This is a genomic window from Luteimonas sp. Soil_N_1, from assembly GCF_057656255.1.
Genome location: NZ_JBDGKS010000001.1, coordinates 221,980 through 337,322 on the forward strand (window position 1 = coordinate 221,980; position 115,343 = coordinate 337,322).

Annotated in this window: 102 protein-coding genes, 1 tRNA gene and 1 pseudogene (2 of these 104 only partly in view); 63 read left to right on the forward strand and 41 right to left on the reverse strand. The window is 65.5% G+C overall.

The annotated features are described in order from the left end of the window. The 8 genes from AC3A4E_RS01130 to AC3A4E_RS01165 all read left to right on the forward strand — a co-directional run. Window positions 1-940, forward strand: the 3' portion of a protein-coding gene (locus AC3A4E_RS01130) for a TadA family conjugal transfer-associated ATPase (RefSeq protein ID WP_487629741.1). Its footprint begins 785 nt before the window's first position; the window shows 940 of its 1,725 coding nt (coding positions 786-1,725); the start codon falls outside the window, past its left edge; its stop codon occupies window positions 938-940. Between the two features lie 16 nt (window positions 941-956). Next, a complete protein-coding gene (locus tag AC3A4E_RS01135; RefSeq protein ID WP_487629742.1) occupies window positions 957-1,793 on the forward strand; it encodes a type II secretion system F family protein in 837 nt (278 codons plus the stop codon). Continuing rightward, window positions 1,793-2,683 (forward strand): type II secretion system F family protein, encoded by an 891-nt coding sequence (locus AC3A4E_RS01140; RefSeq protein WP_487629743.1) that lies wholly within the window; start codon window positions 1,793-1,795, stop codon window positions 2,681-2,683. Before AC3A4E_RS01135 ends, AC3A4E_RS01140 begins: the two co-directional genes overlap by 1 nt. Beyond that, entirely contained in the window at window positions 2,680-3,048 is a 369-nt protein-coding gene (locus AC3A4E_RS01145; RefSeq protein WP_487629744.1) for a DUF192 domain-containing protein, read from the forward strand. The genes AC3A4E_RS01140 and AC3A4E_RS01145 overlap by 4 nt, the downstream gene beginning before the upstream one ends. Further along, complete coding sequence (locus AC3A4E_RS01150) at window positions 3,048-3,536, forward strand: tetratricopeptide repeat protein (protein ID WP_487629745.1); 489 nt, start codon at window positions 3,048-3,050, stop codon at window positions 3,534-3,536. The genes AC3A4E_RS01145 and AC3A4E_RS01150 overlap by 1 nt, the downstream gene beginning before the upstream one ends. Further along, window positions 3,506-4,225: a TadE/TadG family type IV pilus assembly protein gene (locus tag AC3A4E_RS01155; protein WP_487629746.1), complete on the forward strand. Its 720-nt coding sequence runs from the start codon at window positions 3,506-3,508 to the stop codon at window positions 4,223-4,225. Before AC3A4E_RS01150 ends, AC3A4E_RS01155 begins: the two co-directional genes overlap by 31 nt. A gap of 61 nt (window positions 4,226-4,286) precedes the next feature. Then, a complete protein-coding gene (locus tag AC3A4E_RS01160) occupies window positions 4,287-4,871 on the forward strand; it encodes a hypothetical protein (RefSeq protein WP_487629747.1) in 585 nt (194 codons plus the stop codon). Window positions 4,872-4,917: 46 nt separating this feature from the next. Next, window positions 4,918-5,970: an OmpA family protein gene (locus AC3A4E_RS01165; protein WP_487629748.1), complete on the forward strand. Its 1,053-nt coding sequence runs from the start codon at window positions 4,918-4,920 to the stop codon at window positions 5,968-5,970. Window positions 5,971-6,202: 232 nt separating this feature from the next. On the opposite strand, the gene AC3A4E_RS01170 is transcribed toward AC3A4E_RS01165, so the two are convergent. Further along, window positions 6,203-9,226: a fused MFS/spermidine synthase gene (locus tag AC3A4E_RS01170; RefSeq protein ID WP_487629749.1), complete on the reverse strand. Its 3,024-nt coding sequence runs from the start codon at window positions 9,224-9,226 to the stop codon at window positions 6,203-6,205. A 761-nt stretch (window positions 9,227-9,987) separates the two neighbouring features. On the opposite strand from AC3A4E_RS01170, the gene AC3A4E_RS01175 reads away from it, so the two are divergent. Next, window positions 9,988-10,896: an OmpA family protein gene (locus tag AC3A4E_RS01175; protein ID WP_487629750.1), complete on the forward strand. Its 909-nt coding sequence runs from the start codon at window positions 9,988-9,990 to the stop codon at window positions 10,894-10,896. A 234-nt stretch (window positions 10,897-11,130) separates the two neighbouring features. Here AC3A4E_RS01175 and AC3A4E_RS01180 read toward each other — a convergent pair whose 3' ends face one another. Then, on the reverse strand, window positions 11,131-11,580 hold the full coding sequence (locus tag AC3A4E_RS01180; protein WP_487629751.1) for a hypothetical protein: 450 nt from the start codon (window positions 11,578-11,580) through the stop codon (window positions 11,131-11,133). Between the two features lie 134 nt (window positions 11,581-11,714). On the opposite strand from AC3A4E_RS01180, the gene panE reads away from it, so the two are divergent. Then, entirely contained in the window at window positions 11,715-12,671 is a 957-nt protein-coding gene (gene panE, locus AC3A4E_RS01185; protein WP_487629752.1) for a 2-dehydropantoate 2-reductase, read from the forward strand. Window positions 12,672-12,748: 77 nt separating this feature from the next. Beyond that, the gene (locus tag AC3A4E_RS01190; RefSeq protein ID WP_487629753.1) at window positions 12,749-13,264 is read left to right on the forward strand and encodes a hypothetical protein; all 516 of its coding nucleotides are present in this window, start codon (window positions 12,749-12,751) and stop codon (window positions 13,262-13,264) included. 72 nt (window positions 13,265-13,336) lie between these two features. Here AC3A4E_RS01190 and AC3A4E_RS01195 read toward each other — a convergent pair whose 3' ends face one another. After that, on the reverse strand, window positions 13,337-16,069 hold the full coding sequence (locus tag AC3A4E_RS01195; protein WP_487629754.1) for a M16 family metallopeptidase: 2,733 nt from the start codon (window positions 16,067-16,069) through the stop codon (window positions 13,337-13,339). Between the two features lie 83 nt (window positions 16,070-16,152). Here AC3A4E_RS01195 and AC3A4E_RS01200 point away from each other — a divergent pair, with 83 nt between their 5' ends. The 18 genes from AC3A4E_RS01200 (at window position 16,153) to AC3A4E_RS01285 (ending at window position 31,115) form a co-directional block, all read left to right on the forward strand. After that, window positions 16,153-16,842, forward strand: a complete 690-nt coding sequence (locus AC3A4E_RS01200) for a pseudouridine synthase (RefSeq protein ID WP_487629755.1) — start codon at window positions 16,153-16,155, stop codon at window positions 16,840-16,842. Window positions 16,843-17,019: 177 nt separating this feature from the next. Next, entirely contained in the window at window positions 17,020-18,090 is a 1,071-nt protein-coding gene (locus AC3A4E_RS01205; protein WP_487629756.1) for a TIGR04086 family membrane protein, read from the forward strand. 96 nt (window positions 18,091-18,186) lie between these two features. Next, window positions 18,187-18,597: an alternative ribosome rescue aminoacyl-tRNA hydrolase ArfB gene (arfB, locus tag AC3A4E_RS01210; protein WP_487629757.1), complete on the forward strand. Its 411-nt coding sequence runs from the start codon at window positions 18,187-18,189 to the stop codon at window positions 18,595-18,597. Window positions 18,598-18,628: 31 nt separating this feature from the next. Continuing rightward, window positions 18,629-19,237 carry a lysophospholipid acyltransferase family protein gene (locus tag AC3A4E_RS01215; RefSeq protein WP_487629758.1) on the forward strand — a complete coding sequence of 203 codons (609 nt, stop codon included), beginning with the start codon at window positions 18,629-18,631 and terminating at the stop codon, window positions 19,235-19,237. Between the two features lie 28 nt (window positions 19,238-19,265). Next, entirely contained in the window at window positions 19,266-20,339 is a 1,074-nt protein-coding gene (locus AC3A4E_RS01220) for a hypothetical protein (RefSeq protein WP_487629759.1), read from the forward strand. A gap of 118 nt (window positions 20,340-20,457) precedes the next feature. Beyond that, complete coding sequence (dcp, locus tag AC3A4E_RS01225; RefSeq protein WP_487629760.1) at window positions 20,458-22,611, forward strand: peptidyl-dipeptidase Dcp; 2,154 nt, start codon at window positions 20,458-20,460, stop codon at window positions 22,609-22,611. A gap of 680 nt (window positions 22,612-23,291) precedes the next feature. Beyond that, complete coding sequence (locus AC3A4E_RS01230; RefSeq protein WP_487629761.1) at window positions 23,292-23,585, forward strand: BRCT domain-containing protein; 294 nt, start codon at window positions 23,292-23,294, stop codon at window positions 23,583-23,585. A gap of 451 nt (window positions 23,586-24,036) precedes the next feature. Continuing rightward, window positions 24,037-24,924 (forward strand): hypothetical protein, encoded by an 888-nt coding sequence (locus AC3A4E_RS01235; RefSeq protein ID WP_487629762.1) that lies wholly within the window; start codon window positions 24,037-24,039, stop codon window positions 24,922-24,924. 161 nt (window positions 24,925-25,085) lie between these two features. Next, a complete protein-coding gene (locus AC3A4E_RS01240; protein WP_487629763.1) occupies window positions 25,086-25,340 on the forward strand; it encodes a hypothetical protein in 255 nt (84 codons plus the stop codon). Window positions 25,341-25,459: 119 nt separating this feature from the next. Next, window positions 25,460-26,050 carry a hypothetical protein gene (locus tag AC3A4E_RS01245; RefSeq protein ID WP_487629764.1) on the forward strand — a complete coding sequence of 197 codons (591 nt, stop codon included), beginning with the start codon at window positions 25,460-25,462 and terminating at the stop codon, window positions 26,048-26,050. Window positions 26,051-26,072: 22 nt separating this feature from the next. Beyond that, complete coding sequence (locus tag AC3A4E_RS01250; protein ID WP_487629765.1) at window positions 26,073-26,402, forward strand: hypothetical protein; 330 nt, start codon at window positions 26,073-26,075, stop codon at window positions 26,400-26,402. A 109-nt stretch (window positions 26,403-26,511) separates the two neighbouring features. Then, the gene (locus AC3A4E_RS01255) at window positions 26,512-27,186 is read left to right on the forward strand and encodes a hypothetical protein (RefSeq protein ID WP_487629766.1); all 675 of its coding nucleotides are present in this window, start codon (window positions 26,512-26,514) and stop codon (window positions 27,184-27,186) included. 207 nt (window positions 27,187-27,393) lie between these two features. Next, complete coding sequence (locus tag AC3A4E_RS01260) at window positions 27,394-27,795, forward strand: hypothetical protein (RefSeq protein WP_487629767.1); 402 nt, start codon at window positions 27,394-27,396, stop codon at window positions 27,793-27,795. A 203-nt stretch (window positions 27,796-27,998) separates the two neighbouring features. Beyond that, window positions 27,999-28,331, forward strand: a complete 333-nt coding sequence (locus tag AC3A4E_RS01265; protein WP_487629768.1) for a hypothetical protein — start codon at window positions 27,999-28,001, stop codon at window positions 28,329-28,331. Window positions 28,332-28,868: 537 nt separating this feature from the next. Then, window positions 28,869-29,156: a hypothetical protein gene (locus AC3A4E_RS01270; RefSeq protein ID WP_487629769.1), complete on the forward strand. Its 288-nt coding sequence runs from the start codon at window positions 28,869-28,871 to the stop codon at window positions 29,154-29,156. 317 nt (window positions 29,157-29,473) lie between these two features. Continuing rightward, entirely contained in the window at window positions 29,474-29,749 is a 276-nt protein-coding gene (locus tag AC3A4E_RS01275; RefSeq protein WP_487629770.1) for a hypothetical protein, read from the forward strand. A gap of 210 nt (window positions 29,750-29,959) precedes the next feature. Further along, window positions 29,960-30,505, forward strand: coding sequence for a DUF3833 family protein (locus AC3A4E_RS01280; protein WP_487629771.1), 546 nt, complete (start codon window positions 29,960-29,962; stop codon window positions 30,503-30,505). A 70-nt stretch (window positions 30,506-30,575) separates the two neighbouring features. Then, entirely contained in the window at window positions 30,576-31,115 is a 540-nt protein-coding gene (locus AC3A4E_RS01285; RefSeq protein ID WP_487629772.1) for a DUF1697 domain-containing protein, read from the forward strand. Window positions 31,116-31,168: 53 nt separating this feature from the next. Here AC3A4E_RS01285 and AC3A4E_RS01290 read toward each other — a convergent pair whose 3' ends face one another. Then, entirely contained in the window at window positions 31,169-31,846 is a 678-nt protein-coding gene (locus tag AC3A4E_RS01290) for a hypothetical protein (RefSeq protein WP_487629773.1), read from the reverse strand. A gap of 53 nt (window positions 31,847-31,899) precedes the next feature. After that, window positions 31,900-32,430, reverse strand: a complete 531-nt coding sequence (locus AC3A4E_RS01295; RefSeq protein ID WP_487629774.1) for an energy transducer TonB — start codon at window positions 32,428-32,430, stop codon at window positions 31,900-31,902. 434 nt (window positions 32,431-32,864) lie between these two features. Between AC3A4E_RS01295 and AC3A4E_RS01300 the strand changes: the two genes are divergently transcribed. From AC3A4E_RS01300 to AC3A4E_RS01325, 6 genes are all read left to right on the forward strand, one after another. Beyond that, window positions 32,865-33,083 carry a polyprenyl synthetase gene (locus tag AC3A4E_RS01300; RefSeq protein WP_310147598.1) on the forward strand — a complete coding sequence of 73 codons (219 nt, stop codon included), beginning with the start codon at window positions 32,865-32,867 and terminating at the stop codon, window positions 33,081-33,083. Between the two features lie 38 nt (window positions 33,084-33,121). Then, on the forward strand, window positions 33,122-33,508 hold the full coding sequence (locus AC3A4E_RS01305) for a GFA family protein (protein WP_487629775.1): 387 nt from the start codon (window positions 33,122-33,124) through the stop codon (window positions 33,506-33,508). Window positions 33,509-33,615: 107 nt separating this feature from the next. Further along, the gene (locus AC3A4E_RS01310; RefSeq protein WP_487629776.1) at window positions 33,616-34,020 is read left to right on the forward strand and encodes a hypothetical protein; all 405 of its coding nucleotides are present in this window, start codon (window positions 33,616-33,618) and stop codon (window positions 34,018-34,020) included. Window positions 34,021-34,128: 108 nt separating this feature from the next. After that, on the forward strand, window positions 34,129-35,211 hold the full coding sequence (locus AC3A4E_RS01315) for a catalase family peroxidase (protein ID WP_487629777.1): 1,083 nt from the start codon (window positions 34,129-34,131) through the stop codon (window positions 35,209-35,211). Continuing rightward, window positions 35,208-35,798 (forward strand): cytochrome b, encoded by a 591-nt coding sequence (locus tag AC3A4E_RS01320; RefSeq protein WP_487629778.1) that lies wholly within the window; start codon window positions 35,208-35,210, stop codon window positions 35,796-35,798. Before AC3A4E_RS01315 ends, AC3A4E_RS01320 begins: the two co-directional genes overlap by 4 nt. Window positions 35,799-35,852: 54 nt before the next feature. Next, on the forward strand, window positions 35,853-36,272 hold the full coding sequence (locus AC3A4E_RS01325; protein WP_487629779.1) for a DUF1801 domain-containing protein: 420 nt from the start codon (window positions 35,853-35,855) through the stop codon (window positions 36,270-36,272). A 73-nt stretch (window positions 36,273-36,345) separates the two neighbouring features. Here the strand turns inward: AC3A4E_RS01325 and AC3A4E_RS01330 are convergent, their stop codons facing one another. Then, complete coding sequence (locus AC3A4E_RS01330; protein ID WP_487629780.1) at window positions 36,346-39,132, reverse strand: TonB-dependent receptor; 2,787 nt, start codon at window positions 39,130-39,132, stop codon at window positions 36,346-36,348. A gap of 507 nt (window positions 39,133-39,639) precedes the next feature. Between AC3A4E_RS01330 and htpG the strand changes: the two genes are divergently transcribed. Next, window positions 39,640-41,541 (forward strand): molecular chaperone HtpG, encoded by a 1,902-nt coding sequence (gene htpG, locus AC3A4E_RS01335; protein WP_487629781.1) that lies wholly within the window; start codon window positions 39,640-39,642, stop codon window positions 41,539-41,541. A gap of 124 nt (window positions 41,542-41,665) precedes the next feature. Further along, on the forward strand, window positions 41,666-42,673 hold the full coding sequence (locus AC3A4E_RS01340) for a Gfo/Idh/MocA family protein (RefSeq protein WP_487629782.1): 1,008 nt from the start codon (window positions 41,666-41,668) through the stop codon (window positions 42,671-42,673). A 17-nt stretch (window positions 42,674-42,690) separates the two neighbouring features. Here AC3A4E_RS01340 and AC3A4E_RS01345 read toward each other — a convergent pair whose 3' ends face one another. The 6 genes from AC3A4E_RS01345 to AC3A4E_RS01370 form a co-directional block, all read right to left on the reverse strand. Beyond that, window positions 42,691-44,157 (reverse strand): efflux transporter outer membrane subunit, encoded by a 1,467-nt coding sequence (locus tag AC3A4E_RS01345; protein ID WP_487629783.1) that lies wholly within the window; start codon window positions 44,155-44,157, stop codon window positions 42,691-42,693. After that, window positions 44,151-44,900, reverse strand: a complete 750-nt coding sequence (locus AC3A4E_RS01350; RefSeq protein ID WP_487629784.1) for an SDR family oxidoreductase — start codon at window positions 44,898-44,900, stop codon at window positions 44,151-44,153. The genes AC3A4E_RS01345 and AC3A4E_RS01350 overlap by 7 nt, the downstream gene beginning before the upstream one ends. Window positions 44,901-44,985: 85 nt before the next feature. Continuing rightward, window positions 44,986-48,165 (reverse strand): efflux RND transporter permease subunit, encoded by a 3,180-nt coding sequence (locus AC3A4E_RS01355; RefSeq protein ID WP_487629785.1) that lies wholly within the window; start codon window positions 48,163-48,165, stop codon window positions 44,986-44,988. Between the two features lie 210 nt (window positions 48,166-48,375). After that, entirely contained in the window at window positions 48,376-49,560 is a 1,185-nt protein-coding gene (locus AC3A4E_RS01360) for an efflux RND transporter periplasmic adaptor subunit (RefSeq protein ID WP_487629786.1), read from the reverse strand. Further along, entirely contained in the window at window positions 49,557-50,387 is an 831-nt protein-coding gene (locus AC3A4E_RS01365) for an SDR family NAD(P)-dependent oxidoreductase (RefSeq protein WP_487629787.1), read from the reverse strand. The genes AC3A4E_RS01360 and AC3A4E_RS01365 overlap by 4 nt, the downstream gene beginning before the upstream one ends. Further along, a complete protein-coding gene (locus AC3A4E_RS01370) occupies window positions 50,384-50,554 on the reverse strand; it encodes a hypothetical protein (protein ID WP_487629788.1) in 171 nt (56 codons plus the stop codon). The genes AC3A4E_RS01365 and AC3A4E_RS01370 overlap by 4 nt, the downstream gene beginning before the upstream one ends. 214 nt (window positions 50,555-50,768) lie before the next feature. Here AC3A4E_RS01370 and AC3A4E_RS01375 point away from each other — a divergent pair, with 214 nt between their 5' ends. Continuing rightward, complete coding sequence (locus AC3A4E_RS01375; RefSeq protein WP_487629789.1) at window positions 50,769-51,821, forward strand: LysR family transcriptional regulator; 1,053 nt, start codon at window positions 50,769-50,771, stop codon at window positions 51,819-51,821. Between the two features lie 242 nt (window positions 51,822-52,063). Here the strand turns inward: AC3A4E_RS01375 and AC3A4E_RS01380 are convergent, their stop codons facing one another. The 3 genes from AC3A4E_RS01380 to AC3A4E_RS01390 all read right to left on the reverse strand — a co-directional run bounded on the left by AC3A4E_RS01380 (window position 52,064) and on the right by AC3A4E_RS01390 (window position 55,256). After that, entirely contained in the window at window positions 52,064-52,843 is a 780-nt protein-coding gene (locus tag AC3A4E_RS01380) for an alpha/beta fold hydrolase (protein ID WP_487631986.1), read from the reverse strand. Next, window positions 52,783-54,975: a beta-glucosidase BglX gene (gene bglX / locus AC3A4E_RS01385; RefSeq protein WP_487629790.1), complete on the reverse strand. Its 2,193-nt coding sequence runs from the start codon at window positions 54,973-54,975 to the stop codon at window positions 52,783-52,785. Before bglX ends, AC3A4E_RS01380 begins: the two co-directional genes overlap by 61 nt. A 104-nt stretch (window positions 54,976-55,079) precedes the next feature. Then, the gene (locus tag AC3A4E_RS01390; RefSeq protein WP_487629791.1) at window positions 55,080-55,256 is read right to left on the reverse strand and encodes a hypothetical protein; all 177 of its coding nucleotides are present in this window, start codon (window positions 55,254-55,256) and stop codon (window positions 55,080-55,082) included. Between the two features lie 138 nt (window positions 55,257-55,394). Between AC3A4E_RS01390 and ku the strand changes: the two genes are divergently transcribed. The 4 genes from ku to AC3A4E_RS01410 all read left to right on the forward strand — a co-directional run bounded on the left by ku (window position 55,395) and on the right by AC3A4E_RS01410 (window position 60,731). Then, on the forward strand, window positions 55,395-56,330 hold the full coding sequence (gene ku / locus AC3A4E_RS01395) for a non-homologous end joining protein Ku (protein WP_487629792.1): 936 nt from the start codon (window positions 55,395-55,397) through the stop codon (window positions 56,328-56,330). Between the two features lies 1 nt (window position 56,331). After that, complete coding sequence (gene ligD, locus AC3A4E_RS01400) at window positions 56,332-58,947, forward strand: DNA ligase D (RefSeq protein ID WP_487629793.1); 2,616 nt, start codon at window positions 56,332-56,334, stop codon at window positions 58,945-58,947. 63 nt (window positions 58,948-59,010) lie between these two features. Then, window positions 59,011-59,619: a hypothetical protein gene (locus AC3A4E_RS01405; protein WP_487629794.1), complete on the forward strand. Its 609-nt coding sequence runs from the start codon at window positions 59,011-59,013 to the stop codon at window positions 59,617-59,619. 185 nt (window positions 59,620-59,804) lie between these two features. Then, window positions 59,805-60,731 carry a 2OG-Fe(II) oxygenase gene (locus AC3A4E_RS01410; RefSeq protein ID WP_487629795.1) on the forward strand — a complete coding sequence of 309 codons (927 nt, stop codon included), beginning with the start codon at window positions 59,805-59,807 and terminating at the stop codon, window positions 60,729-60,731. An 84-nt stretch (window positions 60,732-60,815) separates the two neighbouring features. On the opposite strand, the gene AC3A4E_RS01415 is transcribed toward AC3A4E_RS01410, so the two are convergent. Then, complete coding sequence (locus AC3A4E_RS01415; RefSeq protein ID WP_487631987.1) at window positions 60,816-62,252, reverse strand: ABC transporter permease/substrate-binding protein; 1,437 nt, start codon at window positions 62,250-62,252, stop codon at window positions 60,816-60,818. Window positions 62,253-62,287: 35 nt separating this feature from the next. Next, a complete protein-coding gene (locus AC3A4E_RS01420) occupies window positions 62,288-63,025 on the reverse strand; it encodes an ATP-binding cassette domain-containing protein (protein WP_487629796.1) in 738 nt (245 codons plus the stop codon). An 83-nt stretch (window positions 63,026-63,108) separates the two neighbouring features. Between AC3A4E_RS01420 and AC3A4E_RS01425 the strand changes: the two genes are divergently transcribed. The 4 genes from AC3A4E_RS01425 (at window position 63,109) to AC3A4E_RS01440 (ending at window position 69,662) form a co-directional block, all read left to right on the forward strand. Continuing rightward, window positions 63,109-64,803 (forward strand): M28 family peptidase, encoded by a 1,695-nt coding sequence (locus AC3A4E_RS01425; protein WP_487629797.1) that lies wholly within the window; start codon window positions 63,109-63,111, stop codon window positions 64,801-64,803. Between the two features lie 132 nt (window positions 64,804-64,935). Further along, window positions 64,936-65,976 (forward strand): patatin-like phospholipase family protein, encoded by a 1,041-nt coding sequence (locus AC3A4E_RS01430; RefSeq protein WP_487629798.1) that lies wholly within the window; start codon window positions 64,936-64,938, stop codon window positions 65,974-65,976. Between the two features lie 298 nt (window positions 65,977-66,274). Continuing rightward, a complete protein-coding gene (locus tag AC3A4E_RS01435; RefSeq protein ID WP_487629799.1) occupies window positions 66,275-67,897 on the forward strand; it encodes a mechanosensitive ion channel in 1,623 nt (540 codons plus the stop codon). Between the two features lie 181 nt (window positions 67,898-68,078). Then, window positions 68,079-69,662: a S41 family peptidase gene (locus AC3A4E_RS01440; RefSeq protein WP_487629800.1), complete on the forward strand. Its 1,584-nt coding sequence runs from the start codon at window positions 68,079-68,081 to the stop codon at window positions 69,660-69,662. A gap of 85 nt (window positions 69,663-69,747) precedes the next feature. Here AC3A4E_RS01440 and crcB read toward each other — a convergent pair whose 3' ends face one another. After that, a complete protein-coding gene (gene crcB / locus AC3A4E_RS01445; RefSeq protein WP_487629801.1) occupies window positions 69,748-70,191 on the reverse strand; it encodes a fluoride efflux transporter CrcB in 444 nt (147 codons plus the stop codon). Window positions 70,192-70,265: 74 nt separating this feature from the next. Further along, window positions 70,266-70,342 (reverse strand) — tRNA-Arg (locus AC3A4E_RS01450). 187 nt (window positions 70,343-70,529) lie between these two features. On the opposite strand from AC3A4E_RS01450, the gene AC3A4E_RS01455 reads away from it, so the two are divergent. Next, the gene (locus AC3A4E_RS01455; protein ID WP_487629802.1) at window positions 70,530-71,258 is read left to right on the forward strand and encodes a phosphatase PAP2 family protein; all 729 of its coding nucleotides are present in this window, start codon (window positions 70,530-70,532) and stop codon (window positions 71,256-71,258) included. Here AC3A4E_RS01455 and galE (AC3A4E_RS01460) read toward each other — a convergent pair. The 16 genes and pseudogenes from galE (AC3A4E_RS01460) to AC3A4E_RS01535 all read right to left on the reverse strand — a co-directional run bounded on the left by galE (AC3A4E_RS01460) (window position 71,195) and on the right by AC3A4E_RS01535 (window position 90,536). After that, window positions 71,195-72,175: a UDP-glucose 4-epimerase GalE gene (gene galE / locus AC3A4E_RS01460; protein WP_487629803.1), complete on the reverse strand. Its 981-nt coding sequence runs from the start codon at window positions 72,173-72,175 to the stop codon at window positions 71,195-71,197. The two genes, AC3A4E_RS01455 and galE (AC3A4E_RS01460), sit on opposite strands and share 64 nt — an antisense overlap. Before the next feature lie 117 nt (window positions 72,176-72,292). Beyond that, complete coding sequence (locus AC3A4E_RS01465) at window positions 72,293-72,736, reverse strand: GDP-mannose mannosyl hydrolase (RefSeq protein WP_487631988.1); 444 nt, start codon at window positions 72,734-72,736, stop codon at window positions 72,293-72,295. A 124-nt stretch (window positions 72,737-72,860) separates the two neighbouring features. Then, a complete protein-coding gene (locus AC3A4E_RS01470; protein WP_487629804.1) occupies window positions 72,861-74,258 on the reverse strand; it encodes a mannose-1-phosphate guanylyltransferase/mannose-6-phosphate isomerase in 1,398 nt (465 codons plus the stop codon). A gap of 195 nt (window positions 74,259-74,453) precedes the next feature. Next, window positions 74,454-75,287: a glycosyltransferase family 4 protein gene (locus AC3A4E_RS01475; protein ID WP_487629805.1), complete on the reverse strand. Its 834-nt coding sequence runs from the start codon at window positions 75,285-75,287 to the stop codon at window positions 74,454-74,456. A 261-nt stretch (window positions 75,288-75,548) separates the two neighbouring features. Then, entirely contained in the window at window positions 75,549-76,784 is a 1,236-nt protein-coding gene (locus AC3A4E_RS01480) for an O-antigen polymerase (RefSeq protein ID WP_487629806.1), read from the reverse strand. Window positions 76,785-76,899: 115 nt separating this feature from the next. Further along, the gene (locus tag AC3A4E_RS01485; protein ID WP_487629807.1) at window positions 76,900-78,090 is read right to left on the reverse strand and encodes a polysaccharide pyruvyl transferase family protein; all 1,191 of its coding nucleotides are present in this window, start codon (window positions 78,088-78,090) and stop codon (window positions 76,900-76,902) included. A 1,832-nt stretch (window positions 78,091-79,922) separates the two neighbouring features. Then, on the reverse strand, window positions 79,923-80,858 hold the full coding sequence (gene fcl, locus AC3A4E_RS01490) for a GDP-L-fucose synthase (protein ID WP_487629808.1): 936 nt from the start codon (window positions 80,856-80,858) through the stop codon (window positions 79,923-79,925). After that, window positions 80,855-81,982 (reverse strand): GDP-mannose 4,6-dehydratase, encoded by a 1,128-nt coding sequence (gene gmd, locus AC3A4E_RS01495; protein ID WP_487629809.1) that lies wholly within the window; start codon window positions 81,980-81,982, stop codon window positions 80,855-80,857. Before gmd ends, fcl begins: the two co-directional genes overlap by 4 nt. Next, complete coding sequence (locus AC3A4E_RS01500; RefSeq protein WP_487629810.1) at window positions 81,979-83,271, reverse strand: WcaI family glycosyltransferase; 1,293 nt, start codon at window positions 83,269-83,271, stop codon at window positions 81,979-81,981. The genes gmd and AC3A4E_RS01500 overlap by 4 nt, the downstream gene beginning before the upstream one ends. Next, window positions 83,271-83,474: pseudogene (locus tag AC3A4E_RS01505) on the reverse strand (UDP-glucose 6-dehydrogenase); the annotation flags it as partial. The pseudogene AC3A4E_RS01505 and the gene AC3A4E_RS01500, both read right to left, overlap by 1 nt. 179 nt (window positions 83,475-83,653) lie before the next feature. After that, entirely contained in the window at window positions 83,654-85,039 is a 1,386-nt protein-coding gene (locus tag AC3A4E_RS01510; protein ID WP_487629811.1) for an undecaprenyl-phosphate glucose phosphotransferase, read from the reverse strand. Window positions 85,040-85,319: 280 nt separating this feature from the next. After that, window positions 85,320-87,443: a YjbH domain-containing protein gene (locus AC3A4E_RS01515; RefSeq protein WP_487629812.1), complete on the reverse strand. Its 2,124-nt coding sequence runs from the start codon at window positions 87,441-87,443 to the stop codon at window positions 85,320-85,322. Beyond that, complete coding sequence (locus AC3A4E_RS01520; protein WP_487629813.1) at window positions 87,440-88,222, reverse strand: capsule biosynthesis GfcC family protein; 783 nt, start codon at window positions 88,220-88,222, stop codon at window positions 87,440-87,442. Before AC3A4E_RS01520 ends, AC3A4E_RS01515 begins: the two co-directional genes overlap by 4 nt. Next, window positions 88,219-88,893: a YjbF family lipoprotein gene (locus AC3A4E_RS01525; protein ID WP_487629814.1), complete on the reverse strand. Its 675-nt coding sequence runs from the start codon at window positions 88,891-88,893 to the stop codon at window positions 88,219-88,221. The genes AC3A4E_RS01520 and AC3A4E_RS01525 overlap by 4 nt, the downstream gene beginning before the upstream one ends. Before the next feature lie 9 nt (window positions 88,894-88,902). Further along, complete coding sequence (locus AC3A4E_RS01530; protein ID WP_487629815.1) at window positions 88,903-90,000, reverse strand: polysaccharide biosynthesis/export family protein; 1,098 nt, start codon at window positions 89,998-90,000, stop codon at window positions 88,903-88,905. Between the two features lie 95 nt (window positions 90,001-90,095). Then, a complete protein-coding gene (locus AC3A4E_RS01535; RefSeq protein WP_487629816.1) occupies window positions 90,096-90,536 on the reverse strand; it encodes a hypothetical protein in 441 nt (146 codons plus the stop codon). 192 nt (window positions 90,537-90,728) lie between these two features. Between AC3A4E_RS01535 and AC3A4E_RS01540 the strand changes: the two genes are divergently transcribed. Together AC3A4E_RS01540 and AC3A4E_RS01545 are read left to right on the forward strand one after the other, a co-directional pair. Further along, the gene (locus AC3A4E_RS01540; RefSeq protein ID WP_487629817.1) at window positions 90,729-91,163 is read left to right on the forward strand and encodes a low molecular weight protein-tyrosine-phosphatase; all 435 of its coding nucleotides are present in this window, start codon (window positions 90,729-90,731) and stop codon (window positions 91,161-91,163) included. A 55-nt stretch (window positions 91,164-91,218) separates the two neighbouring features. Next, complete coding sequence (locus AC3A4E_RS01545) at window positions 91,219-93,450, forward strand: polysaccharide biosynthesis tyrosine autokinase (protein WP_487629818.1); 2,232 nt, start codon at window positions 91,219-91,221, stop codon at window positions 93,448-93,450. A gap of 33 nt (window positions 93,451-93,483) precedes the next feature. Here the strand turns inward: AC3A4E_RS01545 and AC3A4E_RS01550 are convergent, their stop codons facing one another. Further along, window positions 93,484-94,650, reverse strand: a complete 1,167-nt coding sequence (locus tag AC3A4E_RS01550; RefSeq protein ID WP_487629819.1) for a nucleotide sugar dehydrogenase — start codon at window positions 94,648-94,650, stop codon at window positions 93,484-93,486. A 116-nt stretch (window positions 94,651-94,766) separates the two neighbouring features. Between AC3A4E_RS01550 and ubiA the strand changes: the two genes are divergently transcribed. Together ubiA and AC3A4E_RS01560 are read left to right on the forward strand one after the other, a co-directional pair. Then, complete coding sequence (gene ubiA, locus AC3A4E_RS01555; RefSeq protein ID WP_487629820.1) at window positions 94,767-95,687, forward strand: 4-hydroxybenzoate octaprenyltransferase; 921 nt, start codon at window positions 94,767-94,769, stop codon at window positions 95,685-95,687. Window positions 95,688-95,987: 300 nt separating this feature from the next. Further along, entirely contained in the window at window positions 95,988-96,209 is a 222-nt protein-coding gene (locus AC3A4E_RS01560; protein ID WP_487629821.1) for a hypothetical protein, read from the forward strand. A gap of 315 nt (window positions 96,210-96,524) precedes the next feature. Here the strand turns inward: AC3A4E_RS01560 and AC3A4E_RS01565 are convergent, their stop codons facing one another. Next, window positions 96,525-97,253, reverse strand: a complete 729-nt coding sequence (locus AC3A4E_RS01565) for a ComF family protein (RefSeq protein ID WP_487629822.1) — start codon at window positions 97,251-97,253, stop codon at window positions 96,525-96,527. Between the two features lie 49 nt (window positions 97,254-97,302). On the opposite strand from AC3A4E_RS01565, the gene bioB reads away from it, so the two are divergent. The 6 genes from bioB to bioC are packed head-to-tail and all read left to right on the forward strand — an operon-like array spanning window position 97,303 to window position 102,648. After that, on the forward strand, window positions 97,303-98,379 hold the full coding sequence (gene bioB, locus AC3A4E_RS01570) for a biotin synthase BioB (protein WP_487629823.1): 1,077 nt from the start codon (window positions 97,303-97,305) through the stop codon (window positions 98,377-98,379). Beyond that, the gene (locus tag AC3A4E_RS01575) at window positions 98,376-98,738 is read left to right on the forward strand and encodes a hypothetical protein (RefSeq protein ID WP_487629824.1); all 363 of its coding nucleotides are present in this window, start codon (window positions 98,376-98,378) and stop codon (window positions 98,736-98,738) included. The genes bioB and AC3A4E_RS01575 overlap by 4 nt, the downstream gene beginning before the upstream one ends. Beyond that, on the forward strand, window positions 98,731-99,963 hold the full coding sequence (gene bioF, locus AC3A4E_RS01580; RefSeq protein ID WP_487629825.1) for an 8-amino-7-oxononanoate synthase: 1,233 nt from the start codon (window positions 98,731-98,733) through the stop codon (window positions 99,961-99,963). The genes AC3A4E_RS01575 and bioF overlap by 8 nt, the downstream gene beginning before the upstream one ends. Next, a complete protein-coding gene (locus AC3A4E_RS01585) occupies window positions 99,960-100,964 on the forward strand; it encodes a multidrug resistance efflux transporter family protein (RefSeq protein ID WP_487629826.1) in 1,005 nt (334 codons plus the stop codon). Before bioF ends, AC3A4E_RS01585 begins: the two co-directional genes overlap by 4 nt. Window positions 100,965-100,987: 23 nt before the next feature. Beyond that, complete coding sequence (gene bioH / locus AC3A4E_RS01590; protein WP_487631989.1) at window positions 100,988-101,749, forward strand: pimeloyl-ACP methyl ester esterase BioH; 762 nt, start codon at window positions 100,988-100,990, stop codon at window positions 101,747-101,749. Beyond that, window positions 101,746-102,648, forward strand: a complete 903-nt coding sequence (gene bioC / locus AC3A4E_RS01595; RefSeq protein WP_487629827.1) for a malonyl-ACP O-methyltransferase BioC — start codon at window positions 101,746-101,748, stop codon at window positions 102,646-102,648. The genes bioH and bioC overlap by 4 nt, the downstream gene beginning before the upstream one ends. 203 nt (window positions 102,649-102,851) lie before the next feature. Here the strand turns inward: bioC and AC3A4E_RS01600 are convergent, their stop codons facing one another. Beyond that, window positions 102,852-103,754 (reverse strand): LysR family transcriptional regulator, encoded by a 903-nt coding sequence (locus AC3A4E_RS01600; RefSeq protein ID WP_487629828.1) that lies wholly within the window; start codon window positions 103,752-103,754, stop codon window positions 102,852-102,854. Window positions 103,755-103,946: 192 nt separating this feature from the next. On the opposite strand from AC3A4E_RS01600, the gene AC3A4E_RS01605 reads away from it, so the two are divergent. The 3 genes from AC3A4E_RS01605 to galE (AC3A4E_RS01615) all read left to right on the forward strand — a co-directional run bounded on the left by AC3A4E_RS01605 (window position 103,947) and on the right by galE (AC3A4E_RS01615) (window position 110,422). Next, on the forward strand, window positions 103,947-105,110 hold the full coding sequence (locus tag AC3A4E_RS01605) for a mandelate racemase/muconate lactonizing enzyme family protein (protein ID WP_487629829.1): 1,164 nt from the start codon (window positions 103,947-103,949) through the stop codon (window positions 105,108-105,110). 402 nt (window positions 105,111-105,512) lie between these two features. Further along, complete coding sequence (locus AC3A4E_RS01610; protein WP_487629830.1) at window positions 105,513-109,310, forward strand: NAD(P)-binding protein; 3,798 nt, start codon at window positions 105,513-105,515, stop codon at window positions 109,308-109,310. Then, the gene (gene galE / locus AC3A4E_RS01615) at window positions 109,307-110,422 is read left to right on the forward strand and encodes a UDP-glucose 4-epimerase GalE (protein ID WP_487629831.1); all 1,116 of its coding nucleotides are present in this window, start codon (window positions 109,307-109,309) and stop codon (window positions 110,420-110,422) included. Before AC3A4E_RS01610 ends, galE (AC3A4E_RS01615) begins: the two co-directional genes overlap by 4 nt. Here galE (AC3A4E_RS01615) and AC3A4E_RS01620 read toward each other — a convergent pair. After that, window positions 110,406-112,463 carry a TonB-dependent receptor gene (locus AC3A4E_RS01620; protein ID WP_487629832.1) on the reverse strand — a complete coding sequence of 686 codons (2,058 nt, stop codon included), beginning with the start codon at window positions 112,461-112,463 and terminating at the stop codon, window positions 110,406-110,408. The two genes, galE (AC3A4E_RS01615) and AC3A4E_RS01620, sit on opposite strands and share 17 nt — an antisense overlap. Before the next feature lie 194 nt (window positions 112,464-112,657). Between AC3A4E_RS01620 and AC3A4E_RS01625 the strand changes: the two genes are divergently transcribed. From AC3A4E_RS01625 to AC3A4E_RS01635, 3 genes are all read left to right on the forward strand, one after another. Next, a complete protein-coding gene (locus tag AC3A4E_RS01625; protein ID WP_487629833.1) occupies window positions 112,658-113,344 on the forward strand; it encodes a YitT family protein in 687 nt (228 codons plus the stop codon). A 379-nt stretch (window positions 113,345-113,723) separates the two neighbouring features. Further along, a complete protein-coding gene (locus tag AC3A4E_RS01630) occupies window positions 113,724-114,335 on the forward strand; it encodes a hypothetical protein (protein ID WP_487629834.1) in 612 nt (203 codons plus the stop codon). A 357-nt stretch (window positions 114,336-114,692) separates the two neighbouring features. Then, complete coding sequence (locus AC3A4E_RS01635) at window positions 114,693-114,887, forward strand: hypothetical protein (RefSeq protein WP_487629835.1); 195 nt, start codon at window positions 114,693-114,695, stop codon at window positions 114,885-114,887. A gap of 15 nt (window positions 114,888-114,902) precedes the next feature. Here the strand turns inward: AC3A4E_RS01635 and AC3A4E_RS01640 are convergent, their stop codons facing one another. Next, a complete protein-coding gene (locus tag AC3A4E_RS01640) occupies window positions 114,903-115,319 on the reverse strand; it encodes a ketosteroid isomerase-related protein (RefSeq protein ID WP_487629836.1) in 417 nt (138 codons plus the stop codon). After that, window positions 115,319-115,343, reverse strand: the end of a protein-coding gene (locus AC3A4E_RS01645) for a YdcF family protein (RefSeq protein ID WP_487629837.1). It continues 599 nt past the right edge of the window; only the last 25 of its 624 coding nucleotides appear in the window; the start codon falls outside the window, past its right edge — the gene reads right to left on this strand; the stop codon is at window positions 115,319-115,321. The genes AC3A4E_RS01640 and AC3A4E_RS01645 overlap by 1 nt, the downstream gene beginning before the upstream one ends.

A 115,343-nucleotide genomic window follows, 5' to 3' on the forward strand; every position in this document is an offset into this window, starting at 1 on the left:
CGTGCTGTCAGCGATCGAACGCATCGTCGCGCCGATTGGACGGCGTATCGATGAAAGCTCGCCTATGGTGGACGCGCGTCTCAAAGACGGCTCGCGCGTCAACGCCGTGATCCCGCCGGTGGCGCTGCGCGGGCCGAGCATCAGCATCCGCAAGTTCGCCAAACGCAAGCTGGTGGGCGAAGACCTCATCAACTACGGGTCGCTCGACCCACGCATGCTGGCGTTTCTTGAAACCGCGGTCCGCGAAAAGAAGAATATCGTGGTATCGGGCGGTACGGGTTCGGGCAAGACGACACTGCTCAACATCCTGTCGAACTTCATCCCCGACAACGAGCGCATCGTCACGATCGAGGATGCGGCGGAGCTGCGTCTGGTGCAGCCGAATCTGGTCGCACTCGAAGCGCGGCCGGCGAACCTCGAAGGAAAAGGCCTGATCTCCATCCGTGATCTGGTCAAGAACGCGCTGCGTATGCGACCCGACCGGGTCGTAGTCGGCGAGTGTCGCGGCGGCGAGGCACTGGACATGCTGCAGGCCATGAACACCGGCCACGATGGGTCGTTGACAACAGCACACGCCAACTCGCCGCGTGATGCCGTGTCGCGCATCGAGGTCATGGTGTTGATGGCCGGCATGGACTTCCCTATGGTCGTGGTGCGCGAGCAGATCGCATCGGCCGTGGATCTGTTCGTTCACCAGCGCCGCTTCCCCTGCGGCAGCCGGAAAGTCAGTCACATCACCGAGGTCACCGGGGTGGAGAGCGGCGTGATCCAGCTGCAGGACATCTTCACCTTCCGCGCTACGACGTACTCGGGTGCAGATGGCAAGGTCGAAGGCCGCTTTTCCCCGACCGGCGCCATCCCCGAGTTCATGGAGGAGCTCGCCAATCGCGGTGTGTCGATCGACCTGTCGATCTTCAGAAAACCGGAGGAAGTGTTCTGACATGAACGAAATATGGTTGATCGCGGCGGCTGCCGCCGGTGCGATGGTGATGGCGGGCGTCTACGCCGTGTCGGCGGGAAGCGCCTTCATGGTCAAGTACCGCGAAAGCTTCATGGAGCAGGCGCGTGTAAACCTTTCCGACATGTTTCTCTTCGTCGACCCGACCAAGCTGTTCGCCACGAACATGCTGCTGCTGGTGGTATTGCCGCTGCTGACCTGGATCGTCACGCGCAGCCTGCTGGTAACTGTGGTGGTCGGCGTTTTCGCGGCGGTGCTGCCGCGGAAGCTGTACGTCTGGATGCGACAGCGCCGGATCAACAAGATCCAGGAGCAGTTGCCGGACACGCTGATGATGCTGTCGGGAAGCATGAAGGCGGGCCTGGCGTTCACGCCGGCATTGGAAAGCGTGGTGCGCGATGGCTATCCACCGCTCGCGCAGGAGCTCGCGCTGGTGTTACGCGAACAACACTTGGGTGTGCGGCAGGAAGATGCACTGGAGCATCTCGGCCAGCGCGTTCCGATCCTCGACATGCAGCTGTTCGTTTCGGCGGTGTCGATCTCGCGGGAGGTCGGCGGCAATCTCGCCGAAAGCCTGCGGACCCTGGCCGATACACTGCGCCGGCGTCTGATCATGGAAGGCAAGGTCAAGGCGCTGACGGCCCAGGGCAAGTTGCAGGGCATCGTCATGGCGATGCTGCCCGTGGGATTGGTGGCGTATCTGAGCTGGATGTATCCCGAGACCATGGCCCCGATGTTCAACACCTGGATCGGCTATGCGGTCATCGCCGTCTGCGTGCTGCTGGAGTACGTCGGCTACAAACTCTGCGTCAAGATCATGACCATCGACATATGATGTATCTCATTCTCTTCATCGCCATCACCGGTGCGTTCGTGATGGCCGCGGTGTCCATCCACGGCATGCTCAACGCAGTGCCGGTCGAAGAGCGCGACTACCAGGATCCCCTCCCCATGGGATTGCGGATCCTCTGGCCGCTGGTGCAGATGGCTACACATGTCGTCGGCCCACGCCTGCGCTCAGACGACCTCGAGAAGTCGCATCGCGCGTTGCAGTCCGCGGGACAGGATTACCTGATCTCTCCCGAGGAACTGGCCGGTCTGCGGGTTGTCGCGTCCGGCGCGGTGGCCGCCACGCTGGTGGTGTTCTGTCTGTTGCTCGTCGGCGCCCGGTTCGGCCCGCTTCTGTTGGCGGTGCTGCTCGGACTTCTGCTCGGATGGCTGTATCCGTCGCTGTGGCTGGGCGAGCGGCGCAAGACGCGGCATCGCCGGATCATCAAGGATCTGCCGGTGTATCTGGATTTCATCACGATGTCGGTCGAGGCGGGCCTGAACATCACCGGGGCGATCGAGCAGGCGGTGCTGAAAGGCCCGTCCGGTCCGCTGTCGCAGGAGTTCTCACGCATGCTGCGCGATCTGCGTGCGGGCCTGCCGCGCGCCGAGTCACTCAAGCGGATGGCCGACCGGATGGACAGCCCGCAGATATCGAGCTTCACCAGCGCGTTGATCCAGGCCGACCGCGTGGGTGCAAGCCTGAGTGAGACCTTGCGCGCGCAATCGAGCCAGCGCCGCGAGGAGCGCTTCCTGCGTGCAGAGAAACTCGCTCTCGAAGCGCCGGTGAAGATGATGGCACCGCTGGTGTTCTGTTTCTTCCCGCTGATCTTTCTCGTGCTGGGGTACTTCATCTATCTCAAGCTCGTCGAAGACGGGATGGTGGGCACGATATGAGGCGGGGTGCGGTCTATCGGGACGCGGAACGCCTGATCCCACGGGTCTGGCGTGCCGAGCGCTGGTGGCAGCGGCTGCGTGGGCTTCTGTGCCGGCCGCCGCTGGCTGCCGATGCGAGCGAGGCAATGCTGATCGTGCCCTGCGGCAGCGTGCACACCGTCGGCATGCGCTATCCGCTGGACATCGTGTTCTTGGATCGCGCGGGCACCGTTGTGGGCTGCCGTGAGGGGGTGTCGCCGTGGCGCGGGCATGTCGCGCGTGGCGCGCACCAGACGCTGGAACTGGCCGCCGGCGGTGTGGCCCGTCTGGCGATCGCACCGGACGACCGTCTCGTCTGGCGCGACGATCTGCCGGTGGACGCATGATGAACCCAGTGCTGCGGGTGCTCGCGGTTGGCATCGCGCTGTGTGGCGCGTCGTGCGCCAGCACGCAGGAGCCGGCACGTCCCGCGCTGCAGGGGCCCGCCTTGGCCGAGGCGCTGCGCGCTGCAGATGCCGCATACGCCGATGGACGCGCCGCCGATGCCGTGCGTTCGTACGAGGACGTGGTACGGGGGATTCCGGACAATGCCGAAATCTGGCTCAAGCTCGGCAACGCCTACACGCGTGCGGAGCGGCCTGCGGAAGCGGCGCGCGCCTATGAGCAGTCGGTCGCGCGTGAGCCGGCAAACGCGAACGCCTGGTACAACCTGGGCGTCGTGCGTACGCGTCAGGCGCAGGACGCCTATGCGCGCGGTGCGGCGCGTGCGCCGGCGGAACTGCCGGTGGGTATCGAAAGCCGTCGCATGTGGCGCGCGCTCGACGATGCGCTCCGACCGAAGGCATGGACCCGACCGATGGAGGACGCCGAATGATGGACGCACACCGTGCCCGGCAACGCGGGCAGTCGCTTCCCGAATTTCTCATCGTGATCCCGTTGTTTCTGTTCCTGCTGCTGCTGCTGTTCCAGCTGGTGCTGATCTACCGGGCCAAGACGGTGCTCGACTATGCCGCCTTGGAGGCTGCCCGTCGGGGTGCGGTCAGCCAGGTCGACATGAACGAGATGCTCAATGGTCTGGCGTACGGGCTCGCGCCGCTGTACGCGACCGATGCCGGCGCCACCGACGTGCTCCTGACGTACGGCAAAGCCCGGGCAGATCTCATCCTCAACGCGAACATCGAAGTGATCAGCCCGACGCGCGCGGCCTGGGACGGGTTCAACGAGCCCCAGTACAACGGGCGCCGCGCGCTGCCCAACGACAACCTTTCCTATCGCACGCGCGACGACAGGGGCACCGGCACCAATGTGCAGGACGCCAACATATTGAAAATCAAGGTGGACTACGACTTTCCGCTGATCGTTCCGTTTGTCGATCTCGTCCTGCGCGGTGACTCTCGCTACGTGCGCTCCGAAGGCTGGTTCGACGATGCGAACGTCGACATGAAGAATCCGCTGCTGGGCGCCGGGCGCCACTACCGCATTCCGCTGCAGTCGCACGCGGTCGTGCGGTTGCACAGCCCGGTCTATGACCGCGATCGTCTGGCGACGTCGAGTGGACCCTGAGCACCACTCGGCGCGAGGTCGGCGCCGTTGCCCTGCGGCACGTCTGCCTGGCTGCATCGCCATGGCCATCGCCATGGCGGCGACCGCCGCCGCCGCGCCGCGCGAGGCCGACCCGCCGCCGCAATTCACCTTGCAGTCACTGGTGACTGGAATCGATCCGGGCACCGGTCGCGAGGGCGTGACCTACGCGATCACCGCGCACGTGGGCGACCAGCGGGTCCGCTTCGATCTTCCCCGGCCGGACGGCAGCGAGGTCAGGTTGCTGGTCGATCGCGACACCGGGGAAGGCTGGGCCTTCGACGCCACCGAGCGCACCGGGTTGCCGGTCAAGGTGGAAGCGGTGCAGCAGCTGGTGGTCGACCCCGCATCCCCATGCGCGCGGATGCGCGTCGTCTGTCATCGCGCGCCGCGCAAGGCGATCGCCGGTGTCGAAGCAGAAGGCTGGCGCTTCGCCGGCGCCAGTCATCGCGGTCCCGGTGGCAGCCACGCAGGCGTCATGTGGATCGACCCGGCCACCGGCATCGTGCTCGGATACGAAGCCCGGACGCGCAGTCGCTCGGAACGTCGCATGCGTTCGATGTCGGTGCAGGTCGATCCGGTTGCCGAAGATCTCCTGCAACCACCGGCTGCGCTGCGTTCGCGCTGAATCTTCGACCCGACATTCCCACGTATTCTCCGAAGGACCCGTTCCAATGCTGCAACCGGACCATCTCGTCGCGTCACTGCTGTTGAGCCTCTCGCTGGTGCTGGCCGGATGCGCAGCGCAGACCGACAAGGCCCCCGTCGACGCGCTGTCTGAGGCGGCGTCCGCCGAGCCGGACGCCGCCGGCGCACCCGAAGTCGCACCTCGAGCGGACGCCGACGCCGAACGCCAGACGCAGACCGGCTTCGACACATCGCAGTATCCCGTGTCGACGGTCAGTCTCGGTGCGTTTCCGTATATCGCGCTGCCCGACGGCTACCGCTTCGCGCAGGAGAGTGATGTCGAACTCGACCTTGCGCCGATGTGGGTCGGCGACCGCTTCGAATGGATCGAAGGACGCGTCTACCAGTCGGCCATCTTCAACGACGTGGGGCACGTCTATTCGTCGCGGGAGATCGGCACCTACATGCGCAATGCGCTCGAACGCGTCGGGGCGGTTCCGATCGCCGAGGTTGACAGCATTCCTGTGCATGAAGCCACCCAGCATGGACTCACCGACGCGCTACGTACCAAGTACCGGACAGGCCTGGGCCACTTCTATGCCGCACCGTCGTCGACATGGCTGATCCGCCGCGCCGGCGGCAACGTCTGGGTGTTCCTGAGTACCAGCGAACGATCGGCGCACTGGATCGTCGTGCACTCGGCCGATTACGACCCCACCATCCGGCTGTTGTCCGGCGTGGAGCTGCAGCGGCTGATCGAGGCCGACGGCAAGGCGATCATCCATATCAACTTTGCCAGTGGCGACGCAGCGATCGACGCAGCCTCGATGCCGCAGATCGAACAGGTCGCGCTGCTGCTGCGCAGGGCCTCGCGCCTGCGCCTGTCGATCGAGGGACACACGGACGACGTCGGTTCGGCTGAACGCAACCAGGCTTTGTCAATCGCGCGGGCTGACGCCGTCCGCGACGCCTTGCATGCACATGCGATCGACGCCGCGCGTCTAGAGACCGTCGGCCACGGCGCCACGCAGCCGGTCACCGACAACGACGACGCAACCGCACGGGCACGCAACCGCCGCGTCGAACTGGTCCGGCGCTGAAACCCGCGATCAGGGGGCGATGGAAGGTGCGGTAGAGCGCCGGGCGATAACCTGCCCGGGCCGCAGCAGATCGCAGATGCGGTGCGCCAGAGAAGCGCATCTGCACGCGATGACCGCGCGTCGAACGATTCACGCGCGGTGTCGAGGCTGCCGCTGCGCCGCGTTGACGCACGGCGCGTCTTCGTCTGCATACCCGGATATGCGTCCGGCACCCGGTGCTGGACAGGCAGGGTCAACCAGACATCGTGCGACAGACCGGCTGGCCCGAGCGTGCCCACGCTAGCAGGAAGCGGAATACCGGCACGTGCTCTCCATCCTCCAGATGGGCCTGCCACCGCGCATGGAGGGTGATGGCTTCTTCGGGTTGCTGGGTGCCCAGCGCGCCGAGCATCGCGATCATCAACATGTGCTCGTGCAGTGCCGGTGCGAGACGCGCGTCCTCGAGTGCGAGCACCGCCGATGCAGTTGCCAACATGTCGCTCGGATCGCGCGCCGCCGCCGCACCGTAGGCGCGGAGGACCGCACGTGCGACCGGGTCGGCGGCCGCATCGTCGGGCAGCCATGTGGGCGTTTGCCACACGGTCTGGAGATCGCTCGGAGGCAGGTGGCTGATCGTCGTCGCGGCCAGCGCGGCCAGCGCCGAGGACCAGGCAGCCAACGCTTGCGGGTCCCGGGCGAGATCGGCAGAGCTGCTTCGCAGTAGACGCGCCTGCGCGGCAACGCCGGCAAACTGCCGATGTACTGGGCCCAGCGGGACTGTCGGGTCGAAACTCGCGACCGCACCGAGTGCGATGTGTCGCGCGCGACTGAACGGGCTCGCCTCCGCCAGCGGCAAAGCGGCGTCACGGCCCGGAGGCAGTCTGCAGTCCAGCACGTCCAGCACTGGCATTCCGTTCATCACCAGCTGCTGCAGCAGGTCCGAGCGCTGTTGCATGAAGCGGGTCTTGGGCGCCTGCAGCGACACGGTCGGGTAATAGTCGGAATGCGGCTTCGCGCCCTGCATCGCGACGAACGCGCGCAGCATACGCTCCGACCCGATGCGCCGCAGCTGCATCTGCCCGGGCGTATCCACGCCCACGCGCTGCAGCTCGGCCATCAGATCGTCGCTTGCGCCTGCCACGGAGCCCGGATTCCGGCGGCTGTCGTGATGTCGTGCAATGACGACGAGATCCGCTGCGTTGGTGAGATAGATATCCGCGTACGGGAATTCTTCGAGCAGGGCCGACAGCATCGTCGCGATCAGCGCATCGTTGATCTCGTACGTGTGCAGCCATTGCACCAGAATGCCGTCGTCCTCCAGATGGCGCGACAGGAAGGCGTAGAACTCCCGGGTGAACAGGCTGGCAACTCCACTGACCCACGGGTTGGAAGGCTCGGACACGATCACGTCGTAGCGCCGCGCGCCGGTGGAGAAGAACGTACGTGCATCGTCGATGTGCACGATCGAACGCGGATCGTCGTAAGCACGTGCCACTGAAGCGCCGTAGAGCCGCGCGCCTTCGACCATGGCCGCTTCGATCTCGATCGTGTCGACCACCCGCGGCACGCTGCTGCCGAGCAACGTGTGTGTGGTCATGCCGGAACCCCAGCCGATCACCGCGACACGGTCTGGTGCCGGGTGCAGTGCAAGCGGCAGACTTCCGAGCATCGCCATCGTGACTTCGTCGGATGTCGGCGTCGACTCGAACGGTCTGATGGCCGCATCGGGTTTGCCGTTGGTGGAGATGGACCTTCCGAGTCCGAGCTCGAACACTGCGATCGTCGCGGTCTTGCCATCCTTGAGGTAATGGATTCGCGTGTTGGGATACTCGGCCACGCCGGTCCGGAATACGCCAGCGATCTGTTGTTGCGGATTGGGCCGGCCCAGCATCAGGCTGATCATCAGCGCCAGTCCCAGGGATGCGATCACCAGCACAGTACGGCGCCCCGGGCGGCGCAGCCGCTCACCGGCGAAGCGGAGCAGGTAGACGCCGACGAGGCCATCGAGAAGTGCGCCCAGCGTGATCGCCAGCCACAGGCCCATCAGGGGCACCAGCACGTGCAGCATCACCGCCACACCGGCGATAGCGCCCAGCGTGTTGGCCGCATAGACGCGGCCGATCGCGCGCTCCCCCGCACCGGCCCGCAGCAACGCCACCGTGAACAGGGGCAGGGTCATGCCAGCCAGGAAAGCGGCCGGGAACATCACCAGCAGGGAGATCGCAGCGGTCGCTAGTTCGTACAGCGTGTAGCCGTTCTCGTCGCGCGAGAGTGCCGACATGATCCAGCTCACCCAATGGAAACTCTGGGAGAACACCGGTATCGACAACAGGGCGGCGACCGCCATCCAGATCTGCACGTAGCCGACGTAGCGCACCGGTGCGATGATCGACGCGGCCCGCGAGCGCACCCACAGCCCACCGAACGCGAGGCCCAGGATGAAGGCAGCGAGCATCAGTTCGAAACTGTGGATCGTCGTGCCGAATGCCTGGTTGAGCAGGCGCACCCAGCCGATTTCGTAGATGAAAGACGCCGCGCCCGAGATCGCCGTCGACCACACCAGCACGCGGCCGAGGTGGCCGATATCGGTCGCACGCGACCCGTGATCCGCCGCCGGCATTTCCGGCAACGGCGCGTGCTTGCGCTCGTCGAGCATCCGCGAGAGCAACCACGCACCGACGGCTACGAGAATGTTGACGACACCCGCCGCCGCCACCGTGCCCGGAAGGCCGAGCGCCGGCAACAACAGGAATGTCGCCAGCAATGCGCCGACGGCCGCGCCCAGACTGTTGGTGAAATACAGACCGCCCAGCACCTGGCCTTGCTGGTCGGGAAGCGCGCGGATCAGTCCGGCGCTCATCAGCGGAAACGTCGCACCGAGCAGAATACTCTGAGGCGCGATCAGCAAGGCCGCGCTCAACCACTGGTAGCCATGTGCGAGCGGCACACTCGACAGCATCGGCAGCACGACGGTCTGCGATGTATCCGCGTACGCGACGAACAACGGATGGAACGCGATACCCAGTACACCGATCACGAGTTCGATGACCGCGTAGCCGAGAATCAGGCGCTTCCATCGATGGCTGTACTGACTGGCCAGCCAAGCGCCGACCGCCATGCCGCCCATGAAAATCGCTAGGACAAGGGTCTGCGCATAGGCGGCATGACCAAGTGTGAGCCCCAGGTACTGGGTCCATACCGACTGGTAGATCAGACCGGCGAAGCCGGACAGGACAAACAGCAGCAGCAACATCGGCGCGACGCGGAAAGCCTTCATCGAATCTCCTGAAATTCGCCTTTCCTGTTGACCGGTCGAGCGGAAGCAGCGCTCCACTCGACGGCGGCATTGCGGCAGGTCCTGCCTGTAAATCCGGTGTGCACAGCGGCCCGCTACGCAGATGCCCGAGCCGATTACGACGCGGCAACCCGGCTTCGATGGCATTCAAAAACCCCCTGCCCAATCTACACCACCCATCGCGACGGATGACATCGGAGCGACGATGTGCCGGACGGTGTCGAAGACGAGGCCCTGCATCGAGTTGCAGCACCGCATACCGGCAATGCGGCACAGCTGCACATCATAAAATGTACACAGACACACGCGCCCGCATCTGACGCATCCTGCCGTCGGAATGGCCGCTTTGCGCCGCAAGGAAGACCGGACGAAGCGCGGAGACAGCACGGGGGGTTCTGCATCAGCACGTGCGGCACGCGGCGCCCGCGAAGCTGTCACATACAGAAGAACTGGCGATGCTGCGTTGACACAGCCGCAGTTGGGAGAATTTGGTGCAGCCGCCGCTCAAGCGGCGCGTCCAACCACGCGCTGCAGATATACGGACTTGCTACTGTATCCCTTCAATCGAATGGGAAGGGTATGGAGTGCCGGAATCTCATCATGTGCTGGGAGCGTGCATCGCACTCGTGCTGGCGGGCTGCGCAGGTTCCTCCGATGCGCCGGCGTCGAGCGCGTCGACGCCTGGACCCGTCGAGCAGGGGTCTCCAGGTCTGGATGCACGTGCGGATGAATTCCGTACTGACGTGGCGACGCATGTGGACGCGCCTGCCGCGTCGTCATCTGCGCCGGACATCGACAACCTGCCGCTCTCAACCCAGCCGCTGGGCGCGTTTCCGTTCTTTACAATTCCGGATGGTTACCGGGCATCGCCGACCGCCGAGCAGACGCTCGAGTTCGCAGACGCCGTGTTCTGGAACGGGCACGACCTGACGTATGTCGAGGGTCGTCTGTATGCGGCCGGTATCCGCCTGGCGCGAGCTTCGGACGGCCAGAAGGAATTTTCCGATCTCGAAGTCGTGCGCAACCTGCAGCACGTAGTCACCGCAGCCGGTGGCGTGGAAATCGCATCGGGCGAAACACCGCGCAACATCCGCAATTCGTTTCTCGCCGTCATGCGCCAGTACCCGGGCGAATCCAGGTGTTACCCGCATTCGCCGCAGCAGGTTTTCGTGTTGCGCCGTGACGACGGTAATGTCTGGGTGCGCACGTGCCGTGGTGGTACGCATGCCGGCCTTGTCGTCGTGCAGGCGCAGGCCTTGCAGGTGACCTCGACACTGCTGCCCGCCAACGTGCTGGAGCAGGTATTGGCCGATACGGGCCGTGTCGCGCTGCAGGTGCATTTCGCGACAGGCCGCGCCGAAATCCTGCCTGATTCGCAGCCGCAGGTCGCGCAGGTCGTCGAACTGCTGCAGGCCGACGAGACGTTGCGGCTGTCCATCGAAGGGCACACCGACAACACCGGCGATGCCGCGCGCAATCGCACGCTGTCGCAGGCACGCGCTGCGGCGGTGGTCGCCGCGCTCACCGATTCGGGGATCGTGGGAGACCGGCTGGCATCCACCGGTCATGGCGACACGCAGCCCGTCGCCGATAACAGGACCGACGCGGGACGCGCGCAGAACCGTCGTGTGGAACTCGTCCGACGCGATTGACCGGCGGGCAGGCAGACCGCGCGGATGCGGATGGCGGGTCATCCGCGAACGGCCGTCGTGGCTGTGACTATCGAGCTGATGGCGACCCTCGAGCCGGCCGGCGTATCCTGCGACGGCCGGCTCCGGTCTGCATGGCCGGTGAGGCCGGTGCCGGGGAGCGACATACAGCTGCACCTGACGCGCGTGGCGATCGCTACGCACATCAGACAGGCAACGTCATAACGCGTGCTGTCGTCAGCCGCGGCTGCCCTTCATGAAACGCATGAGTTCGCAGCTCTCCTGGTAGGCCGCGCTGTTCTCGCGTTGCTGCGCCTGTTGTGCCTGACGCAGCCGCGGCATATGGGCCTCGACGCGCGCTTCGAAACCGGCGCTCTGCTGGGCCGCATTCTCCTGTGATTTCATCTGGCGCATTTCCGCATCGGTGAATCCGCAGGTTTCCGCCATCGCACGACCGGCGGCCACGCCTTCGGCAGCGATGTCTTCCGGCGTGGACGCGGCTGCAGCCTGTTGCGCCTGTTCGCTCCACTCGGCGGGGGATCGCGTCTCGCCCTCGTTCGCTGCAGGCGCTGTAGGCGACTCCGTGGCGGTGTCGTTGGCGTCCGGGTCCGGACCCCCGCACGCAGACAATGCCAGTGTCATGGTGCCGATCAGCAGAAACGAGAGACGGTGGGCGGCGTGGGCCATGGCAGATCCTTTCAGTGGCGGGTTCGAATACGCAGGATATACAGGCTGTTCGCAGCCCGCACGGCGGCAGCGTGCTTCGCGCTGCATCCGCATCTGCGCATGACGCCTTGCCGCGCGCCGGCTACCATCACGGCATGCGTATTCTCGTTCTCGGCGCCGGCGGGACCGGCGGCTACTTCGGCGGCCGCCTTGCGCAGGCCGGTGTCGACGTCACGTTTCTCGTGCGGCCCGCGCGCGCGGCGCAGCTCGAACGCGACGGGCTGCGCATCCGCAGCGACCTCGGCGACGCGCAGTTCCCGGTCGCGCACGTCACCGCCGATGCGCTGCCGGCACTCGCCAGTGCGCAGCCCTTCGATCTGGTCCTGCTGAGCTGCAAGGCCTACGACCTCGACAGTTCGATCGATGCGATCGCACCGGCCGTCGGTGCGCACACCGCGGTGCTGCCGATCCTCAACGGCCTGCTGCACTACACCGCGCTCGATGCGCGCTTCGGTGCCGGGCGAGTGCTGGGCGGGCTGTGTTTCATCAGCGCGATGAAGGGCGAGGATGGCGAAGTCGTGCATCTGCCGTCGCCACCGTCCATGACATTCGGTGAGCGTGACGCCGCCCACAACGGCAGCGCGCGCACCCGTGCGCTGGAGACCGTGTGTGCAGGCGCCGCCGGTTTCGACGCGGTGCGCAGCGACACGTTCATGCAGGCCGCCTGGAACAAGTTCACGTTCCTCGCCGCGCTTGCCGCCGCGACCTGCCTGATGCGGGCCAGCATCGGCCGCATCGTCGACACCGACGGCGGCGCGGATTTCCTGTCCGCACTGCACGACGAATGCCTCGCCGTGGCCGCAGCCGACGGCCATGCGATTCCCGAGGCGGCGGCGCAGCATGCGCGCGGCATGCTGACCAAGGCGGGTTCCCCGGTGACCGCCTCGATGCTGCGCGATCTCGAAGCCGGCCAGGATGTCGAAGCGGCGCAGATCGTCGGCGACCTCCGCGCACGCGCGCATGCGGGCGGCCGCGCGGTGCCGCATCTCGATGCCGCCTGGGTGCATCTGCAGGCCTACCGGTCACGGCGCGACACACCGCTGACGCCCTGAGCGCCGTCAGCGTGATCGCGGATGCTTCGCACGGGGTCTGCTAGGTTCGCGGTCCCCCCTCGAAGGAGATGTCCCGCATGGCGCTTTCCAGCCGACGTTTCGCCTGTCTGCCTGTCGCCGTTGCGCTGCTGGGCCTCGCCGCCTGTGGCGGAGCCCCACAACCTGCGCCCGCCGCGGCCGACACTGCGCCTGCCGAGACGCAGGCCATCGAGGATACGCAGACGCAGCCATCCGAAGCCGCGCAGGCGCAGATCGAATCGGGTGCCGCACCGGTCGAGACACCGCTGACCGGCGATGCCGCCAGCCAGATGCTGAGCCAGATGGCCGGTATCGCGGGCGCGATGCATGCAGCTGCGAAGCTTTGCGATCCCAGCGTGTCCGACGCGCAGCTCGGCCAGGCGCGGGACCAGCTGCGCCAGGAGTTCAGCCGGATGGGCGGCGACGTCGACACCTTCGACAGCGAGTTCGGCTCCGCACACACGGCCACCAGCACGCAGTTCAACCAGGCCACGCCGGCGCAGCAGACCCAGATGTGTGCCGAACTCGAGGCGATGGCCGGACAGGCCCCGCCACCGCCGCCCGCCACGAACTGATTTCGCGTGTCGCCAGTCCGGGCGGGGTCACGTCCGGACTGGCGGGTCATGCAAGACGGCAACGCGCGCCGTCTACTCCGCTGCGTTCCTGAAATCCCCACCCACGAACACCGACAGGGCGTCCGGACGGATGTGCCGCGCCATCGCCGCACGGATCATGTCCGGTGTCAGCGCACGCAGGGTGTCCTCGAACGCGGCCGAGTACGCCATGTCGCGGCCGGTGTAGAGATTGCTGTCGAGCATGCCGACGAGTTCGGGATCGTTGGCGCGTGACGTGCGACGCGCACGCAGCATGCCGTCCATCGCATCGTCGAGCTCGGCCCGGGTGATGCCCTCGTCCAGCATGCGCTGCAGTTCCTCGCGCACCGCGGTCTCCACCTGCACCATGTTCTCCGGCGCGGCGATCGCATGGACGCCGAAGCTCCCCACCTCGTCGAACACGCTGGCCGAGAAACTCGACCCCACGCCGTAGCTCAGACCCTCGCGCTGGCGGATGCGGTCGCCCAGCCGCGACTTCATGCCGCTGCCGCCGAGGATGTAGTTGCCGACCAGCAGGGCGGCGTAGTCGGGATTGTCCTGATTGATCCGCAGCGCCTGCCGCGCCAGCAGCGTGGCGTTGGCCTTGTCGGGCGTCTCCAAGCGTGCATGTGCGGCATCGCGCGCGACATACGGCACCTCGATGCGTGCGAACGGGGTCGGCAGGCGCCAGTCGCCGAACAGCGTGTCGAGCTGCGTGCGGACGGCGTGGGCATCGACGTCGCCGACGACCGCGATGGTCGTGCCCGGGCCCATGCCGTAGAAATCGCGATGGAAGGCGCGCAGCCGCTCGGGCGTCATGCCTTCCACCTGCGCGAGCCGCTCTTCGAAGCTGCTCGCGTAGTAGGGATGACCTTCGGGGAACGCGTTGAAATGCCGCGCCATGGCCTCGTTCGCGACCGCACCGGGTTCGCTCATGCTGCTGCGGATGCCGGTCAGCTGCTGGCTGCGCAACTGCGCGAACTCGCCGTCGTCGAAAGCCGGACGGCGCAGCACATCCGCCACCAGCTCGAGCAGCGCGTCGACGTTGTGCCGGTCGGTGGTGGCCGCCACGGTCACGGTAGTGGCGCTGCCGCCGACGCTCAGCGTGGAGCGCAGGGCGGTCAGGCGCTGTGCGAGCGCCGCACGATCGAGGTCGCCGGTTCCGCGCATCAGCATCGTCGCGGTCGACTGTCCGGCGGTCGCGCGATCCTGCAGCCGTTGCGCATCGCCCAGGCGCAGGGTCATGCGCACCTGCACCGAACCGCCACGCGTGGATTTCCCCAGCACGGCCAGCTGCGCGCCGTTCGAGAGCGTCGACAGCGCCGTGCGCGCGTCGATGTTCGCGTACGACGGATCGAAGGCTTCACCGGCGTCGAGTGCGGGGCGCCCGACGAAGCCCTCGAGTGCCGTCGCGGCGTCGGGTGCTTCGGGGACCGTCACGCGCTCGACCGCCTCCGTCGGCAGGAAGTGCCCGGTCGTGCGGTTGTCGCGACGCAGGTACGCACGCGCCACACGGTTCACGTCATCGGCAGTGACAGCGGCGATGCGTTCGCGCGCGAGCAGCAGCAGGCGCCAGTCGCCCTGCGAAATCGCTTCCGACAGCGCCACACCGATGGCGTTCGGGTCGCGCATCGCACGTTCGAACGCAGCCAGAGAGCGTTGCTTGGCCTCGTCCACCTCGGCGTCGGTGAATGGTGTCGCCGTCGCCTCTTCCACCAGTGCCAGCAGGTCGGTCTGCAACGTGTCGACATCGCTGCCGTCCGGCACTTCGGCGGCGAAGGTCAGATAGCCCGGCTCGTCCATCGACAGCACCGACGCGGACGCGAAGGTCGCGCGGCCCGGCTCGACCAGCCTGCGGTGCAGGCGGCCGCTCGGCGTGTTGCCCAAGACCTGCGCCATCACCCCGACCGCCGCGCTGTCGGGATGTCGCGCCGCCGGCACGTGGTAGCCGGCGACGATGTAGGGCGTGCGACCGACGCGGCGCACCACGACATGGCGTTCGCCGTCCTGCGGCGGTTCGCGGGTGTAGGTGACCGGCAGCGCGCGCGCGGGACGCGGCAGCGCACCGAAACTCGCGGACACCGCCGCCAGCGCCTGCGCCGGATCGAAATCGCCGGCGATCACCAGCACCGCGTTGTCGGGCTGGTACCAGGTGCGATAGAACGCCTGCAGCCGTTCGATCGGCACGTTCTCCACATCGCTGCGCGCGCCGATCGTCGTGTTGCCGTAGTTGTGCCACTGGTAGGCCGCGCCGGTAACGCGCTGCACCAGCACGCGCAGCGGACTGTTCTCGCCGGACTCCATCTCGTTGCGCACCACGGTCATCTCGCTGTCGAGATCCTCGCGCGCGATGCGCGAGTTGACCATGCGGTCGGCTTCCATGCGCAGCACCCAGTCCAGGGTGTCGGCATCGGTGGAGAAACTGGCGAAATAGTTGGTGCGGTCGAGCCACGTGGTGCCGTTGAAGCGCACGCCGCGGCGGCGCATCTCGCCGGGAATATCGGCGTGTGTCGGCGTGCCCTTGAACACCAGGTGTTCGAGCAGATGCGCCATGCCGGTTTCGCCGTATCCCTCGTGACGCGAGCCCACGCGATAGGTCACGTTGACCGTGGTCACCGGCTTGCTGCTGTCGGGAAACAGCACCAGCGCCAGACCGTTGTCGAAGCGGTACTCGGCGATGCCCTCGGCCTCGTGCACCGGCGCATCGAGCTGCGGCGGCGCGGCCCACAGCGGCAGTGCAGTGCCCAGCAACAGCACCACGACACAGGCATGTAGACGACGCTGCATGCAGATCCCCCGTTCGCGAAGACGATCGACGAAAATAACAGATCAGTTGCGGCCGCCCGGCTGCGCCAGGCAGTGGATCGAAGATGATCGAGGTGCGCTACGCGGACGACCGGCTGGCCGTCGTCAACAAGCCGGCGGGCCTGATGGTCCACGACAGCGCACTGGCGCGCGACGAACACGACTTCCTCGCCGACCGTCTGCGCGAGCAGTTCGGCCGTCCGTTGTTCCTGATCCATCGCCTCGATCGCGCCACCAGCGGCGGCCTGCTCGTCGCCTTCGATCGCGACACCGCATCGGCCCTCGGCACGCAGTGGATGGCGCGCAGCGTCGACAAGCACTACCTCGCGATCTGCCGCGGCTGGCCCGATGACATCGTGGTCGACCATCCGCTCGACGGCGGTCCCGGCAAGCCGGTGAAGAAACCCGCGGTCACGCGATTCACGCGCCTGGCGACGACCGAACTCGCACTGCCCTCATCGGGCTTTCCGACCTCGCGCTATGCAGTGCTCCGCGCCGAGCCGATGACCGGTCGCTTCCGCCAGATCCGCCGGCATCTCAAGCATCTGTCGCATCACCTGATCGGCGACACCAGCCACGGCGATGGCCGCCACAACCGCAATTTCCGCATGCTCGGCATCCACCGCATGCTGCTGCACGCCGAGCGCGTGGCCTTCGATCATCCGCAGACGGGCGAACGCCTCGTGGTCGAGACGCCGCCCGGCGACGAATTCGCCAAGGCGCTGCTGCTGTTCCCGGGCACCGCGACAGCCTGAGCGCCGCAGCGCCTGCAGGTCGGTGTCAGCCGCAGGCGCGCGCTCCTGGCGACGCCAGGTCCGTCGAGACGCCGGAACGCGTGTGCGAATCCGGTTCAGAAAAAGGCGTGAGTCCCGTCACGGAAACCTCATCGCCCGGACTCAAGAATCGCCGCCCCATCACTGAGCACCACCCTCATGACCCTTGTCGCAACCGCCGAACAGTACGACGCCCGCCGCGCGTCCTGGGGCAGCATCATCGGGGGCGTCGTCACCGTGCTCGCCGTGTCGATCCTCCTGTCGTTGCTCACCACCGCCCTCGGTTTCGGCGTCGCAGATCCGATGTCGTCCGATCCGCTCGATGGCGTCGGCGCGGCCTTCGGCATCGGCTCGGCCGTCACCCTGCTGCTTGCGCTGGCCGCCGGTGGTTTCGTGGCGGGCCGTCTGGCCGGTCGCAGCGGCATGGCCCACGGTTTCCTGGTGTGGGCGACCTCGCTGATCTTCGCGGCCGTGCTCGCCAGCATGGCCATCGGCGGCACCGCGCGTCTGGCCGGCAGTGCCATCGGCGGCGTGTTCTCGGCCGCCGGCAGCGTGGCCTCTGCCGCGGGTTCGGCAGCGGGCGGCGCGGCCAGTGGGCTGGGCAGCGTGGCGGAGCGCATCGGCCAGGAGCTCGAGATCGACACCGAACTCGATGGCGAGCGCATCGAGCAGAACGTCGCCGACGTGCTGCGCGACACCGGCGCCGAATCGCTGCAGCCCGAGTTCCTGCGTTCGCAGCTCGAAGGCGCGCGCGATGACGCCGGCCGTGCGGTCCGCCGTCTGGCCAGCAACCCGAACGAGTTCTCCGCGATCACCGACGAACTGACCGCTGCCCTGCGCAAGCGCGTCGATGCCGTGGGTCAGGACGTCGACCGCGACGCCGTCGTCAACGCGCTGGTCGAGAACACCGACATGACCCGTGCCGAGGCCGAGACCGAAGCCGACCGTCTGATCGCCCGTTTCGAAGAAGCGCGCCGTACCGCCAACGAGCGTCTGGCCGCGCTGGAGACCCGCGTCGAGGAAGCCCGTCAGCAGATGACCGAGTTCGAGGCCCAGGCCCGCGAGCAGGCCGACAAGGCCACCGATGCGATCGCCCGTTCGGCCCTGTGGGCATTCTTCGCCCTGCTGTTGGGTGCCGCCGCCAGCGCCGGTGCCGGCCTGCTGGGCAGCCGCACCCGCGTGCGTGACGAGACCGTCGTGCACACGCGTGCCACCCCGCCGCGCGTCTGATCCACCCGCGTCGCCACTGGCGACGCACCCGTGAGCCCGTCGGCCCCATCGTTCGCGGTGGGGCCGACGCATGTCCGCGGTCTACAATCGCCGCCGATGTCCACGCCGCCCGCCATTCCCGAAGACGAACTCGTCGAGCGTTTCGTGCGTGCGAGCGGCCCTGGTGGCCAGAACGTCAACAAGGTCTCGACCGCGGTCGAGCTGCGCTTCGACATCGCCGGCTCGCCCTCGTTGCCCGAACACGTCCGCACGCGGCTGCTGGCGCGACGCGACCGGCGGATCACCGAGGCCGGCGTGCTGGTCATCAACGCGCAACGCTTCCGCACCCAGGATCGCAACCGCGAGGACGCGCGCGAGCGTCTGGCGGCCTTCGTCGCCTTCGGTTACGAGGTGCCCAAGGCGCGCGTGGCGACCAGGCCCACGCGCGGATCGAAGGAACGACGGCTCGGCGCGAAACGCGAACGCAGTACCATCAAGCGCGGTCGCGCCACGCGCGACTGGGATTGACCCGCCACAGTTGGCCCGGCGCCGAGGACGCATGAGTACTTCGAAATATCCGTTCCTGATTCCCGTTCCACCACGCGCGCCGCGTGTCCCGCCCAGCCGCCTCGCGCGCTGGATCGGGCGCAGCATCCTGCGTGTCGGTGGCTGGCGCATCATCGGCGAATTGCCCGATGTCTCGCGCCTGGTGCTGATCGGCGCGCCGCACTCGTCCAACTGGGACGGCATCTGGGGCTTTGCCGCCAAGGCGGCGCTGGGGCTCGACATCCGCGTGCTCGGCAAGGATTCGCTGTTCCGCATCCCGGTGCTCGGCTGGGCGCTGCGCGGGCTCGGCGTGATTCCCGTCGACCGCAGCCGCGCCTCGCGCGTGATCGAGCAGGCCGCCGCCGCGATCCACGGCAAGGAGGCCTTCTGGTACGGCCTCGCGCCGGAAGGCACGCGCAAGCGCGTCGAGCGCTGGAAGACCGGTTTCTGGAAGATCGCCAAGGCCGCCAACGTGCCGATCCAGACGATGTACTTCCATTACCCCGACAAGGTCATCGGCTTCGGTCCGATGATCCAGCCCAGTGACGATCCCGACGCCGACATGGCGATGATCCGCAACTGGTACGCGCCCTTCATGGGTAAGAACCGCGGCACCGTCTGATCGATCACCGGCACAGGGATTGCGCCACATGAAACATCGAATGCTGCTGATCGGCGGCGTTGCTGTCCTGCTGGCGGGCGGCGTCGGCTATCTGGCCGGTCGCGGCGGGCCGTCGACGTTGGATCAGGCACCCGGCGACCTGTCCCGATCTGCGGACGACGCCAGGGTCGCATCGCCAGCGCGCGCAGCCCGCGATGCAGCGCGCACCCACGTGGTCGACAACACCGCACCGCTGCCGGACATCGACACGCCGCTGGCCCAGATCCACGACACGCTGGTGCGTCGCGCCGCTGCAGGTGAAGCGCGCGCCGCCTGCCGACTGGCAGCGGAGCACGAGCGATGCGAGATGAGCCGCTCGAACGTGCGCGCACTTGTCGTACAGCTCGACCAGTACGAGGCCTGGGTCGCCAACAACGCCGCCCGCCTGCCGGAAGATCGCCGCAAGAGCGTGGCCGAACGGCGTGAGCAGCTTGATCGCGAGCGCGCTGCGCAGCAGGACATCGTGACGCAGTGCGATGCGGCCACGCCGCTGTCGCCCGAGGCCCGTGCACGCTACTGGCGCCAGGCCGCGCTGGCCGGCCATGTGCCGTCCATGCGCCATTACGCGATCGGCAACGGCTTCCGTTGGCAGGACCTGATGGACGCCGTGCCCGCCCTGCAGATCTATCGCCGCGAAGCCGAGAGCATCGCCCGCCGCGCGGCCATGCACGGCGACGCGGCCAGCATGTATGCACTGGCGATGGCGTACGCCGATCTCGACGGTGGAAGGTGGCGCCCGTTCCTCGCACAGACGATCACGCCCGATCTCGCCGAGGCGCTGGCCTGGTTCACCGCCCTGTCGCGGCACCCTGCCATCACCGCGTTGCCCGATCGCCACCCGACCGCAACGAACGTGGCGCGACAGCTCGCCACGCTGCAGGCCGCGGCGACGCCGTCGGAGACCGCGCGGGCAGCCCGCCTGAGCGCAGCGATCTCGATACCGGCCGCGCAGGACGCGCCGATGGTGTCGATCCGTCCGGATGGCGGTATCCACGACATCGGCCGCGAAGCCTGCGACGAGACCGGTTTCGTTGATTCCGCATCCTCCCGCACCAAAAGCTGAACCGGCCAACCAACGGCACATACCGAACGTCCTGCGACAGGCGCACGCTGCGCGGCTGGCGGGCCGCGCCCAGTGCGGCCGACGCCATCCCTGCGTTGTCTTTCCGGAGTTCCCTCCTATGTTGCGTACGTTGCTCCTGTCTTCCGCGATCGCGCTGGCCTTGTCCGCCTGCGGCGACCGCACCCCTGCCGAGCCCACGATGCCTGCCACCGATACCGCCGCCACCGCCGCGCCCACCGAGAACGCCCTGTTCACCGCCAGCGCGCTGCCGTTCCAGGCCCCGCCCTTCGACAAGCTGAAAGACGCCGACTACCAGCCGGCCATCGAAGAAGGCATGAAGCAGCATCTGGCGGAGATCCGCACGATCGCCGACAACCCCGAAGCGCCCACTTTCGAGAACACCATCGAAGCCATGGAGCGCAGCGGCGAACTGCTGACCCGTTCGGCCAACGTCTTCTTCATGCTCACCGGCGCGAACACCAACGAGACCCTGCAGGCCGCCGAGGAAGCGCTGGCGCCCAAGCTCGCCGAACACAGCGACGCCATCCATCTCGACCCGGCGCTGTTCGCGCGCGTCAAGACCATCTACGACCAGCGCGACACGCTCGGCCTCACCCCTGAGCAGAAGACCGTCGTCGAACACACCCACGACGGCTTCGTCCGCGCCGGCGCCCTGCTCAACGATGCCGACAAGGCCGAGCTGCGCAAGCTCAACGCCGAGTCGTCCACGCTGTCCACCGCGTTCGGCAACAAGCTGCTGGCCGCGAGCAATGCCGGCGGCGTGTTCGTCACCGACGTCGCCGAACTCGACGGCCTCGACGAAGGCGCGATCGCCGCCGCCGCCGATGCCGCCAAGGCCGCCGGCCAGGACGGCCAGTGGCTGCTCACGCTGCAGAACACCACGCAGCAACCGGTACTCGCCTCGCTGAAGAACCGCGCCCTGCGCGAACGCGTGCTCGCCGCATCCACCGGCCGCGCCGAGAAGGGCGACGCCAACGACACCCGCGCCACCATCCAGCGCCTCGCCGAACTGCGCGCGCGCCAGGCGCAGCTGCTCGGCTTCCCGAACTACGCCGCCTACAGCATCGCCGACCAGATGGCGAAGACGCCGGAAGCCGCGATGAAGCTGCTCACCGACACCGTGCCCGCCGCCACCGCGCGCGCGCGCGCCGAGCTCGCCAAGATCCAGGGCGTGGTCGATGCACAGAACGGCGGCTTCACCGCCGGCGCCGCCGACTGGGACTTCTACGCCGAGCAGGTCCGCAAGGCCGAGTTCGATCTCGACGAATCGCAGATCAAGCCCTACTTCGAGCTCGACCGCGTGCTCAACGACGGCGTGTTCTTCGCCGCCAACCAGCTCTACGGCATCACCGCCAAGGAGCGGAAGGACATTCCCGTCTACCACCCCGACGTGCGCGTGTTCGACATCTTCGACGCCGACGGCAAGCAGCTCGCCCTGTTCTATCTCGATCCCTTCAAGCGCGACAGCAAGCAGGGCGGCGCTTGGATGGGCAACTTCGTCGAGCAGAACGGCCTGACCGGCACCATTCCCGTCGTCTACAACGTCGAGAACTTCACCAAGCCCGCCGCCGGCCAGCCCGCGCTGCTGAGCTTCGATGACGTGACTACCCTGTTCCACGAGTTCGGCCACGCCCTGCACGGCTTCTTCTCCAACACCAAGTACCCGTCTGTCGCCGGCACCAACACCCCGCGCGACTTCGTCGAGTTCCCCTCGCAGTTCAACGAACACTGGGCACTCGACCCCAAGGTCTTCGCCAACTACGCCAAGCACTACCAGACCGGCGAAGCCATGCCGCAGGAACTGGTCGACAAGATCGTCACCGCGCGCACCTTCAACCAGGGCTACGCCACCACCGAGTACCTCTCGGCCGCCCTGCTCGATCTCGCCTGGCATACGCTGCCCGCCGGCGAAGCCAAGCAGGACGTCGATGCCTTCGAGACGCAGGCACTGACGAAGTACAAGGTCGACCTCGCCGCCGTGCCCCCGCGCTACCGCACGAGTTACTTCAGTCACATCTGGGGCGGTGGTTACGCGGCCGGTTACTACGCCTACTTCGGCGCCGAAGTCCTCGACCACGACGCCTTCCAGTGGTTCCGCGAGAACGGCGGCCTGACCCGCGAGAACGGCCAGATCTTCCGCGACAAGATTCTGTCGATCGGCCACTCGCAGGATCTCGCCGTGGCGTATCGCGAGTTCCGCGGAAAGGAGCCGAGCGTGGAGCCGCTGCTGGAGCATCGTGGGTTGAAGTGAAACGCGATGCGTGCCTGCGTGGACTGAGTTGAAGCATCCAGAAAGGCGGCCCCGGGGCCGCCTTTCTCCTGTGCGCGTAAATCGATCTCTGCGTTATGCGGCGAAAACGCTTGATAATGCGCTGGATAGCGGGATGCCGCATAACGCGGCATTCGCTTTCGTAGGGCGACAGGCAGGAACGGCGCAAGCGACCGATCCTGTATGAAATTTTGCTGCGTGGCAGGAGACACGCCGACGCGCCATACTCGGGTGCAACACCCAGCATCCGGGGTTGAGCACTAATTAGGCGGCAGGGGTGAGCAACATGGCACGTCGAGCTTTGCTGATAAGCGGATCAGTCCTGTGTGGGCTCTGCGCTCTCTACTGCTTTCTGTGGATCTTCTCCGCCGCAAGTTTGGCTTCTGGCTTTTGTAGCAATGGCTTCTCGCTGTTCGCAGAGCACTTGCGCTGCCGTCAAGTCCACTTTGCAATGATTCTCACGGTCTTTTTCTTGTTGCTTTGTGTGTTTCTCGGCTGGTGGGCGGCGCGTGTAGGTCATCGGCCAGCCGCCTAACAATCCATTCAAGCCGAACCCGCTTCGCGGGTCGGCTCAATTCAGGCGTTAGGCCGCTATGCCAAGTGAAAGGTTGACCCGCATCCTGAAAGCCAAGAGTCCCTTCTCGCCTGATCGGATTGCGGCCATGACCGAGACGGAAGGCTGGGACTGGGTCTATGCGAACGCCGCTCCGCGTAAAGACAAGCTAATGCAGGTCTGCTTCACAGGGTTCTCGGCCTCCGAGAAGGCAGAGCTGATAGGCATGGCGCAGGAGCACATGCTTGCCGTAGCAACATCAGTGACAAAAGATCTCGCGTTTCTTTGCACGGGAGAGGCCGCCGGGCCTACAAAGCTTACAAAAGCAACGGCACAGGGGGTTAGGCTGCTTACCAGAGCCCAGTTCGAGAATCTTCTCGCAACAGGCGAGGTATCGGCCTAACAATTCATTCAAGCCGACGCCGCTTCGCGGCGCGGCTTTATTCAGGCGTTAGGCATTAGGGAACATCTATGCGCTTTCGAATGGTTATCTCCGTACTGCTTCTTGTGTTGTTCGTCAGCTCAGCGCAGGCAGACGTTTTCACCCCCTCGCATTCCTGCTCCAAGCCCTCTAAGCCTTACCAATTCGACTCGGATTGGGAGGTAAGACAGTTCCAAGACGACGTTGAGGACTACAAGCGGTGCATTAATGACTTTGTCGAGGAGCAAGAAGATGCAGTACGCAAGCACCAAGAGGCTTTGCGAGAAGCGATTGACGAGTGGAACAATTTTGTCAACTACGAGCTTAGATGAGCTGATGACTAATAATTCATTCAAGCCGATGCCCCGCCGCGACGCGGCTTAATTCCGGTGTTAGACCTCACGAAACCATGACGCCGCTCATATTCCAAGCAATGGCTGCCGTACTGCTGTTCCTCTTCGCAAATTGGATTGGGAAGAACTCCCTCCATCTCGGCTATGTTGAGCTTTCATTCAACCAGCCATTCAATGATTCGCCCGCGTTCAATCTCACCTATCGCGTTTTTGCGCCTGTTGCATACATCACGATTCTGGCCGCGCTCTTCTACTGGATTGGTCAAGACAAACTCGCGACTGACATCTACAGAGTCGTGGTCTTCTACTTTTTCTTCCGCTTCATCTTCAACGTTGCGACGGATCGCCTTCTAATTGTTAGCCACCTGCAATTCTTCTTCATCGCCGCGCTGTCAATCACGTGCTCCATAGCCGCTTACGACCTAGTAATTTCCAAAAGAGAATTCTTCTTCCCATCATCCAACGAACTCGGAAGCGCTCTTTGGCTTGGCGTTATTGCTTTCCTCTATCAAACCTTGAACAGCATCTCGACAGACGACTCTGCTCAGAATAAGCGCGTTAAACGTTATGTCCTTCAACAGTACAAGAAACTCAAACACCGTCATTGGCGCGCGGTCGACGAATTCGCCGGTGACTTAGACAAGGATCTAATATATTCAGTAATGATCTTTGAATCACTAAACAGGCCTCGACTGTATGCGCCTCTTGAGCTCGCAAAGGTTCGGCTTTTTGGCAAAGCAACCCTTGGACCGATGCAAGTTACGACCCAGCGACCTATCAATGACGCGGAATCAATTCAAAAAGGAATTGAGATCCTGAAGAAAAGCTATGAGATAAACTCCAGCGACCCCGAGAGCAGTCGCGAGAGCCTTCTTAGCAATGTACTTTATGACTACAACGGTTCGCCGTCGTACGCTTGGGAAGTGTTGAAAATACTGGATCTCATACAGGATAAGGGTGAGGTCTAACGATTCGTTCAACCCGCGACCGCTTCGCGGCCCCAACGAAAACGGGGTTAGGTTCACTTAAATTCTATGAAAGCGTTGCGCTGCTTAGATTGCGAAGGGATTAGCGCTACGTCACGCCCAAGGGTCCCATGAGAACAAGCGCCCTACATCGATGTTTTGCGGTGCTGGCCGCGGTGACTGTGGCAGGTGCAATTGCGTTCCTCGTCCCCTACATCGCGGGCGCATCGACGTTCGAAGGGAGCGCCGGGTACCTGTCGGCACTGCTCTTTCTGCCGGCCCTGGTGGTGGTTGCGCTTGCGATGCGGGCCTGGGGCAAGCGACTTGTCCCGAACACGTCGGCCTATCGCGCAACCCGGATCGCTTACGGTCTGCTGTCGATTCCGGCCGTCTTCGTCATTGGCACACTGTTGTTCTGACGCAGCCACCAGTCACAGGGTGAGAGTCACTTTTCCCAGCGCAGTTCATTCGGCCCGGTGTGGCGTCGACGCGTTGCGCCAATTCGTTGCCGGAATCCAGATCGATGCCCTGGTTGCCCATGTACCTCACAGAATCCGACGCCGCGCTGGTCATCGGCATGCTGTCGGAAGATTCCGAGATCGCCTGTCTCACAGCCGATGGCCCGGGTCGATGGCGTGCAGTCGAGGCGATCAGGTCCGACGCGACCGGCCGCATCGGTCTCTGGCATGTGCCCAGTGGTGCGTTACCGCTGCTGCCCGCCGTACATGGAGAGCTGATCGGACTGGTGCAGGACCCCTGGCGCGGGTGGACGGAAGCGAGAGCGGGGGCCGATCCCGGCACGCCGTACTTCGGTGCAGGGCATCCCGGCGTCATCTGGCTGAATCTTCACACCGGAGGACTGGATGCGGGCAGTTGCTGTGGACTGTCTTCATTCGAGTGGATCGGCAACACGTACCATGCGATCGGCAATCCGGCGGCCCCGGTCACGGAGAAATGGTGGAAATCATTACGCCGACGTGTCGCGAGGCTGGGTCGCAAGGTTCCAAGGCAGCGACTTTGTGGTCCATTGCCGCCCGAAGTGTTCGCGTTTCCAGGTGCCTATGCGCTGCTCGCTGCAGGGCGGGCGGCCGACACTAATCGTTTGATTTCTGTTCCGGGACCGCCCTGACCGGAGCCAGGAGCCCAACGCCATGGCATACGACATCCACATCACCCGACGCCGGTATTGGGCCGACGACGCGGGCCCCGACATCGCGCGATCCGAATGGTCGAGCCGCGTGGAATCAGACGCCGATCTGATCCCCGACCCGGACAACGGCGATGACGACTTCCTGTTCGTCGGTAATCCCGATAGGCCCTGGCCGTTGTTCTGGGACAGGGGCGAAGTCCGCATTCCATCCCCCGACGACGCGATGCTGGAGAAGGCGATCTCGATTGCATCCGCGCTGGGCGCGCGTGTACTGGGTGACGACGATGAACACTACCTTGGCTCAGGTCTGGCGCCTGTGCCCGCCGAGTAGTTGCCTGCCGTGCGTTCTGAAGGCGTCAGGGTGCCAGGCTCCGCCGGCTCTGCTTCACTCTGCTGTAGATTCATTTCGCGCAGGCACGACTGTATCCAGGGAGTAAACGATGCGAAGGATTCGCCCGGCGATTGTTCTGTTTCTGAGCGGTGCGGGCGTCGCGTTGTCGGCCGTACTCGTGCTGTACCCGCTTGCGGCGGACGCTTGGATGGAACGGCAGAAACGCCTCGCGCAGGACCGTGACATTGCCGCGGCCTCCGACTCCGAGCAAAGGGAAATTGTGAGAGCGCTGCTGGTCGACGAGAGAAACAGACCACCGCTGTGCGATCCCGATGGACGATGCCCGGAAGAGCCGATCTACTTCGATCGCAGCTCGGCAACGTTGTTCTCCTGGTCCGATGTCGATGTCGACGGGCGCAAGTATGAGTATCGCCACCTGCGCAACGGATCGGATCCGTTCGACCGAGGGGACCACTCGTTGCCGCTCGCGCTGATGCAACGCCTCGATGAACTGTCACAGATCCGGTTCGAGATGGCCGATCCTGGTGTGGCCGGTATCGGTTACGTCAGGGACTCGAACACGTTCGACGAGATCGGCAGCGAAACGAACTGCACACTGCAAAGAACGCCTCGGCTTATCAGGGTCAGTCGGGCGGCAGTGCATCAGTCGAATGACTCGGCGCTGATTCTCATCCAGCGAATCTACTGTGACGGGTCCGGGTCGCCTCGTGAGGCGCGCCTCAAGCGTGACGGTACGGGCTGGCACGTCGAAAGGTCCTGGTAGTGGGAACACTGGCTACCGAACAACGTCGACCGGGCAACGGCGGCAATCTCACGTGGTTCTTGCGTGGAACGGCATTCAGGCGATCAACGAGAATATCGGTGCCGCGGTCACCTGACGGGTGCACCAGAGCCTCTTCGGACAGTGCGGTCGATACTCGATCCAATGTGCAGAAAAAAGCAGTCATCAAGAGTGGAAAAGGAGTGTCACGTGACATCAACGAAGTACGCAGCATCACTCGCCATCGTGGCATTGCTAGCCGCATGTGCGCCGCCGGCGCAGGGGCCTGACCAGACGTCGACATCGCCGACTGCATCAAGCGAGCGCGCCCCGGCTGCGTTGGCAGAGATTTCCGAGGAGCGCGCGTTCACGTTGCTCACGGCTGCACTGAAGGCGCAGCAGGTCGATCTCGAATGTCTAAGCTTCATGACGGAAACGGATCTGCCTGCGGGCGCGAAAGCCGCTTCGTGGAAAATGAGTGCGCGCGAAAGCCACAACGAAGCTTGCGGCGGCGCCCCGGAGACGTCGCCCATGGCTAACTCGTATGAAGTGAGATCCAATGGGGAGGTTCTGGTCTATGACTTCTCCAATGGCGAGTACGTCGAAATCTGATCCGCGGCATGAGCGGCCGGCAGCGACTGAAAAAAGATTGACGTTGTCAGAGACAGTTTTGTTACGCATGCTCGCCGGCTGAGCCTGCCGACCGTGATCTGATTCGTTTCTCACAGGCTTGAAAAATTCGCGGCCGCATCTGGCGACTCATTCAAGCCGACGCCGCGTATTGGCGCGGCTTGATTCCCAAGTCAGGACCCGTCATGCGCATCGAATGCACCCGTCACGTTGATGCGAGCGAGCCGGACGCTGATGGCTTCTATGACTACCACTACGAGTACGACATCTACCGCTTCTCGGATGGCGCCGCCTGCTTTGTTGCACCGAGCTACACGGACACGTCGGATGAGGCTCACTTCTTAGGGGTCGAGGTGGATGGAGATTCCAGACGCCTGACAGACGCCGATCTCGCTGACCCGCTGTTCGACGCGGCTCGGTCTCATCTCCTCGGCGCCGGCAAGGTGCATCTCAACTGGCTCAGTGGTCGAGGAAACGGCTATGAGCCGATACCCTTGGACCCGCTGTCCAAGGGCTGACCATGTGTTCCAGGCGAGCGCAGCGAGAAGGACATTCCTGCGGCGAACCCCGATCGCGTTGCATTGGCGCAGTGCGCGTTGCGCGTGTTATGGCAGCGCAGTACGGTCCACTTTCGCTTTGCGAATCGGCTTGATACCAACGCTTGGCCGCACTGGAGGTTTCGATGGAACCGATGGACTGGCTGCTTCTGCTGCCGCTCGCAATATTTTCGGTCATCAACGTGTTCGCAACGATTGCGGTTGTTCGCGTACCGGGCGTATCCAGAGCCCACCGGGCGTTCCAACTTGCATTCATCTGGCTTGTCCCGATTCTCGGATCAGTGGTCTGCCTGTCATCGATCTCTCATAGAACGCTTGGCTTCTCCACAGCGGTATCGTCAGACGCGAGTGCATCGGTCGGTCACAATGGCGCAAGCTGCGGGAGCGGTGGCGTCAGTTGCGGTGATAGTGGTGGAAGCGACGGCGGCGCAAGCGGTTGCTAGGTGGCTGCCCGGCCAGACAGGTACGGGTTCACTTGACCTCATGAGGACGGAAGCAATGAAGCGATCGGGATCTGCAGTGGGTGTTGCCTTGTTCCTGGCGTCGATGGGAGTTGTCGCATCGGAAGATGTTCCAACGAGATGGTCGCCGCTGGAGAGTTCGATGGAGGCGTTGCTCAACGAGGGTTGGCGCATCACGTCGAGCGGTATCGTGCGTGCCAACTATCAGTCGGACAGCCGGAACCGATTCACTTTCACGCTCGAGAAGTCGTCGAAGTTCGTGATCTGCATCTTGGATGACCCGGCCCCGAACGATGCCGTGTCGGCATGCAGGGCACTCAACTGATTGCATGGAGCAGCACCGGGCTTACCTGGTTTCGTCGGACTTTGCCGGAGTTCCGAGGCGGCCTGCCCAGGAAGCTCTGAGCGTTTCTTTCAACGCCCGGCAGCCGGCATGACCGCGCTGCCGCTTCTCTGAAACAGGCCTGTCCGTTCGCGGGGCAGTCCGCCGTCCGGGCCGGATGACTGCGTGAGGTCGATGCCGCGTCACGGCTTGCCTCGACTCGGCCCTTGGACTGCACCAGGCCTGCATCACGTCTGCCTGCGAATGCAGAAGACGCATTCGCTTAGACTTCCGGCACTGAAGCGAATGGTCCGGACACCTTGAGAATCACGCCCACACCGATCACGGCTGCGCTTGCAGGCATCGTCGCAGGCACCGCGATGTCGGTCTTCTGGTTGCGACTGGCGGACGACACCATGCTGATGGTCGTCGCCTTCCTGCTGGCCGTTGCCCTGCCGGCACATGCGTTCGTCGTGGGCTTCGGGCCGAATCAGGCGGTGGGTCGAGGCGCTGTCGACAAGGCCTTCCTCACGCGTGGCGTGGTCTGGCTGCTCTCGGCTGCCCTTGCGATCGGGGTGACGCAGGCGCTCCGGTAACGGGCTCGGGTTTGCTGTGCGGGTTCGTCGCTGATTCACGACGCCGGCGCATCGGGGTTGGAGACGCCGAGCAACACCTCAAAGAACTTGTCGCACTCGGACTCGGGTGTGGATCTCTTACGCCGCAATTGCATTGGGCTCGCAACGCCGAGCCCAATCAACAGCCGCTTTTCCGCCACAATGCAGGTCCGCTCCGGGCAGGCTTAGAGTGTGACGAGAACACTGAAATGGCTGTGCCTTGCACTGCTCACTGCGGCGACCGTGGCATGTCCGCTGGCCACAGCGCAGGCGCCCATAGCGTTTACGCCTAGCACTGGATTCGCGGGTGAGAGCACAGGCCGCGGCAAACTGAAATTCGTCTTTCGTAAACCGCGCGCGTTTCACGTCATCAGTCACGGCATCGAACAGGGCGATGGGACGTTCCGTCTGGATCAGACCATCACCTTCGCCGGCGAGCCGCCGCAGTCGCGCTTCTGGGTCATGACACGCACCGCGGCGCATCGCTACGCGGCAACGCTCAGCGACGCTGCAGGGCCAGTCGAGGCGACGGTCTCGGGGCCGCGCCTGTCGCTGCGCTATCGGGTCAAGGGCCCGGTGTTCATGCATCAGGAACTGGTGCTGTCAGCGGACGGGCGCACTATCGACAACGTGGGCGTGGTCAGACTGCTCGGCATTCCGATCGGCCGTCTCCAAGAGACGATTACGCGCAAGGTGCCCGCGTCCGCTTCTGACGACCCGGTTGATCCGGGCCGGTAACGGCTTCAGTCGCTGCACCGTTTGCGTCATTGCACACTCGCCGCTTCCCTGACATTTCCAGGCGACCGCCATGCCCCGTTTCGTCGTTCTGCTCCGTGGCGTCAATGTCGGCAAGGGCAACCGCGTGCCGATGGCGGCGTTCAAGCAACTGCTCGAATCCCTGGGCTGCACGCAGGCGCGGACGTTGCTCAACAGCGGTAATGCGGTGGTCACCGCGCCGGTGCGCTCGACGTCGAAGTTCGCGCAGACCATCGCCGACGCGTTGTCCGCGCAGCTGGGTGTGTCGACGCCGGTCATCGTCAAGTCGGCAGCGGAGTTGGACCGCATCGCCAGCGAGAGCCCGATGGCGCCAGCCGAGTCAGAGCATTCGCGGTGTCTGGTGATCTTCGCGCAGGCACCGGGCGCGCTGCGGATGCTGGCCGATCTGCAGCCGCTGGCGGTGTTGCCGGAGCGGCTGGTCGTGACCGGCGACGCCGGCTATCTGGAATGTCCGGCCGGGTTGCTGGAGAGCAAGGTCGCGCCTGCGTTGTTGGGCAAGGCAGGTCGTGCACTGACGACCCGCAACTGGGCGACGGTGCTCAAACTGCGTGCGTTGCTCGATGCAGTGTGATGCAGCTTGGGTGACTGCGGGGCGCGAGTGAACGCTCGAGCATGCGGTGCGCCTCAAAGATGATTGAGGATCATGTTGCCCGTCAAGAACGCGAGGAAGCTGACGGTGACGTACGACATCACGAACGAGAGCACCCAGTCCTGACGCAGCTGCAGACGCAGCGCTTCGGTCGCAGGCAGTGCGCGTGACTGCATGCGCTTGCGATCGATCTCCAGCAGCGGCATCGCGATCCCGAGTCCGATCGCCATCGGTGCGTACACCACCACCAGCGTGGCGAGGCTGGAGAACGAACTGCGCCCGAAGCTGAAACGGGCGAGGAAGGCGTTCAACGCTTCCTGATGCCCGAAGGGTGCGTATGCGGCGAGCAGCGATGCCATTGCGAGTGCGTAGAGCGCAACGTAAAGCGCGATCTGCAAGCGCGTCTTGCGGACCCGCGGCACCGGCGGGCTGGGCGCGACGCCCATGACCGGTATGTGGTCGCCGACCTGCAGCTCGCCGGACGCCAGCTTGCGACTGATGGCCCAGTAATGCCGGTACACAGCACGATGCACGATCGGCAGCCCGACGACGCTCAGCAGCCCGGTCAGCATCGTGTTGAGGATGGCCTCGGCCGACAGCGTCGCTGTGGTGTAGACATTGATCGCGTACACAAGAACGATCCACACGAGCAGCAACACGAAGATCAGGCCCATGCAGAGTGCGTAGATGCCGAGCAGACGGGTGAGCTTCATGGACGTCACGCGGCGCCGGGACCGAAGCTGCGGGCGTGTATCGGCATCGGACATCAGTCGATTGCGAACCGCACCGGCACCCGTACCACGGCGATACCCGCGGGCCTGGACGCGCCGTCACGATTGAACCGCCACTTGCGCGCGGCCTCGGTGGCGGACTGGTCGAAGGCCGCCTGTCCGCTGCTCGTCTGCACGAGCGTGGCCGCAGCGGCGCCGTTGCCGTCCACCAGGATGCTCAGGATGACGCGGCCCTCGACGCCGGCGTGGGACATCACCGGTGGGTAGCGTGGGGGATTGTTCCGGCGGGAGACTTCGTCGATCGACACTGCCGACGTGTCGCGATCGCGTGCGCCAGGTCCATCGCAGACGGCATCGGGCCTGGCCGAGATCAGCAGCGTGAATCCGTAGGACGTCGCGCCCCGGGTGCTGGTCTGCTGGATCTCCCCGGGCGTCGCGGTCGCGCTGCAGTGCGAGGTCGCCACCACCACCAGCGCCCGTTGCTGCATGGCCGCGATGTCCTGCGTGGGGGCGCTGCCGACCGCGCGACAGCCCTTGCTGTCCTGCTTCAGTGTGAGCGCGTGCATGCGGACATCGGTGAGTGACGCCGTGGACGGCAGCACGCGGCATCCGTCACGTTCGATCACGGGAACGGGCTGCGAGGCACAGCCCACAAGCCACAGCAACGCGAAGCAAGCCCCCAGTCGACGCATCGCGAGTTCCTCCAGCTGATCGCCCGATGTGGGCTGCCGAAGCGTAACCGTCCCGCGGGCGGATGGGATGGCGCAACGGTGCCAACCGGCAACTTGCACCGTCGGCGTTCCTCACGCGCCAGCGTGCTGGCTGACCGTTCGCAGCGAACCCTCGCGATGGGGCGTTGGCGGCACGGAGGCCGCAGGCCGGGACGTCGCTCTCCACCTGCGCATCGTGTCAGGGCCACATCAGACGCTCGCGGGCCGTGCGGCGTCGGTACGCGGTGTCTGGCGCACAATGCACGCCTCTGAATCGATCTGGATGTGTGATGGAACTCGAAGCGCTTCTCATCGCGGCCCTGCGCGAAGCCGGCTACGGCCCGGACGCCATCGGCTCGGCGATGCCGCGGATCATCCGCATCATGCAGGCGGAGGACGTGCGCATCGAAATGGGCCGCAGCCTGTCGCGCAAGGAGCGCGAGTACGTGCGTCTGCAGCTCGAGCTGGGTCTCAACGTGTCGGAAGTCGTGGCGGGTCTGAAGAAGTGACCAGCGTTCCTGCGGAAGGGCAGCCTGCACTGCAGACGATGATCGGCACCTGTCATTGCAGGGCAGTCGAGTTCGAGATCGATCTGATCGACGGCTTCGAGAACATCCGCCGCTGCAACTGCTCCATCTGCAGCCGCAAGGGCGCGGTGATGGCCGGTGTGACGCTCGACCGCCTGCGCGTGACCCGTGGCGCCGATGTGCTCAGCCTGTACCAGTGGAACACCAGGCTTGCGAAGCACTGGTTCTGCAGCGTCTGCGGCATCTACACGCACCACCAGCGCCGCAGCGCGCCGAACGAGTACGGCTTCAATCTGGCGTGCATCGAGGGAGTCGACATGACCGCCATTGGCGAGATCGGGCGCAGCAATGGCGCCGCGCAGTCCGTCGTGGTGGACGGCGGGATCCCGCAGAACCCACCGCGCTGACCGCAGTCCGCGACCGCGGGAGGGCAGGTCCGATCCGCCGGTCCGACCGCCTGCTAGCATCGCCCCGCCGTCGCCATTCCGGTGACGCAGCACGCAAGGGGATTGCAATGCGCAATTGGGGAATCGGCGCCGGACTGGCGCTGGCGATGGCAGCGTCGGGGATGGTCGCAGCCAACGACGGTCAGACGCGGGAAGTGCAGTCGCAGGACGGCACGTTCACTGGCGAAATCGTCGGCACGGCGCCCGAGGGCAGCAAGTTCGCGGCGCTGGAAATCGGCATGAGCATGCAGGACGTACAGGAGCTGATGGACCGCGCGCCCGACCGCTTCCATACCTACGAATCGGGCAAGCGCTGGATTCCGTTCTACTTCGGCAACGACGCCACGCGCCTGCAGGCGCTGTTCCGCGAAGAAGGCTGTCTGATCTTCACCGGCGGCAACGTCTGGGGCGGTGGTGGCAGTGAACTGATCCAGATCGAGATCGATCCGACCGGCGCCTGCTACCAGCCCTGACGGCTCACGCCGACGCTGCCCCGGTCGCGTCGGCGTCTCCCGGGCGTCTTCACCACTGCCAGTGCAGCCGCGTCGTACGCTCCGCGCGTCGAGCCACGAGCCGCGTCCATGTCGCAGGAAACCGCACCCCGCCGCCGCACCGGTGCCTATGTCGCGATCGCGGCAATCGTCGCTGCCGTAGGCGGTGCCTTCGCCTGGACCGCCGGCTGGCTGACGCCGGACCGGCTCACCGCCACGCGCATGACCGATGCCATCGAGGCGACGTCGACGACGCCGTATCCCGGCTTCCGTCGTGCGCATGCAAAGGGCGTCTGCGTCGTCGGCCATTTCGATGGCAACCCGGACGGCGCGGCACTCAGCCGGGCCAGCGTGTTTTCCCGGACCGGTACGCCGGTGCTCGGCCGGATGTCGATCGGCGGCGGTTCGCCCTACGGTCTCGATGCACAGGCACGCGTGCGCAGCATGGCGCTGGTGCTGAAGGGTGCCGACGGCAGCGAGTGGCGCATGGCGATGAACAGCTTTCCGTTCTTCGGCGCAGCGTCGATCGAGACCTTTGCGGAACAGACGCGCGCGTCGGCGCCGGATCCGGCGACCGGCAAGCCCGATCCCGAACGCATGGCCGCCTTCGCCGCGCAGCATCCCGAAGCGCAGCGCTTCGCCGCGTGGGCGAAGTCCGCGCCGTGGTCCGACAGCTTCGCCAACACGCAGTACAACGGCATCCACGCCTACCGCTTCACCGGCGAGGGCGGTGAGCGCCTGGTGCGCTGGTCGATGCGTCCGCAGGCGGCGTTCGTCGATATGACCGCGGCGCAGCGCGAGGCGGCGGAAGGCAATTATCTGCAGGAAGAACTGCGTGAGCGGCTCGCGAATGGGCCGCTCCGCTGGGACATGGTCGCGACACTTGCTGCCGATGGCGACGACGCCAGCGATCCGAGCACGCCATGGCCCGAGGATCGCGAACAGGTCGTCGTCGGCACCGTCGTGCTGACCGACGCGCAGGACCAGGCGACCGGTGCGTGCCGCGATCTGAACTTCGATCCAACCATCATCCCGACCGGCGTCGCGCTGTCGGACGATCCGATCCTCGCCGCACGCGCGGCCGTGTACGCGCAGTCCTTCGATCGTCGCGAGCGCGAGGTCGCACGCGGCGCCGATGTCGATGGCACACCACCGCCGGAGGCCGCCCGATGAGCGCCCCGACCGATCGCCACGACGCATTCGCCCGCGTGCTGCACTGGAGCATGGCGGTATTGATTTTGGCGATGCTGTTCGTCGGCGTGGCCATGGTGTCGTCGATGACGCTGCGCCCCTCGCTGCTCATGCTGCACCGGCCGATCGGCATCGCGCTGCTGGTGCTGGTGATCGTGCGCATGATCCATCGGCTGCGGCGTCGCACACCCGAGTTGCCGCGTGACCTGCCGCGCTGGCAACGCGCTGCTGCGCACGCGTCGCATGTCGCGCTGTACGCGCTGATGTTCGCGATGCCGCTGATCGGCTGGGCGATGGTGTCGTCAGCCGGCAATCCGGTCGTGGTGTGGGGTGATCTGCATCTGCCTGCGATCGCGCCGCACGATCCCGCTCTCTACAGCGTGTTGCGCGCCGCGCATACGTGGCTGGCGCGTGCGTTGCTCGCGGTGATCCTGCTGCATCTCGCCGCCGCGCTGTATCACGCGTGGGTGCGTCGCGATGGTGTCTACCGCACGATGGCGCCGGTGCCGCTGGGTCCGCGTCCGCACGACGATCGTGTTGCCACGCGCACGGAGATCGACGCGCCTTGAGCCACCTGCGACACCCGCTTCGCTAGGCTGGCTTCCTTCGACAGGAGTCCAGCCATGGCGAAGACCGCCCGTCCCCGACACAGCACGCCGGCCGACACCTCGGTCGCGGTCGATGCCTTCATGGCAACGCTCGACCACCCGCACGCCGACGCCGTGCAACGCCTGCGCGCGCTGGTGCTCGGCGTTCATCCGACGATCGCCGAGGGTGTGAAGTGGAACGCGCCGAGCTGGCGCACGACCGAGTACTTCGCGACGACACATCTGCGTGCGAAAACCGGCATCGGTCTGGTCCTGCACAGGGGGGCGAACGCCCGCACGCTGCCTGGTGGCGGACTCGCGATCGAGGATCCCGACGGTCTGCTGCGCTGGCCATCGCCCGACCGCGCACTGCTGACGTTCGCCGGTCACGCGGATGTCGAAGCGCGCGCCGATGCGGTGCAGAGCCTGCTGCGGCAGTGGATTGCGCACGTCTGATGCCTGCAGTGCGATCGCACAGATGCGGACGCCCCGACATGTGGGGCGTCCGGTCATGCAGCCTGCAGCGTTCTCAGTTGAACTTGAACTTCGCGCCCACCGTGAAGTAGCGGCCGATCGCACCGCTGAAATCCATCGGGTTGTAGTTGATCGCGCCATAGGTCAGCGGATCGAGCGGCGCGATGCGGTCGGTCACGTTGTTGACCGAGCCGAACACTTCCCACGACTCGGTCGGCATCCAGCGCGCCGACAGATCGACCGTGTAGAACGAGGCCAGCTTGCAGCCGCGGGGTGCGTCGTCTCCGTTGGCAAATCCGTTGGCGCAGTCGTCGCCCTCCTCGGCGATGTTGAGGATGCTGTCGCGCCAGTTGACGACGCTGCTGATCGAGAAAGCATCCATCTCCCAGGTCGCGCCGAAGTTCGCCTTGTTCTTGGGTGTGCCGATGCAGTTGGTCACATCGCAGTTGCCGTGGGTGCCAGCGAACTCGTGAAGCGTGCCGTCGACGTCTTCGCGCTCGAACGAACTGATGTGGGTGAGCTGCAGGTCCAGCCGCAGGTTGCCCGCACCCAGATCGAACCGCTGCTCCATGTCGACGTCGAAGCCTTCGACGGTGGTCGACGACGCGTTCTCGTAGCCCACCAGCACCGCGAGGATCGAGCCGCTGCCGGGCGTGCCGGGAATCTCGTTGGTGCCGCGCACGACGTTGTCGCCGCCCGCTGCGATCGCCGCATCGGCGCTGCCACCGAAGATCTCGTCGGTACGCTTGATGCGGAACGCATCCACCGCGAGCGAGCCGCCGGTCCACGGCGACAGCACGATGCCGAGCGTGGTGCTCTTCGACTCCTCGGGGCTCAGATCCGGATTGGGCGAGGTGATCAGCGCGATCGGGCCGGCGTCGCAGTCCTGCGGTTCGTTGCCCGGTGCGGCGCAGCGCACGGGATCGACCGCAGTGCTGAAGGCCGCCAGGCCACCGGTGCCGGACTCGGCCGGGTTCGGTGCGCGGAAGCCCTCGGCGTAGGTGCCGCGGAGTGCGATCCAGTCGGTCGGCGACCATTTCACGCCGACCTTGGGCGTCGTCGAGGTATCGCCGCCGTCGTACTTGTCGACGCGCAGCGCGCCGGTCAGCTCGAGGCTCTCGAGCACCGGCGCCTGCAGTTCGACGTACGCGCTGGCGACCTTCTCCACACCGCCGTAGGCCGAATAGCCCAGGCCGATGATGTCGCCCTGGTCGGTGAAGGTCTGCGGCGTGAGCAGCACCGACTGGCGGCGGTATTCCGCGCCGACGGCGAGGCCGAGTGCACCGCCGGCCAGATCCATCAACGGACGCGTCGCCTTGGCATCGAAGACATCCAGCCGCGTGCGGCCGCTCGCGGTGATGCGCGGCGAGATGTAGTCGTACAGCGCCTGCGAGTTCTGGCCGCCGTTGTCGCCGATGCGCCAGTAGCCGACCGGGCTGTTGGGATCCTCCAGCGCAGTCTTGACGTGGCTGTACTGCAGGAAGCCGGTGCGCTCGTTGGTCAAGTCGGTGCCCGAGTGCAGATAGCCGACGTCGTAATCCCAGGCGCCGAACGACCCCTTGAAGCCGAACAGCAGGCGCACGAAACGGCTGTCGTTGTAGGTCACGCGCGGGCCGACGTCGAACGCGGTGTAGCGCAGGCGGTTCGCGGTGCCGGGATACGGATTGTCGGGATGGCCGGGGCCGAGCACGGTCGCGCCCGGACCCGGATCGCTGGCATTGACCGGTCCGCCGGGGAAGCCCCATGCACCGGACACGCCCGAGGGTGTGTTCTGGAAGATCGTCTTCTTGTTGGCGCCGCTGAGTTCCATGTACAGCTCGCCGGTGTCGCCGACGGCGAATGCGGCGCGCGAGAAGAAGTTCACGTACTCCTCTTCGGGCGACAGGTCGCGGAACTGCGCGACATCCCACAGGCAGCCGCCCGCCGGATCCTGCGGGGTCACGTCCGAGAGGCCCGCGCAGCCGGGCAGCGATTCGAACCGGCCGGTGATGGGGTTCTGTACCGCGCCGCTCGGGCCGCCGCCCGCGCCGGTGCCGCCACCGGTGATGCGGCCCGGCAGGTTGGTGCCGATGGCATAGCCGTAGGGCCGCAGGTCACCGGTGCCGATCCACTTGCGATCACGCCGGTCGCGCACGCGGATCGCATCGGTCTTGGCCGCCTCGATGCTGAAGAACGCGTTGTAGCCGTCCTCGCTCATGCTGCCGGTACCGGCGGTCAGCGAGGCCTTGGGCTGGTCACCGCCGCCGTCGCCCGACCAGCCGTAGGACACGGTGGCGATGGCGCCTTCGAAATCGTTGCGCAGGATCACATTGACGACGCCGGCGATCGCGTCGGAGCCGTAGATCGACGAGGCGCCGTCCTTGAGCACCTCGATCCGCGCGACGGCATCGAGCGGAATCGTGCTGAGGTCGGTGAACACCTTCTGCCCGTCATCGGCGAGTCCGAACGGCGCCATGCGCCGCCCGTTGAGCAGCACCAGCGTGGAGCCGGCCCCGAGCCCGCGCAGCGAGATCGCCGAACCGCCGCCGGCAAAGCCGTTGCCGAAACTCTTGGGTACCGACCCGGCGCCGTCGACCGACAGGCTCTGGAGATATTCGCCAACCGTGGTCTTGCCGGTCCGGTCGATCTGTTCGCGGGAAATCACCTGCACCGGCGAAGCGGTTTCGGTATCGGTACGGGGAATGTTGGAACCGGTGACCGTGATGCGGTCGAGATTCGTGGGCGTTTCGTTGGCGCTCTGCGCATTGGCCACCACCGGCAGGGCGAGGGCCCACAGGGCGGCGGGAAGGGCAAGGCTGAGCCGGGTACGACGTACCCGGAAACGACTGGAAATCGCATTCATCTGGACATCCTCGAACGTGGTTTTGCGTGGATGAGAAGTGCTGGATCGATCCACGTCCGATGTCGAGCGATTCGGCGCCAGTTAATATTTGGTTAACGTCTGGGCCGTGTGACGAAATGCTATTAAGCGGATTTACCTGCCTGAATATTCAACGGATATTTAGCGGATCGGCCTATTCATAATGTCGGAAGAGATTATTTGCGTATTCACGCTGCGCAGGCGCACAGGTTTCAGCGGGTCTGGTCCTCCCCTGCAAACCCGCAGGGCCAACAAGGCGACGCGCCTGGATGGGTTGTCTGTTGTCAGAAGGGTTCGACGCGCCGATTCCCGTGACAGTCGGGGGTGATGTCGGTCGGAGCGCGTCTTGACCGTATCCGCCGATCTGGCGCCCAGCCACAGCGTCCATCGACGCCCGGCCCCGGCGCGGGCCATCCGGAGCGCCTTGATTCCCCGTCATCCAGACCAATATCGAGCGCTCGCACCACATCCACACGGACGCCGCACGCAATGACCGCAACCGCCGAAACCCGCAAGTTCGAAGCTGAAGTCGCCCAGGTCCTGCACCTGGTCACGCACTCGCTGTACTCGCACAAGGAGATTTTCCTGCGCGAGCTGATCTCCAACGCCTCGGATGCCTGCGACAAGCTGCGCTTCGAATCGATCGCCAATCCGGACCTTCTGGCGGGCGACGGCGAGCTGCACATCGATGTCAGCTGGGACAAGGCGGCGCGCACGGTGACGATCCGTGACACCGGCATCGGCATGAACCGCGACGACGTGGTCGCCAACATCGGCACCATCGCCAGCTCCGGCACGCGCCGCTTCCTCGAAGCGATGAGCGGTGAGCAGAAGGCCGATGCACGCCTGATCGGCCAGTTCGGTGTCGGTTTCTACTCGGCCTTCGTAGTCGCCGATCGCGTGACCGTGCTGACCCGCCACGCGGGTGCAGCGCCCGAGGCCGGTGTGAAGTGGGAAAGCGACGGCCGCGGCGAGTACTCGCTCGAAGACGTCACCCTGCCCGAGCGCGGCACCACCGTCGTACTGCATCTCAAGGCCGACGAGGACGAGTTCCTCGACGGCTGGAAGCTGCGCTCGCTGGTGCAGAAGTATTCCGACCACGTCGCGTTCCCGATCCGCATGCCCAAGGACGCGCCGTCGCCGGCCGAGGGTGAGGACGAAAAGAAGGCCGACGCCGCGCCCGAGTGGGAAACCGCCAACGACGCATCCGCGCTGTGGACCCGGCCGAAGTCCGAGATCACCGACGCGGAATACCAGGGCTTTTACAAGGCGCTCGGCCACGACTTCAACGACGCGGCCGCATGGACCCACAACCGCGTCGAAGGCAGCCAGAGCTTCACCACGCTGCTGTATCTACCGTCGCAGCCGCCGTTCGATCTGATGATGGGCGGGCGCGACGAGCGCAAGGGTTTGAAGCTCTACATCAAGCGCGTGTTCGTCATGGACGCCGCCGAAGAACTGCTGCCGAACTATCTGCGCTTCGTGCGCGGCGTCGTCGATGCCGACGATCTGCCGCTCAATGTCAGCCGCGAACTGCTGCAGCACAACCGCCAGCTCGACCGCATCAAGGGCGCGTGCGTGAAGCGCGTGCTCGATCTGATCGAGAAGCTCGCGCGCGACGAGCCCGAAAAGTTCACCGCGTTCTACAAGGCCTTCGGCAACACGCTGAAAGAAGGCATCGTCGAAGACGCGGGCAACCGCGAGCGCATCGCCAAGCTGCTGCGCTTCGCGTCGACGAAGGGCGAGGGCGCATCGCAGACCGTGTCGCTCGACGACTACGTCGGCCGCATGCCGGTCGGCCAGGACACCATCTGGTACATCACCGCCGATGGCCACAAGGCCGCCTCCGGCAGCCCGCAGCTCGAAGCCTTCCGCGCGAAGGACATCGAAGTGCTGCTGATGTTCGACCGCATCGACGAATGGATGCTCGGCAGCCTGCACGAGTACGCCGGCAAGTCGATGAAGAACGTCGCCAAGGGTGAACTGCCGCTCGACGAGGCCGACAAGGCGAAGCAGGCCGAAGCCGCGACGGCCGCCGCACCGCTGGTCGAACGCATCAAGGGCCTGCTCGGCGACCGCGTCGGCGACGTGCGCGTGTCCGCGCGTCTGACCGATTCGCCGTCCTGCCTCGCACTCGCCGACTACGAAATGGCCCCGCACCTCGCCCGTCTGCTGCGCGAAGCCGGCCAGGACGTGCCCGAGAGCAAGCCCACGCTCGAGATCAACCCGCAGCACGCGTTGCTGCAGCGGATCGAAAGCGAAGCGGATGATGCGAAGGCGACGGATCTTTCGACGCTGTTGCTGGAGCAGGCCGAGATTGCCGCCGGCGCACCGCTGCCGGATCCGGCGGCCTTCGTGCAGCGGATGAACCGGGTGCTGCTGGGCGGCTGATCGCCGGTGATCCGATGCGCCCATTCCCTGGAGCGGAGCGGGCGCATCCTCCAGATGGATCCGATGCACGTGAGACGGCCGGACGCACCTATCCTGTCGTCCTGGTGAAACAGGACACGCGCGCATGGCGGCAACGGACATCCGCTGGGGCATGATCGGCGTCGGCTCGGTCGCCGAGCACAAGAGTGGCCCGGCCTTCGCGCGGGCGCACGGCGGCACGCTTGCGGGTGTGGCATCGCGCCGTGCGCACGCAGCGCACGCCTACGCCGAGCGGCATGGCGTGCCGCGGGTGTTCCCCGATGCGACGGCACTGATCGAGTCTCCGGACATCGATGCGGTCTACATCGCCACGCCGCCCGCTTCGCACGTCGCGCTGGCGCTCAGCGTGGCGCGCATGGGAAAGCCCTGTTGCGTCGAAAAACCGATGAGCGTTCGTCACGCGGACGCGCTGCTTATGCAGGCTGCGTTCGTCGAGGCGGATCAACCGCTCTTCGTTGCGTATTACCGCCGCACGCTGCCCCGGTTCGAGCAGGTGGACCAGTGGATCTGCAATGGCGCGATCGGTGAGATCGAGTCCGTCGCGTGGCAGCTGCATCGCACGCCGTCGCCGGCGCGGACTGCTGATGTCTGGCGTCTCGATCCGCTGCAGGCCCCAGGCGGCCTGTTCGAGGATCTGGCCTGCCATGGCCTCGATCTGTTCGACATGCTGCTCGGCCCGATCACGTGCATCGATCGGGCGACGTTGACCGCGTCCAACGGTCGCGTTCCTGACCACGTCGCAGCGACGTGGTGGCATGACGAACGCATCGTGGGAGAGGGCGACTGGAACTTCGCGGCCGCCGAGCGACTCGACCGGGTCACGATCACCGGCACCAGGGGCGGAATCCGGTTCTCGATGTTCGATGACGCACCGCTCGTGCTGTCAGGCAGCGCGGTCGAAGAATGCCGCGTCGTCGAACATCCGGTGCCGATCCAGCTGCATCACGTGCAGGCGATGAACCGGCACCTGCGCGGCGGCGCGCCACACCCATCGACGGTCGACTCCGCGATCCGCACAGCCTGGGTCACCGAGCAGATCCTGCGAGGTCCAGGTACCGGGACCGTCGGCTTCGCATTCGCCGACGGCCCCTGACGCCGCACGCGGCGGCTTCAGCGCATCCCCGCCGTCTCACGTGCCGGCAAAGTCTGCGGCCAGCCGCCTGCAAGTGCGCGATACAGCGCGACCGCATCAGTGGCCGTGCGTGTACGTCCGGAGGCGAACGCGTCCTCGGCCTGCAGCTGGGTGCGTTCGGCGTCGAGGACTTCCAGCAGGCTGGTGCCGCCGGCGTCGAAGCGCAGGCGCGCGAGCTGCGCGGCGCGGGCGCTGTCGCGGGCGGCGCGTTCGAGTTCGACGTCGGCGTCGTGGGCGCGGTCGAAGCGCACCAGCGCATTGCCGGTGTCTTCGAGCGCGCGCAGCACGGTCTGCTGGTAGCGCGCGAGTTCCAGCGAGGCGTCGGCGTCGGCCGCGGCGATGCGTGCACGCACGCGGCCGATGTCGAGGAACGACCAGTCGATGCCCAGCGCGATCAGTCGCGTTTCGCTGCTGCGGCCGAACAGCGCGTCGATGTCGCCGGCCTGGCTGCCGATCAGGCCGCCCAGCGTGAGCCGCGGGAACAGATCCGCCGTCGCGACGCCGACGCGCGCAGTCGCCGAGTGCAGGCGATGTTCGGCGGCGGAGACGTCGGGACGCAGACGCAGCACGTCGGCCGGCGTGCCGGGATCGATCGCGCGCGGCACCGCGGGCAATGCACGTGCGACGGACAGCTGCGCGCGCAATGCATCGGGCGTACGCCCGGTCAGCACGGCGATGCGGTGGGTGGCGACGGCGATCTCGGCTTCCAGCATCGGGATGCGTGCCGCCGTCGACGCGGCCTGCGCCGAGGCGCGCGCACTGTCGAAGTCGCTGTCCTGTCCGGCGTTGCGACGCGCGTCGACCAGCGCCAGCGTGTGCTGCTGGTTGCCGGCGTTCTCGGTCGCCACGCGCAGGCGTTCCTGCAGGCCGCGCAGATCGAGATAGGCGGTCGCCACTTCACCGACGATCGCGACCTGCAGCGCGCGCAGATCGTCCGCGCTCGCCGCGACATCGGCGCGTCCGGCCTCGACGCTGCGACGCACGCGGCCGAACAGGTCGAGTTCCCAGCTGGCGCCGATGCCGATGTCGAAGCTGTCGGTGTCGCGTGCATCGCGCGGCACACCGGGCGCCTGGTCGGCACTCGCGCGATTGCTGCTCGCGGTGCCGCTGGCGTCGATCGTCGGCAACTGGTCGAAGCGTGTGCCGCGCAGCAACGCGTTCGCGCGGTCGTAGCGGGCGAGTGCGATGCGCAGGTCGTGGTTCGCCACCAGCGTGTCGTCGACCAGCGCGTTCAACTGCGGATCGCCGAACGCCTGCCAGAACGCGGTGTCGACCACGGCCGGGGCAGCGGTCGCGGGGATCGCGGTTGCCGCAGTCGCATCCGGTCCGGCCGTGCCTTCGAAGCTCTGCGGCACGGCCATCGACGGCCGCACGTGTTCGGGGCCGACGGCGCAGGCGGCGAGCAACGCCGCCGCCAGCACCGTGATCAGGGGACGTATCACCACGGCAGCACCTCGTCGAGATGGAAGTAGCCGCCGGTCGGGCCGGCATCGTCGATCAGTGCCAGGCGCACGCTGGTGCGCGCGCCATCGGCGACTTCGAGTTCGCCGTTCTGTTCGTCGCCGGCCTTGTTCATGTCGGTGCGCACGTAGCCCGGATGGATCGTGTTGACCTTGATGCCGGCGTCCTTGAGCACGTGCGCCAGATGCACGGTCCACGCGTTCACTGCGCTCTTGGACACGTTGTAGGCCGGCACGCCCTTGAAGGCGTAGATGAAGGACGCCGGATTCTGGTGCTCGCTGATCGAACCGAGCAGGCTGGACACGTTGACGATGCGGCCGGCCTTTGACTTGTGCAGCAGCGGCAGCAGCGCCTGGGTGGTGGCGATCAGGCCGAACACGTTGGTCTCGAACGTCGTGCGCCAGGTGTCGATCGACTGACCGGCGGCGCCGAGCTGCGGATCGTCGGCGATGATGCCGGCGTTGTTGACCAGGATGTCGAGCCGGCCGTGACGGTCTTCGATGGTCTTCGCCGCTGCGGCGATGCTGGCGGCATCGGTGACGTCGAGCGCGATGGCCTCGACCGGCAGGCCGTCGGCCTGCAGCTTCAATGCAGCTTCGACGGCCTTGTCGCGGTTGCGACCGGCCAGCAGCGTGTGCACGCCGGCTTCGGCCAGCTGACGCACGGTTTCCAGACCGATGCCGCGGGTGGCGCCGGTGACGAGAGCGATGCGGGACGAGGTGTTCATGGGTGGCTCCTGATGTGGGGATCCGGGATGCGGCCGCGCGCATCGGCGCGGCCTGGATCGAAGAAGGGGATGTGGGCGACGTGGCTCATGCGTGCGTGCTGCTGACGGGTGCGTCGTGCGCCACCGGCTTGTGCGACACCACCGGCGTGTTCGCGAGCTTGCGCAGCGCGACGTAGAACACCGGCGTCAGGAACAGGCCGAACAGGGTCACGCCCAGCATGCCGGCGAACACGGTGACGCCGGTGATCGAGCGGACTTCCGCACCTGCGCCGGTCGACAGCACCAGCGGCACGGTGCCGGCGATGAAGGCGACCGAGGTCATGACGATCGGGCGCAGACGCAGGCGGCTGGCTTCCAGCGCGGACTCGACGATGCCCTTGCCCTGCATTTCCAGTTCGCGGGCGAACTCGACGATCAGGATCGCGTTCTTGCACGCCAGGCCCATCAGCACGACCAGTCCCACCTGCACGAACACGTTGTTGTCGCCGCCGGCGAGCCACACGCCGAACAACGCGGACAGCAGCGTCATCGGCACGATCAGGATCACCGCCAGCGGCAGCGACCAGCTCTCGTACAGCGCCGCGAGCACGAGGAACGCCAGCAGCACCGCGAGCGGGAACACCACCATCGCCGCACCGCTCTGGTTCGACTGCTGATAGCTCAGGTCGCTCCAGCCGATGCCCATGCCGGCCGGCAGCACCTGTCCGGCGAGTTCGGTTACCTTGGCCATGGCCTCGCCCGACGACAGCACGCGCGGGTCGGCATCGCCCAGCAGGTCGGCGGCGGGATAGCCGTTGAAACGGATCACCGGGTCCGGGCCGTAGGTCTGGCGCACGTTGACCATCGAACCCACCGGCACCATCTCGCCCGCCGCGTTGCGCGTGCGCAGGTTGGCGATGTCGGTCACCTCGTCGCGGAACTGGCCGTCGGCCTGGGCGATGACCTGCCAGGTGCGGCCGAACATGTTGAAGTCGTTGACGTAGGACGACCCCAGATACGTCTGCAGCGTGTCGAACAGTTCGGTCAACGGCACGCCCTGCGCCTTCGCCTTGACGCGATCCACGTCCGCGTCGAGCTGTGGCACGTTGGCCTGGTAGCTGCTGATCGGATAACCGAGGCCCGGCGTCTGCATCGCCGCGCCCTGGAACGCCTGCACGGCGGCCTGCAGTTCGCCGTAGCCCAGACGCGTGCGGTCCTGGACGAACAGCGACCAGCCCGAACCGTTGCCCAAACCCTGGATCGGCGGCGGCATGAAGGCGAAGGTGAAACCTTCCTGGATCGTCGAGAACTTCTGGTTGAGCTCGGCGGTGATCTCTTCGGCGGTGCGCGAGCGCTCGCTGAAGGGATCGAGGGTGAAGAAGATCACGCCGTTGTTGGGCGTGTTGGTGAACTGCAGCGGGTTGAGGCCGGGGAACGCGATCTCGCTGGCGACGCCGTCCACTTCATTGGCCAGCGCGGCCATCTTCTTGAGGACAACATCGGTGCGCTCGATCGACGCGCCCTCCGGCATCTTCACGCCGGCGATCACATACAGCTTGTCCTGCACCGGAATGAAGCCGGCCGGCACCACCTTGAACATCAGGCCCGCACCGAGCAGCAGCACCGCGTACACCAGGAACACCGCACCGCGACGGCCCAGCGACCGCGACACCGCGCCTTCGTAGCGCTCCGAGCTGCGGTTGAAGAAACGGTTGAACGGACGGAACAGCCAGCCGAACAGGCGATCGATGATGCGCGTCAGGCGATCCTTCGGCGCGCCGTGCGGCTGCAGCAGCTTGGCCGCGAGCGCCGGCGACAGGGTCAGCGAGTTGATCGCCGAGATCACCGTCGAGATCGCGATGGTCACCGCGAACTGCTTGTAGAACTGGCCGGTCACACCGGTCAGGAACGCCATCGGCACGAACACCGCGCAGAGCACCAGCGCGATCGCGATGATCGGGCCGGAGACTTCCCGCATCGCCAGATGCGCGGCCTCCAATGGCGTGGCGCCGAGTTCGATGTGTCGCTCGACGTTCTCCACCACCACGATCGCGTCGTCGACCACGATGCCGATCGCCAGCACCAGCCCGAACAGGGTCAGCGTGTTGATCGAATAGCCGAGCAGGTACAGCACCGCGAACGTGCCGACGATCGACACCGGCACCGCCAGCAGGGGAATGATCGACGCGCGCCAGGTCTGCAGGAACAGGATCACCACCAGCACCACCAGCAGCGTCGCTTCGATCAGCGTGACCACGACCGACTTGATCGAATCGCGCACGAAGATCGTGGTGTCGTAGATCGACTGGATCTCGACGCCCGGCGGCAGCGAAGGCCGCAACTGCTCCATGGTCGCGACCACGCCGTCGCGGATGTCGAGCGCGTTCGCACCCGGCGCCTGGAAGACGCCGATCGCGGCCGCGTTCTTGCCGTCGAGACGCGCGCGCAGCGTGTAGTCGCCTGCGGCGAGTTCGATGCGGGCCACATCGGCCAGACGCACCAGCTCACCGTCGGCGCCGGACTTCAGCACGATGTCGCCGAACTCCTCGACGGTTTCCAGACGGCCCTTGGCATTGATCGGCAGCAGGAAATCGCTGCCGTTGGGCATGGGTTCGGCGCCGAGCTGGCCGGCCGAGACCTGCACGTTCTGCTCGCGCACCGCGCGCACCACGTCGCTGGCGGTCATGCCGCGCGCGGCGATCTTGTCGGGATCCAGCCACAGGCGCATCGCGTAGTCGCCGCCGCCGAACACCTGCGCATCGCCGACGCCGGAGATCTTCGCGATCTCGTCCTTGACGTGCAGGCGCATGTAGTTGCGCAGGTACAGCGAGTCGTAGCGGCCGTCGCTCGACGTCAGATGCACCACCATCAGGAATACCGGCGACTGCTTCTGCGTGGTCACGCCCTGCCGGCGCACGTCCTCCGGCAGTCGCGCGAGCGCCTGGGCCACGCGGTTCTGCACGCGCACCGCGGCCTCGTCGGCATCGGTGCCGGGCTTGAAGGTCGCGGTGAGCTGCAGCACGCCGTCGGAGCCGGCGACGGACTTGATGTACATCATGTCCTCGACGCCGTTGATGGCCTCCTCGAGCGGCGTCGCCACGGTTTCGGCGATCACCTTCGGATTGGCACCGGGGTACACGGTGCGCACGACCACCGACGGCGGCACGACCTCCGGGTATTCGCCGATCGGGAGCAGCGGGATGGCGATCAGGCCACCGGCGAAGATCAGGATCGAGAGCACCGCGGCGAAGATCGGCCGGTCGATGAAGAAGCGGGAGAAGTCCACGGGGAAATCCTTGTGGGCGGCGCGGAGGCCGCAGAGAAAAGAACGCGGGAACGGCAAGCCCTTCTCCCTCCGGGACTGCGTGCCCTTGGGTTAGAAGGTGCCCCGGAGGGGCGGATGAGGGCGGGGTCTCAACGGGTGACGCCTCGCCCTCACCCGACGCGCTGCGCGCGTCGACCTCTCCCGGAGGGAGAGGTGCGGGTCAAGCGCGCGTCAGCGCTTCGCGACGGCCTCGATCGGCGCACCGCCACGCATCGCGACCGCCTTCGGCGCGACCGGCATGCCCGGCATGAAGACCTTCTGCACGCCGTTGACGATCACGCGGTCGCCGGCGGCGAGGCCGGATTCGACGACACGCAGGCCTTCGACGATGCGGCCCGGCACGATGTCGCGGCGCTGCGCGGTGTTGTCCTCGCCGACGACGTAGACGAACTTGCGGTCCTGGTCGGTGATCACGGCCTTGTCGTCGATCAGGATCGCCGGGCGTGCGGCCGCGCCTTCCAGCTGCACGCGGGCGAACAGGCCCGGGGTGAAGCGACGGTCCGGATTCGGCAGCACGGCGCGGGCGCGCACGGTGCCCGTCGTGGGATCGATCTGGTTGTCGAGGAAGTCGACGGTGCCGGCGTGCGGATAACCGGCTTCGTCGGCCAGACCCACGCGCACCGCGTTGTCTGCATTGGTGCGCGTCCCGGCACGCGACATCGCCTGGTGGCGCAGGTAAGTGCGCTCGTCGGTCTCGAAGTAGACGTGCACCGGATCCTGCGAGACCACGGTGGTCAGCATCGACGCATCGGCCTGGGCGAGATTGCCGGTGGTCAGCATCGCGCGTCCGGCGCGGCCGGCGACCGGCGCGCGCACTTCGGTGAACGCCAGATCCAGTCGCGCGGTTTCGACCGCCGCCTGCGCGCCGCGCACCGCGGCTTCGGCTTCGGCGCGACCGGCGCTGCGGGCTTCGAAATCGTCGCGCGAGATCGCGCTGGCATCGATCAGCTGCTGCGCACGGGTGTGACGCGTGGTCGCCAGCTGCGCATCGGCGCGGGCGCGGGCGAGTTCGGCTTCCGCGCGCTGCAGCGCGGCGCGATACGGACGCGGGTCGATGACGAACAGCAGGTCGCCCTGCTTCACTTCATCGCCTTCGGCGTAGGCCACGCGCTGCACGTACCCGCTCACGCGCGGGCGCAGCTCGACGCTTTCGATCGCGGCGATGCGGCCGGTGGCGTCGTTCCAGTCCTGCACCTGTTCCGACAGCACGGCGGCGACGCCGACATCCGGCGGTGGCGGCTGGTTCTGTTCCTGGGCCTGGGTGTCGCAACCGGCGACGACGAGTGCAACGGCCACGGCGAGACCGGTCGCAGTGAGTGCGCGCCACGCGCGCGGGCTGATGTGGGAGCGGATCATGAGCGTGATTCCTGGGGGGAGGCGGCAGTGGCGAGGCGACGCAGCAAGGCGCTGGCATCGGTCTGGTGGGAATGGGTGGGTGCGCAGGGGCCGACGTCGAGGTCGTCGGACAGGCCGGGCGGGCGCACGGCCGCGCCGATCGGGAAGCGCACGAGGGCGACGTCGGCATTCGCGGCGCCATCGACCAGACGCAACGCGTGGTCGGCGATCGCGTCGACATCCGGCCACTGCGCGCGCGCATGCGCGGCGTTGGCATCGCAGCGCACCGGCGAATCGACGGCGAGCATCTGCACGCGCACCGGCAGCGTGCGGGCTTCCTCGTGCAGCACCCGCGCCAGCATCCGCAGCGCGGACGCGCCGATCGAGTGATGGCCGTAGCCGGACCACGGATGGTCCGCGCCGGGACCGCCGACCAGCACATAGCCGGCGCGCGGCTGCGTGGCGAGCAGCGGCAGCAGATGCCGCGCGATCGACAGGTGCGGCAGCAGATCCTCGTCGAGGCGACGACGCAGGAAGTCCGCGGGCGCATCGAGCACACGCTGGCTGCCGGCCGCGCCACGGATCGCCGCGATCACCGCACCCGGCGCCGGGCCGGGCAGTGCCCGCAGGCGCGTGGCGAGATCAGCCGCGTCACCGTCGCTGCGGATATCCGCGAACAGCGTGGTCAGCCCGGCACCGTGTTTGGCCTGCAGCTGGTCCAGCGCTTCAGCGTCATTGGCGACCGCGATCGTGCGGCGCCCGGCGGCCAAGGCCTGCGCAACCACGCGCGTTCCGACCATCCCGGTGGCGCCGACAATCACCAGCGGCGCCCTGATTGTCCCTTTCATGGGATTTTGTCTCCCGAAAACCGGTCTTCGATCGATGCCGGGGCACTGCGGCGGCGGGCATTGCCGGGCAGCCAGGACCACAGCCAGCCCCAGCCGGCATAGCCGGCCTGGAGCCGCTTGGGGGTGGCGATCCGGGCGCTAGACGATTGATTCGGCGGGATTTCCATGCGCAGCCCACGGCGACGCGCGGGGGCGGTCGCGGGGCGTGGCGCAGGGGGCGCGGCGGGACGGGGGGCGGACATGGGCGGCGTCGACTCGGGGGATGCCGCAGATCATCCGCCTCGAAAGGGGACTTGATTAGTCCCTATTCGAGGGAATAATTATCCCCGTCACGGTCCAATCCTCCGCGCACCGTGCGCGCGCCCGTTCCAGGAGTTCCACATGGCACACGATCTCAACGAGACCCTGATCTTCGTCAAGGTGGTCGAGCAGGGCAGCTTCATCGCTGCCGCCAATGCGCTCGGCCTGCCCAAGACCACGGTCAGCCGCAAGGTGCAGGAACTCGAACAGCGACTCGGCGCGCGCCTGCTCAACCGCACCACGCGCCGGCTCGGCCTCACCGAAGCCGGCAGCATCTATCACGAGCATTGCCAGCGCATCGCACGCGGACTCGAAGATGCCGAGAGCGCGGTCGCGCAGTTGCAGTCCGGTCCGCGCGGCTGGCTGCGTTTCACCGTGCCGTACTCGATCGGCATCACCTGGATCGCGCCGCTGCTCGGTGACTTCCAGGCGCAGTACCCCGAGATCCAGCTCGACATGCACATGGGCAACGAGAAGCTGGACCTGATCGCAGGCGAAGCCGACCTCGCCCTGCGCATCGGCACGCTGCCCGATTCCAACCTCGTCGCGCGCAAGCTCGGCAGCCTGCGCACGCAGGTCTTCGCCAGCCAGTCCTACATCGAACAGCACGGCGAACCGCTGCACCCCGACGACCTGCAGCACCACCGCACGCTGGTGATGCGCAAGAGCCACAACGCGAACAACCGCTTCATCTGGTCGCTCACCGACGGCCGCGCGTTGCGCGACTTCCCGGTCAATCCGCAGCTCGTCGCCAACGATCCCGCCGCGCTCAACTGGGCGTTGATCAAGGGCGAAGGCCTGATGCTCACCGGCGACGTGATGGCCAAGGCCTTCGTCGAAGCCGGCATGGCGCAACGCGTGCTCGCCGGCTGGACCGGCCCGGAAGTCGACTTCAACGCCGTCTTCCCCGGCGGCCGCCTCGTCTCGCCGAAGGTGCGCGCGTTCGTCGATTTCCTGATCGAACGTCTGAACTTCGACGCCGACCACATGCAGACGCTCTGCCAGGTGCAGCAGCAGGCACTGGAAGCGAAGGCGGCGGGCAAGGTGGCGCTGGCGCAGCTGGAGAAGGCGACGCGGCGCGCGGTGGTGCCGGTGTTGGATGTCGAGGAAGAGGTGGCGCAGGTGGTGGGCTGATCGTCTGATCCGTGCCGAAGGCACCGGTCTGCGTCACGGGCGCTGGTATCTGCGGTTCGCCTTGCGCGTCGATCCTGGCAAGGTCGTGGCATGCGTGTGCGGACCCGTCGGGCGCCGCCTACCGGGTGGGCGGATGCAAGCGCAATGACGATGTCGGGACATGGAAAGACCGATGGCAAGCGTCAGCCGTGATCACGACCGGATCTCTGCAACGGCGCATGACCTGTTGAGCGGGCGCGCAGTCAGCGCGCGACCAACCACGCCCGCATCAGGTCCGTGGTGTCATCGGCCCGCTCGAGCGGCGGCAGATGTCCACACACCGCCAGTCGATGCAATGTCGACCCTGTGATGCCCGCATGCATGGCCTCCGCCTCGACCGGCGGCGTCAGTCGATCGTCCGTACCCACGACGATCAGCGTCGGCACCTCGATACGCGCGAGCAGCGATGCCGAATCCGGGCGGCCGAGAATCGCCGCCTGCTGCCTCAGATAGCCGTCGGCGCCGACTTCGCGCGCCATCGACTGCACGATCTCGCCGATCGGCCCGTCGATGTGCGATGGATGCACCAGGCTCGGCAACAGCTGGCGGGTCACGCCGACGAAGCGGCCGCGGCCGATCGCGTCGATGCCGCGGCGACGCTGGGCGGCGCGCTCCGGTGAGTCGGGACGCGCGCTGGTCGCGATCAACGCCAGACGCGTGACGCGTTCCGGCGCGCGGCGCAGGATCTCGAAGGCGACGTAGCCACCCATCGACAGCGCGGCAAGGGCGAATTGCGGTGGCGCACCGGCGAGTGCGCGCTCGGCCATCGCGCCGATGCTGTCGTCCCGGGTGAGATCGGCGACGTGCGACTCGGCGACATCGCCGAGTGCGTCGATCTGCGCCTGCCACAACCGCGCCGTGCACAGCAGGCCGGGCAGCAACAGCAACGGCGTGCGCACGCTCACGTCCGGACCGGAGGGTGTCAGGGCTTCGCCAGCGTGAACTGGACGGCCGTGCCCGCTTCGGAACTCGGCGCGATCCAGACATCGAACACCCCAGGCTCGGCGGCGAACGCACCGCTGCGCGTGGTGAAGGCGAGCTGGTCGCGATGCAGGGTGAACGACACCGTGGTGTGCTCGCCCGGCGCGAGTGCGACCTTGCGGAAATCCTTGAGCTCTCGGATCGGCCGCACGCGGCTGGCGACGCGGTCGTGGATGTAGAGCTGCACGACTTCCTCGCCGAAGCGGCTGCCGTCGTTGCGCAGCGTCACCGACACGGTCAGCGTGCCGTCCCAGTCCAGCGTGTCGGCCGACGCGCTGTCGGATGAGAGCTGGACATCACCGTAGACGAAACGCGTGTACGACAGGCCGTGGCCGAACGGATACAGCGCGCTGTGCGGCACCTCGCGCCAGCGGCTCTTGAACTCCGACATCGTCGGCAGTTCCGGGCGGCCGGTGCGCTGGCGGTTGTAGTACAGCGGCTGCTGGCCCGAGTCACGCGGGAAGCTCACCGGCAGGCGCGCGGACGGGTTGTAGTCGCCGAACAGCACCTGCGCGACGGCAGGGCCGGTCGCGGTGCCGAGGAACCAGGTCGCGAGGATCGCCTGCGCATCGTGCACCGCGCCGTGCAGCGCGAGCGCGCGGCCATGACGCAGCAGTACGACGACCGGGGTGCCGGTGGCGGCGACGGCCTCGGCCAGCGCCTGCTGCGCGGGCGGCACGACGATCTGGGTGCGCGACTGCGCTTCGCCACTGAAGCCCTGCGGTTCGCCGATCGCGAGCAGCACGACATCGGCCCTGCGTGCGGCCTCGACCGCGGCCTCGATCCCGCCGTCGATCGCGTCTTCCATGCCGCTGCCGTCGACGACATCGAGCGCGTCGCCGTCCTCGAGCGCGGCGCGCAGGCCGTCTTCGAGATTGACGTACAGGCGCTTGTCGCCGAACAGGGTCCAGCAGCCTTCGATGTTGTCGCGATCGCGCGCGAACGGACCGATCAGCGCGAGCTTCTGTCCGGACTTGCGCAGCGGCAGCAGGTCGTCGTCGTTCTTGAGCAGCACGATCGAACGGCGCGCTGCGTCGAGCGCGAGGTCGCCGTGCAGCGCGTCCGGATCGAGGGCGGCTTCGACCTTGGGATCGAGCGAACGGTAGGGATTGTCGAACAGGCCGATCGCCTGCTTGACCGCGAACACGCGGCGCACGCCCTGGTCGATCACGTCCATCGGCACCTCGCCGCTGGCGACGAGGTCGGGCAGATGCGCTGCGTACAGGCCGCTCTGCATGCTCATGTCGACGCCGGCGGTGAAGGAGAGTTTCGTCGCCTCGCGATCGTCGCTGGCGAAGCCGTGCGCGACGAGTTCGAAGTCGGCGGTGTAGTCGGACACCACGAAGCCCTTGAAGCCCCATTCGCCGCGCAGCAGATCGGTCAGCAGGCCGTCGTGCGCCGAAGCCGGTACCCCGTTGATGTCGTTGAAGGCGCTCATCACCGTCAGCGCGCCGGCATCCAGCGCGGCCTTGAACGGCGGCAGGTGCACGTCGCGCAACGTGCCTTCGGAAATCTCGACGCTGTTGTAGTCCAGGCCGCCCATGACCGCGCCGTAGCCGACGAAGTGCTTGGGCGTGGCCAGCATCGAATCGTGTGCGGTCAGGTCACTGCCCTGGAAGCCGCGCACGCGCGCTGCCGAGAACGCATTGCCGAGCACCACGTCTTCGCCTGCGGCTTCGGCCACGCGGCCCCAGCGCTGGTCGCGGGCGATGTCGAGCGTCGGGGCGAACGTCCAGTGCAGGCCCGACGCCGTCGCCTCGATCGCCGCGGCGCGCGCGGTGCGCTCCGCAAGTCCGGGTTCGAAGCTCGCGGCTTCGCCCAGCGGGATCGGAAACACGGTGCGCATGCCGTGGATCACGTCGGCGCCCATCAGCAGCGGGATGCCGAGCCGGCTCTCCTCGACCGCGATGCGCTGCGACTCGCGGCCCTGCACCGCGCCGACGCCGTTGAACACTGCGCCCACGCGGCCGGCGCGGATCTGCTCGCGCAGCTCGCCGGCGTTCAACTCGTTCATTTCGGGATTCACATCGGCCGCGAACGGCCGCAGCATGTCGGCGAAAATGCCGAGCTGGCCGATCTTCTCCTCGAGGGTCATCCGTGCGAGCAGCGCTTCGAGCCGGTCATCCAGGCGCATCAATCGATCCCGTGTAAACGATTACAGCCGGCGATTATAGGACGCACGCCGGGAGGCGGGTCCAGTATCTCCGCCCGCGACGTGCAGGGGACGGGGAAACCGTCTCAGCCGAGGTCGTCCACGGTCGGTGCCGGCGGAGGCCGGCGCGCGGGAATGAAAGGCGACACCGGATCGCTGGCCGGAAACGTTTCGTCCAGCGCCTCGTCCTGATTGTCGTCGGTGTGCCGACGCGCGGCGTCGGTGTCGGGGTCGACCGGTGGTGCGGGATCTGTCGGGTGCATGGCTACACCGTGGACCTGCGGGCAGCGTCCGCGTGTGAATCCGGCCGCCCTGCGTTTGACACGCGTTGCACGGCGCCGGTGCAAGCCTCCGGCATTCATGCCGCCGGCCGCCCCGCGCCGTCGCATCGGAGATCGTCCATGGCACGTCCCATCTGGTCCGGCTCACTGTCCTTCGGCCTGCTCAATATTCCGGTCTCGCTGATGTCGGGCGAACGCCGGACCGATCTCAGCTTCCGCATGCTCGACTCGCGCGACAAGAAGCCGATCCGCTTCGAGCGCGTCAATGCCGACACCGGTGAGGAAGTGCCGTGGAAGGACATCGTCAAGGCCTTCGAATACGACAAGGGCAGCTACGTCGTCATCGAGAAAGAGGACATCGCCTCCGCCGCGCCCGAGTCGCATGAATCGGTCGACGTGGAGGCCTTCATCGACGCGGGCAGCATCGGCACACGCTTCTTCGAAAAGCCCTACATCCTCGTGCCCGGCAAGAAGGCCGAGAAAGGCTATGTGCTGCTGCGCGAAACGCTGAAGAAGACCGGCAAGATCGGCATCGCCCGTGTCGTGATCCGCACCCGCGAGTACCTGTGCGCGGTAATGCCGGAGGACGACGCGCTGGTGCTGATGCTGCTGCGCTATCCGCAGGAACTCGTGGACCCCGGCGACTACAAGCTGCCCACCGGCAGCACGTCGAGCTACCGCATCGCCGACAAGGAAGTGCAGATGGCGAAGCAGCTGATCGATTCGATGTCGGCGCAGTGGGCGCCGGACGAATACCACGACGAGTTCCGCGAGCGCCTGTCGGACATCATCAAGAAGCGCATCAAGGCCAAGGGTGTGAAGACCAGGGTCGTCGACGCCCCGGCCCATCACGAGGACGCCGCGACCAATGTCGTCGACTTCGTCGCGCTTCTGCAGAAGAGCCTCAAGGACAACAAGCGCACGCCAGCCGGAAGCACCGACAAGGTGCCGGTGAAGAAGTCCACGACGAAGAAGGCCGCGAAGAAGACCACGAAGAAGGCCGCCAAGACGCCCGTGACCAAGGCAGCGAAGAAGACCACGCGCAAGGCGTCCTGAGATGTCGCTGACCGAGTACCGGCGCAAGCGGAAGTTCGACGCGACCCGCGAACCGGAACCCGGCAAACCCGCGCCACGCGGACGCCGCGCGATCTTCGTCGTGCAGCTGCACCACGCCAGCCGTCGCCATTACGACTTCCGCCTGCAGGTTGGCGATGCGCTCAAGAGCTGGGCGGTGCCGAAGGGGCCGAGCTACGACCCGGACGTGAAGCGCATGGCGGTCGAGGTCGAGGACCATCCCCTGGATTACGCCGGATTCGAAGGCGAGATCCCGAAGGGCCAGTACGGCGGCGGCCACGTCGCGCAGTTCGATACCGGTGTCTGGGCCGCCGATGGCGATGCCGAAGCCGGGCTGGCCAAAGGCCATCTGCGCTTCGAACTGTTCGGTCGCAAGCTCAAGGGCCGCTGGCATCTGGTGCGCTCCGGCAAGCCCGCAAAGCAGCCGCAGTGGCTGCTGTTCAAGGACCGCGACGACTACGCCGGCACGCTGGAAGCCGATGACCTGCTCGCGGACGTGTCTGCGCCGCCGGCCGAGGATGCGAAACGCGCCGGCACCGGCGAGGCGCGCAAGCGCAAGCAAACCGAGGTCGAGGTGCCGACGCAGCGCGCCCACGACTGGGCCGCCGAGGCGCGCAAGTTGCCCGGCGCGCAGCGCGGGCCGGCACCGACCGGCGCGTTCGAAACGCAGCTTGCGAAACTCGGTGATGCCGCGCCCGCTGGCGATACCTGGCTGCACGAACTCAAATGGGACGGCTACCGGCTGCTGGCCACCGTCGCGCGCGGCCAGGTGCAGCTGTGGTCGCGCAATGCGCTGGAATGGACCGGCAAGGTGCCGGAGATCACCGAGGCGGTGTCGCGACTCGGGCTGAAATCGGCGGCGCTCGATGGCGAACTCATTGCAGGCCGCGGCAGCCGCGAGGATTTCAATCTGCTGCAGGGCACGCTGTCGGGCGAGCGCCAGGGCGCGCTGGCGCTGGTGCTGTTCGACCTGCTGCATGTGGATGGCGTCGACATCAGCGCAGCCCCGCTGCTCGAACGCAAGGCGCTGCTGCAGCGCATTCTCGGCGACGCGCCGCCCGCGCATCTGGCCTTCAGCACGCACATCGAAGGCAACGCCGACACCGCGATCGAACTGGCGTCGGAATCCGGCTTCGAAGGCATCATTTCCAAGCGCAGCGATCGCGGCTATCGGCCCGGACGCGGCGACGACTGGCGCAAGACCAAGGAGCTGGCCAGCAACGAGTACGCGGTGGTCGGCTACACCCCGCCCAAGGGCAGTCGCAGCGGCTTCGGCGCGCTGCTGCTCGCGCGGCCCGATGCCGGGCACGGCTGGCGTTATGCCGGACGCGTGGGGTCGGGCTTCAGCGACGCACTGCTCGACGAACTCACCCCGCGCATCGGCCGCGCCGGCCGCAGCGAACCCAGCGTGTACGTGCCACCGAACGACACCGATCTGCGCGCGGCGAAGTGGTTCGCGCCGCGTTTCGTCGTCGAGGTGTTCTCGCGCGGTACCGGCGGCCATGGTCTGCTGCGCCAGCCGTCACTGAAGGCGGTGCGGCCCGACAAGTCGGTAGATGACCTGCACGACAGCGATCGCGATGGAGCGAACGACATGGCCAAGCGAAGCGAACGCTCGGCGAGCGCCGCAGCGCCGGCGAAGCAAAAGACTGCCAAGCGGGCCACAAAGGCCGTTTCGAAGGCCGCTGCAAAGGCGCCTGCAAAGAAGCGTACGAAGCGCGATACCGACAGCGAACGCGTACCACCGACCCTGTCGAGTCCGGACAAGGTCCTGTTTCCCGGCGACGCCCTGACCAAGCGCGATGTCGCCGACTACTACGCCGCGGCGATGCCATGGCTGCTGCCCGAGATCGCCGGGCGTCCGCTGTCGGTGATCCGCTGCCCCGGTGGTATCGACGGTCCCTGCTTCTTCCAGAAGCACCACACCGCCGGCATGACCCTGGTCGAGACGGTGCGGCTCAAGGATGAAGCAGGCGCCAGCGACTATCTGGTCGCCAACGACGCCGCCGCGGTCATGGAACTGGTGCAGTTCAACGCGCTGGAATTCCATCCCTGGGGCGCGCATGCCGATGCGCCGGACACTGCCGACCGGATCGTGTTCGACCTCGATCCGGGCGACGGCGTCAGCTGGGCCGAGATCGTCGCCGCTGCGCGCCAGGTACGCGGGCTGCTGCTGCAGCTCAAGCTCGAATCCTTCGTCCGCACCACCGGCGGCAAGGGCCTGCACGTGGTGGTGCCGCTGGATCCAGGCAGCGACTGGGATGTGGTCAAGCCGTTCGCACATGCATTCGCGCAGGGTATGACCGAACTCGACCCGCTCAAGTACGTGGCGACCGCGACCAAGAAATTCCGCAAGCAGAAGATCTTCGTCGACTACCTGCGCAATGGCCGCGGTGCGACGGCCGTCGCGTCGTTCTCGCTGCGCGCACGCGCGGGCGCACCGGTGTCGATGCCGTTGCGCTGGGAGGATCTGGGCAAGCTCAAATCCGGCGACGCCTGGACGCTGCGCAACGCACCGGCCCGGCTCAAGCGGCTCAAGGCGCATCCCTGGGGCGACTTCATGGCGCTGCGGCAGTCGCTCGACGGCATCGTCGACTGAGGCGCACAGGCGGTCCGGTAGCATGCGGCGCGTCCGTGACCCATCGCACGCCGACCGACCTCCATGAGCATTCCGCACGATCCCTACACGCCGCCGGCGACCGAAGTCCGCGACACGCCGTCCGAAGCGATGCGCGACGCGCCGTTTTACGTGGTCTCGCCGACGAAGTTCGTCGTGCTGTACGTCGCGACGCTCGGCCTCTACCAGCTGTTCTGGTTCTGGATGCACTGGTCACGCTGGCGCGTGGGCCGCAACGAGACGATCTGGCCGGTGCCGCGCGCGCTGTTCGGCCTGTTCTATGCCCACGCACTGGCGCGCCGCATCGACCGCACGCTGGTGGAACGCGGCATCGTGCGGCGCTGGTGGCCGATGGCGCTGGCCACCGTATTCGTCGTCATGGAAGTGCTCAACTACGGCAGCGCGATCGCGTGGCCGTGGCTGGTGTTCCGCGTGTCGAACGCGTGGCTGTGGCTCGAGTGGCTCGGCGTGATCGTGATTCCGCTCAACTGCTTGTGCCTGTTGCGCATCCAGCTCGCAGCGAATGCAGCCTGCGGCGATCCGGATGCGCGCAGCAACCGCCGCTTCACCATCTACAACGTCGCATGGATCATGGTCGGCATCGGCGCGACCGCGTGGACGGTCTACGACGGCCTGCGCACCGGCACGCTCTGATCCATCCAGTGGCACGCGGCATGCGCACGCGTTCGACCACATCCGGCGCGCTCTGCATCGCCAGGCCTTCGGCGCGGCCAGCGCTGCAGAACTCCGGTGTTGATCGATCTCGCGTGTTGATCGCCTGCGATGCGGTGATCGGACACTGCCGCTAGACTTGCAGCAACTACGGACGCTTCATTGCCATGCACGGAACGCCAGGCGCTTCAATCATCAACCCATGCGTATGTGACGCGTCCGATCGGCTCGGTGCCGGGTTCGCGGCTGCGGATCCCTTTCCGCATCTGGTTATCGACGATTTCCTCGCGCCCGGCTTCGCGGAGCGCCTGCTCGCAGAGTTTCCGGCGTTCGAGCAGGGCAACTTCGTCGGCGACGATGGACAGCCCGGTGGCAAGTCCACGTCCGACAAAGTGCGTCAGTTGGGGCCGGCCTTCCGCGAGCTGGACGATGCCATCCAGAGCCCGGAATTCCTGCGGACGCTGTCGCGTCTGACCGGCATCGACGGGCTGATCTACGACCCCTGGTATCTGGGCGGCGGGACGCACGAGAACCGCAGCGGCATGAGTCTGGACCCGCATGTGGATTTCAACTTCCATCCCAGCGAACGCTGGCACCGGCGGTTGAATCTGATCGTGTACCTCAATCCGGAATGGGAGCCGCAGTGGGGCGGGTGTTTCGAGCTGTTCCGCGATCCGCATGCGTCACCGCAACCGGACGTCACCATCCCGCCCGCTTTCAACCGCTGCGCCCTCTTTGAGACCTCCGAACGCTCGTGGCACGGCTTCGACATGATCCAGCTGCCGCCCGAGCGCGCGGGTCTCACCCGCCGCTCGATCGCGCTCTACTTCTATACGAAGGACCGGCCGGCTGAAGAGATCGCCGAGCGCCACACGACCTATTACGTCAACCGCCAGCTGCCCGAGCGCTTCGCCGAAGGCAGGGTGCTCGATCCTGGAGACGTCGCGGAAGTGCAGGGTCTTCTTGCACAGCGGGATGCGCATATCCGGATGCTGTACGCGGAGAACACCGCGCTCCGGAAAGCCCAGGACACCGGGTTCGGCGGTCAGCTGCTCTATCTGGCCAAGCGCGCCTACGTCCGCTTCCGCCGCTGATCGATACGAAGCCGACGCTGTGGTGTGCCCGGTCGGGCGACCCGAGTCGCGGCGCGATCCGCCCTGTCGACAGGCAGACCGCGTCTAACGGCGCGCAGCCAATCGCAAGCCGCGCGGCGTGAGCACGCGTTCGGCGATCTCGAACACGCCCTGCACCGCCAGCGCGAGCAGCGCCGCCGGCACGGCGCCTTCGAGGATCAGGCCGATGTCGTCGAGGCGGATGCCGGTCAGGATCGGCTGGCCGTAACCGCCGGCACCGATCAGTGCGCCGAGCGTTGCTGTGCCGACGTTGATCACCGCCGCGGTCTTGATGCCGGCGAGGATCGTGCGCAAGGCCAGCGGCAGCTCTACGCGCCATAAACGCGTGCCGGCCGGCAGCCCGATCGCCGCGGCGGTCTCGCGCAACTCGAGCGGAATGCCGGTCAGTCCCGCATGCGTGTTGCGCACGATCGGCAGCAGGCTGTAGAGGAACAGCGCGGCGATCGCAGGACCGGCGCCGATGCCGAACAGCGGAATCATGAAGACGAACACCGCCAGCGACGGCAGCGTCTGCAGCACACCGGTCAGCGCGAGCACGGCCTGTCCGAGGCGCGGCCGACGGGCAGCGAGAATGCCCAGCGGCAATGCGACCAGCAGCGCGGCGCCGAGCGAGATGCCGACCAGCGCGAGGTGTTCGCGCGTGCGCTGCCAGATGCGTGCGACGCGTTCGTCGCTGTCGGGCGCTTCCAGTCCCAGCCAGTCGGCCGCGACGGCGGATTCCGCTTCGCGGTCGAGCTTCACGCGTGCGTTGAGCCGCTGCATCGTCGCCGCATCGATGCGCCCCTCCAGCCCGTGCAGCGCATCGCGCAACGCCGGCGCGCGCTGCGCCAGATCGCTGCGGTAGAGATAGACCGCCGCATAGGACGGGAAGTACTGGCGATCGTCGCGCAGCACGACGAGGTCGTGATACGGAATCTCGGCATCGGTGCGATAAAGATCGGTCGCGTCGATCGCACCGTTGGCGAGTGCGCGATACGCCAGGTCGTGATCGAGACCATCGGGCGACTGCGGCAGCGCATACGCGTCGCGCAGACCGGGCCAGCCGTCGGCGCGCGACATGAACTCGTTGCTCAGGCCGAGCCGCAGCGTGGGATGCGCGCGCAGGTCCGACAGCGTGCGGATGCCGAGTCCGGCCGCGTGCGCACGCCGCATGCCCAGCGCGTAGCTGTTGTCGAAGCCGAGCGGTGCGGTCATCGCCAGGCCTTCGCGCGCGAGCGCCGCCTGCATTGCCGCGACATCGGCACCCGGCATCTGCAGCAGCTCATCGGCCAGCGTGCCGGTGTACTCGGCGTAGGCGTCGATGCTGCCGTCCTGCAACGCGCGCCACAGGATGCGGGTGCCGCCGAGCTGGCGCTGGTGGCGCACGTCGGCGCCGGCGTCGCGACCCGCCTGGGTCGCGATCTCGCCGAGCAGTACCCCTTCGGTGAAGTTCTTCGAGCCGACGACGACCGGCGCGGCGAACACACCGCCGCACACGAACATCAGCAACGCCGCGACGGCGTACCGCACGCCCGGCCTCACGCGGCATCCTCGACGCTGCGCTGCGCGGTCATGAAGGCGCGCACGAACGGTTCGGCCGGCGCCTCGAGCAGGGTCCGCGGCACGCCCTGCTGGACGATGCGTCCGTCGCGCAGCAGCACGATGGTGTCGGCGAACCACGCGGCCTCGGCGACGTCGTGGGTCACCAGCACCACGGTCTTGCCGAGGCGTTCGAACAGCGCACGCATCTCGGCCTGCAGGTCGAAGCGGACGATGGGATCGAGTGCGCCCAGCGGCTCGTCGAGCAGCAGTACGTCGGGATCGAGCATCAATGCACGGATCAGGCCCACGCGCTGGCGCTGACCGCCCGACAGTTCCGCCGGATAGCGTCGCAAGGCATCGTCCGGCAGACGGCACAGGGCGGCGAGTTCGCTCGCACGCGCGGTGATGCGTGACGACGACCAGCCCAGCGTGCGCGGCAGCAGACCGACGTTGCCGATCGCATCGAGGTGCGGAAACAGCCCGCCTTCCTGGATCACGTAGCCGATGCGTCGCCGGTGCGCGAGCAGCGCGTCGCGACGCAGCGCGACGCCCTCGAACCGGACCTCGCCGGCATCCGGCCATTCGAGGCCGATCAGCAACCGCAGCAGCGTCGACTTGCCGGCCCCGCTCGGGCCGATCAGCGCCGTCGTTTCGCCCGGCGCAATACGCAGATCGATACCGTCGAGACCGACGGTCGCGCCGAAGCGGCGATACACCTGGTGGAGTTCGAACATGCGGCGACAGTAGCGCAGCGGATGTCGACGGCATCGCGCCGCGGACTGCGTGCTACCGTCGCCCTCCCGCACCGGAGCCGCCCATGTCCCGTCCCCTCCTGACCGTCGCGTGCGCGTTGTTGCTGGTCGCCTGCGGAGGGCGTGACGAGGACGCGGCGCTGCAGGCGCAGACCGCGCCGGGCGCGCCGATGCCGCCTGCGGCCGAGGTCGCCAACGACACGCCGGCCGGGCAGCGGATCGAGGCCGACGTACGCGTGCTGGCGGACGATGCGATGGCTGGACGCGAGACCGGCACCCCCGGATTCGACAGCGCCGCCGAATATGCCGCGCGTCGCTTCGCCGAGGCCGGTCTGCAGCCGGCCGGGGACGACGGCAGCTGGTTCCAGCGCGTGCCGCTGGTGCGCGCGGTTGCGGACCCGGCCGCAGCGACGCTGTCGGTCTCGCGCAACGGCCGCACGATCGCGTTGCGGCCCGGCGACCAGTTCCTGCCGATGCCGGATTTCAACGCCACGCAGGGCGAGGTCACCGCGCCGGCGGTGTTCGTCGGCCAGGCGATCCACGCGCCCGAGCTCGGCCACGACGACTTCACCGGTGTCGAGCTGCAGGGCCGCATTGCGATCGTGTTCGGCGGCGCGCCGCGTGGGTTCGAGCCGAATCCGCAGGCCCACTACGCCAGCCTGCGTACGAAGATCGAGGCCGTGGTCGCACGCGGCGCGGTCGGGCTGGTGCTGGTCAACACGGTCGACGACGAGGCGGGCATGCCGTGGACGCGCAGCGTCGCGCAGGCCGGCCGGCCGGCGATGCGTCTGCGCGCTGGCGACGACCGCCCGATCGATGCGCCGGCGCAGCTGCGTGCAAGCGTGCGCGTGGCCGCGTCCGCGGCCGACCTCGTATTCGCCGATGGCCCACGCACGGCCGCACAGCTGTTCGACGCCGCGCGCGCCGGCACGCTCGAACCCTTCGCACTGCCGGGCACCCTGACGCTGCACACGCGTACCCGCATCGACACGCTCGAGTCGCGCAACGTGCTCGGCGTGCTGCCGGGCCGCGATGCCGCGCGCGCCGGCGAGTCGATCGTGCACACCGCGCACCTCGACCACATCGGCACCGGCGCGGCGGTCGACGGCGACGCGATCTACAACGGCGCGCTCGACAACGCGCTGGGCGTCGCCATCCTGATCGAAGCGGCGCGCACGCTGGCAGAAGGCGACACCGCGCCTGCGCGCGGCACGCTGTTCGCCGCGCTGACCGCCGAGGAGCAGGGCCTGCTCGGTGCCGAATGGCTGGCGCGGCATCCGCCGACCGCAGCCGGCAGCCTCGTCGCCAACCTCAACATCGACATGCCGATCCTGACCGCGCCCACGCGCGACATCGTCGCGATCGGCAGCGAGCACTCCACGCTGTCGGCCGCGGTCACGCAGGCGGCGTCCGAAGTCGGTGTCGACGTCTCGCCGGATCCGTTCCCCGAAGAAGTCGCGTTCGTCCGCAGCGACCAGTACGCCTTCGTGCGTGCCGGCATTCCCGCGCTGTATCTCGATGCCGGCGTTGCGCCCGCCAACGACAACCAGGATCCGAAAGTCGCGGCCACATGGTTCCTGCGCAACTGCTACCACCAGCCCTGTGACCAGGTGGATCTGCCGATCCAGTACGGCGACGCCGCGCGGATGGCGCAGGTCGTCGTCGCACTGACGCGTATCGTCGGCGACGCGGATGCACCGCCGCGCTGGAACGACGGCGACTTCTTCGGCACGCGTTTCGGCGCTTCTGCCACACGCTGAGCCGGCACCACGCGCTGGGGTGACCCGCCGACCGACCACGGCTGACGCACGCCCAGCGCGCGTGACGCTTCAGCCGCCGACAGGCGAGGCGCAGGTATCCTCGGCGCCAATCCAGAAACCGGCGTCCGTCGCATGCGTCTTCGCACCCCGTTCCGCCATGCGCGTATCGCGCTGCTCGTCGCCGGCCTGTGCGTGCTTGCCGCCTGCGGTCGTGACGACGTGCGTCCGACGCCGCCGGTCGCCGTGCAGCCGACCACACCCGCACCTGTGGCGCCGCGTCCGCAGCCGGCGCGCATCGGCCTGGCGCTCGGTGGCGGCGCGGCGAAGGGTTTCGCGCACATCGGCGTGATCAAGATGCTGGAGGCCAACGGCATCAAGGCCGATGTCGTCGCCGGCACCAGTGCCGGCAGCGTGGTCGGCGCGCTGTACGCCAGCGGCATGGATCCGTTCCAGATGCAGGAACGCGCGGTCGCGCTCGACGAGTCGAGCATCCGCGATGTGCGCCTGTTCTCCGGTGGCCTGGTGCAGGGCGTCGCGTTGCAGAACTACGTCAACCAGCAGGTGGAGAACCGCACCCTCGACCGCATGCGCATTCCGTTCGCCGCCGTCGCGACGCGCCTGGAAACCGGCGACCGCATCGTGTTCGTGCGCGGCAATACCGGCCAGGCGGTGCGCGCATCGAGCAGCGTGCCCGGCGTGTTCGAGCCGGTGAAGATCGGCGACCGGCATTACGTCGATGGCGGCGTCGTGAGTCCGGTGCCGGTGGATGCGGCCAAGCAGCTCGGCGCCGATCTCGTGATCGCGGTCGACATCTCCAGCCGGGCCAGCGGTGTGATGCCCGGCAGCATGCTCGGCATCGTCAACCAGTCGATCGCGATCATGGGCCAGAACCTCGGCCGCCAGGAGCTGGCGCGTGCCGACGTGGTGATCCGGCCGCAGGTCAACGACATCGGCCCGGCGAGTTTCGAACAGCGCAATGCAGCGATCCTGCAGGGCGAGCGTGCGGCGCTGGCGGCGATGCCGCAGATCCGCGCGAAGATCGCCGAGGTCGAACGCGCCCGCGCCGCTGCGCGCACGCCGGCCAGGCCGGTGGAACCCGAACCCGTCGACATCGATTGCGGCGACAGCTGGGTGCGTCGACTCAACCCGTTCGCGAAAGAACGCGCCTGCTGATCAGCGCCACGCGTGCTCGCAGCGTCGATTGCATTGCGCATCGCTCACGCATGCGCATGAATGCGTCACCGCACGCATTGCATTCACCGTAAGCGCACACCGCCGGCCGTCACACTGTGCACGGCACGGAAAACCCGCCGCCCGCCGGCGACGCCTCGCACCACCGGAAACACCGCCACGCGTTGCGCGTGGTGACGCGTCCATCGTTCCGTGCCGATCCGCCATCGGCCACGCACATGCGTTGTCGCCATCCATCGACTCGGTGCGGCCCGGCCGCATCCCTGCGAGGACAGACTCCATGCATCCAAACTCTCTCGCCCGGCAACTCGAAATGAGCCTGGGCACCTACCTGCCATCCGTACTCGGCGCAGTCCTCGTGCTGATCGTCGGTCTGATCGTCGCGCTGTTCGTGCGTGGCCTGATCCGCAGTGGTCTGGGCCGCATGCGCGTCAACGAGCGCGTCAACAGCCAGACCGCCTCGCAGCTCGACATCGTCAAGGTCGCGGCGTCGATCGGCTTCTGGTTCATCATCATCGTGACGCTGATCGGTGTCTTCAGCGTGCTGCGGTTCGATGGACTGTACGGACCGTTCTCCGCGCTGGTGACCGAGGTGATGCTGTATCTGCCGCGGATCATCCTGGCCGGTGCACTGGCGCTGGTGGCATGGGTGCTGGCGACGGTGCTGCGCGCGGGCATCAACCGCGTGATGGCGTCCGGACGCTGGGACGAGAAGCTGTCCGAATCCGCAGGCGTGAAGCCGATCTCGGCCGTGCTGGGTGACGTCGTCTACTGGCTGGTGCTGCTGCTGTTCCTGCCGGCGATCGTCGGTGCGCTGCGCATCGAAGGCCTGATGGATCCGCTGACCGGCATGACCGCACAGGTCACGATGATGCTGCCCAACATCTTCGCCGCCGTCGTCATCGGCCTGGTCGGCTGGCTGGTCGCCAAGGTGCTGCGTGGCCTGGTGACGAACCTGCTGGCCGCCTCGGGCGTCGACCGCTTCAGCAACCGCGAGCACCTCACCGAAGGCGTGAAGCTGTCGCAGCTCGGCGGCACGCTCGCCTTCATCCTGGTCATCGTGCCGACGCTGATCGCCGCGCTCGACGCACTGGCGATCCGCGCGATCTCGGATCCGGCGAGCGACATGCTCGGCCTGTTCCTGACCGCCGTGCCCAACATCCTCGCCGCAGCGTTGATCCTGATCGTGGCCTGGTATCTCGGCCGCTTCGTGTCCGGCCTGCTGACTCGCCTGCTGGAGAACCTGGGCTTCGATGGCCTGCCGGCGCGTCTGGGCCTGGGGCATCTGTTCACCGCTGCGCCCGTCACGCCCACGACGCCGGCACCGGTGGACGTGGCGCTGGAAACGGCCGATCCGGTCGCTGCCGCTGGCACGCCGGAACCGGGCCTGCCGATCGGCACCACGCATGCACCGCCGATCGATGCCGTCCCGCGCAATGGCCTCTCGGCCTTCGTCGGCCGCGTCGCCCTGTTCTTCATCATGCTGTTCGCCACCGTTGAAGCAGCGCATCGTCTGGGTTTCACCGGCGTGCGTGATCTGCTGGCGACCTTCATCGCATTCGGCGGCGACATCCTGCTGGGCGCGGTGATCCTGGTCGTCGGCTACTGGCTGGCCGATCTGGCGGCGCGCGCGATCCAGCGTGCGAATCCCGATCGCAGCGTCGGTCTGTCGCGCATCGCGCGGGTCGCCATTCTCGGCCTGGTGATCGCGATGGGTCTGCGTGCGATGGGCATCGCCGACGACATCGTCAATCTGGCCTTCGGTCTGGTGCTGGGTGCGGTCGCCGTCGCGACGGCCCTGGCGTTCGGCCTCGGCGGCCGCGAGGCTGCCGGTCGCGTTGCCGACCGCTGGGCAAAGGGCTACCTCGAGCGTCGCCGCGACGACGACGTGCCGCCACGCTGATCGCAAAGGCGTCAGGACACACGGTCCGCCCGGCAGGGCGGGCCGTGTGGCCATGAGGCGCCGCAACGGAATACGGGGAATGGAACTGAATATCCCCGCGCATCCTTAACGCATTCATGCAGCGCCCCCGCATAATCCTGCGACGCGCATGTCCGCGCGTCGTCCGCCCTGGAGTTGTCGCATGCGCGTGAGTTCATTGACGCTGGCCCTGTCGTTGCTGGTGTCGCCCGTGGTATTCGCGCAGGCTCCGCCGGTCGACGACGCACCCGTCCAGGACGCCCCGGTCGACGCAGCGCCGGTCGATGAAGCGCCCGCCGAGGCGGTGCCCGCGACACCCGCCGACGAAGCGGATGCCGCGATGGCAGCCGTGGACGATCCCGGCGCCGGCGAACAAGCCGCCAGTCGCGTGCCGCTGCAGGAAATCCGTCGCTACGTCGGCGTGTTCAATGCCGTGCGCCAGGCCTACGTCGAGCCAGTCGAGGACCGCAAGCTGATGTCCTCGGCCATCCGCGGCCTGCTGCTCGATCTCGATCCGCACAGCGTCTACATGGAAAAGGAAGCCGCAGAGGCCTTCGACGAGGGCACCGAGGGCGCCTACGACGGCATCGGCGTCGAGGTCATGTATCTGCCCGATGGCAGCCTGCGCGTCATCGCGCCCATCGACGGTACGCCGGCCGCGAAGGCGGGCATCCGCGCCGGTGACGTGATCATCAGCGTCGACGGCCGCTCGTTGACCCCCAGCGACCATGAAGGCGCAGGCCCGCTGCGGGGCGCACCCGGGACGTCGGTCATGGTGGGCGTCCTGCGCGACGGTGAGACCGCGCCGCTCGACATCCGCGTCGACCGCGAGACCATCCGCGTGGTCAGCGTCCGTGGCCGCATTCTCGAGCCGGGCTATGGCTACATCCGCCTGAGCCAGTTCCAGGTGGAAACCGCGGCGGACTTCGCCCGCACCCTGGGCGAACTCAAGCAGCAGTCCGGCGGCACCTTGCGCGGCCTCGTGCTCGATCTGCGCAGCAATCCCGGCGGCCTGCTGACCGGCGCGGTGCAGATCGCCGACGACCTGCTCGACAGCGGCAAGATCGTCAGCACACGCGGCCGCATTCCGATCAGCGACGCCGAGTTCAGCGCCACGCCGGGCGATCTGCTCGACGGCGCCCCGATCGTGGTGCTGGTGGACGTGGGCTCGGCCAGTGCGTCCGAGGTGCTGGCCGGTGCATTGCGCGACAACAACCGTGCCCGCGTCGTCGGCAGCCGCACTTTCGGCAAGGGCTCGGTGCAGACCGTGCTGCCGCTCGACAATGGCGACTCGGTCAAGCTGACCACCGCGCGTTACTACACGCCCAGTGGCCGTTCGATCCAGGCCCGCGGTATCGACCCCGACACCACGCTGCGCCCCGAAGGCGCCGATGCGGCCGATCCGAACGCCCCGCGTGCTGCCAGTGCGTACACCGAAGCCAATCTGCCCGGACACCTGCAGGGCGATGAGGAAGACGGCGCCACCGGTGGCGAAGCGCTGCCCGGCGATGCACCGATCAACGCCGCGCTGGCCGAGCTGAAGAAGCCGTGGGTGCCTACCGCACAGGTACACGCTGAAGACACGCCGCCCGCGACCGCACCGGCAGCGCCACCGGCGGCTGCCCCCGCCACGGAACCGGCGCCTGTCGACGCACCTGCGGATGCCCCGACGTCGCCGGATGCGGACACGCCGTCGGAATCGCCGGAAACCACCCCTTCCGACGTGCCGGCGACGCCCACGCCCTGAGCCGGCAACCTCGTATGCCGCGTGCCCGGTCGACACGGACGGGCATGCAGGCACACGGGCCGACCGGGCGCGGCCTGCGTGGCATCTAGCCCCGCGTGACCACCCACCAGCCAAGCGCTGCCAGCAGTACGCCCAGCAGCACACTGGCGACGACATACACCGCCGCCATCGCCACGTCGCCGCGCCGGAGCAGCGCCAGCGTCTCCAGGCCGAACGCCGAGAATGTGGTGAACCCGCCCATCACGCCGACGATCAGCATCGTCCGCACATCCGGCGTGAACCAGCCATGCCGCGCGATCCCGCCAGCCAGCAGGCCCGCCACCAGGCAACCCAGAAGATTCACCGCGAACGTGCCGACCGGAAACCGCGGCGGACCACCCGCGCTTGCGCCTGCGAACTGCAGCATCCAGACGGACACCTGGTACCGGCAGACCGAGCCGAATGCACCGCCCAGTGCGATGAGTGCGAGCCGGTTCAACGCACGTGCCCCGGCAAGCGCATGAGCGCCGTCACGCCAGGAGGGGGGCACGTCAGAGTCATCGGGAATACCTGCGCCATCATGTCCCCGGATGCGGCAAATCACCGCACGGACCATCGCAGAATTGGTGCGCCTGGAGGGATTCGAACCCCCGACCAATGGCTTCGGAAGCCACTACTCTATCCGGCTGAGCTACAGGCGCGTCGTCCACGCCATGCCGCAAGAACGGGCAGGGCGGTCGCGCATTGTAGCGAAACCGCGTACCGGCAGACAGCCTCCACGTCTCCGTCCGAGCATCGTCTACCGGATCGGCAGCACGTTGCGGAATCCATCGCGCCTCCGTCGAACCCGCACACCACCCGATCCAACGTTTCGAGCCCTCTCCACACGTGAACTGGTCCCGCCTCACCCTGCTTGGCGACGCCGCCCTGGTGCTGCCGCTGCTCGCCGCGGCCATCGCCGGACTCGCGACCCAGGGACCGGCGCAACGCCGCGCCGCGCTCCAGTGGGCGCTGCTCATCGTCGTCAGCCTGCTGCTCGTCGCCGCCAGCAAGATCGCCTTCTACGGCTGGGGCACCGGCATCCGTCGCTGGAACCTCACGTGCTTCAGTGGCCACACCGTGACCGCGTGGCTCGCCTGGCCGGCCATGCTGATGCTGTTGGCACCGGTGCGGATGCGCGCGCTGCGCATGACCTTGCTCGCCACCGGAATCGTCGTCGCCATGCTGGTGGGCTGGTCCCGCGTCCCGATCGGCGCGCACCCCGTCAGCGAAGTCATCGCCGGCACCGTGCTGGGTGGAACCGCGGCGTGTTGGAGCGTACGCGCGCTCTGGCAACAAGCGCTCGATACGCGCGCGATCGCCTTGTCGCTCGCACTGCTGCTCGCTTTGGGCTTTCTCGCACAAGTCGGCCTGGAGCACCCGCATGCGGAGCGCTGGTTCCAGAAGATTGGCACTTCACTTTCTGGCGCCGATCGCCCCGTCAATCGCACGCGATGGCACAGGCAGCTTCGAGACACGACGGTAAAAGTTGTCACTCCCGGCCGCGCTAGCGCTCAGAACTTCGGATCGCAGTGCCAACGCCATGCGGTCTCGATGATTTCGGGCAATGAGGTGTAACGCGGTGTCCAGCCGAGCTCCCGACGCGCCAGATCGCTGGCTGCGACCAGCACTGCCGGATCGCCCGCACGACGTGGGGCTAGATCCCAGGGCACGCTGCGCCCGCCCACCGCCTCGGCAGCAGCAATCACCTCGCGTACCGAGAATCCTTGTCCGTTACCCAGGTTGAATGCGTGCGCGCCCGGACGCGTGTCCATGTAAGCCAACGCCTGCCAATGGGCCTGCGCCAGATCGTCGACGTGGATGTAATCGCGCACACAGGTACCGTCAGGCGTCGGCCAATCGTCACCGAACACCTTGAGCCGGTCGCCTCTCCCTAAGGCAGCGCGCAGCACATTCGGGATCAGATGCGTCTCGGGCGTATGCGCCTCACCGATGTCCCCATCCGCGCTCGCACCAGCAGCATTGAAATAACGCAGGCAGACCGAGCGCAGCCCGTAAGCTGTGGCCGCGTCGGCCAATACCCGCTCCACCATCAGCTTGCTGGCGCCATAGGGATTGATCGGCGCCTTGGGATGCAACTCGTCGATGCGCTCGGACACCGGCTCGCCGAACACAGCCGCCGTCGACGAGAACACGATCTTCCCAACGCCATGCCGCTGCATCGCCCGCAACAGGTTGAGCGTGCCCACCACGTTGTTGTCGTAGTAGTCGTACGGCTGTTGCATCGACTCGCCCACCAGCGAGCGTGCACAGAAGTGCATTACCGCCTCGAAGGGCCCAAGCGCGAAGGCCGAATCCAACGACGTCGGTTCCAGCAGATCCGCCTCGATCAACTGCCCGAAGCGCACCGCTTCGCGGTGCCCGGTCGACAGGTTGTCTAGCACAACGACATCGGCGCCGTGCCGATCGAGCCATTTAGCCATATGACTACCTATGTAGCCAGCGCCGCCGCAAACCAGAATCCGCTGATTCATCCGATTACTCACCCAACCGTCCCGTCATTCCAGCGCAAGCTGGTCCATTCAAAGCGTCCTCCCGGCGAAGGCCGGGATCCAGTGTTTTTACCGTGTGTCGGAGCAGCGCCGGACGTATCAGAAATAGGCCCGCGTATTCGCATGAATCTCCGAATCCGCCAGCCCTTCTTCGGCTTCCACCCATCGATACCCGCTGTGCTGATCTACAGGCAGGTCGAGGGAATCCGGATCCACAAGCAGCACGTGCGCCAACACCACATAGTGCGTACCTGCAGGACCTCCGGTGAAGTCTTCGGCATAGAAATGCTCGTGCACCACGGCAGGTCCGGCATCGCTGCGCGCAAACGTCCGCCCCAGTTCGGCTGCAGTAATCCGGCGGAACGCGTCATCCAGCGTCTCGTCCTTTCGAACTCGACCCCCTGGCGCAAACCAGAATCCCTGCGCCGGCGGATTGGTCCGAAATCCGACCAGCAATCGCCCTGCAAGATCGCGCACCAGCAGATCGATCGACACCAACGGCGCATTCGCCACCACTGTCAAGAACACCTCTTTCGACAACATCGACACTGACAAACTCCAGCTTCAAAGCCCTCTCCAGATATGAAAGAGGGCTGGAGGGGCAAGCCGTCAGTCTACAAAGATCCAACTGCGAGCGATCCCCTGGACCAGCCCTGCGAACAGGCGTTCAACCCCGCCCATACACATCCTCGAACCGCACGATATCGTCTTCCCTCAGGTAACTGCCCGACTGCACCTCGATCAGCTCCAGTGGCACTTTGCCCGGGTTCTCCAGCCGATGCGTCGTCCCTAGGGGGATGTACGTGCTCTGGTTCTCGCTCAACAGCAACGTCTCCTCACCGCAGGTCACACGCGCCGTACCGCGCACGACTATCCAATGCTCCGCACGGTGGTGATGCATCTGCAGGCTCAACGCCGCGCCCGGCTTCACGGTGATGCGCTTGACCTGGAAACGGTCGCCGGAATCGATCGAGTCATACGCGCCCCAAGGCCGGTAGACCTTGCGATGCAGGCTTGCCTCCGGCCGGGACTCGCGCTTGAGCTGCGCCACCACGTCCTTGACCTGCTGCACCTTGTCGCGGTGTGCTACCAGCAACGTATCGTCGGTATCTACAACTACCACATCGTCCAGGCCCAGCAACGTAACCAGGCGACCGTCTCCCCACGCAAGCGTGTTGCGGCAATCCAGCGCGATCACATCGCCATGGTGCGCATTGCCGTCGCCATCCTGCTCGGCCACCGACCACAACGCCGACCAGCTGCCGATGTCGTTCCAGCCCACCGAGATCGGCAGCACGGCCGCATCGGCGGTCTTCTCCATCACCGCATAGTCGATCGAGTCCGACGGACACGCCTCGAACGCAGCTTTGTCCAAGCGCACGAAATCTGGATCGCGCTTCGCGCCCTCGAACGCGGCCTTGCAGGCCGCCAGCATCGCCGGCTGATGTCGACCCAACTCTTCCAGATAGCGCGACGCACGGAATAGGAACATGCCGCTGTTCCAGAAGTACGCGCCAGACGCCAGATACTCTGCCGCTGTGACCGCATCCGGCTTCTCGACGAACTCCGCTACAGCGCGCACGCCATCACCGGTCTCTGCACGTATGTAGCCGTAGCCGGTTTCAGGCGCAGTCGGCACGATACTGAAGGTCACCAGCTTTCCAGCGTCTGCGGCGGCAGCCGCTTCGGCGACAGCTGCGCGGAACCCGGCGGCGTCGGACACCACGTGATCCGAGGGCAGCACCAACATCAATGGATCGGCACCATCGGCCATCGCCTGGAGTGCAGCGACTGCGATCGCGGGCGCGGTGTTGCGGCCAACGGGCTCCAACAAGATTGCCGAGGGCGTGCATCCGGCCTCACGCAACTGCTCGGCCACCATGAAGCGGTGGTCCTCGTTGCTGACGACGATCGGCGCAGATGTCGCCAGCGCCGACACCCGGTGCCAGGTCGCCTGCAGCATCGTGTCCTTGCCTGCGAGGGACAGGAACTGCTTGGGATAGACCTCGCGCGAAAGGGGCCAAAGTCGGGTACCGGACCCGCCGGAGAGAATGACTGGAAGCATGAGAAACTAGGCCTTAGTTAACAGCAAACCTTAAGGAATTTCCCGGACAACCAACCCGTTTTGTTAAAGCGCGATTAATCTTCCCAGTCCAATAAATCAAAAACTGGCTTCCGTGGGCTTGCGAAATGTTTTGCGCTAAAGAGAGGGGCGGATGTACGGGGTGCTTAGACCCAACAGCGATGCGGTGGGTTTAGTTCAGCGTTTTTCTAGCGCGGCCTGGAGAACGCTAATTATTTTAATCGCAAAAGCTTCTTCCGTGAACCGATTCTTGGCGAGGACGCGATTATGCTCAGAAAACTTCTCGATATCTGCCGGCAGGTTCTCGGAAATCGACCGAAGTACCCTCAGTAACTCGCCTGAATCTTTCGCTCGAACTATATATCCATTCTCTTTCTGAACGATGTCGGGAATTCCGGCGTGAGCAGTCGTAACAATGATATTGCCAGCTGCCATACCTTCAATAAGAGCTATTGGCTGCCCCTCCATAACATAGTATGTCGGTAAAACGAGCACGTTCGAATCGAGCAGCAGCCGTAACTTCGTTTCGCCAGACACTACTCCAAGGTACTGAACCTTGGAACCCAGGGCCTTCATCCGCGTTGATAGCTCTTCGGTGAGACCATCCTCGACATGCCCAGCGATACTCGCCGTAAAAGGGATTCCTGATTCAAGCAGGCCGCCGAGCGCGTCTAGTAATTCGAAAATCCCTTTCTCTTTCATGAGATTGCTGAGCCAAAGTATTCTCAGCAGATCTACATTTTTTTCGGTGCGGGGATGATCAGTCAAATCGCGACCCGCGAAGTTCTCGACAACATGAACTCTATCATCGAGGATCAGTTCGGAAAAATTTGCACGAAGCGTCTCAGAGAGAACGATTCCAGCAGATGCTCTGCAGGCAAAGAATCGCAGGCTTCTCTTTTTTACCCCCTTGAGCTGAGCATAGTGTTTGCCCAGATGATTTCCATGAGAGTGCAGTACATAAGGCACGCGAAGAATCAAGCCAGCAAGAAGGAACGGCGCGTACTTCATGACACCGAAGTAAGTGTGTCCTGGAGTAGCATATATAACATCCGAGCCAAAGACTTTGTAAACTTGAAGGTATGTTTTGAGAAAGCGAAGGATCTTCAAGATGGAAAATTTTGCGCCCTGGTCCGACGAGATCTGGGCGGAGGCGGTATTAATAATTCTAATTTCGTTACCAGCCTGCGCCGCTAGATGCGAGAACGTGTAATTCGCATACGCACAGCCGTTAACGGGGGGCGGCTGAGGCCCTATCAAGCATATTTTCATTCAGGAGGACGCCTTCAACCTTCTGCAGTAAACATAGATCGTATAAAAGAGCACGGGAAGGGCTAAAAGCTTTCCCATCGCCATGAAGTTATTAAAGAAATCAGCTTTGAAGAGATTGAACGGTCGACTGACGAGAATAGAGCAGACGACCAGCCCGTATAGAGAGGTCGTCGACCTACCCATCCTGTCAATAAGAATCACAAACAAAGCGCAGAAAATCGCGAACAATGGAATGCCGGCCACGCCGAAGTTCATGTATCCCTCGCCTAGCCAGGAGACAACAAACTCGCCGCCTGTCGAGTTTTGGTAATGAGAATTAAAATAAGTCTGAGTGAAATCTGCCATCGCGCCATAAGGTTTTGTATCCCAGAGGGCGCGAGGAACGAACGAGACGAATGCTGCTCCAACTGTCTCGCCGAGTCTAAGAGAGATGTGGTGATCCGACAGAAGCACCATTAACGCGTCAACCTGAACGAAGTCAAATCCCCCAACTAGAAACGCGAAGGAGTTTTCCACGCTATCTGCTAGAAGATCGACTAGGGATACATCCTCGTTGGCTTCAAAGTTGATATCTCTAAGTGCTACGCGGTAGGCGATACCAAAGGATACTAAGCTAAAGATTAGCGCGAATATTTTCTTCTTTGACACTCCAAACTCTGGGAATACCACAGAGTGAACGTACATCAGACCCACAATGAGAAAAAGAATATTTGACCGCCCCCCTAACGAAGCAGTGAGCACTATGGTGGAGATCACTCCCACCCCAAGCGGGAATGAAATTCTACTTTGATTGCGTACGGAGTTAGTAAAGACAAGCAAAAGCGAGGAGATTAGGAGGAAAAAGATCGCTTCAATGTAAAACCCGTAGTCTCCAAAAATCGTCTTGAAGAGCATCGCCCTGCTTCCCATGAGCACAAAAAAATTCGCGAAGCTACCGACTTCCGCGATACCGTACGAAAGCAACAGAGCGCACGTGAGTAGCAAGACCATAAAAATTAAGTTAATCGCTTTAGTTTCAGAAGGATTCCTATTGGCTCCTCGTGGCGATGTTCTGCTTGGCCTCTTCGCTCTAAGCAGGTAGACGGAAACCAGAGAAAAAAAGGTCAGCACACCCAACGTAGAAAGAACGTTGGACCAAATAAATAAATCAAAATCCTGATCAAGCCTGCTCATGTAATGCGGAGCCACGCCCCAGCTATTCTGCATGAGCATGTATGTAGGGCGCAGCACGTACATCAATAACAGCCCAGCACTAGTAACAAAGACAGCTGAGAATATCCCGCCAGGCGACTTGCGAGAAGAGACTAAGCAAAGAAATGTTAGTAGTACGGTATTAATTAGTATGCATGTACTAGCTATGAGCATTCTTAAATCCCAGTTGTGCTAACCCTTCGTCCAGCAACTTATATACGCTGCTGCTGTCGACTGAGGGTTGGGCAGACGGATTTACAATTAGCTCCGATAACTGCGAGAAAACATGATCTTTGTCGAAATCGTCTACCCCGTGACAGTATTCTGGCAGCCCGACGATTTCGAAGGTTCCATGTGTTTTCGGCTGATAGGCAAGAGCAACTGTTGGAACCCGGGCAGCCAGAGCGAATATCGCGGAATGCATTCGACTGGCGAGGAATACGCTGCATTCCGAGTATTTCGAGATTATGCCTTCGGGCGTAAGGTCTGAATCGAGCCTCCTTACTGCGCAGTTAGAGTGGCCGACTAACCTGCACAATTCCTCCGAGAAGGGTACATCAGTGTCCCCGGGCCCAACATCGACCTGAGGAAAAATCCGGACTTCTAGGTTTGGGAACTTCACCAAGAGTTTCTTGACTAAGAAGGCTATATTTAAGAGGTACTCGCGACCGGCTTTGCTAGCGTCACTGGTTCTGGCGGCAAATGACCAGTCGAGCACAGTTAACCCAAGAATGGGCAGTCTCTGATCTCGAACGACATCTTTCTTTCCAAGGGCAAAGGCAATGTCGGGAACCTCGATGTACCTGATACCATAATTCGAAAGCAGTTCGGATGTTGATCGCTCTCTGCTGAAAATTAAGCTCGACTTAGAAAGAACATACGTCGCCAAGAATAAATCAATCTTCCCTCTGAAGGGGCCAACGCTTTGAGGAAAGCCGACGGTGGGTTTCCTTAGTCTTGAGGAAAGCCAGTAGTGAAACAACGAGCTTAGAAGACCTAGGCCTAGAGGTCCTTTTCGTGAAGAGTAAAGATAGCCGCCGCCCGCGGAAGCTACCACGTCCGCGTTGGAATAGTGATAGAAGGATCCCGGACTGACGATGGACCTAGCCACCCGCAGAAGCCCCACAAAAATTCTTCTGGCCTTTCCATGGCTCGGATCTAATTCCCACACAGCGGGTACCGAATCCGCCCCATACCGCGAATAGAACTCCTCATTCTCTGCCCAATGCGAAGACATCACTTTGATCTCGCAGTCTGGCCACGTTCTGCGTAAGTAGTGGATCATCGCAACGACGATACCTGCGTCTCCTCGATTCGAGGCAGAGTAGGCATTGATAATTAGTACTCGCATCGCGAACTGCCCTTGAGTTTATTTCTAGAATTGACGATAAGTGATATTACAAAAACGACGCTACCTATAAAGTAAGCGGCGGCGGCGCCATCTAAGCCAAGTTTTATCGGAAGAACTAATCCGATCGTTGCAAATGAAAGCAATGCCAGTGCGTGGGCAGTCATTACAATATGCATTTTTGATTCGGCTCTGCTTATTACTATTTGCGTTCGTGACCAGATTAGCAGGGACTGCGATGCGCAGATTAGAGCAAAGATCGCGGGATGCGGCGCATGATACTTATGAGAATAAATGAATGTGAAGGCTAGGTACGAAGTGAAGCACCCACTGATAAGGAAAGCAATTGCTAGGCGATTAGAATCCCTAGCTAGGAGGGATACTTTTGCGGCGTAGATTTGCGTGTCGTCCGACGACCTTGCTCTGCACAGAGCTGGCACATGCCGATTCTCGATGTAAGCCATGAAAATTGAAGATACCGAGCACAGGCTAACTACAATTCGAAAAGTTGCGAATTCGTTGGGATCAAACAATCTTTCCAGGAAGATCAAGTACCCTTGAGCATACGACCAATAGAGTAGGACGCCGGCGATAAGGCTTTTTGAGTATCGCCAGTTCTGCACTAACGTGTCAGCGAGTTTTGGTAGAAACGAATCGTTGTACTTCTTTCGTGCGTTGGCTGGCGGCGGACTGTAGATTAGTAGACCGCCTAATGTGTACGACGCTATTAGCGAAATGCAAATAGAGGTGGTGCTTAGAAGCCCGCTTATAAAGAGGGTGATCAGAATAGTTGTTAGCAGCGAGAGAGAAGCTAGGGATGCCTTGCTGGCGTGGCCCCTCTCGGAGATCAAAAGTTTTCTCGTCAGATCGAATGCAGACCAAGAGAGGCCAAGCGCAGCTGAGAGCAGCGCGCTGAGCGGACCTGCTTTGCTGAACCCAGACAAAGTCGCGTAAAGAGCCGGAATGCTAGCTACGCCAATTATAAAAATTGCGAAATACGCGCCACGCAAGTAGCGAGCGCTTCGGTAGCGATCGTATGAATTAAAAAAGTATACCGTGGGAGCAGAAACTATACTTCCGCAAACCATCTGCACCAGCGCTGCTGTGCCGGCTATGACTGCATAGGCAGAGAAATCTTTCGGTGTAAGCAATAGGCCCGCGATTAAGATCGACCCAAACGTTAATGCTGCCGAGCAAGCCTGATCGCCAAACGATACGATTGTTTTTCGAAAGCTCATTTTACTTTAGGCGGATTCCGCCACTCGATTCTCTGCTGTTGCGTCTGATAGGGATGAGTGCTGGCGTTGTTTCGGAGGGTGGCATTTCCGTTTCGCTAGCCGATGATTTCATCGTGCCCTCGGCTCTCGGTTCTTAGGCGAAAGCGTTCGCCACACTAGCCTCTGCAGACGCAGTCGCAAGACAGGGCGTCTCCCTTGAAAGCATTCCTGTCGGGTTGAAAGGCATCACGACATCGGCCACATCCAAGCGCTGTGGATGAAGATAGATGTCCGAGAGGCCCAGCCGGTCATTGAAGTGCACAATGGGCTGCAGGGCTAGGAAGGAAAGCTTCCCCGACTCTTCGAAAAACGGCTCCGTGACTCTCGCGCACGACCTTCATCGCCGCGACGAAGTGTATCTCACCGTTGTCGAGGCAAACCCCAAGCGACGAGGCTCGCGCATGGACGCAGATCTCTTCGATTTTGCCGTCGGTCGACGATCTGTCAATCACCGCTGGCATCCAAGCGGCGAGAACTCTAAAATTAGCTGCGCAGTTGCAACAGGTTTAGTACGATGATCGCGCATGGCAATAGTAAGCGTTTGACCTAGTGCTTTGGTCACGTTTCTGCCTCAAGGAAATGCGCATATGCGTTGTGTATACCGTCTCGGAGGCTACGATTTTTCCTCCAGCCCATTGCGGTCAGGCGGGTCGAATCCATCAGCTTTCGTGGCGTTCCGTCCGGCTTAGTGATGTCGAATACCAGTTCAGCTTCGTAGTTCACCACGCTAGCTATGGTGTTGACGAGCTCGCGGATACTCACTTCCACCCCAGAGCCTACATTGACGTGCTCGTACCCCGAATAATTTTTAAGCAAGAATATCAGCGCATCGGCTAAATCATCGCAGTGCATGAACTCGCGCAGCGGCGTACCCGATCCCCAGACTGTTAGCTGTTTCGCTCCCGACACTTTGGCCTCGTGGAGCTTGCGCAGAAGAGCTGGTAGTACGTGTGAGGAGTCAAGATCATAGTTGTCGCCTGGCCCATAAAGATTGGTAGGCATGGCCGAGATCCAGTCACGACCATGTTGCGTGCGATACGCTTGGGTCAGTTTGATGCCAGCAATCTTGGCAATGGCGTACGGCTCGTTAGTTGGCTCCAAAGGCCCTGTCAGCAAGCTGTCCTCTCTGATTGGCTGCGTTCCCAGTCTGGGATAGATGCATGAGGATCCTAGAAAGAGCACGCGCGCCACATCCTGCTCATGGGCAGCCTGCAGAATATTTGCCTCGATCATGAGGTTTTGATAAAGAAAGTCGACCGGAGAATCACTGTTCGCTTTGATCCCGCCCACCTTGGCCGCAGCTAGGACGATGGCATTCGGCTTGGCTTTTGCCATCCAGGAACGCACTTGGGCCTGTTCGATCAGATCGACTTCGTCGCGACCTGCAACAATTACGTCGCAGTGTTCTGTCTCAAGCCGGCGCACAACGGCGCCTCCAACCATTCCTCGGTGCCCAGCGACCCAAACGCGCTTTCCCGAAAGCTCGTAGGTCATCGCCCCCCCTCCAAACTCACCGGCATATCGTGCCCGTGGGCCCTGAGTAGCGCATGTCTCCGCGCAATCCTCAAGTCTTCGAGAACCATTTCCGCGCACATCTCCTGCGCAGTGATCTCAGGTACCCAGCCGAGCTTTGTCTTCGCCTTGGTTGGATCGCCGAGCAGAGTCTCGACTTCTGCAGGACGGAAGTAGCGCGTGTCGATACGCACGAGAACATCGCCCTCCTTGACCGCCGGTGCCTTATCACCATCTACGCTGGTTACCGTTGCAATTTCTTCCACGCTTTCGCCTGAAAACATCAGTTTGATGCCGAGCTCTGCTGCCGACCAAGTGATGAACTCGCGTACGGAATACTGAACGCCCGTCGCGATGACGAAGTCCTCGGCCACGTCCTGCTGCAGCATCATCCATTGCATGCGGACATAATCCTTGGCGTGCCCCCAGTCGCGCAGAGAGTCGAGGTTACCCATAAACAAACACGACTCTAGGCCCTGCGCAATGTTCGCGAGTCCACGCGTGATCTTGCGCGTCACGAAGGTCTCGCCACGGCGGGGGCTTTCATGGTTGAACAGGATGCCATTGCACGCATACATCCCGTAGGCCTCTCGGTAGTTCACCGTGATCCAGTAGGCATAGAGCTTGGCCACCGCATATGGGCTACGCGGATGGAATGGAGTGGTCTCTCGCTGGGGGTTCTCCTGCACGAGCCCATAGAGTTCGGACGTCGAGGCCTGGTAGAAGCGGGTCTTGTCGGTACGCTTGAGAAAGCGGATCGCTTCCAATAGGCGCAGCGAGCCGAGCGCGTCAACGTCCGCGGTGTACTCGGGCGCTTCGAAGCTCACGGCCACGTGACTCTGGGCACCGAGGTTGTAGACCTCATCGGGGTCCACCTCAGCCAGAATCCTTGTCAGGTTGCCGCTGTCGCTCAGATCGCCGTAGTGCAGGTGCAACTTGGGATTGGGCGCATGCGGATCCTGATAGATGTGATCGACGCGCTGCGTGTTGAATGAAGACGCCCGGCGCTTGATGCCATGGACTTCATAACCTTTCTCGAGCAACAGCTCGGCGAGGTAGGAGCCGTCCTGGCCGGTGATGCCGGTGATGAGTGCGCGCTTGGTCATGCCTGATCCTGGGTCGTATGAGTATTGGAAGTCGTGCCGGCAGCAGTCGCTGTTCCAAGCAGTTCGGATACGTTTTGCTCGAAACGAGCGAGGATGCTGTCGCGGGACAGCGTGGTGACAGCCTGCTTGCGCGCGTTTACGCCGAGGGTGGCGCGCAGGGACGTCGATCTAGCAAGCCTGCCGAGCGCTGTGACGAATGCAGGTACATCGCCTGGTGGTGTGACCACGCCTGACTCGGCGAGTGCGTTTGTCACGCCTGTCCCCGGATAGGCAGTCGCCAGCACAGGGCGTCCGCTTGCGAGCATGCCCGTCAGCTTTGAGGGCATCACCAGATCCGCCACGTCGGCGCGTTGTGGTAACAAATGGATATCGGCGAGGCCCAACCAGTCGTTGAGGCGTTCGATCGGCTGCAGGTCCAGGAAGTGGACATTCCCGAGCCCTTGGCAGGACTGCTGCAGCAGTTCTCGCGCCGGACCTTCGCCACCGAAGACGAAATGTATCCTCGTTTGATCGGCGGAATCCTTGCGCGACAACTCGCGCGCAGCGTCGCCCAACACGTCGAGTCCCTGCTTCAGGCCCATGTTGCCGGAATACAGCGCGACTATGGCGTCTTCGGGAATTCCGAGCTGACCTCGATATGGGCTGGGAGTCCGCAATGGGGTGATCGACGCGATATCGGCCCAGTTCGGAAATGCGACCTGCCGCGCTTCGGCGACGCCCTTGTCTCCCAGGCGCGCGAGCATCTTCTCCGAAATGGTCGAAACGCGATCGAACGCACCCAGCAGCCAGCGTTCGCAGGTTGCCGCGAAGCGCTTAGCAGGACCCGCATCGATGATGCCCATATCGAGCGCGGCGTCGAGCTCGAAGTCTTGGATATGCAGCCAGCACTTGGCACGTGCCAACTTTGCAGCCAGCCAAGCGCCGGGTGCGCTGGCGAGCGTCGGTGCGATATTGATCACTAGGTCCGGCTTCCATGCGATCGAAGCCAACAGGGCCGGCAGGCTCGATGCGCCGAAACTCGCCAGATGCAGCAGGCGAGTTAACCCGCTGGGCTTGCCCGGCACCCACAGGGGGCAGCGGATCAGCTCGACGCCGTTCCGCTGTTCTTGCTTCCACGCATGCGCGTTGAAGCCTTTCCAGACTTTCCACGCGGGGTAGTAAGGCGGTGCGGTGATCACGCGGACCTGGTGTCCACGCGCAGTAAGCCATTCGCACATCTCCGACGTGTACTTGCCGGTGCCGATATTCTCGGGTGCGTAGTTAATGCCGACGACGAGGATGCGTGCCATCAGTCGCCTCCGAACAGGTAGCGGCTGTAGACCTTGCCGGCAACATCGGCCACGTCATCGGTAATGCGATTGGCGAGAATGACGTCTGCTTCCCGCTTGAAAGCAATAAGATCGTTGACGACGCGGGAGTTGAAGAAATCGGGTGCGTCCAGCACCGACTCGTGCACGATGACTTCGATGCCCTTTGCCTTGATGCGTTTCATGCCAACAACTCTAGTGTGGTGCTGTGCGAACAGCAGAGCCTTGGACAGACCGACGCAGCCGGTGCCGGCGATGGCGATTTTCATAAACGATTCGATCGGAAAGGCAGGAGACAGGCTGACCGTGGGACTGCTACAGGCCGCACCGCGGCGATCGGCTGTGCGCGCTCTGCGGCTGGAATTTAATACGCATTGCGGTTCACGAAGCCCTTGAAAACTGTCAAGAACACGATCCGCAGGTCGAATGCCAGCGACCAGTGCTGCAGGTAGTAAAGGTCGTGCTGCACGCGGCTCACCATCTTGTCGAGGGTGTCGGTTTCACCGCGGAACCCGTTGACCTGTGCCCAGCCGGTAATGCCCGGTTTGACCCGGTGACGTTGCATGTACTCGTCCACCTGGTCGCGATAGAGGTGGTTGTGTGCGAGCGCGTGCGGGCGCGGGCCGACAACCGACATCTGGCCGCTCAACACGTTGAGGAACTGCGGCAGCTCGTCGAGGCTGGTCCGGCGCAGGAACGCACCGAATGGTGTGATACGCGCGTCGCCCTTGGTGGCTTGGGTCACAGTGTCGTGCTCATCGTGCACGCGCATGCTGCGGAACTTCAGCACGTTGATCTCGCGGCCGTTGATACCGTGGCGCTTCTGCCGGAAGAAGACAGGGCCGGGGGACGTCAGCTTCACACCGATTGCGATCGCCAGCATCAGCGGGGCGATCAGCAGCAGGATGAGTGACGCCAGGACTCGGTCCTCGATCGCCTTGGCGACGCGCGCACCGCTGTGCAACGGGCTGCTGCGCAGGTTGATGATGGGTACACCCGCCATCTGCTGGACGGAGTGATTCAACAGCTGCAGTCCGAACAGGTCCGGCACCAGCTTGATGTCCGCCGTGGAGTGGCTCAGCCGGCGCAGGACATCCTGGATCTCCATCTCCGCACTCATAGGCAGGGCGATCCAGACCTGGTCGATGTGGTTCGACTCGACGTATTCGGCCAGCGTGTCCAGCGTGCCCAGCAGGGGGGCGTCATCCAGAGGCGCATGCGAGGCCGGCGTACTGAACCAGCCCGCGATTTCGATGCCGGTCCAGGGCTTTGCGGCGAGTCCGTCCACGACACGTTTTGCGTCGCGACCGCCGCCCACGATGACCGCCGTGCGCCGGTCGATACCACGCATGCGCAGATGGTCGGCCATGCGACGCAGTACGAAGCGCGCCACGATGGTGCCAACCAGCGTCAGGACGAACCAGGTGAACCACCACAGGCGCGAGAAGTCCTCGGCCAGCTGCAGTGCCACTGTGTAGACGATGCCGGCTGCGAAGACGATCGACCACAGGGCGGTGAGCTTGAATGCTTCCTTCGACACGCTGCCGCCGCGCCAGCTGCGGTACAGGGACGAACCGTTGAGCGCGATGAGTGCGAACAGCACGCCGCGCGCAAGGCTCCGCGTGTACTCGATGGGCATGTCGAACGTGTCGAAACGCAGGCGGAAAGCCACCAGACCCGCCAGCACGAGGATGGCGAGATCGGACAGCCGCAGTCCCCATGCGAAAAACGCCGTGAACTTGCTGGCCATACGCCAGTCGGACTCGGCTTCTTGCCGAATCGGGGAGAACAACATTGGCCTGATCCTCGCAATTGGGCACGGTGCAACGGCGACCGCTAAATCCAGTCCCCCGCATGCCTATGCGCATCCGTTCGTCGATTCCGTTCGGCGTTCCCTTGACGAAAATACTGTCGAAATTCCGTCACCCCGCCATCACGAACTTTGACAGATGGGATGTTGCACAGCAACACGAATATGCATATCTGCCACGTTGCATCACGTGCGCAGTGAGACGTAACCACGCACTTCTTCAGCGATCGATCCACTCGAGGTTGTCAAGCAGAAAATCGCCATCGCGTTCGCTGGTCAGGCTGTACAGCCCGTAGCGCCGGATCAGGCGTGCGCCGCCGTCGCGCGTCAGCGGTTGCCAGATGATGTTGGCGCGCGCGCGCGTCGGTCGGGGGAGGAGGAAGTCCATCGGCACCGAGAAGTAGATGCCCTTGTCGAAACTGCCCTCACCGAATGTGCGCGAGGACACATTGGTCTTGGTGGCCCAGGCACCCATGGTCACGCCGTTGTCGAACCGGCGCGCGACGTTGACGGTCGCGCCGATGTCGCCGGCGAGGTAGCGGCCGACGCTGACATTGGCCTGCACGCGGTGCGCGTCGCCGAGTCCGATGTAAGCCGTGGCATGTCCGGTGGTGACCTTGTAGTCACGGAAGCCGGCGTGCTGGTCGAAATCGCGCTGCTGCACGTGGTTGAGGTCCACGCCCAGTGCCCAGCGCTCGCCGAACGGGCGATACAGCAGCTCGCCGCCGGCGCCGCCATACATCGATTCCAGATAGCCGGCATACGCCATGCCGTACAGATCCCCGCCGAGATGATGCGCGGTAGTCAGCTGCAGATTCGGCACGGTGACTGTCGAAGTGGTGAGGAACTGACGCTGGTACGTGCGCACCCGCGGCATGCGGCTGGGCGGGTCGTACCGGAACTTGTCGAAGTTGTTCAACACGTCGACGCTGACCGTACCGGTCAACCAGGTGTGGCGACCGAACCAGTAGGTTGCATTCGCATCCGCCGAAAGTTGATAGAGGATGAAGCCGTCGGGTCCGCCGAGGACCTGCTTGTAACCGGGGCCGACGCCCGCCTGGAAGCGGTCGAACTGCGCCTGGTAGAGCACTTCGCGGCGCTGGGACGCAGGGGGCGCGACTTCGACGCTACGGGCCAGTGTGTCGAGGTCGATACGCCGGTCGACGTAATCGACGAACGCACTGCGCGAAACGCTGGTTTCCGCGATCGGCATGTCCACGCGTTCGTGCGCGATGGTGAACCAGTCGATGTCCGGAGATGTGGCGTTGTCGAGCACGCGCGCGCTTCGGCCGACACCTTGCGCACCGTAGAAGTAACGCTGTTGTTCACCACGGACGATCAGTTCCGAGCCGCGGCGGGAGATGGAGGACACTTTGATTCCCGCGTCCTGCTGCAACCGCGCCGCAACCTCGGTCCAATCAGCGGAACCGGACTGAGCCACAGGTGCTGCGCTTTCGGTCGTTCGTAATGACGGTGTAGGTCGATCCAGAAGGGTTGCCAGACTGCGTGTGGTCTTGAGATTGCCGGTGAAGGCAATGCCGATCATCGCTTCAGAGCCGCGTTCGTAGCCTGCCGAAATCTGTAGGCCGGGTCTCGGGCTGTAGACGAGACCCAGATTGACCGGTGACCTCTGTTCCAGAACTGGGCTGCCGTCTCGCCACGGATTGGGCTCATTCTCGTAATCATTGCCGTCGAGCTCGACCTTTACGAGCAGCGACTCCCAGGGCGTCTGCCATGACACTCCTCCGAACAGACCAACCGGCCCCCGGAACATCGCGGTTGAATTGAGCTGGCCGACGCCGCGATAACCGGGCCGCTCGGAGAAGCGATCGCTGATTAGACGCAGCGGATTAGAGAAGTCGCCGCGATTGCCGATGTAGCCCGTTGCCGCACCCAAGCTGAAATCGAAATCACCAAATCGCTTGTTGGCAACGACGTACTCGCTTGAAAAAAGACCAGTACCGCCAAGATCCCTGAAACCCAAGGCAACTTCCGGAAGCCATCGAGCCTCCTCCCAAAGGCGGACTTTTACATCAATGGATTTGTCCTTGTAATGCTGGTCTCCACTCAGCCCCGCCGCACCATAACGCCGGTTGTTCAATGACATGTACCGGAACGTACCTTCCAGCCATGGAAACGGCTGCATCGACAGGTTGTAGCGCGCGTAGGGCGAGGTGTAGCTCGCCGTCAGGCTCATCTGTCCCTCGTCTTCCATGCGCGCGATTGGCGTCTGCATCAGACCGGCACCGCCCCAATCGCCTTGGGTCACACGATCCTGCGCCTGCAGTGCAGTGGAGACCGCCAGCGCAAGCGTGCCGGCGGCAAGTAGCGTGCGACGCATCATCGCGCCGGCCTCCGCGTCACCGCATGGGTCTGGTCGTCGACCGGCTGGGTGGCGATAAACGCAGCAAGCTCCGTGTTGAAGTCGCCGTCGAGCCTGCGCGTGGCGCGCTCCGAGACGGGCACGTAGATCACCGCACCCGGGGCGAGCGGCTGCGGTTCGCTGCGGTTCCACAATGCGATGCCGAGCCGATGGACATGGCCGTCGGGCTGGATGACGAAGAGCCAGTCGCGGCTGGCTGCGCGGGTCGGACACAGGTCCACGTAAGCCGGCGCATCCAGCAGCGCGACGTGCGCGGTCGTGCAGGGGGCGACGACTGCACCCACGATGCGCACCTGCGTCGGGCGCTGCGGATAGTGGACGCGGTCGCCATCGATCAGGGGCAGGTTCGCAGCCGGTGTGCTCTCGAGGCGACGCGGCGACAGTTCGGTCTGCACGCGGCCCGTGACCGGCAGCCGGTCGATCCAGTCCGCGAGTGCGCCTGCAACCGCAGCCACGTCTGCATCGTCCGAGGTTTCGAGCAGTCCGAGGTCATGCAGCACCCCGGCCTTGCGCCGCAGCTGCGCATGCTCGGCCGGGCGTCGCGTCAGCATGGCGGCAGTCGGATAGGCGTCGTCCGTCGGCGCTGCTGCAAGCACCGCCGTGGCAAGTCGACCGCCTGCAGCATGCGACTGCATGCCCGGATGCGCCACCGCGCCGTCGACCTCGATCCGCAGGGTCTGCGCATCCGCGGTTGCAGCGGCCAGCAGCAGTGTGGCGAGCGCAAGGCACTTCGGCGTCATCGCGCCAGTCCTGCCACGTACGGCTTGAGCACCGTGATCTCGAGTTCGATGCCCGGTGCAAGGAATTCGCGGCTGCGCACGATTGTTCCGGTGTCGGGATCGGCCCAGTAACGATTCTCCACGCGCATGCCGGCGCCCTCGAGGCGTTCATCGAAGCGCTGCAGTCGACGCGGCGCGCCCAGGATCTGCACGGTCTCGATGGCACGCCGATGCAGCGTGCCGTGCAACTCCACGCCGTAGCGGTAGCCGGGCATCCAGTCGTAACGGCGCACCGTGGTCGCAGTGGCGACGGTAGAAAGACGTACGAACGGGTTGTCGCCGATCACGCGGATGTCGACGGCATCGGCGCTGCGCCCGGACGTACCGGCCAGAACGCCATCCCGCAGAAATACGATGCGGCGGTCGGGGCTGTACCAGGACGTCAGGCCTGCATCGTCATTGCCGAGCACCATCAGGGCCTGGCCATCCGGCCCGTCAACCAGGATCTGTGCGAACGGGTTGGCCGCGACCTGTGCGGGCGTGACATCGATGCTGCTGCCACTGACCGCAAGCCGGACGGCGTCGAGACTGCCGCGCGGCAGTCCGGTGCAGCCGGCCAGGACCAGCAGTCCTGCAATCAGGAGTGCGCGCGCACTGGCGCGCGGCCCCGGCATGGCGCGGATCGACGGCACGGCGCGCACTCAGCGCAGGTCGTTGCCGACACTGGCAGCGTTGCTGATGATTCCCGAGAACGGCAGCAGCTGGCCGACGAAGCGGCTCCAGCGGGTAATACCCGCAGCGCCGACGAACACGACGTCGCCAGGCAACAGTTCGAACTGGCTGGCGACGGCAAACGCGGCCGGCGACTTCGCCTCGAGCTGGTAGACCGTGGACGGCATTTCATCCAGACCGCGGTTGCCGCGGATCACGTAGACGGCATTGCCATTGGCCGTGGTCTGCGCCAGTCCGCGCGCACGACCGAGTGCCTGGCTCAAACTGATGCTGCCGGTGCGGAAACTCTGCGCGCCGGGCAGGGTAACCTCACCAACCACGAACACTTCCTTGGCATCCAGATACGGGATGTAGATGTGGTCGTTCTGCTTGAGATACACCGTGCCGCGCGCCTGGGCATCGAGATTCAAGGTCCAGGTGGTGCCGTCGCGCGTCAGGCGGATGCCCGACAGATCGGCGACCGTCGGGTTGAGGCCGGCCTGGCTGATCGCGTCGTTGAGCGTCATCGGAACGACGGTCAGCGGCACCGCTGTTGCGTTGGCGGCGGCACCCGTTACCCAGATGCGCTGGCTGGCATAGGTGAGGATGGAGACATCGACCTGCGGTGCTTCGATGTAACGCGACAGCCGCGTGGTGATGAGATTGCGCAGCGCTCCCGGTGTCAGGCCGGCCGCGTCGAGAGTGCCGATATAGGGATAGAACAGCGTGCCATCGGCCTGCACCAGACGCCCCGCGGCATTGAGCTGCTGCTGTGGGCCGGCAGGCACGGTCAGTTCCGGGTGGTCCCAGACCGTGATGTAGAGGACGTCGCCCGGGCCGATGGCGTAAGCCGGGGGGCGGTAGTCCGCCAACGCACTTGGCAGAACATCGGAGTCGACGCGCGCGGCGCGATCCATCGCGATGAGCTTCGGGGTGATCGGTACGAGATCGAGTTGATCGTTCCCGATGGTGCGGATGCCCTCAGGCCCCTTGGCGCTTCCGCCCATGTGCTGACCCGGCGCCCACAGGCAAGCGGACAACAGACCGGCCACCGCAATAGCGGCGGCAAACGGACGCAACGACTTCATCTCTCGTTTCCCACTGGACAGGGCGGCGTTTCATCCGCCCGAACAAAAAACCGCCGGGCATGCCCGGCGGGGTGAATCCCCTGATTGTGCCTGGCTTAGTTGCCGGTGCCGCCGGTGCCACCCGTACCGCCGGTGCCACCCGTACCGCCGCCGCCATCGCCACCACCGCCTGCATCATTGCCGGCGCTGTCGCTGCCGGAGTTCAGCGCAGTGGCTGCAAGCGCTGCACCTGCAGCGACAAGGCCGACTGTGGCTGCCGTGCCGATACCTGCGCCGGCCGCGGCTGCGGTGCCGGCTGCCGTGCCACCGGTCGCACCAGCGCCTGCAGCACCGGCCTCGGCGGCCGTGGTCGCAGAGGTTGCTTCCGCAGCCGTGCCGACCTGCACGCTGGTGGCGTCAGAGGCGGCAACTGCAGCCTCGGATGCGGTCTCGGCGGTCTGTGCACCGAGTGCCGTCGTGTTCTGGGCTTGCGCGAACGCGACGCTGCTCATACCTGCGAGCGCGAGGGTGCCGATCAGGCGGGCAGTCTGGTGCACGGGAAGTCTCCGATCCTGGAAATGCGGGTTACGCACAAGTGATCTGCACGCTATGGGTCGGTTACAACAGTGTCAAGAGAAAGAATGCTGCAGTGCGAAAAATCTGCACTGCGTCCGGTTTGCAAGTGTGCGTCCGGTTATCCTGTGCGCCGCGTTGGCACGCGCGACGACTGGGACAGGGGTACGTACGGGGTGTTTCGAAAGCTTCTGCTGGTCTGCGTCGGCAACATCTGCCGGAGTCCTACTGCCGAAATCGTATTGCGTGACGCGCTGGGCTCAGGCTTCGACGTGTCGTCAGCAGGGCTGCAGGCGCTTGTCGACAAACCCCTCGACCCGACTGCTGCCGATCTGCTGCGCGAGCGCGGACTGGATCCTGCATTGCATCGGGCGCGGCAACTGACCCCTGCACTCCTGGGCGCTGCCGACCTGGTGCTGGTGATGGAGCGCGCGCACCAGGCGCGCATCCTGCGCGACGCACCCCAGGCCAGTGGCAAGACGCTGCTGCTGGGCAAATGGCGAGGCGATCTGGAGATTCCCGATCCCTACCGGCAACAGCGTCCTGCTTTCGAGCATGTGCTGCGCCTGATCGACGACAGCGTGTCGGGCTGGCGCCCGTACCTCCGCTGACACTTACCGGCGTCCAGCGCCACCCGATACGACCGGAAATCGAATGAACAAGGAAATGCCCCAGACGTCCAAGGACGAGGACGAGATCGACCTGCGCGAGCTGGCCGGCATGCTGATCGACCGCAAGTGGTGGATCGTCGGTATCACCGCACTGTTCTTCGTGGTGAGCGTCGCCTACGCGCTGCTGGCCACGCCGGTTTACCAGGCCCAGTCGATGGTGCAGGTGGAATCCAAGATGCCGTCGATTCCCGGCCTCTCGGACCTGTCCTCGCTGGGCATGGGCGGTACGAGTTCGGCTTCGACGACCGAGGTCGCGCTGATCACCTCGCGCGCGGTCATCGGTGATGCCGTGGATGCGCTGCAGGCCGACATCGCAGTGGCGCCCACGCGTTTCCCGCTGGTGGGCAACTTCTTCGCGCGCCGGTTCCGCGGCGAGACACCCGAAGCAGTCGCCCCGGCGAAGTTCGGGGCGTCGAGCCATGGATGGGGCGGCGAGTCGCTGCAGGTCGTCGGACTGGACGTGCCGGCATTCCTCGTCGATGAGCCGCTGACGCTGGTTGCTGGCGAGGGCGGGCGTTTCACGCTGCAGGATCCGGGTGGCAACACGCTGCTGCAGGGCGAGGTGGGATCCGACGCGGAAGGCGGCGGCGTAAAGCTGCAGGTTGCCGCGCTGCGCGCCAATCCGGGCACGCGCTTCGAGGTCACACGCTTGCGTCGTCTGGATGTGATCGCCGGCTACCAGAAAGAGGTCAAGGCCTCCGAGCAGGGAAAAGATTCGGGCATCCTGCGCTTGGCGTTTGAGGACCCTGACCCGGCGTTTGCAGAGGCATTTCTGCAGCAGGTCGCCGCGGCCTATGTGCGCCAGAACGTCGAACGCAATTCGGCCGAAGCCTCCTCCCAGCTTGCGTTCGTGCGTGAGCAGCTGCCGTCGATCCGCCTGCAGGTGGAAGCCGCGCAGTCGGCGATGAGTGCCTACCAGACGACTGCGAACTCGGTCGACATCACGATGCAGACCCAAGGCCTGCTGCAACAGGAAGTTGCGGTCGAGACCAGCATCCAGCAGCTCAAGATGAAGCAGGCCGAGATGGATCGCAGCTTCACCCGCGAGCATCCGGCCTACCGCGCGCTATTGAGCCAGCTCGGCGAACTCGAAGGTCGCAAGGCCGGGTTCCGTCGTCAGGTGGGCCAGTTACCGGACACCCAGCAGGAACTGCTGCGGCTCACGCGCGACCTGCAGGTCAGCAACGAGCTCTACACCGGTCTGCTCAACCAGGCCCAGCAGCTCGACGTGGCGCGCGCCGGCACCGTGGGCAATGTGCGCATCGTCGACGCCGCGATCGTCGATACGGCCAGGCCGGTCAAGCCGCGCAAGTCGCTGATCGTGCTGGTGGGCACATTGCTGGGTGGATTCTTTGCGGTGGGCCTGATCTTCCTGCAGCGGATCATGAATCCCGGCATTGAAGATCCAGCGCAGATCGAAGAGCTCGGCCTGCCCGTGTACGCGGCGATCCCGCTGAGCACCGCGAAGGGCCTGCTGGTCGCCGACAAGCGCCGCAAGCGGCTGGGTAGCGGTACGCCTCGTGATGCGGGCTTTGGCCAGAGCCAGCACCTGCTGGCGGTCAATGCGCCTGCCGATCTCGCCGTCGAGGCGATCCGCAGCCTGCGCACGAGCCTGCACTTCGCGATGCTCGAGGCCAAGAACAACATCCTGACGATCTCCGGCCCGTGTCCGGGCGTCGGCAAGACGTTCGTGTCGGCCAACCTGGCTGCCGTGGTGGCCCAGGCCGGGCAGAAGGTGCTGGTGATCGACGCCGACATGCGCAAGGGCACGCTGCACAAGATCATGGGCACCGCGCACGGCAATGGGCTGTCCGACGTACTGGCCGGCAAGGTGACCGCCGAGGAAGCGATCCGCACCGCGCCCGGCGTCGAGGGGATGGACTTCCTGGCACGCGGCGAGATTCCGCCCAATCCATCCGAACTGCTGATGCACCCGCGCTTCGGCGAGCTGCTGACCAGCCTGGCTGCTCGATACGACCTGGTGATCGTCGATACGCCGCCGATCCTGGCCGTGACCGACGCTGCCATCGTCGCGCGGCATGCGGGCTCCAACCTGCTGGTGACACGTTTCGGCGTGAACCAGTCGAAGGAGATCCTGCTGACGAAGAAGCGCTTCGAGCAGAACGGCGTGCAGGTGAAGGGCGCGATCTTCAATGCGGTCGAACGTCGCGCGACCGGGTACTACAGCTACGGCTACTACGAGTACAAGGCCGACGCAAAAGCGTGACGTAAAGGATTGCCGATGCCGTGGGATGCGTGCCTAGTCGCCACCGAACAGGTCGCGACTGTAGACCTTATTTTCGACATCCAGAATCTCATCGGTCAGGCGATTTGCGATAATCAGATCAGCCTGACTTTTGAAGTCAGCCAGGTTGTTGACGACGCGTGAGCGATAGAACTCCGGTGTATCGAGTACGGGTTCGTACACGATGACTTCGATGCCTTTTGCTTTGATCCGTTTCATGACGCCCTGTATTGCGGACGATCGGAAGTTGTCACTTCCCGACTTCATCACCAGGCGATAGATGCCGACAACACGAGGATCGCGGCGGACGATGTCGGCTGCGATGAAATCTTTACGTGTGGTGTTCGCGGATACGATCGCCTGGATCAGGTTCTGCGGTACCGCGTTGTAGTTGGCGAGCAACTGGCGCGTGTCCTTCGGCAGGCAGTAGCCGCCATATCCGAACGAGGGATTGTTGTAGTGGTTGCCGATGCGTGGATCGAGGCAGACGCCGTCAATGATCTGACGGGTATCCAGGCCGTGTGTAGCCGCATAGGTGTCTAGTTCGTTGAAGTACGCGACTCGCATTGCAAGGTAGGTGTTGGCAAAAAGTTTGATGGCCTCGGCTTCTCTCGATCCCGTGAACAGAACCGGCACGTCCGGCTTGCGTGCGCCTTCGCGCAGCAGCGCCGAGAACACGGCTGCTCGTTCCGAGCACTCGCCTACGACAATCCGGCTGGGGTAAAGGTTGTCGTGCAGCGCACGACCTTCCCGAAGAAACTCGGGCGAGAACAGGATCTGATCCGTGCCGAACATCTTGCGGACATGCTCGGTGTAGCCCACCGGCACGGTGGACTTGATCACCATGACAGCGGCGGGCTCTATCGCAAGCACGTTGGCAATGACTGCTTCGACGGAGCGTGTATTGAACGTATTGGTGGTCGAGTCGTAATTGGTCGGCGTTGCGATAATCACGTAGTCCGCGCCGACGAACGCATCAGCTGGGATCAGCGTCGCTCGAAAATCCAGGCTCTGATCGGTGATAAATGACTTGATCTCCGGGTCATCCAATGGTGACTCCCGCCGGTTAAGTGTTTCGACGCGTGCCGCGTCGATGTCCAGCGCAACCACCTGATGACGCTGGGCAAGCAACAGCGCGTTTGACAAGCCGACATAGCCGGTACCAACGATGGCGATCCGCATGCGGGTGTCCGTTGTGGCGTTCTTTGATGGATGCTAGGCAGCCAATGTGTCGCCATTGCGACCGGGTATCCGGGTGGTAGGTGGGGGAGGAGCGCCACTGATATCCTCTCGCCGCCATGCACGACTACGAACGCTTCGCCGAACCCCACGTCCCGCGCTGGCGAGAGCGCCTCCGGCAGTACTGGAAGCTGGTACGGGGTGATCGGCCAATCGGCTGGCTGCTGTTGCTGTGGCCGACGTGGTGGGCGCTGTGGATCGCAGCCGATGGTGTGCCGCCGCTGTGGACGCTGGTGGTGTTCAGTGCAGGCGTCTGGCTGACGCGTTCGGCCGGCTGCGTGATCAACGACTACGCCGACCGCTGGCTCGACCCGCATGTCGAACGCACCAGGGACCGTCCGCTCGCCAGCGGCGCGGTGCGCGGGCGCGAGGCCTTGACCCTGTTCGCCGTGCTGATGCTGGTCGCGTTCGCGCTGGTGCTGACGATGAATCGCCTCACCATTGCGATGAGCGTCGTCGGCGTCCTGCTTGCCGCGAGCTATCCGTATCTCAAGCGCCACACCTATCTGCCGCAGGTGTATCTGGGTATCTCGTTCGGCTGGGCGATTCCGATGGCGTTCGCCGCCGTGCAGGGGACGGTGCCGCCGCTGGGCTGGTTGCTGTTCGTCGCCAACATCTTCTGGACCACCGCGTATGACACCTGGTACGCGATGGTGGACCGCGAGGACGACATCCGTGCCGGGTCGAAGTCGACGGCGATCCTGTTCGGCGATCTGGACTTCGTTGCACAGGGCCTGCTTTATGCCCTGGCCTTCATCGCGCTGGCACTGGTCGGGCGCGAAGCGGGGCTGGGCGCGAACTACTGCCTCGGCCTCGGGCTGGCTGCGCTGCTGGTCGTCTGGGAGTTCGTCATTGCCCGCCACCGGGAACGCGATGCCTGCTTCCGTGCATTCCTGCACAACCACTGGGTGGGCATGACGGTCTTCGCCGGCATCGCAGCGCATTACGCGCTGCCGTCGATCGCCGTACTGGCACGTTAGGCAGGTCGCGCCGAAAGCCGGTTTCCGTCTTCGGTCCACCGGGTTGGTGATGGCTGGATCCCTGGTCGTGGACCGGCGCGGCGAAGCCCGGTCGGCACAAGGGCCATGCGGTTTCCGGTCATGCCAGGCTCGGCCGCGTGTCGGCGGGATAAACCCATAGGTAAACGCCGCGACTTCACGAAAGCTCGACTCCAAACGTCTTCCGGGTGGTTAATATTCGCGCACTGGGAAACTTGTCATGACACGGAATTGCACGGTCAGGTCCGTTTGGACCGGGGTGCTGTCTGAAACGGAGGGGGCGTGGTCGAGATTCGTGATGTGTGCAACGGCCGCTACGAGGTCTACTCGCGCGGGCGGCATTGGGAAGCGTTCGTGGACCGATCGAAAGCGGTGACGGAAGGGCGCGGGCTGGCCATGCGGATTGCAGCCGAAGAGCGCCGCACCGTTGTGGTCCAGGCGCCGTGGGGAAGCGAGAAAGTCGATCCCGCGATGACGGCGCTGTCGGACGCCCGGTCCCAGTAGGCGGCTGCGACTGCGCCTGCAGTGCAGCAACGATGCGTCATGGCTGCGAGGTGCGCTCTGTTGCCTGAGGGCGGGGGCGCGATTCTCCGCTACGGGGTCGACACCTGCGTTGATCTCCGGCTTCACGTTCGGGTGGATGCCGCTCCTGCCGCAACCGCCTCGCGGTATCCCCGACACCACCACCGCAGAAGCGGCATGTCCGGTGATGCGGTGGTCGGCGAAAGATCGCGCTTGATGGTGCAGGTGTCCGTCGGTCAGTGACAGGCAGGAGAGCGTCCGCACCTCTGCCTGGATGCCTGTTCTCTTCCCGAATGCTCAACGCACCCGCGCGCAGACCCAAGCATCGATGCGCGCAACGCCTGCGCGGCGAAGAACTGCAGCCGCGGCGTGCAGGGTGGCGCCGGTCGTCATGACGTCATCGACGAGCACCACATGCGCGGGTATGTCGGGCAACGCGGCGACGGCGAATGCACGCCGGACGTTGCGGCGTCGCGCCCGCGCATCGAGTCGCGACTGCGGCGCGGTGGCGCGTACGCGTTGCAGCAGATCGGTCCGCAGCGTCAGACCCTGGCGCCGCGAGAGACTGCGGGCCAGCTCCAGCGCCTGGTCGTAATCCCGCGTCCGCAACCGCGCGATGTGAAGGGGGACCGGGACCAGCGCGTCTGGGCGAGTGGCGTCCGCGGTGGCCTCGGCGAGGCAGGTGCCGAGCAAGGCGCCTGCCGCGAGATCGCGATGGAACTTGAAGCGTGGCAGCAGGCGGTCGACCGGGAACCGGTAGTCGAATGCCGCGACGACCGCATCGAGCGGTGGCGGACGCCGTAGGCAGGCCCCGCAGCGGGGATCGCCGGCTGGCAGAGGCTGCGCGCAGCGATCGCAGGCATGCGGCATCCACGGCAGCACGGCAGTGCAGGCGCCGCACAGGGCCCGGCCTGCGATTCCCGGCTCCCGACACACCAAGCAGCGGGCCGGCAGCAGCCCCCGGAGCCATCTGCGCCAGCCCGCGTCAACCGGCAGGCCTGGATTCTGGTTGACAGCGTGGGGCATGCTTTCCAGACTGCCGGGCTTGTCCCGCCGTCACTGTCGGTAGATCGCCATGTCCGTTGTCAGCCACGCCCGCGAAGTCGCCGGCCAGCCCACCCCTCTTCGCCATGACTGGTCACGCAGCGAGATCGAAGCGCTGTTCGCGCTACCGATGCCCGAGCTGCTGTTCCGCGCGGCCAGCGTGCACCGTCAGCATTTCGATCCGGCCGAGGTCCAGGTCAGCACGCTGTTGTCGGTCAAGACCGGTGGCTGTCCCGAGGACTGCAGCTACTGCCCGCAGGCCCAGCGCTATCACACCGGTGTCCAGGCGACGAAGCTGATGGAGACCGACGCGGTACTGGAGAAGGCCCGTCAGGCCAAGGCCGCCGGCGCCACGCGGTTCTGCATGGGCGCCGCCTGGCGCTCGCCGAAGGACCGCGACGTGCCGAAGGTCGCGGCGATGATCCGCGAGGTCAAGGCGCTGGGTCTGGAGACCTGCGCCACGCTCGGCATGCTGACCGGCGACCAGGCGCGCGCGCTGAAAGACGCGGGCCTCGACTACTACAACCACAATCTCGACACCGATCCCGAGTTCTACGACTCGATCATCCAGACCCGCGAGATCCAGGACCGCCTGACCACGCTCGAACATGTGCGCGATGCAGGGCTCAAGACCTGCTGCGGTGGCATCGTCGGCATGGGCGAGACCGGGCGCCAGCGCGCCGGTCTGCTGCGCACGCTGGCGAATCTGCCCTCGCATCCGGACTCGGTGCCGATCAACCGCCTGGTGCAGGTCGAAGGCACGCCGCTGCACGGCACCGAGGAAATCGACCCGTTCGACTTCGTGCGCACGATCGCGGTCGCACGCATCCTGATGCCGCGTTCGATGGTGCGCCTGTCGGCCGGGCGTCAGGACATGAGCGACGAACTGCAAGCGATGTGCTTCCTCGCCGGCGCCAACTCGATCTTCTACGGCGAGCAGCTGCTGACCACCGGCAACCCGGACACCGAACGCGACATGGCGCTGTTCGCGCGTCTGGGCCTGCGGCCGATGCAGGTGCACGTGGATGCCGAGCACCACGATCACCCCGGCACCGCCCACGTCGACATCATCGAGCTGCCGCAGCACCCGCGGAGTTTCGCCGCATGATTCCGTGGTTCGCCTGGGCCTACCTCGTGCTGCTGGCACTGGTGGGCCTGAGCGGATTCGCGCTGACGATGCGCGACGGCCAGTCGAAACTGCTGGCGATCGCGCGCCTGGCCGCGGTCGCGGTACTGGGCTGGGGCGTCGTGCTGTACGTCCGGGATGCGGGCGCGCACGTGCTGTTTGCCGGTGCGCTGTTCTTCGCGGTGCTGCTGCTCGCGCACAAGAGCGTGTCCGATACGCAGGACGCGACGCGCATGAAGCTCGACCGCTCGGCCCGCGTCGGCGTGGCGATCAATGGCCTGGTGATGCTGCCTGCGATTGCGATGGGCGCACTGGCGATCTGGGCCGGCCGTGGTGCCTGAGCGGCCTGACTTGCGCGCACGTGCACGGGACGCGCGCGAGGCCCGTACCCGCGCGCAGGCGCGCCGTGTGCGGCGCACCGTGCTGCGTCGCGATGGCGTGCGTTGCGAGGTCCGCGATGCCGACGGTGGGAGCCGCTGGCTGCTGAACTTCTGCGGCAACGACTATCTCGGACTCGCCTCGCACTTCCAGGTCTCCGGTGCGCTGCAGGATGCCGCTGCGCTGCACGGCGCGGGCAGCGGAGGCTCGCACCTGGTCAGCGGCCATCACGCGCTGCACGACGCGCTGGAGCGCGAGATCGCCGACTGGTTGCAGGTGCCTGCAGCGCTGCTGTTCGGGAGTGGATTCAGCGCGAACCTGGCTGTCGTGCAGGGCCTGCTCGGCGACGGCGATGCCTGCGTGCAGGACCGGTTGAACCACGCCAGCCTGATCGACGCTGCGCGCCTTGCCGGCTGCCGCCTGCGCCGGTATCCGCACGCCGATGCGGAAGGGGCGCTGCGCCAGTTGCGGTCGCTGCCCCAGGGCGCAGCGGTGCTCGCGACCGATGGTGTCTTCAGCATGGACGGTGATGTCGCCCCGCTGCGCGAACTGGCGATCGTCGCCCGTGTGCAGCAGGCCCTGCTGTACGTCGATGACGCGCACGGCATCGGCGTACTCGGCCCGGACGGGCGCGGCAGCGTCGCCGACGCGCGTCTGGACACCGCTGCAGTGCCGCTGCAGCTGGTCACGCTGGGTAAGGCGCTGGGTGGCTGCGGTGCACTCGTGGCCGGCGATGCCGATCTCGTCGCCCATCTGGCCGAAACCGCGCGCCCTTACATCTACACCACGGCATTGCCCCCGGCAGTGGCCGGTGCAGCACTCGCTGCGGTGCGGATCGCGCGTCACGAACACTGGCGCCGCGAACGCCTGGATGTCCTGATCGCGCGATTCCGTGCCCGTGCGCACCGCCGCGGGCTTGACCTGATGCCGTCCGACACGCCCATCCAGCCGTTGCGCTGCGGCGACAACGCCGCTGCGCTGTCGATGTCACGCGCGCTGGATGCGGCGGGCTTCTGGGTCGCGGCGATCCGCCCGCCTACCGTGCCCGATGGCCAGGCACGGTTGCGCGTGACCCTGAGTGCCGCGCACGCGGATGCCGATGTCGATGCGCTGGTCGACGCGTTGGCGGCTGCACGTGACGCACACCCGACTGATCCAGAAGCCGCTCCCGCACACGCCACGCCATGACCGACCCGCAACACGACGCACGCCGCGCCTTGCTCGCGGTCTGGATCGCACTCGCGTCCGCGCTGTTCTTCACCCTGACCTACGTGCTCAACCGCGCCAGCGCGAACGGCGGTGGACACTGGGCGTGGACGGCTTGCCTGCGCTACTTCATCACTCTGCCGCTGCTGCTGCCGTTGATGCCTCTGCAGGGCGGCGCGACACCGGTGCTGCGCGCGATCGCCGCGCATCCGTGGGCGTGGCTGCGCTGCAGTGCGATCGGCTTCCTGTTGTTCTATTGCATGCTCTCGTTCGCCGCATCGAGCGGGCCGGCGTGGCTGGTCGCCGGCAGTTTCCAGTTCACGGTGATCGCCGGCATGTTGTGCGCGCCGCTGTTGTATCGCGATGCACGCCGCCGTGTGCCGCCGGCCGCGCTCGGCATTGCCGCGGCGATTCTCGTCGGCGTGCTGCTGATGCAGTTCGGTCACGGCGGCCCGGGCCTCGATCGTGCCGGATGGATTGCGCTGTGCTGCGTGCTGACCGCGGCGGTCGCGTACCCGCTGGGCAACCGCCTGTTGCTGCTGCATCTCGAACGCACCGGCGAAGACCTCAACGCCACGCAGCGTGTGTTCGGACTCACGCTCGCCAGCCAGCCGCTGTGGCTGCTGGTCGCGGTGTTCGCCTGGCACGAGGCCGGCACGCCGTCGATGTCACAGGTCTGGCTGGCGGCTGGTGTCGCGCTGAGCGCCGGCGTGATCGCAACCATCCTGTTCTTCCAGGCGACCGGCATGGTCCGCAACAATCCGGTCGCGCTGGGGGCCGCCGAAGCGATGCAGGCGGCCGAGCTGCTGTTCGCGGCGTTTCTGGGCGCGCTGTTCCTGCAGGAGGCGTGGCCGCAGGGCCGCGCGTTGACCGGTGCGGTCGTGGTGACGCTGGGCATCGTGGCATTTGCGATCGTCGTCGCACGCCCTGCCGCCGGCAGCGCACGTCGCACGAAAGCACTGCGTGGAGACAAGGGCGCATGACGACATTGGACAATCCATACGGCCTGCATATCGAAGTGGCCGGCGAAGGCGCACCGCTCGTGCTGCTGCACGGCTGGGCAATGCACGGTGGCGTGTTCGCGCCCGTGCGTGAACGTCTGGAGGCGCAGCGCACGCTCTATCTGGTCGATCTGCCCGGTCACGGCCTGAGCGGCGACAGCACGCTGCCGCTTGCGATCGATGCGGTCGTCGAAGCACTCGTCGAAGTGTTGCCGGCCGCGCCCTGGGTGGGCTGGTCGCTGGGCGGCCTGTTCGCACTGCGGGCCGCGGCATTGCGTCCCGATCGCGTGCCGGCGCTCGCGATGCTGTGTGCCAGCCCGCGCTTCGTGCGTGGCGACGACTGGACGCACGGCATGTCGCCGGAGATATTCCGTGACTTCGCCGCCGGCCTGCGCAGCGACTATCGCGCGACGCTGGACCGTTTCATCGCGCTGGAAGCGTTCGGATCGGACGACGCGCGTGGCGAACTGCGCGCGCTGCGTGCAGAAGTGTTCGCGCGTGGCGAGCCGGCGGCGCACGTGCTTGCAGATGGCCTTGGCCTGCTGGAAACCACCGACCTGCGCGCGCACCTGCCAACGCTGGCAGTGCCCAGCCTGTGGCTGTCCGGCCGTCGCGACCGCCTGGTCGATCCGCGTGCGATGGAGGCCGCCGCGTCCTTGGCGCCGCGTGCAGTCGCGCACACCGTCGCCCACGCCGGCCACGCGCCGTTCCTCACCCACGCCGACGCGGTGACCGCGCGGCTGATCGAGTTCACCACTGCCTTATGAGTCCGACTTTCGATCCCCGACAGGTCCGTCGCGCGTTCTCGCGCGCGTCGGCGAGTTACGCCGGCGCTGCAGCGCTGCAACGCGAGATCGAGGCGCAACTGCTCGAATCGCTCGAGTATCTGGACGACCGCGTGCCGGGTGTCGTGCTCGACGTCGGCAGCGGCCCGGCACATGCGGCGCTGGCGATGCGCCAGCGCTGGCCCAAGTCCCGTGTGGTGGCGGTGGACCTGTCGCTGGCGATGCTGCAGCAGGCGCCGGTGCGCACCGGCTGGCGCGACAGGCTGGGCCTGCAGAAGCCGGTCGACCGGGTGTGCGCCGACCTGCGACTGCTGCCGTTCGCCGACAACAGTGTCGATGTGCTGTTCTCCAATGTCTGCCTGCAGTGGGTGGAAGACCTGCCGTCGGCATTCGCCGGGTTCCGCCGCGTGCTCAAGCCCGACGGCCTGCTGCTGGTGTCCACGTTCGGACCGCAGACGCTGATCGAGCTGCGCGAGTCGTTCGGTGTCGCGGATGCCCAGCCGCATGTCAGCCCGTTCGCATCGATTGCCGAGTTCGGCGATGCATTGATGCGCGCCGGTTTCCGCAATCCGGTCCTCGATCGCGACGTGGCCACGCACTGGCATCCGGACATGGCCGCACTGATGCGCGAGCAACGTGCGATCGGCGCGACCAACGCGCTCGCAGATCGCCGTCGCGCGCTCACCGGCCGCGCGCGCTTTGCCGCCGCTGCCGCCCACTACGAGCAGTTCCGCACGCCAAAAGGCTTGCCTGCGAGCTGGGAATGGATCACCGCGATGGCGTGGTCGCCGCCGCACGGCGCGCCGATCCGCGACGGTGGCGAGGAGCTGGCCCGCTTTCCTGCAGGGTCGATTCCGGTGCGGCGCCGTACGCGCGACTGAGTGGGGTCCTGCGGATGGCGAGCCGGCTGACACAACGCCCCGTCCATACGGTCCAGGCGCTGGAGCTGCGTCACCACAGAGCATCGAAGATCGTGTCGCGGGCACGACCCCGAGGACGCGTCGTCCGCTACCGAATCTGTCGGCGCTTGCTTCAGATCGCTGCGGATGCCTGTCGTTGCGCGGGGTCCTCCGGCCGCCTGCGATCAACCCGCAGCACTCAACGCCAACCACAGGCGCTCGGCCTCTGCGCCAAGCTGCGCGCGGTTGCGGAACAGGCGGATGTCGACAGGAATCACGTGGGCGACCTTCGATGACGCTTCGACCAGTGATCCTGCGTGCAGGTCCTCTTCGACCAGAGTGCGTGGCAGCCAGGCGATGCCATCGCCGGCCTTGCACATCTGTCGCAACGTCGCTGCGAGATCGGACGTGAACTTCACCGCAAACCTGGACCTCAAGGATGCAAGCTGCGCGTCGTTGGCGAGGATGCGTCCGAGTCCGGAATCCTCGCTGTAGGACAGCACCGGGATGTTCTTCCCTGCAGTGCCGAGCTTCCAGATCGCGCGACCCGTCGCGTCCGGTGCACTGAAGGGCTGCAGGACATCGCAGCCGACGACGACGGATGTGAAACGGGTGGAGTCGAGCAGCAGCCGCATGCGCGGGTGGTGGTGGCAGAGCATGAACTGCGCGCCGTCCTCGAGCATCAGGCGTTCGCTGGCGCGCAGCGTGTCCGACACCAGCTGGAAGGCGCCCAGCCGCGCGTCGTGATCCGCCTTGCGGATCCATGACGGAAAGAAGGTGAAGGACAGCGCGTGGGTCGAGATGAAGACCAGCGGCGACCGCCGCAGGCCTGCGATATCCAGTGCTTCGTTGCGTGCCGAATGGATCGAACGCGAAAGCGCGGCCGCACGTTCGCGGAACGCCTCACCTGCCCGTGTGAGGTGCACGCCCTGTCGCGACCGTTCGAACAAAGGCGTGCCCACCCACGCTTCCAGCGAACGGATGCGACGGCTGAAAGCCGGTTGCGTGAGATGACGGATTTCAGCCGCGCGGCGGAAGTTGAGCGTGTCCGCCAGGGCCAGACAGTCTTCGATCCAGTTGAGCTCCATGATGCCGATTGTGCATCAGCGCAACCCAATTGGCATTGGAACGCAGCTGCAAGGACGGACTAGTCTCGACGGCGTCATACGGTTCGGCATCAGGAACGACACAGGCTCCGCGGAGCAGACGGCGAGCCAACGCCGACCGTCGTGTCCCAGCCGGTCGGCACACACACTCCACGTATTCCAACAGGACAGACCATGCGCATCACTGATGTCGTCGAAATCACCAAGCCGATCGCTTCGCCCATCCGCAACGCGTACATCGATTTCAGCAGGATGACCGCGAGCCTCGTGGCAGTGGTCACCGACCAGGTGCGTGACGGTCGCCGCGTGGTCGGGTACGGCTTCAACTCCAACGGCCGCTATGGCCAGGGTGGTCTGATCCGCGAGCGCTTCCGCGATCGCATCCTGCAGGCCGAGCCCGATTCGCTGCTCGCCGACACCGGTGACAACCTCGACCCCGGTAAAATCTGGACGGCGATGATGTCCAACGAGAAGCCCGGTGGACACGGCGAACGCTCGGTTGCCGTCGGCACGCTCGACATGGCGATCTGGGACGCGACCGCCAAGATCGCCGGCAAGCCGCTGTTCCGTCTGCTCGCCGAGCAAAAGGGGGTCGAGGCCAATCCGCGTGTGTTCGTGTATGCCGCCGGCGGTTACTACTATCCGGGCAAGGACGACAGCGCGCTGCGCAAGGAAATGCGCAGCTACATCGACCGCGGCTACACCGTCGTCAAGATGAAGATCGGCGGCGCGTCGATCGACGATGACCGTGCGCGTATCGAGTCGGTGCTGCAGGAGATCGGCAACGAGGCACAGCTGGCGGTGGACGCCAACGGGCGCTTCGATCTGGAGACCGGTATCGCCTACGCGAAGATGCTGCGCGACTACCCGTTGTTCTGGTACGAGGAAGTCGGCGATCCGCTGGACTACGCGCTGCAGGCCGCGCTGTCGGAGTTCTATCCCGGCGCCATGTCGACCGGCGAGAACCTGTTCTCGCACCAGGACGCGCGCAACCTGCTGCGCTACGGCGGCATGCGTCCGGACCGCGATTACCTGCAGTTCGACTGCGCCCTGTCCTACGGTCTGGTCGAGTACCTGCGCACGCTAGATGTGCTGGAACAGTTCGGCTGGTCGCCCGCGCGCTGCATCCCGCATGGTGGCCACCAGATGTCGCTCAACATCGCGGCGGGCCTGGGGCTCGGCGGCAACGAGAGCTATCCGGATCTGTTCCAGCCATACGGCGGCTTTCCAGACGGGGTGCAGGTGCAGGATGGCCACATCGTGATGCCGGAACTTCCGGGTATCGGTTTCGAGGGCAAGTCCGACCTGATCCGGGTCATGCGCGAGCTGGCGGAGTAACGCCTGCTTTTTGACGGCGGTCCGTGCACGGCCGTCGACAGTCGCAAGAAGACGACCCGTCCGCACAAGTGACGTGTCGATCCGCGGGCAGCTGATGATTCGTTGATCGGCAGGAGTAATCGCTCGACGGTCGAACGTTGGGCGCGCCAGGAGGAGAGCCCGGGCGTGCAGCCGCCACCCGGATAGCGACGCTGCGTCTGAAGGGTTCACGTAACCATCCGGTGCGATGCGGCGCGACAAAACATCGTCCAACTCACGCCCACCGCACGGAACGACGCGCAGCTTCGCGCCAGCACCGATCCGACAGTCCAGGTTGTCATGCGTACTCCGCCCGTATTCCGGGCCTGAGCGGCACCGCTCGCCTTGTCCACTGTTCGACGGCATCCGGCCAGGAGGTCGCGCATGCGCTGGATAGGCGGTTTCGAGGGCGCGGATCACGTCAACGGTCGTGGTATCGCGTTGTCGATGACACACGACAGCGGCCATCTGGCGCGGCTCGATCTCGACTACCGGCGTCTGCGCCGCTTGGGGTTCCACGAAGTCCGCGAAAGCGTGGGCTGGCGCATCAGCGAACACGCGGACAGCTTCGACTTCAGCGGCGTGCACGCACGTGCACGGGCGGCTGTCCGACACGGTCTGGCCGTCCGCTGGACACTGATGCACTACGGCGTGCCCGCGCACGTGGATCTGCTCGCGGTGGACGACGAAGCATTCATCCGCCGGTTCGCGCGCTTCTGCGCAGTCGTCGCCGAAGTGCTGGTGCAGTACCCGTCACCGGCGCCTCGCATCTATACGCCGATCAACGAGATCTCGTTCCTGAGCTGGGGCGTCACCGCTACCGGACTGTTCCATCCGCATATCGGCGATCGCGCAGACGAGGCGCCCGCGTTCAAGCGTCGACTGGTCCGCGCTGCACTGGCCGGGCGCGCCGCGATCCTCGAGGTCGATCCGACCTCCCGCATGATGTGGGTGGAGCCTCTGGTACATGTCGCGGCACCGGCGGACCGGCCCGACCTGGTCGCCGAGGCCACGCGCACCCATGCCGCGCAGTTCGAGGTGCTGGACATGCTCACCGGCCGCGCGCAGCACTCGCTGGGCGGGTCGCCGGCTTGCGTGGATCTGCTCGGCATCAACTACTACCACGGCAACCAGTGGCAGGTTGGAGCTGACCCGCTGTTGGACTGGCATGACGCGCATCCGCGCCGCGTGCCGCTGTCGCGCCTGCTGCGCCAGGCGCACGAGCGCTACCGCCTGCCGATGACGGTCAGCGAGACCAGCCACTTCGGTCACGGCCGCGCGCGCTGGCTGGGCGAAGTGGCGACACAGATCCGGATCGCACGCGAAGACGGCGCCGACATCGAAGGCGTCTGTCTCTATCCGGTCGTCGATCGACCCGACTGGGAAGACGCCACGCACTGGCATCGCAGTGGCCTGTGGGATGCCGACCCCGAAGTGCCCCAACGACCGCCGGTGCTCGCACGTGATTACGCACGCGCCTATGCGCATGCACGACGTCTGCTCCAACGCCCGCTTCCTTCTTCCAGTGGAACCCCGCCCATGCGCCAGCTTCTCGTGTTCTCCCATCTGCGTTGGGATTTCGTCTACCAGCGTCCGCAGCACCTGCTCTCACGCCTGGCGCAGCGATGGGATGTCGTGTTATTCGAAGAACCGGTCTTCGATGCCGACCGCGACGCATGGCTGGAGGTGTCGCATCCCTGCAGTGGCGTGACGGTGCTGCGCCCGCATACGCAGATCGCCGAAGCCGGCTTCGCCGATACGCAGTTCCCGGTCCTCGACGACCTGCTGCAGGCGTGGCTGGCCGAGCATGGGCACGCGGACATGGGGGTGTGGCTGTACACGCCGATGGCCCTGCCGCTCGTGCAGAAGCTCGAACCGGTTTCGATCATCTACGACTGCATGGACGAGCTGAGCGCTTTCCGCAACGCACCGGAGCGGCTGATGCATCGCGAACGCACGTTGCTGGAAGTCGCGGATCTCGTGTTCACCGGCGGCCCGTCACTGCAGGATGCGAAGGCGGCCCGCAATCCGCTCGCGCACTGCTTCCCGAGCAGCGTGGACGTGGTGCATTTCGCTCAGGGTCGTCGCGATCTGCTGCGGAACAGGACCGGTGTGCCGGTGCGCCTGGGATTCTTCGGCGTCATCGACGAGCGTCTGGATCTCGAACTGATCGAGGCGCTGGCCGGCGCACATCCCGAATGGCGCATCGATCTGATCGGCCCGGTCGTCAAAATCGATCCGGCCACATTGCCGCGCTTCCACAACGTGCACTACCTCGGCCAACGCGCATACGCGGCGCTGCCGGCAGCGGTCGCGGAATGGGACGTCTGTCTGCTGCCGTTCGCCCTCAACGATGCCACCGCGTTCATCAGTCCGACCAAGACGCTCGAATACATGGCCGCGCGCAAGCCGGTCGTCAGCACGGCGGTGCGCGACGTCGAGCGGCTGTATGCCCCGGGCGTGACGATCGCGCGCGACTACGCGGGCTTCATTGCCGCGTGCGAAGACGCGCTTGTCGAGACCGGGGAGGCGATGCAGACGCGTGTCCGCGCGCAGGACGCGCTGACCGGCGCGGCCTCGTGGGACAGCACCGCCGAAGCAATGGCACAGCTGATGCGCGCAGCCGCGACGACCGGGCTCAACCCGCGCGCACGTGCGTATCTGGATGGGCAGCGCGTCGTGGCATTGCCGGAGCCGCCGGTGGACTGTCTGATCCTCGGCGCCGGTCCGACCGGGTTGTCGGCCGCGTATCACTACGGCAAGGGCAGCGTGCTCGTGGAGCGCGAAGCGACCGTCGGCGGCTGGTGTCGTTCGATCGACGATCAGGGTTTCAAGTTCGATTACGCCGGCCACATCATGTTCTCCAATGATCCGGACGTGCTGGCGCTCTACGAAGTGTTGCTCGGCGACAACCTGCACTGGCAGAACCGCGAGGCCTGGGTTTTCAGCAAGGGCGTGCACACGCGCTATCCGTTCCAGGGTGCGCTGCATGGCCTGCCGCCGGCGGTGCTCAAGGAATGTCTGGTCGGCGCGATCGAAGCGCGCTTCGGCGCGCTCGATGGTTCGACGCGCGTCGCGGCGCCTGTGGTGGCACAGAAGAGCAGCGACACGGCGCTGACGGACTGCTGCGCCGACGGCGCGGTCCCCGACAGCGCTGCTTCGATGCACGGCGCCGATCCGAAAGACCACGCGACCAGCGGCAAGGTCGCAACGCTGGCACAGCGCGCACCAGCGAACTTCGAGGAGTTCATCTACCAGGTCTGGGGCGCCGGCGTGGCGAAGCATTTCGCCGTGCCCTACAACACCAAGCTGTGGACCGTGCCGCCGCGGGAGATGGAAACCTCATGGCTCGGCGGGCGTGTGCCGATGCCGAATCTCGACGAGATGATCGAAGGCGCACTCGAACCGGTGATGGCGCCGGTCGGTCCGAATGCGCGCTTCGGCTATCCGCTGCGTGGCGGTTTCCAGGCGTTGATGGATGGATTCCTGCCGCATCTGGAAAGCACGTTGATGCTCGGCAGGACGATCACCGGTGTCTCGGTGACGAAGCGGCAGGTCACGTTGTCGGATGGGCATCGCCTGCGCTGGAAGCGTCTGGTCAGCACGCTGCCGTTGCCGCAGCTGGTGACGCTGCTCGGCGACGAAGCGCCGGAGCGTGTGCGCGTTGCGGCCGCCGGCCTGCGGCACATCTCGGTGCGCTGCGTGAACATCGGCGTCGGCCGCGCGGACCTGACCGACAAGCACTGGATCTACTACCCCGAGCACACGATCTTCCATCGCATCTTCGTGCAGGGCAACGCGAGTCCGCACAACAATCCGTCCGGTGGGTTCGGCCTGACCTGCGAGATCACCTATTCGCCGACCAAACCGCTGCCGGTCGATGGCGACGCCCTGATCGACCGCTGCATCGCCGAATGCATCGAGGTCGGCATGATCGGCGCCGACGATCCGATCCTCACCGCATCCATCGTCGATATGCCCTACGCCTACGTGCTCTACGACCATGCGCGCGCCGCGAACGTGGAGACCATCCGCGCCTGGCTGCTCGCACATGATGTGATCCTCGCCGGCCGCTACAGCGAGTGGGAGTACTACAACTCCGATCATGCGTTTCTTGCCGGTCGCCGCGCAGCGCAGTCGGCACGGCTGGAAGAGACACGCAGCGAAGCGAGAGCGACTTGAACGCATCCGGGCCCGGCGCAGTTGCGTCCGCCCCGGATGTGGACGCCTCGCGGCTGATCCTGGTCACCGGCGGCACGGGCTACATCGGCTCGCACACCTGCGTATGCCTGCAGCTGGCCGGCTTCCGCGTGCTCGTGGTCGACGATCTGAGCAACAGCGATGTCTCGGTGCTCGATGCGATCGAATCCGTGTCCGGTGAGCGGCCGCTTTTCGAGCAGGGCGACATCCTCGCGCCGGGCTGGCTCGATGCCATCGTCGCGCGGTACCGGCCCGACGCGGCGATCCACTTCGCGGGCGTCAAGTCCGTGGCCGAGTCCTCGCGTGATCCGCTGCGCTACTACGCGATCAATGTCGCCGGTTCCATCGCGCTGGTGCAGGCGATCGCGCGCCAGGGCGATCCGCGCATCGTCTTCAGTTCGTCGGCGACCGTCTACGGCGAGCCCGACAGCCTGCCGCTGCGCGAAGACCATCCGCTGCGACCCGAGAGCGCGTACGGCCGCAGCAAGATGATTGTGGAGCTGATGCTGGCGGACGTATGTGCGAGCGACGTTCGCGCGAGCGTCGTGTCATTGCGCTACTTCAATCCGATCGGCGCGCACGGCAGCGGGCAACTCGGTGATTCGCCATTGGGTGAGCCCGAGAATCTCGTCCCGTATCTCGGCCGTGTCGCGAACGGCACGCTGAAGCGTCTCCGCGTGTTCGGCGGCGATTACCCGACGCCCGACGGCACCTGCGTGCGCGACTACGTGCATGTCATGGACCTGGCAGAAGCACATGTCGCCGCGCTCGACTGTGTACTGTCGGCGCCAGGGCATCGCGTCCTCAACATCGGCACCGGCGTCGGCACCTCGGTGCTCGATCTCGTCGGTGCGTATGCGGCGGCCAGCGGATGCGAGCTGCCGTACACGATCGTCGAACGCCGACCTGGCGATGTCGCGTGTTTCTACGCCGACCCCCAGGCCGCGCGCGACACGCTGAAATGGCACGCGAAGCGCGGGCTCGGTGAAATGTGCGCCGACGCCTACCGCCATGTCGCAGATGGCGTGGCCCCAGAACTATTGCTGGCGGCGCCGACCCACGCGCCAGCGCCGCTGGTCACAACCGCAGGCTGAGCGACACGAAGGCACTGCGGCCCGGCGCCGGCGAGAACATCGGCTGCGCGGTGTCCCAGAAAAAGCTGTCGTACCAGGCGTAGGCGTATTCGCGGTCGGTCAGATTCTTGACCTGGAAATCGACGCTCAGGCGTGGATTGATCTGGTACTTCGCGCTCAGGTCGAGCACGGCGAACTTGCCGAACTTCTCCGTCACATTGCGCTCTTCGAGGTAGTAATCGCCCTGCGCGCGTGCGTGCAGTCCGAACGCGAGCGCATCGCTGGCGCGGTAGTCCACACCGAGATTGCTGATCGTGCGTGGCGTCGCCGCGACCTCGTTACCTTCGATCGACAGGCCGGCAGCGCGGCCGTCGCGTTCGATCTTCGCTTCCTGGTAGGCGTGCGAGGCGCGCAGCGTCCAGCGCTCGCCGAGCTGCGCATCGATCTGTGCATCCACGCCGCGGCGGCGGGTCTTGCCCAACACCACGGTTGTGCCGGTGGCGGGCATGTTGGAGACCTCGTTCTCGGCGTCCTGCTGCCACACCGCGATGCGTGCCTGGCTGCCGGCGAACGGCGCGAAGCGCAGACCTGCTTCCATGCCGGTGTTGGTCGAAGGCTGCATCGCCATCTGGCCCGGCGTCAGGTACGCGGGCGGCGTGGAGCCGGTCAGCACCTGGAAGGTGCGGCCCCAGTTCGCATAGAGGTTGGTGTCCGGCGACAGCGCATAGACCACGCTGAGCTTGGGCTGGCCGATGGTGCCGTAGTCCTGCAGCGGCGCATGCACGCCACCTGGCAACTGGGTCGCGCCATCGAAGCGGTCGACGCGATAGGCCGGCACGATCTTCAGGGCATCGACCGGCTGCCAGATCGCCTGCACGTAGGCGCCGGTGTTGTCGAAGCTGTGGAAGTCGTCGTTCTGCACGCGCGCGGGCGGTGCGTCGAAATCGGTCGGCTCGGCGTAGTTGAAGCGCTGTCGCGTGTAGCCGTTGCGCTGCTGCTCGTAGTTGGCGCCGCTCTCGAGCGTGAGCGTGTCGCTGGCGACCCAGGTCAGCGTGGCGAGCATGCCGGTCTGCTTCTCGTCCCAGATGCGGCGCTGCCGAGGCGCATTGCCGGTGGGCAGATCGCTGAAGGTGACGCGGCGGTCGTCCTCGTAGCGGTTGTAGTAGAGCTTGCTGCCGAGCACAAGATTCTCGGCAAGCTTCAGATCCATGTGCACGCCGATCTGACGCATCTCGCGGTCGTCGCCATCGTTGGCATTGCGGCGGTCGGACCGGCGCCGGTCGGTGGCCAGTTCCTCGGCGGTCATGAAGCCCGGCTCTTCGGCTTCCTGTCTGTACGCGCGCGCCGTCAGGCCGATGCGCATGCCGTCGTCGAGGCTGCCGTAGAACCACTTGCCGCCCAGCGAATATTTCTCCGACGCATCGTGGTCGCGATAGCCGTCCGAGGCCTGCACGCCGACGAAGTAGTTCTGCGCGAAGCCGCCGCTCTCGCGGCCTACCGCGATCTGCGCTTCGCGCGTGTCGAAGCTGCCGTAGGTCAGGCGCGCATCGGTGTACTCGCCGCCCTGGCGCGTGCCGAAATTGATGTTGCCGCCGATGTTGTGCAGGCCGTAACGCGGATCGTTGGTGCCGCGCACGACTTCGATGTAATCGATCTCCAGCGGAAACAGCATGTCGATGAAGCGCTGGTTGCCGCTGTTGACGTTGCTCGGAATGCCGTCGATCAGCGTCTTGATCGCATTGAGATAGCCCTCGCCATTGAACGCGCGAAAGCTCACCTTGCCGGACTCCGCGCCCTGGCGCGTCTCGGTCAGTTGCATGCCCGGCATCTGCCCGAGCAGTTCCCAGCTCTGCGTCACCGTCTTGTCTTCGATCTGCTCGGCGCCGAGCACGTCGACTGACGTCAGCACCTCGTGGGCGGTCAGCTGGCCACGCGCCTGGTGCACGTGCACCGGCCCCATCGTGGTGGTGGCGCCCTGCGATTGGGCATGGGCAACAGGCGAGGACAGGGCGGCGGCGATCGGGGCGGCGAACAGGGCGGCGGTGAGGCGGCAGATCTTCATGCGGGAGGGCGGCGTTGCTGAACGGGCCGGCACTCTATCATGTAATAACATTACATTTATTGCGACCGCGAACGGTTCGCAGAAGGCATTCCGCATGCGCAATGCGCGCTGGAATGCGGTTCGGGATGTCCAGCATCACCGACCGTCCAGCCGCAGTCGGTTATGCTGCAGCGCAACATCCACCGTCTGCGCCTGTGTCCGCCATCCACGCCAAGCCGTCCCAGCCCGATCCGCACGATGCCGCCGAAGCCGAAGCGGCCGTCGCCGTGGCCGCGCCCGAAGCGTCGGCGCAGCGGCACACGCTGGTCGAGGACGTGCAGGGCCTGGTGCTCGCCAGCCTGGTCGGCGCGCTGGGCATGTCGATCCTCGCCACCGGCGGTCTGCTGGTCGGCGGCATCGCCGGTGTATCGCTGCTGGTGCACTACGCCAGCGGCTGGAACTTCGGCCTGCTGTTCGTGCTGATCAACCTGCCGTTCTACTGGATCGCGGTGCGGCGCATGGGCTGGGAATTCACCCTCAAGACCTTTCTCGCGGTTGGCGTGACCGGCTTCGTTGCCGACGCGATTCCGCGCTGGGCGCCGTTCGAGTCGATGAGCCCCGCGTTCTCTGCGATCTTCGGCGGCGCACTGGTCGGCATGGGCATCCTGTCCTTCATCCGCCATCGCGCGAGTCTCGGCGGCGTGGGTATCGTCGTGGTCTGGCTGCAGCGCAGCCGCGGCTGGAGCGCCGGCAAACTGCAGATGGGTTTCGACACCGTGCTGATGCTGGTCGCGCTGATGATCGTGCCGCCCGCGCAGGTGCTGTACTCCGCGCTCGGCGTGCTGGTGCTCAACCTCGTGCTGCTGTTCAACCACCGGCCCGGGCGCTACATGGGCGCGTGAGGCGCGTCGAAGGGCCCAACCATCGGCACAGGGCGTGCGCAGTTGCCGATGGCAGCATGCAGACATGTCCACCAGGAAGGTCATGACATGCGCAAGTCGACTGCCGCCGCATTCGCCGGGGTACTGCTCACAGCGCTCGCCGCCTGCGCGAGCACCGAGCCCACGTTTGTGGTCCCACTGGATTGCCAGCACCAACTGTCTTCCCAGCCCGCGCGTTATCTGGAGAGACCGTCGAGCGACGAGGCAGGACGTCGTATATCCCCCGATTGTCTGAAGCGGATCCATGACAGCCGTGTCGCGCCTGCGCCGTGATAGATGTTCAGGCGGACGCACCTAGACTCGCGTTCATCGACCCAGCCGGTCCATGGAAGCTCCTGTGATGCGCCGACTCCTGATCACGCCCTTGCTGTGTCTCGCACTCGCCGCGCCGGGCATCGCGTCCGCTCAACAGTACGAAATCGACCTCTCGCGTCTCGACCCGGCCGCGGTGCTGTCGACCGGTGGCGACGTGTTGCGACGCGCCTCGACGCAATCGGTCGACGACCTCTTCCAGGCCGTGCTGCTGTCCTCGCGCGAGCCGAACGAAGCGCGCGCGCTGTGTGCGCTGTTCGAGCCCGATGCCAGACGCGACCTCTCCGCGTTCCAGCGCACCGTCGACACGCTCGGCCCGGCGAGCCGCAACCGCTTCGCCAACGCCTTCACCACGGTTGCAATGAGTGGCCTGCAGGGGCAGCCGCAGCCCTACGATCCGGCTGCCGCGCAGCAAGTGCTGCGCGCCGCGGCGATCACCGCCACGCTGCTGCATGACGGTTTCATGCTGGGACTGACCTCGACGGGTACCGACGACGCGAGTCGCCAGTCGAGGTGCCGCTCTTTCCGGCAGATGGTCGACGTCCTCAAGGACCAGCCACAACCGCAACGCGTGCTGGCGACGCGCTGGCTGCTCAACGAAGGACTGACACTCGTCGCCGACGGGCAGCCTGCCGGCTGAGGCGGACATCGCGATGGGACGCGGCACGTGAGATCACGCATTGCGCTGCCATTGCCGTGCGTCGGCGACCTGACATTCGCAGTCCAGCATCACGTTGAGCCTGCAATCGGGCGCCTAGAGTCGATACTCCGCAAACAGGTCGCCCGACGCTGCTTCGAAGCGTCGCCGGGTGGACGGGCCTGCCGTTCTCACGCAGTGATCCTTGCGACCGGCCATGTTCGTGCCGGTCTGCGGGACCGTGTCCGCGCCCGGCGGACATCCGCGTTCGTGCAAGGCCACTCGTACGGCGGTTCCGCCATGCAGTCCCCGACCATCCCGCCCCCCCCGCCGCCGCGAGCGCGGACGCCGAGCCAGGTCGTGCGCGATCTGCTCGAACGCCTGCAGGCCCATCCCTTCTCCGGCGCACGCACCTTCGAGTGGACGGTCGATGTGCGGGGGATGACAGAGGAGCGGCTCGCCGAAACGGTCGCGATGCTGGCGCAGCGCGGCTACACTGCCGAGTACACGCCGAACGACATCCCCGGATTCGCGCATTTCATCCTGCGCTGGTGACGGGCACGGCCCGCATCAGCCCACCTGCGCGATCCAGTCCTCGAGGTTGTAGTAGTTCGTGACGCGCGCGATGCGGCCGTCGCAGACCTCGAAGAATGCGCCGCCGGGCAGCACGTATTGCTGGCCATTGGCCGGCGGCAGGCCCTCGTCATCGGCGATGTACGCGCCATGCACCACGTATTCGGCCGCTGCACGTGTGCCGTCTTCGGATGCCATCACGACAACGTCGTCCAGCCGCTCGCGATAGCACCTGTCCATGCGCTGCATGAACGCGACGAAGGCGTCGAGGCCGGTCTCGCGCGTACCCTGGTTGAGGTCGTGGACCACGTCACCGGTCAGCAGTGCCAGCATCGCGTCGCGATCCCCTGCGTTGAACGCGGTGTAGTAGGCGCGCACAAGTTCGAGTGTGGCGGTCTGGGTGGGCAGCGTCATCAGGTCATCCTCTGGCGGACCGCG

Coding starts and splice junctions, on each gene's coding strand:
- AC3A4E_RS01410 (WP_487629795.1), top strand. CDS start 59,805: ATGCACGGAACGCCAGGCGCTTCAATCATCAACCCATGCGTATGTGAC.
- AC3A4E_RS01480 (WP_487629806.1), bottom strand. CDS start 76,784: ATGTACGTGCTGCGCCCTACATACATGCTCATGCAGAATAGCTGGGGC.
- bioB (WP_487629823.1), top strand. CDS start 97,303: ATGTCCGTTGTCAGCCACGCCCGCGAAGTCGCCGGCCAGCCCACCCCT.
- AC3A4E_RS01305 (WP_487629775.1), top strand. CDS start 33,122: ATGATCGGCACCTGTCATTGCAGGGCAGTCGAGTTCGAGATCGATCTG.
- AC3A4E_RS01220 (WP_487629759.1), top strand. CDS start 19,266: ATGAAACATCGAATGCTGCTGATCGGCGGCGTTGCTGTCCTGCTGGCG.
- AC3A4E_RS01255 (WP_487629766.1), top strand. CDS start 26,512: ATGCGAAGGATTCGCCCGGCGATTGTTCTGTTTCTGAGCGGTGCGGGC.
- AC3A4E_RS01145 (WP_487629744.1), top strand. CDS start 2,680: ATGAGGCGGGGTGCGGTCTATCGGGACGCGGAACGCCTGATCCCACGG.
- AC3A4E_RS01310 (WP_487629776.1), top strand. CDS start 33,616: ATGCGCAATTGGGGAATCGGCGCCGGACTGGCGCTGGCGATGGCAGCG.
- AC3A4E_RS01365 (WP_487629787.1), bottom strand. CDS start 50,387: ATGAAAGGGACAATCAGGGCGCCGCTGGTGATTGTCGGCGCCACCGGG.
- AC3A4E_RS01340 (WP_487629782.1), top strand. CDS start 41,666: ATGGCGGCAACGGACATCCGCTGGGGCATGATCGGCGTCGGCTCGGTC.
- AC3A4E_RS01140 (WP_487629743.1), top strand. CDS start 1,793: ATGTATCTCATTCTCTTCATCGCCATCACCGGTGCGTTCGTGATGGCC.
- AC3A4E_RS01265 (WP_487629768.1), top strand. CDS start 27,999: ATGCGCATCGAATGCACCCGTCACGTTGATGCGAGCGAGCCGGACGCT.
- AC3A4E_RS01325 (WP_487629779.1), top strand. CDS start 35,853: ATGGCGAAGACCGCCCGTCCCCGACACAGCACGCCGGCCGACACCTCG.
- fcl (WP_487629808.1), bottom strand. CDS start 80,858: ATGACCTACGAGCTTTCGGGAAAGCGCGTTTGGGTCGCTGGGCACCGA.
- AC3A4E_RS01190 (WP_487629753.1), top strand. CDS start 12,749: ATGGCGCTTTCCAGCCGACGTTTCGCCTGTCTGCCTGTCGCCGTTGCG.
- AC3A4E_RS01440 (WP_487629800.1), top strand. CDS start 68,079: ATGCGCGTGAGTTCATTGACGCTGGCCCTGTCGTTGCTGGTGTCGCCC.
- AC3A4E_RS01235 (WP_487629762.1), top strand. CDS start 24,037: ATGGCTGCCGTACTGCTGTTCCTCTTCGCAAATTGGATTGGGAAGAAC.
- AC3A4E_RS01245 (WP_487629764.1), top strand. CDS start 25,460: ATGTACCTCACAGAATCCGACGCCGCGCTGGTCATCGGCATGCTGTCG.
- AC3A4E_RS01150 (WP_487629745.1), top strand. CDS start 3,048: ATGAACCCAGTGCTGCGGGTGCTCGCGGTTGGCATCGCGCTGTGTGGC.
- AC3A4E_RS01550 (WP_487629819.1), bottom strand. CDS start 94,650: ATGCGGATCGCCATCGTTGGTACCGGCTATGTCGGCTTGTCAAACGCG.
- bioC (WP_487629827.1), top strand. CDS start 101,746: ATGAGTCCGACTTTCGATCCCCGACAGGTCCGTCGCGCGTTCTCGCGC.
- AC3A4E_RS01215 (WP_487629758.1), top strand. CDS start 18,629: ATGAGTACTTCGAAATATCCGTTCCTGATTCCCGTTCCACCACGCGCG.
- AC3A4E_RS01620 (WP_487629832.1), bottom strand. CDS start 112,463: ATGAAGATCTGCCGCCTCACCGCCGCCCTGTTCGCCGCCCCGATCGCC.
- AC3A4E_RS01200 (WP_487629755.1), top strand. CDS start 16,153: ATGATCGAGGTGCGCTACGCGGACGACCGGCTGGCCGTCGTCAACAAG.
- AC3A4E_RS01545 (WP_487629818.1), top strand. CDS start 91,219: ATGCCCCAGACGTCCAAGGACGAGGACGAGATCGACCTGCGCGAGCTG.
- AC3A4E_RS01405 (WP_487629794.1), top strand. CDS start 59,011: ATGAGCATTCCGCACGATCCCTACACGCCGCCGGCGACCGAAGTCCGC.
- AC3A4E_RS01170 (WP_487629749.1), bottom strand. CDS start 9,226: ATGAAGGCTTTCCGCGTCGCGCCGATGTTGCTGCTGCTGTTTGTCCTG.
- AC3A4E_RS01180 (WP_487629751.1), bottom strand. CDS start 11,580: ATGGCCCACGCCGCCCACCGTCTCTCGTTTCTGCTGATCGGCACCATG.
- AC3A4E_RS01515 (WP_487629812.1), bottom strand. CDS start 87,443: ATGATGCGTCGCACGCTACTTGCCGCCGGCACGCTTGCGCTGGCGGTC.
- AC3A4E_RS01585 (WP_487629826.1), top strand. CDS start 99,960: ATGACCGACCCGCAACACGACGCACGCCGCGCCTTGCTCGCGGTCTGG.
- panE (WP_487629752.1), top strand. CDS start 11,715: ATGCGTATTCTCGTTCTCGGCGCCGGCGGGACCGGCGGCTACTTCGGC.
- AC3A4E_RS01295 (WP_487629774.1), bottom strand. CDS start 32,430: ATGCACGCGCTCACACTGAAGCAGGACAGCAAGGGCTGTCGCGCGGTC.
- AC3A4E_RS01435 (WP_487629799.1), top strand. CDS start 66,275: ATGCATCCAAACTCTCTCGCCCGGCAACTCGAAATGAGCCTGGGCACC.
- AC3A4E_RS01320 (WP_487629778.1), top strand. CDS start 35,208: ATGAGCGCCCCGACCGATCGCCACGACGCATTCGCCCGCGTGCTGCAC.
- AC3A4E_RS01640 (WP_487629836.1), bottom strand. CDS start 115,319: ATGACGCTGCCCACCCAGACCGCCACACTCGAACTTGTGCGCGCCTAC.
- AC3A4E_RS01230 (WP_487629761.1), top strand. CDS start 23,292: ATGACCGAGACGGAAGGCTGGGACTGGGTCTATGCGAACGCCGCTCCG.
- AC3A4E_RS01630 (WP_487629834.1), top strand. CDS start 113,724: ATGCGCCGACTCCTGATCACGCCCTTGCTGTGTCTCGCACTCGCCGCG.
- AC3A4E_RS01370 (WP_487629788.1), bottom strand. CDS start 50,554: ATGGAAATCCCGCCGAATCAATCGTCTAGCGCCCGGATCGCCACCCCC.
- dcp (WP_487629760.1), top strand. CDS start 20,458: ATGTTGCGTACGTTGCTCCTGTCTTCCGCGATCGCGCTGGCCTTGTCC.
- AC3A4E_RS01350 (WP_487629784.1), bottom strand. CDS start 44,900: ATGAACACCTCGTCCCGCATCGCTCTCGTCACCGGCGCCACCCGCGGC.
- AC3A4E_RS01285 (WP_487629772.1), top strand. CDS start 30,576: ATGCCCCGTTTCGTCGTTCTGCTCCGTGGCGTCAATGTCGGCAAGGGC.
- ku (WP_487629792.1), top strand. CDS start 55,395: ATGGCACGTCCCATCTGGTCCGGCTCACTGTCCTTCGGCCTGCTCAAT.
- ligD (WP_487629793.1), top strand. CDS start 56,332: ATGTCGCTGACCGAGTACCGGCGCAAGCGGAAGTTCGACGCGACCCGC.
- AC3A4E_RS01465 (WP_487631988.1), bottom strand. CDS start 72,736: ATGTTGTCGAAAGAGGTGTTCTTGACAGTGGTGGCGAATGCGCCGTTG.
- AC3A4E_RS01155 (WP_487629746.1), top strand. CDS start 3,506: ATGGACCCGACCGATGGAGGACGCCGAATGATGGACGCACACCGTGCC.
- AC3A4E_RS01610 (WP_487629830.1), top strand. CDS start 105,513: ATGCGCTGGATAGGCGGTTTCGAGGGCGCGGATCACGTCAACGGTCGT.
- AC3A4E_RS01430 (WP_487629798.1), top strand. CDS start 64,936: ATGCGTCTTCGCACCCCGTTCCGCCATGCGCGTATCGCGCTGCTCGTC.
- AC3A4E_RS01520 (WP_487629813.1), bottom strand. CDS start 88,222: ATGACGCCGAAGTGCCTTGCGCTCGCCACACTGCTGCTGGCCGCTGCA.
- gmd (WP_487629809.1), bottom strand. CDS start 81,982: ATGACCAAGCGCGCACTCATCACCGGCATCACCGGCCAGGACGGCTCC.
- AC3A4E_RS01600 (WP_487629828.1), bottom strand. CDS start 103,754: ATGGAGCTCAACTGGATCGAAGACTGTCTGGCCCTGGCGGACACGCTC.
- AC3A4E_RS01485 (WP_487629807.1), bottom strand. CDS start 78,090: ATGCGAGTACTAATTATCAATGCCTACTCTGCCTCGAATCGAGGAGAC.
- AC3A4E_RS01160 (WP_487629747.1), top strand. CDS start 4,287: ATGGCCATCGCCATGGCGGCGACCGCCGCCGCCGCGCCGCGCGAGGCC.
- AC3A4E_RS01475 (WP_487629805.1), bottom strand. CDS start 75,287: ATGAAGTACGCGCCGTTCCTTCTTGCTGGCTTGATTCTTCGCGTGCCT.
- AC3A4E_RS01165 (WP_487629748.1), top strand. CDS start 4,918: ATGCTGCAACCGGACCATCTCGTCGCGTCACTGCTGTTGAGCCTCTCG.
- AC3A4E_RS01205 (WP_487629756.1), top strand. CDS start 17,020: ATGACCCTTGTCGCAACCGCCGAACAGTACGACGCCCGCCGCGCGTCC.
- AC3A4E_RS01195 (WP_487629754.1), bottom strand. CDS start 16,069: ATGCAGCGTCGTCTACATGCCTGTGTCGTGGTGCTGTTGCTGGGCACT.
- ubiA (WP_487629820.1), top strand. CDS start 94,767: ATGCACGACTACGAACGCTTCGCCGAACCCCACGTCCCGCGCTGGCGA.
- AC3A4E_RS01565 (WP_487629822.1), bottom strand. CDS start 97,253: ATGCCCCACGCTGTCAACCAGAATCCAGGCCTGCCGGTTGACGCGGGC.
- AC3A4E_RS01315 (WP_487629777.1), top strand. CDS start 34,129: ATGTCGCAGGAAACCGCACCCCGCCGCCGCACCGGTGCCTATGTCGCG.
- AC3A4E_RS01605 (WP_487629829.1), top strand. CDS start 103,947: ATGCGCATCACTGATGTCGTCGAAATCACCAAGCCGATCGCTTCGCCC.
- AC3A4E_RS01530 (WP_487629815.1), bottom strand. CDS start 90,000: ATGAAGTCGTTGCGTCCGTTTGCCGCCGCTATTGCGGTGGCCGGTCTG.
- AC3A4E_RS01290 (WP_487629773.1), bottom strand. CDS start 31,846: ATGAAGCTCACCCGTCTGCTCGGCATCTACGCACTCTGCATGGGCCTG.
- bglX (WP_487629790.1), bottom strand. CDS start 54,975: ATGCGCCTGGATGACCGGCTCGAAGCGCTGCTCGCACGGATGACCCTC.
- AC3A4E_RS01500 (WP_487629810.1), bottom strand. CDS start 83,271: ATGGCACGCATCCTCGTCGTCGGCATTAACTACGCACCCGAGAATATC.
- AC3A4E_RS01375 (WP_487629789.1), top strand. CDS start 50,769: ATGGCACACGATCTCAACGAGACCCTGATCTTCGTCAAGGTGGTCGAG.
- AC3A4E_RS01415 (WP_487631987.1), bottom strand. CDS start 62,252: ATGTTCGTGTGCGGCGGTGTGTTCGCCGCGCCGGTCGTCGTCGGCTCG.
- AC3A4E_RS01250 (WP_487629765.1), top strand. CDS start 26,073: ATGGCATACGACATCCACATCACCCGACGCCGGTATTGGGCCGACGAC.
- AC3A4E_RS01420 (WP_487629796.1), bottom strand. CDS start 63,025: ATGTTCGAACTCCACCAGGTGTATCGCCGCTTCGGCGCGACCGTCGGT.
- AC3A4E_RS01425 (WP_487629797.1), top strand. CDS start 63,109: ATGTCCCGTCCCCTCCTGACCGTCGCGTGCGCGTTGTTGCTGGTCGCC.
- galE (WP_487629803.1), bottom strand. CDS start 72,175: ATGAATCAGCGGATTCTGGTTTGCGGCGGCGCTGGCTACATAGGTAGT.
- htpG (WP_487629781.1), top strand. CDS start 39,640: ATGACCGCAACCGCCGAAACCCGCAAGTTCGAAGCTGAAGTCGCCCAG.
- AC3A4E_RS01390 (WP_487629791.1), bottom strand. CDS start 55,256: ATGCACCCGACAGATCCCGCACCACCGGTCGACCCCGACACCGACGCC.
- AC3A4E_RS01575 (WP_487629824.1), top strand. CDS start 98,376: ATGATTCCGTGGTTCGCCTGGGCCTACCTCGTGCTGCTGGCACTGGTG.
- AC3A4E_RS01510 (WP_487629811.1), bottom strand. CDS start 85,039: ATGGCCAGCAAGTTCACGGCGTTTTTCGCATGGGGACTGCGGCTGTCC.
- AC3A4E_RS01360 (WP_487629786.1), bottom strand. CDS start 49,560: ATGATCCGCTCCCACATCAGCCCGCGCGCGTGGCGCGCACTCACTGCG.
- AC3A4E_RS01270 (WP_487629769.1), top strand. CDS start 28,869: ATGAAGCGATCGGGATCTGCAGTGGGTGTTGCCTTGTTCCTGGCGTCG.
- AC3A4E_RS01330 (WP_487629780.1), bottom strand. CDS start 39,132: ATGAATGCGATTTCCAGTCGTTTCCGGGTACGTCGTACCCGGCTCAGC.
- arfB (WP_487629757.1), top strand. CDS start 18,187: ATGTCCACGCCGCCCGCCATTCCCGAAGACGAACTCGTCGAGCGTTTC.
- AC3A4E_RS01300 (WP_310147598.1), top strand. CDS start 32,865: ATGGAACTCGAAGCGCTTCTCATCGCGGCCCTGCGCGAAGCCGGCTAC.
- AC3A4E_RS01470 (WP_487629804.1), bottom strand. CDS start 74,258: ATGCTTCCAGTCATTCTCTCCGGCGGGTCCGGTACCCGACTTTGGCCC.